At 67.6% G+C, this 101,468-nt stretch carries 87 protein-coding genes and 1 other RNA gene (1 of these 88 running past the window's edge); 19 read left to right on the top strand and 69 right to left on the bottom strand.

Features of this window, described 5'->3' with window-relative positions:
• Window positions 1-122 precede the first annotated feature (122 nt).
• The 6 genes from WC969_13250 to WC969_13225 all read right to left on the bottom strand — a co-directional run bounded on the left by WC969_13250 (window position 123) and on the right by WC969_13225 (window position 6,539).
• Window positions 123-833 (bottom strand): uracil-DNA glycosylase family protein, encoded by a 711-nt coding sequence (locus WC969_13250; protein ID MFA6030818.1) that lies wholly within the window; start codon window positions 831-833, stop codon window positions 123-125.
• Window position 834: 1 nt separating this feature from the next.
• A complete protein-coding gene (gene traF, locus WC969_13245) occupies window positions 835-2,127 on the bottom strand; it encodes a conjugal transfer protein TraF (protein MFA6030817.1) in 1,293 nt (430 codons plus the stop codon).
• Between the two features lie 76 nt (window positions 2,128-2,203).
• A complete protein-coding gene (locus WC969_13240; GenBank protein MFA6030816.1) occupies window positions 2,204-2,476 on the bottom strand; it encodes a hypothetical protein in 273 nt (90 codons plus the stop codon).
• A 122-nt stretch (window positions 2,477-2,598) separates the two neighbouring features.
• Complete coding sequence (gene metK, locus WC969_13235) at window positions 2,599-3,813, bottom strand: methionine adenosyltransferase (GenBank protein MFA6030815.1); 1,215 nt, start codon at window positions 3,811-3,813, stop codon at window positions 2,599-2,601.
• A 252-nt stretch (window positions 3,814-4,065) separates the two neighbouring features.
• The gene (locus WC969_13230; GenBank protein ID MFA6030814.1) at window positions 4,066-5,463 is read right to left on the bottom strand and encodes a phosphoglucomutase/phosphomannomutase family protein; all 1,398 of its coding nucleotides are present in this window, start codon (window positions 5,461-5,463) and stop codon (window positions 4,066-4,068) included.
• Window positions 5,464-5,480: 17 nt separating this feature from the next.
• Window positions 5,481-6,539 carry an NDP-sugar synthase gene (locus tag WC969_13225; protein ID MFA6030813.1) on the bottom strand — a complete coding sequence of 353 codons (1,059 nt, stop codon included), beginning with the start codon at window positions 6,537-6,539 and terminating at the stop codon, window positions 5,481-5,483.
• 51 nt (window positions 6,540-6,590) lie between these two features.
• On the opposite strand from WC969_13225, the gene WC969_13220 reads away from it, so the two are divergent.
• Window positions 6,591-8,819, top strand: a complete 2,229-nt coding sequence (locus WC969_13220) for a glycosyltransferase family 39 protein (GenBank protein MFA6030812.1) — start codon at window positions 6,591-6,593, stop codon at window positions 8,817-8,819.
• Between the two features lie 103 nt (window positions 8,820-8,922).
• Here the strand turns inward: WC969_13220 and WC969_13215 are convergent, their stop codons facing one another.
• The 16 genes from WC969_13215 to WC969_13140 all read right to left on the bottom strand — a co-directional run bounded on the left by WC969_13215 (window position 8,923) and on the right by WC969_13140 (window position 28,297).
• Window positions 8,923-10,038, bottom strand: a complete 1,116-nt coding sequence (locus WC969_13215; GenBank protein ID MFA6030811.1) for a glycosyltransferase — start codon at window positions 10,036-10,038, stop codon at window positions 8,923-8,925.
• Window positions 10,038-11,180: a DegT/DnrJ/EryC1/StrS family aminotransferase gene (locus tag WC969_13210; GenBank protein MFA6030810.1), complete on the bottom strand. Its 1,143-nt coding sequence runs from the start codon at window positions 11,178-11,180 to the stop codon at window positions 10,038-10,040. Before WC969_13210 ends, WC969_13215 begins: the two co-directional genes overlap by 1 nt.
• Entirely contained in the window at window positions 11,180-12,667 is a 1,488-nt protein-coding gene (locus WC969_13205; GenBank protein ID MFA6030809.1) for a sugar transferase, read from the bottom strand. The genes WC969_13210 and WC969_13205 overlap by 1 nt, the downstream gene beginning before the upstream one ends.
• Window positions 12,654-13,997, bottom strand: a complete 1,344-nt coding sequence (locus tag WC969_13200; protein ID MFA6030808.1) for an aminopeptidase P family protein — start codon at window positions 13,995-13,997, stop codon at window positions 12,654-12,656. Before WC969_13200 ends, WC969_13205 begins: the two co-directional genes overlap by 14 nt.
• A 132-nt stretch (window positions 13,998-14,129) precedes the next feature.
• Window positions 14,130-15,308, bottom strand: a complete 1,179-nt coding sequence (locus WC969_13195; protein ID MFA6030807.1) for a glycosyltransferase — start codon at window positions 15,306-15,308, stop codon at window positions 14,130-14,132.
• Between the two features lie 31 nt (window positions 15,309-15,339).
• Window positions 15,340-17,493, bottom strand: a complete 2,154-nt coding sequence (locus WC969_13190) for a hypothetical protein (GenBank protein MFA6030806.1) — start codon at window positions 17,491-17,493, stop codon at window positions 15,340-15,342.
• A 27-nt stretch (window positions 17,494-17,520) separates the two neighbouring features.
• Complete coding sequence (locus WC969_13185) at window positions 17,521-18,216, bottom strand: glycosyltransferase family 2 protein (GenBank protein ID MFA6030805.1); 696 nt, start codon at window positions 18,214-18,216, stop codon at window positions 17,521-17,523.
• Window positions 18,198-19,526 carry a hypothetical protein gene (locus WC969_13180; protein MFA6030804.1) on the bottom strand — a complete coding sequence of 443 codons (1,329 nt, stop codon included), beginning with the start codon at window positions 19,524-19,526 and terminating at the stop codon, window positions 18,198-18,200. The genes WC969_13185 and WC969_13180 overlap by 19 nt, the downstream gene beginning before the upstream one ends.
• A gap of 17 nt (window positions 19,527-19,543) precedes the next feature.
• Window positions 19,544-20,770, bottom strand: coding sequence for an SGNH/GDSL hydrolase family protein (locus tag WC969_13175; protein ID MFA6030803.1), 1,227 nt, complete (start codon window positions 20,768-20,770; stop codon window positions 19,544-19,546).
• Window positions 20,767-22,323 carry a glycosyltransferase family 39 protein gene (locus WC969_13170; protein ID MFA6030802.1) on the bottom strand — a complete coding sequence of 519 codons (1,557 nt, stop codon included), beginning with the start codon at window positions 22,321-22,323 and terminating at the stop codon, window positions 20,767-20,769. Before WC969_13170 ends, WC969_13175 begins: the two co-directional genes overlap by 4 nt.
• Window positions 22,323-23,306, bottom strand: a complete 984-nt coding sequence (locus WC969_13165) for a KpsF/GutQ family sugar-phosphate isomerase (protein MFA6030801.1) — start codon at window positions 23,304-23,306, stop codon at window positions 22,323-22,325. The genes WC969_13170 and WC969_13165 overlap by 1 nt, the downstream gene beginning before the upstream one ends.
• Window positions 23,307-23,310: 4 nt before the next feature.
• The gene (locus WC969_13160) at window positions 23,311-23,877 is read right to left on the bottom strand and encodes a winged helix-turn-helix transcriptional regulator (protein ID MFA6030800.1); all 567 of its coding nucleotides are present in this window, start codon (window positions 23,875-23,877) and stop codon (window positions 23,311-23,313) included.
• 21 nt (window positions 23,878-23,898) lie between these two features.
• A complete protein-coding gene (locus WC969_13155; protein MFA6030799.1) occupies window positions 23,899-25,356 on the bottom strand; it encodes a radical SAM protein in 1,458 nt (485 codons plus the stop codon).
• A gap of 16 nt (window positions 25,357-25,372) precedes the next feature.
• A complete protein-coding gene (locus tag WC969_13150; GenBank protein ID MFA6030798.1) occupies window positions 25,373-25,912 on the bottom strand; it encodes a methyltransferase domain-containing protein in 540 nt (179 codons plus the stop codon).
• Window positions 25,909-27,063 (bottom strand): dTDP-4-amino-4,6-dideoxygalactose transaminase, encoded by a 1,155-nt coding sequence (rffA, locus tag WC969_13145; GenBank protein MFA6030797.1) that lies wholly within the window; start codon window positions 27,061-27,063, stop codon window positions 25,909-25,911. The genes WC969_13150 and rffA overlap by 4 nt, the downstream gene beginning before the upstream one ends.
• A 16-nt stretch (window positions 27,064-27,079) precedes the next feature.
• Window positions 27,080-28,297 carry a glycosyltransferase family 4 protein gene (locus WC969_13140; protein ID MFA6030796.1) on the bottom strand — a complete coding sequence of 406 codons (1,218 nt, stop codon included), beginning with the start codon at window positions 28,295-28,297 and terminating at the stop codon, window positions 27,080-27,082.
• A 53-nt stretch (window positions 28,298-28,350) separates the two neighbouring features.
• On the opposite strand from WC969_13140, the gene pseF reads away from it, so the two are divergent.
• The gene (gene pseF, locus WC969_13135; GenBank protein MFA6030795.1) at window positions 28,351-29,058 is read left to right on the top strand and encodes a pseudaminic acid cytidylyltransferase; all 708 of its coding nucleotides are present in this window, start codon (window positions 28,351-28,353) and stop codon (window positions 29,056-29,058) included.
• Here the strand turns inward: pseF and WC969_13130 are convergent.
• The 5 genes from WC969_13130 to WC969_13110 are packed head-to-tail and all read right to left on the bottom strand — an operon-like array spanning window position 29,028 to window position 35,075.
• Entirely contained in the window at window positions 29,028-31,430 is a 2,403-nt protein-coding gene (locus WC969_13130; protein ID MFA6030794.1) for an oligosaccharide flippase family protein, read from the bottom strand. The genes pseF and WC969_13130 overlap by 31 nt on opposite strands.
• Entirely contained in the window at window positions 31,427-32,335 is a 909-nt protein-coding gene (locus WC969_13125) for an NAD-dependent epimerase/dehydratase family protein (protein MFA6030793.1), read from the bottom strand. Before WC969_13125 ends, WC969_13130 begins: the two co-directional genes overlap by 4 nt.
• Entirely contained in the window at window positions 32,332-33,045 is a 714-nt protein-coding gene (locus WC969_13120) for a sugar phosphate nucleotidyltransferase (protein MFA6030792.1), read from the bottom strand. Before WC969_13120 ends, WC969_13125 begins: the two co-directional genes overlap by 4 nt.
• A gap of 1 nt (window position 33,046) precedes the next feature.
• Window positions 33,047-34,039, bottom strand: coding sequence for an SDR family NAD(P)-dependent oxidoreductase (locus WC969_13115; protein MFA6030791.1), 993 nt, complete (start codon window positions 34,037-34,039; stop codon window positions 33,047-33,049).
• A 19-nt stretch (window positions 34,040-34,058) separates the two neighbouring features.
• Window positions 34,059-35,075, bottom strand: coding sequence for a putative sugar O-methyltransferase (locus WC969_13110; protein ID MFA6030790.1), 1,017 nt, complete (start codon window positions 35,073-35,075; stop codon window positions 34,059-34,061).
• A 159-nt stretch (window positions 35,076-35,234) separates the two neighbouring features.
• Between WC969_13110 and WC969_13105 the strand changes: the two genes are divergently transcribed.
• The gene (locus tag WC969_13105; protein ID MFA6030789.1) at window positions 35,235-36,215 is read left to right on the top strand and encodes a radical SAM protein; all 981 of its coding nucleotides are present in this window, start codon (window positions 35,235-35,237) and stop codon (window positions 36,213-36,215) included.
• Between the two features lie 33 nt (window positions 36,216-36,248).
• Here WC969_13105 and WC969_13100 read toward each other — a convergent pair whose 3' ends face one another.
• From WC969_13100 to pseB, 28 genes are all read right to left on the bottom strand, one after another.
• Entirely contained in the window at window positions 36,249-37,145 is an 897-nt protein-coding gene (locus WC969_13100; protein MFA6030788.1) for a class I SAM-dependent methyltransferase, read from the bottom strand.
• Between the two features lie 41 nt (window positions 37,146-37,186).
• Window positions 37,187-38,125 carry a glycosyltransferase family A protein gene (locus tag WC969_13095; GenBank protein MFA6030787.1) on the bottom strand — a complete coding sequence of 313 codons (939 nt, stop codon included), beginning with the start codon at window positions 38,123-38,125 and terminating at the stop codon, window positions 37,187-37,189.
• Window positions 38,122-39,030 carry an SDR family oxidoreductase gene (locus tag WC969_13090; protein MFA6030786.1) on the bottom strand — a complete coding sequence of 303 codons (909 nt, stop codon included), beginning with the start codon at window positions 39,028-39,030 and terminating at the stop codon, window positions 38,122-38,124. The genes WC969_13095 and WC969_13090 overlap by 4 nt, the downstream gene beginning before the upstream one ends.
• Entirely contained in the window at window positions 39,027-40,826 is a 1,800-nt protein-coding gene (locus WC969_13085; protein MFA6030785.1) for a hypothetical protein, read from the bottom strand. Before WC969_13085 ends, WC969_13090 begins: the two co-directional genes overlap by 4 nt.
• Complete coding sequence (locus WC969_13080; protein ID MFA6030784.1) at window positions 40,823-42,565, bottom strand: ABC transporter ATP-binding protein; 1,743 nt, start codon at window positions 42,563-42,565, stop codon at window positions 40,823-40,825. Before WC969_13080 ends, WC969_13085 begins: the two co-directional genes overlap by 4 nt.
• Window positions 42,562-44,415, bottom strand: coding sequence for a hypothetical protein (locus WC969_13075; GenBank protein MFA6030783.1), 1,854 nt, complete (start codon window positions 44,413-44,415; stop codon window positions 42,562-42,564). The genes WC969_13080 and WC969_13075 overlap by 4 nt, the downstream gene beginning before the upstream one ends.
• Window positions 44,402-45,358: an NAD(P)-dependent oxidoreductase gene (locus WC969_13070; GenBank protein MFA6030782.1), complete on the bottom strand. Its 957-nt coding sequence runs from the start codon at window positions 45,356-45,358 to the stop codon at window positions 44,402-44,404. The genes WC969_13075 and WC969_13070 overlap by 14 nt, the downstream gene beginning before the upstream one ends.
• Entirely contained in the window at window positions 45,351-46,082 is a 732-nt protein-coding gene (locus WC969_13065) for an acylneuraminate cytidylyltransferase family protein (GenBank protein MFA6030781.1), read from the bottom strand. Before WC969_13065 ends, WC969_13070 begins: the two co-directional genes overlap by 8 nt.
• The gene (locus WC969_13060) at window positions 46,079-47,125 is read right to left on the bottom strand and encodes an N-acetylneuraminate synthase family protein (GenBank protein ID MFA6030780.1); all 1,047 of its coding nucleotides are present in this window, start codon (window positions 47,123-47,125) and stop codon (window positions 46,079-46,081) included. Before WC969_13060 ends, WC969_13065 begins: the two co-directional genes overlap by 4 nt.
• A gap of 10 nt (window positions 47,126-47,135) precedes the next feature.
• A complete protein-coding gene (locus tag WC969_13055) occupies window positions 47,136-48,491 on the bottom strand; it encodes a glycosyltransferase family 2 protein (GenBank protein MFA6030779.1) in 1,356 nt (451 codons plus the stop codon).
• Between the two features lie 91 nt (window positions 48,492-48,582).
• Window positions 48,583-50,022 (bottom strand): hypothetical protein, encoded by a 1,440-nt coding sequence (locus WC969_13050; protein MFA6030778.1) that lies wholly within the window; start codon window positions 50,020-50,022, stop codon window positions 48,583-48,585.
• Window positions 50,019-51,179, bottom strand: a complete 1,161-nt coding sequence (locus WC969_13045; GenBank protein ID MFA6030777.1) for a LegC family aminotransferase — start codon at window positions 51,177-51,179, stop codon at window positions 50,019-50,021. The genes WC969_13050 and WC969_13045 overlap by 4 nt, the downstream gene beginning before the upstream one ends.
• 3 nt (window positions 51,180-51,182) lie before the next feature.
• Entirely contained in the window at window positions 51,183-52,253 is a 1,071-nt protein-coding gene (locus WC969_13040) for a nucleotidyltransferase family protein (protein MFA6030776.1), read from the bottom strand.
• Window positions 52,241-52,885, bottom strand: a complete 645-nt coding sequence (locus WC969_13035) for an acetyltransferase (GenBank protein MFA6030775.1) — start codon at window positions 52,883-52,885, stop codon at window positions 52,241-52,243. Before WC969_13035 ends, WC969_13040 begins: the two co-directional genes overlap by 13 nt.
• Window positions 52,882-54,069: a UDP-N-acetylglucosamine 2-epimerase gene (gene neuC, locus WC969_13030; protein MFA6030774.1), complete on the bottom strand. Its 1,188-nt coding sequence runs from the start codon at window positions 54,067-54,069 to the stop codon at window positions 52,882-52,884. Before neuC ends, WC969_13035 begins: the two co-directional genes overlap by 4 nt.
• Window positions 54,066-55,778 (bottom strand): N-acetylneuraminate synthase, encoded by a 1,713-nt coding sequence (gene neuB / locus WC969_13025; GenBank protein ID MFA6030773.1) that lies wholly within the window; start codon window positions 55,776-55,778, stop codon window positions 54,066-54,068. The genes neuC and neuB overlap by 4 nt, the downstream gene beginning before the upstream one ends.
• Window positions 55,775-56,971, bottom strand: coding sequence for an N-acetyl sugar amidotransferase (locus WC969_13020; GenBank protein ID MFA6030772.1), 1,197 nt, complete (start codon window positions 56,969-56,971; stop codon window positions 55,775-55,777). The genes neuB and WC969_13020 overlap by 4 nt, the downstream gene beginning before the upstream one ends.
• 23 nt (window positions 56,972-56,994) lie before the next feature.
• The gene (gene hisH, locus WC969_13015) at window positions 56,995-57,630 is read right to left on the bottom strand and encodes an imidazole glycerol phosphate synthase subunit HisH (GenBank protein ID MFA6030771.1); all 636 of its coding nucleotides are present in this window, start codon (window positions 57,628-57,630) and stop codon (window positions 56,995-56,997) included.
• Window positions 57,612-58,403, bottom strand: coding sequence for an imidazole glycerol phosphate synthase cyclase subunit (locus WC969_13010; protein MFA6030770.1), 792 nt, complete (start codon window positions 58,401-58,403; stop codon window positions 57,612-57,614). Before WC969_13010 ends, hisH begins: the two co-directional genes overlap by 19 nt.
• 40 nt (window positions 58,404-58,443) lie before the next feature.
• The gene (locus tag WC969_13005; protein MFA6030769.1) at window positions 58,444-59,127 is read right to left on the bottom strand and encodes a PIG-L deacetylase family protein; all 684 of its coding nucleotides are present in this window, start codon (window positions 59,125-59,127) and stop codon (window positions 58,444-58,446) included.
• The gene (locus WC969_13000) at window positions 59,124-59,618 is read right to left on the bottom strand and encodes a GNAT family N-acetyltransferase (protein MFA6030768.1); all 495 of its coding nucleotides are present in this window, start codon (window positions 59,616-59,618) and stop codon (window positions 59,124-59,126) included. The genes WC969_13005 and WC969_13000 overlap by 4 nt, the downstream gene beginning before the upstream one ends.
• Window positions 59,615-60,427: an amidohydrolase family protein gene (locus WC969_12995; protein MFA6030767.1), complete on the bottom strand. Its 813-nt coding sequence runs from the start codon at window positions 60,425-60,427 to the stop codon at window positions 59,615-59,617. The genes WC969_13000 and WC969_12995 overlap by 4 nt, the downstream gene beginning before the upstream one ends.
• The gene (locus tag WC969_12990; protein MFA6030766.1) at window positions 60,417-61,091 is read right to left on the bottom strand and encodes a class I SAM-dependent methyltransferase; all 675 of its coding nucleotides are present in this window, start codon (window positions 61,089-61,091) and stop codon (window positions 60,417-60,419) included. Before WC969_12990 ends, WC969_12995 begins: the two co-directional genes overlap by 11 nt.
• A complete protein-coding gene (locus WC969_12985; GenBank protein ID MFA6030765.1) occupies window positions 61,088-62,299 on the bottom strand; it encodes an ATP-grasp domain-containing protein in 1,212 nt (403 codons plus the stop codon). Before WC969_12985 ends, WC969_12990 begins: the two co-directional genes overlap by 4 nt.
• Complete coding sequence (locus tag WC969_12980) at window positions 62,296-63,306, bottom strand: N-acetylneuraminate synthase family protein (GenBank protein ID MFA6030764.1); 1,011 nt, start codon at window positions 63,304-63,306, stop codon at window positions 62,296-62,298. The genes WC969_12985 and WC969_12980 overlap by 4 nt, the downstream gene beginning before the upstream one ends.
• Complete coding sequence (locus WC969_12975; GenBank protein MFA6030763.1) at window positions 63,303-64,193, bottom strand: hypothetical protein; 891 nt, start codon at window positions 64,191-64,193, stop codon at window positions 63,303-63,305. The genes WC969_12980 and WC969_12975 overlap by 4 nt, the downstream gene beginning before the upstream one ends.
• Window positions 64,194-64,233: 40 nt before the next feature.
• Window positions 64,234-65,364: a UDP-4-amino-4,6-dideoxy-N-acetyl-beta-L-altrosamine transaminase gene (gene pseC / locus WC969_12970; protein MFA6030762.1), complete on the bottom strand. Its 1,131-nt coding sequence runs from the start codon at window positions 65,362-65,364 to the stop codon at window positions 64,234-64,236.
• Entirely contained in the window at window positions 65,361-66,383 is a 1,023-nt protein-coding gene (gene pseB, locus WC969_12965) for a UDP-N-acetylglucosamine 4,6-dehydratase (inverting) (GenBank protein ID MFA6030761.1), read from the bottom strand. Before pseB ends, pseC begins: the two co-directional genes overlap by 4 nt.
• A 160-nt stretch (window positions 66,384-66,543) precedes the next feature.
• Here pseB and WC969_12960 point away from each other — a divergent pair, with 160 nt between their 5' ends.
• Window positions 66,544-67,977, top strand: a complete 1,434-nt coding sequence (locus WC969_12960) for a radical SAM protein (GenBank protein MFA6030760.1) — start codon at window positions 66,544-66,546, stop codon at window positions 67,975-67,977.
• A 49-nt stretch (window positions 67,978-68,026) separates the two neighbouring features.
• Here the strand turns inward: WC969_12960 and WC969_12955 are convergent, their stop codons facing one another.
• The 11 genes from WC969_12955 to WC969_12905 all read right to left on the bottom strand — a co-directional run bounded on the left by WC969_12955 (window position 68,027) and on the right by WC969_12905 (window position 81,442).
• Window positions 68,027-68,941, bottom strand: a complete 915-nt coding sequence (locus WC969_12955) for a glycosyltransferase (GenBank protein MFA6030759.1) — start codon at window positions 68,939-68,941, stop codon at window positions 68,027-68,029.
• A 41-nt stretch (window positions 68,942-68,982) separates the two neighbouring features.
• Window positions 68,983-71,049, bottom strand: a complete 2,067-nt coding sequence (locus WC969_12950; GenBank protein MFA6030758.1) for a DUF6044 family protein — start codon at window positions 71,047-71,049, stop codon at window positions 68,983-68,985.
• Window positions 71,050-71,070: 21 nt separating this feature from the next.
• Window positions 71,071-72,114 (bottom strand): dTDP-glucose 4,6-dehydratase, encoded by a 1,044-nt coding sequence (locus WC969_12945; GenBank protein ID MFA6030757.1) that lies wholly within the window; start codon window positions 72,112-72,114, stop codon window positions 71,071-71,073.
• Window positions 72,111-72,815 carry a WbqC family protein gene (locus tag WC969_12940; GenBank protein ID MFA6030756.1) on the bottom strand — a complete coding sequence of 235 codons (705 nt, stop codon included), beginning with the start codon at window positions 72,813-72,815 and terminating at the stop codon, window positions 72,111-72,113. Before WC969_12940 ends, WC969_12945 begins: the two co-directional genes overlap by 4 nt.
• A 4-nt stretch (window positions 72,816-72,819) precedes the next feature.
• Window positions 72,820-73,752 (bottom strand): radical SAM protein, encoded by a 933-nt coding sequence (locus WC969_12935; GenBank protein MFA6030755.1) that lies wholly within the window; start codon window positions 73,750-73,752, stop codon window positions 72,820-72,822.
• A gap of 70 nt (window positions 73,753-73,822) precedes the next feature.
• Window positions 73,823-74,689: a methionyl-tRNA formyltransferase gene (locus WC969_12930; protein MFA6030754.1), complete on the bottom strand. Its 867-nt coding sequence runs from the start codon at window positions 74,687-74,689 to the stop codon at window positions 73,823-73,825.
• Window positions 74,682-76,544, bottom strand: a complete 1,863-nt coding sequence (gene asnB / locus WC969_12925) for an asparagine synthase (glutamine-hydrolyzing) (protein MFA6030753.1) — start codon at window positions 76,542-76,544, stop codon at window positions 74,682-74,684. Before asnB ends, WC969_12930 begins: the two co-directional genes overlap by 8 nt.
• Window positions 76,544-77,482 carry a radical SAM protein gene (locus WC969_12920; GenBank protein MFA6030752.1) on the bottom strand — a complete coding sequence of 313 codons (939 nt, stop codon included), beginning with the start codon at window positions 77,480-77,482 and terminating at the stop codon, window positions 76,544-76,546. Before WC969_12920 ends, asnB begins: the two co-directional genes overlap by 1 nt.
• Window positions 77,475-78,611 (bottom strand): DegT/DnrJ/EryC1/StrS family aminotransferase, encoded by a 1,137-nt coding sequence (locus WC969_12915; GenBank protein ID MFA6030751.1) that lies wholly within the window; start codon window positions 78,609-78,611, stop codon window positions 77,475-77,477. The genes WC969_12920 and WC969_12915 overlap by 8 nt, the downstream gene beginning before the upstream one ends.
• An 89-nt stretch (window positions 78,612-78,700) precedes the next feature.
• The gene (locus WC969_12910) at window positions 78,701-79,897 is read right to left on the bottom strand and encodes a pyridoxal phosphate-dependent aminotransferase (protein ID MFA6030750.1); all 1,197 of its coding nucleotides are present in this window, start codon (window positions 79,895-79,897) and stop codon (window positions 78,701-78,703) included.
• Between the two features lie 39 nt (window positions 79,898-79,936).
• A complete protein-coding gene (locus WC969_12905) occupies window positions 79,937-81,442 on the bottom strand; it encodes a radical SAM protein (protein MFA6030749.1) in 1,506 nt (501 codons plus the stop codon).
• 94 nt (window positions 81,443-81,536) lie between these two features.
• Between WC969_12905 and WC969_12900 the strand changes: the two genes are divergently transcribed.
• The 5 genes from WC969_12900 to WC969_12880 all read left to right on the top strand — a co-directional run bounded on the left by WC969_12900 (window position 81,537) and on the right by WC969_12880 (window position 86,119).
• The gene (locus tag WC969_12900) at window positions 81,537-83,366 is read left to right on the top strand and encodes a carbamoyltransferase (GenBank protein ID MFA6030748.1); all 1,830 of its coding nucleotides are present in this window, start codon (window positions 81,537-81,539) and stop codon (window positions 83,364-83,366) included.
• A gap of 45 nt (window positions 83,367-83,411) precedes the next feature.
• The gene (locus tag WC969_12895) at window positions 83,412-83,810 is read left to right on the top strand and encodes an SxtJ family membrane protein (GenBank protein MFA6030747.1); all 399 of its coding nucleotides are present in this window, start codon (window positions 83,412-83,414) and stop codon (window positions 83,808-83,810) included.
• The gene (locus WC969_12890) at window positions 83,810-83,968 is read left to right on the top strand and encodes a DUF5989 family protein (GenBank protein ID MFA6030746.1); all 159 of its coding nucleotides are present in this window, start codon (window positions 83,810-83,812) and stop codon (window positions 83,966-83,968) included. Before WC969_12895 ends, WC969_12890 begins: the two co-directional genes overlap by 1 nt.
• 33 nt (window positions 83,969-84,001) lie before the next feature.
• Window positions 84,002-85,009: a lysylphosphatidylglycerol synthase transmembrane domain-containing protein gene (locus WC969_12885; protein MFA6030745.1), complete on the top strand. Its 1,008-nt coding sequence runs from the start codon at window positions 84,002-84,004 to the stop codon at window positions 85,007-85,009.
• A gap of 63 nt (window positions 85,010-85,072) precedes the next feature.
• The gene (locus tag WC969_12880; GenBank protein MFA6030744.1) at window positions 85,073-86,119 is read left to right on the top strand and encodes a GDSL-type esterase/lipase family protein; all 1,047 of its coding nucleotides are present in this window, start codon (window positions 85,073-85,075) and stop codon (window positions 86,117-86,119) included.
• Window positions 86,120-86,160: 41 nt separating this feature from the next.
• Here WC969_12880 and WC969_12875 read toward each other — a convergent pair whose 3' ends face one another.
• Complete coding sequence (locus tag WC969_12875; protein ID MFA6030743.1) at window positions 86,161-86,910, bottom strand: TlyA family RNA methyltransferase; 750 nt, start codon at window positions 86,908-86,910, stop codon at window positions 86,161-86,163.
• An 818-nt stretch (window positions 86,911-87,728) separates the two neighbouring features.
• Between WC969_12875 and WC969_12870 the strand changes: the two genes are divergently transcribed.
• Window positions 87,729-89,702, top strand: coding sequence for a protein kinase (locus WC969_12870; protein ID MFA6030742.1), 1,974 nt, complete (start codon window positions 87,729-87,731; stop codon window positions 89,700-89,702).
• An 864-nt stretch (window positions 89,703-90,566) separates the two neighbouring features.
• A complete protein-coding gene (locus tag WC969_12865; protein MFA6030741.1) occupies window positions 90,567-91,724 on the top strand; it encodes a DegT/DnrJ/EryC1/StrS family aminotransferase in 1,158 nt (385 codons plus the stop codon).
• Between the two features lie 212 nt (window positions 91,725-91,936).
• Here the strand turns inward: WC969_12865 and WC969_12860 are convergent, their stop codons facing one another.
• Window positions 91,937-92,824 (bottom strand): FlgO family outer membrane protein, encoded by an 888-nt coding sequence (locus tag WC969_12860; GenBank protein ID MFA6030740.1) that lies wholly within the window; start codon window positions 92,822-92,824, stop codon window positions 91,937-91,939.
• 95 nt (window positions 92,825-92,919) lie between these two features.
• On the bottom strand, window positions 92,920-93,648 hold the full coding sequence (locus WC969_12855) for a response regulator transcription factor (GenBank protein ID MFA6030739.1): 729 nt from the start codon (window positions 93,646-93,648) through the stop codon (window positions 92,920-92,922).
• Between the two features lie 262 nt (window positions 93,649-93,910).
• Here WC969_12855 and WC969_12850 point away from each other — a divergent pair, with 262 nt between their 5' ends.
• The 8 genes from WC969_12850 to WC969_12815 form a co-directional block, all read left to right on the top strand.
• A complete protein-coding gene (locus WC969_12850; GenBank protein ID MFA6030738.1) occupies window positions 93,911-95,854 on the top strand; it encodes a diguanylate cyclase in 1,944 nt (647 codons plus the stop codon).
• Window positions 95,855-96,060: 206 nt separating this feature from the next.
• Window positions 96,061-97,104, top strand: coding sequence for a hypothetical protein (locus WC969_12845; GenBank protein ID MFA6030737.1), 1,044 nt, complete (start codon window positions 96,061-96,063; stop codon window positions 97,102-97,104).
• Between the two features lie 2 nt (window positions 97,105-97,106).
• Window positions 97,107-97,421 (top strand): hypothetical protein, encoded by a 315-nt coding sequence (locus tag WC969_12840; protein ID MFA6030736.1) that lies wholly within the window; start codon window positions 97,107-97,109, stop codon window positions 97,419-97,421.
• 49 nt (window positions 97,422-97,470) lie between these two features.
• Window positions 97,471-98,595, top strand: a complete 1,125-nt coding sequence (locus tag WC969_12835; GenBank protein MFA6030735.1) for a nucleotidyltransferase — start codon at window positions 97,471-97,473, stop codon at window positions 98,593-98,595.
• Window positions 98,596-98,656: 61 nt separating this feature from the next.
• Window positions 98,657-99,040, top strand: coding sequence for a hypothetical protein (locus WC969_12830; GenBank protein ID MFA6030734.1), 384 nt, complete (start codon window positions 98,657-98,659; stop codon window positions 99,038-99,040).
• Complete coding sequence (locus tag WC969_12825) at window positions 99,037-99,975, top strand: CBASS cGAMP-activated phospholipase (GenBank protein MFA6030733.1); 939 nt, start codon at window positions 99,037-99,039, stop codon at window positions 99,973-99,975. The genes WC969_12830 and WC969_12825 overlap by 4 nt, the downstream gene beginning before the upstream one ends.
• 363 nt (window positions 99,976-100,338) lie before the next feature.
• Window positions 100,339-100,696: a transfer-messenger RNA gene (gene ssrA, locus WC969_12820) on the top strand.
• A 105-nt stretch (window positions 100,697-100,801) separates the two neighbouring features.
• Window positions 100,802-101,468, top strand: the 5' portion of a protein-coding gene (locus tag WC969_12815; GenBank protein MFA6030732.1) for a sensor domain-containing diguanylate cyclase. Its footprint extends 659 nt past the window's final position; only the first 667 of its 1,326 coding nucleotides appear in the window; the start codon lies at window positions 100,802-100,804; its stop codon lies off the right edge, out of view.

Genomic DNA, 101,468 nt, shown 5'->3' with positions numbered 1-101,468 from the left:
CATCTTCGGCCGTCTGCGGCGTCGCTCCTCGCTCACATAGCTTCAGCTATGCTCGCTCGTCGCTCCTTGCATCCAATCCGAAGCTGGGCCCCCAAAACGCACGCTATTACTCGGACGGACTCCTAGAGGTCCAAGCCGAGCGCCTTCAGTTGGCGCTCGGCTTGCTGTGCCCAGCCGCGGTTGGCCATGGGGCTGGCGGGGCTCGGATGCAGGACCGTCCCCAGGCGCAGGTCCAGGCCTTCGAGCGCGCGGCGCGCGCTGGCTTCGGCGAAGGCGCCGATCCCGACGACGAGGCGCGGGCGGTAGTGCTCCGCCAGTCGGCGCAGCGCGCGGTCGCAGGCCGCGAGCAGGGGGGCGCGCTCGGCGGCGGGGAGCTTGTCGGGGGTGAGGTTCTTCCCCCCGTCCTCGAGGAAAAGGAGGGGGCAGTAGTTGAGGACGACGAAGCGGCGGAAGAACGCCGCGGGGGTCCCGAAGCGCTCGCGCGCCCAGCCCCAGAGCCGCGCGCCGCTCACCTCGCTGCGCCGGCAGGCGAAGCCCAGCACCGGGCGCTTGGGATGCTCCCGCGGGGGGCGGCCGACCGGCCCTTCCAGCCCCAGCCAATCGCGGGACGTGCGCACTTCCCCGAAGGGGACGCCGGTCTGCGCCATGCCCCACGGGCCGGGGTTCATCCCGAGCAGGAGGACCTCGCGCGGGGCGGTCCCGTAGCGCTCGAGGTAGGCCTCGTGCACGCCGCGGGCGTACTGGAGCGGGTCGTAGACGAAGGCGACCGGGGGGGAGAAGCGAAGGCCCGCGAGCTCCCGTGAGAGCTCGCGGGCCGTTTCGACGGGCGTCATCCTACTCCGGCTTGGCGCTCGGGGCGACTTCCTCGGCCGCCAGCGGCTTGGCCTTCTCGCCGCCGCCGAAGAGCACGGCGATGCGGACGCCGCCGGCGAAGTTGTTGGGGATCTTCTTCGACTCCCGCTCGGATTGGAGCGTCGTCGTCTTGGCGCTCATCTGGCCGCCCACGTCGATCATGACGTGCGCGAGGTTGAGGCCGAAGCCCGCGGTGTAGGCGAGGCCGGAGGCGGTGTCCGAGAGGTTCTTCTTGAGGCCCGCGCGCAGAGGGATGTTGATCCAGCTGCGGTTGAAGACGTTCACCTCGGTGCCCAGGCCCATGTAGCGCGACTTATAGCCGTCGATGTAGCTCACGTTCTCGGTGAGGTCCATGTCGGCCGCCAGGTGCCAGAAGTTGAAGGGCGAGATCGACGCGCCGGCGCGCATCTGCCCGTGCAGGGAGAAGCGGTCCCTCTCCCCCGAGGTCCTCGCCGCGTCGGGCTGCTTGAAGGTCGGGTTGTTGATGTTGCGCGCGACGAGGCCGAGCTTCGGCCGCCCGAGGGCGCCCTCGAAGGTCTTCTTCACGTCCCAGAGGACTCCGAGGTCGGCGGCCGGCTGGAGGCTCGTCTTCGCGTCGTCCTTGAACTTGTCGATGGAGTCCGAGTCCTCGGCGACGACGCGCAGCTCGTGATAGCCGACCTTGCCGGAGATGAGCTTCAGGTTCCCGCCGAGGATGAGGCCGGTCTCGCCGAGCTCGCGGCCGTAGCCCACACCGAACTCGTTGAACATGCCTCCGCGCAGGACCAGCTTGGATTGGTTATTGGTCAGCTCGCTGCCTAGGACGCCGACGGTCCGGTCGAGCTCGGGCGAGGCCCCGAGGTAGGTCTCATTGAGTGCGAAGAAGGCGAGGCGCTTGAACTTGAAGGTCATGGCGCCGGCGACGTCCACCTGCGCGCCGTTGCCCGCCTGCCCGAGGTGGTCGAAGGCCTCGTTGATCTTCGCCGTCGTGCAGTTCGCGGCGTCGAGCTTCGAGCAGGAGTCGTTGAGCTTGTTGAGGTCGTTGGCTCCCTGGATCACCGAGCCGGTGAACTCGCCGCGCGCTCCGACGTTGACCGCGAAGCCCGAGGCGTTGTCGAGGTGGCTCAGCGCCGCGGGGTTGTAGAAGACCGCGTCGGGGCCCTGCGCGATGGCGACGCCGGCGCCGCCCATGCTCATGGCTCGAGGGCCGAAGTCGTGCCAGGGTGTCGCCATCGCTGGCGCGATGGCGACGAGAGAGAAGATGAGCGCGATCGCCGGCGATTTGAACTTGTGCATGTCCATGACCTCTTTTAGCCCTTTTGGGTGCGTTTCCGACGAGACGGAATCGGAAACCCGCGCGGCGGATTTCCGATCACTCGCTCTTGAGGAGCGCGAGCTCGAAGCCGTCGAACTTCTTGCGCAGGACGCGGAACATGACTTCGATGGAGACGCCGATGCCGAGGACGAGGCCGAGGAGTCCGGCGAAGCCGCCGATGGTCTCGGGCTTGAGGCCGAACACCGCGGAGAAAAGGCCGAAGGCGATGCCGATGACGAAGCCGGCCAGCAGCGCGAAGACCACGGCCCGCCACATGAAGGCCCACCAGACTTTGAGGGCGAGAGCGCGCGTCGGTTCGATCCGTTCCATGGTTCTCCTCCGGGCGCGGAATCCCTGCGGGATTCCGCGGGTTCAAGACAAACGGCGGCGACGAATCTCAGGCTACCAAAAAAAGACGCCCCGCGGGAATTCCCGCGGGGCGTCCCTTCGGGTTAGACCAGCGCGGCTGCTCTGCGGGCCGCCTTGGCCCGAGCGGCCAGTCCGGCGTCGTCGCGCAGCGCCTGGGCCTTGTCGGCGACCTCCCAGGTGAAGCCCGGCTCCGTGCGGCCGAAGTGGCCGAACGACGCCGTCTGCCGGTAGATGGGCCGGCGGAGCTTCAGCGAGGAGATGATGCCCTTCGGCGTCAGCAGGAAGTTGCGCCGGATAAGGCCCTCGATGCGGCGCTCCTCGATGACCGAGGTGCCGTGGGTGTTGATGTAGAGGCCGACGGGCTCCGCCACGCCGATGGCGTAGGCGAGCTGGACCGTGCACTCCTCGGCGAGCCCGGCCGCGACCACGTTCTTGGCGATGTAGCGGGCCATGTAGCAGGCCGAGCGGTCGACCTTCGTCGGGTCCTTGCCGGAGAAGGCGCCGCCGCCGTGGGGCGCCCAGCCGCCGTAGGTGTCGACGATGATCTTGCGGCCGGTGACGCCGGTGTCGGAGACCGGTCCGCCGACCACGAACTTCCCGGTCGGGTTGATGTAGAAGCGCGTCTTGTCGTCGACGAGGCGCTTTCCGAGCACCGGGCGGCAGACGGTCTCGATGATCTCCCTGCGCGCCTTCTCGGTGATCTTCTTGCCGGTCTTGTCGAGGATGCTCTCGTCGTGCTGGGTCGAGAGGACGACGGTCTCGACGCGCAGCGGGCGGCCGTCGAGGTATTCCACCGTGACTTGGCTCTTGCCGTCGGGCCCGAGGTAGGGCAACTCCTTGGAGCGGCGCACGTCGGAGAGGCGGCGGGTGAGCTTGTGCGCGAGCATGATCGGCAGCGGCATCAGCTCGGGGGTCTCGCGGTTGGCGTAGCCGAACATCATGCCCTGGTCGCCGGCGCCGCCGGTGTCCACGCCCTGGGCGATGTCGGGGGACTGCCGGCCGATCCCGTTGAGGACGCCGATGGTCGAGGCCTCGAAGCCGAAGCGCAGGTCGTTGTAGCCGATGTCGGCGATGACCTGGCGGACGAGGGCGTCGACGTCGACGAAGCTCTTCGTGGTGATCTCACCGCCGACGACGACGAGGCCGCGGGTGCAGAAGCTCTCGCAGGCGACGCGAGCCGTCGGGTCCTCTTTCAGGATGGTGTCGAGGACCGCGTCCGAGAGCTGGTCGCAGACCTTGTCGGGGTGCCCCTCGGTGACGGACTCCGAGGTGAAAAAGTATCGGCCGTGTCGCTGCATGTGCTTGATCCTCCTATGGGATACGTCCCGGCCCATAGGGCTGGGAACAAGACATTATACAAATTCTAGTGGAAGTCTCGACGATACAGGGGTCGTTTTTCCCTATCTCCCCTTCCTGCGGGAAGGGGGGATTCCGCTGGTCGAAGTTCGTAAATGGAGAAGGCCCGCTTTCGCGGGCCTTCTCTCTGCTAAGTCCTCCCTATCCCCTGCCCCCTTCCCGAGGGAAGGGGAGGGTAGGAAAGTCGGGCGGCCTCAGATGTGGCCGTGCACCCATTTCGCAGCCGAGTCGAGCAGGATCTGCGTCCGCTTGGGGGAGTCCGTCTCCGCGTAGGTGCGGATGAGCGGCTCGGTGCCCGAGGGGCGCATGAGCACCCAGTGGTCGCCCTCGAGGACGACCTTGACGCCGTCGAGCGTCAGGACGCCCTTGATGGGGCTGCCGGCGATCTTCTGCGGAAGCTTCTTCTGCACCTTGGCCGCGAAGATCGCCTTGTCGGCGACCGCCTTGCTGACGTGGAAGTCCACGCGCTTGAAGTCCGAGGCCCCGTGGGCCTTCTCGATCTCGGCCCAGAGCTCGGAGGGCTTCTTGCGGCGTTTGACGAGCATCTCGAGGACGAGGAGCGCGGTGAGCATCCCGTCGCGCTCGGGGGGACAGCCCTTCCAGGCGTAGCCGCCCGACTCCTCGCCGCCGATGACGGCCTGGCCGGAGGCGAGGCGTTCGGCGACGTGCTTGAAGCCGACCGGCAGCTCCTCGAAGGGCAGATTGTGCGCCTTCGCCACGCGCGCGCCGAGGTAGCCGAGTGAGACCGACTGCACGATCTTGCCTTTCAGGCCCCGGACCCCGACGAGGTACTCGATGAGCATCGGGAAGAGCTGGCAGGGGGTGAGGTAGCGCCCCTTCTCGTCGAGGACGGCGACGCGGTCTCCGTCTCCGTCGAGCGCGAGGCCCACGAGTGCCTTCTCCTTGAGGATGCGCTCGCGCAGCGCCGCGAGGTTCTTCTCGATGGGCTCGGGGTTGACCCCTCCGAACAGGGGGTCGCGTTCGGAGCGGATCTCGACGATCTTCTTGTTCCCTTTGGCGAGCTCGCCGAGGAGGCCGCCCGCGGAGCCGTGCATGTAGTCGACGACCACGGTCCCGCTCAGGCGTCCCAGGAAGGCCGCGGGGTTCGCCTTGGCGCGCAGGAAGTCGAGGTATTCCTTGCGGTAGGACTTCTTCACGGGCTGGCCGCCGCGCACGGGGGCCGCGCGGTCGAGGAAGCTCTCGACCTCGGTGGTCACGGCCTCGGAGGCGGCGCGGCCCTCGAGCTTGAGCTTGATCCCGTTGTAGGCCGGAGGGTTGTGGCTGGCCGTGACGACGACGCCGAAGGCCTTGAGCTTCTGGGTCAGGAAGCTGACCGCCGGGGTGGGAAGGGTGTCGGCCATCAGGATCGCGGAGTGGCCGTTGGCGTCCATGACGCGGGCGATCTCCTCGGCGAAGGCCTCCGACATGAAGCGGCGGTCGTAGCCCACGAGCACCGTGTGCTTGGACTTCGTCTTCGGGGGCTTGGTCTTGAGGAAGTCCGCGACCGCCTGCGCCACGCGGCGCACCCGGTCGTGCGTGAAATCGCGCGCCATCATGCCGCGCCAGCCGTCGGTGCCGAATCGGATGTCCATTGTCGCGTCTCCTCGGCCTATAGGGCCGAATGCTCCGTCGTCGTCGAACCGTCTCCGAGCGCCCGGCCCGGACCGAGGGTCGAGCGCGGGCCCACGCGGCAGCCCTGTCCCACCACGCAGCGCGAAAGCCGCGCGCCTTCCCCGACGCGGGCGCCGGCGAGGAGCACGCAGTCCTCGAGCGCGGCCCCGCGGCCCACGACGCAGCGGGGGCCGAGACAGACCGAGCCCGTGAACCGGACTCCCGGCGCCACGCGCGCGCCGCGCCCGATCAGCACGCGGCCTTCCCCGTCGTGGGCGGCGTCCGCGCCGAGGCGGACGCCGGGCTCGAGCAGGAACGCGCCCTTGCGCCGCAGCTCCGGGCGGTGCAGGGGGGTGAGGCCGGCGAGCGCGTCGAGATGGGCCTGGAGGTACTTCTCGACGGTGCCGATGTCGAGCCAGTAGCCCGGGCTCACCCATGCGTAGAAGGGCCGCTTCGCGGCGAGCAGGCCGGGGAAGAGTCCCCGCTCGAGGGAATAGACGCCCGGCGGGATGCGCTCGAGCACGGAGGGCTCGAAGAGGTAGGCCCCCGCGTTGATCGTATTGGTGGAGATCTCGTCGGGGGAGGGCTTCTCCAGGAAGCGGCGGATGCGCCCGCGCGCGTCGGTCTCGACGAGACCGTAAAGGGTGGGGTCCTTGACCGGCGTCAGCGCGATGGAGGCCTCGGAGCCGCGCGCGCGATGGAAGCGCAGGAATGCGCCGAAGTCCATGTCGTGCAGGACGTCCCCGTTGAGGACGAGCAGGGTCCCGCGGGTCCCCGCGCAGGCGTTGCGCACGGCGCCGCCGGTCCCCAGCGGCTCCTTCTCGAAGGAGTAGCGGATGCGCAGGCCCAGGCGGCGGCCGTCGCCGAAGGCGCGGCGGAACGCTCCCGGGCGGTAGGCCGTCGCGAGCGTCACCTCGCGCACCCCGTGGCGGCGCAGCAGCGCCAGCGGGTGGTGCAGGAAGGGGACGTTGACGACCGGCAGCAGGGGCTTCGGGGTCGAGCACGTGAACGGCCGTAGCCGCGTGCCCTGTCCGCCGGTGAGGATGAGCGCTTTCATCGTTTATTGGACAGGGGCGGATTGTATCAAAAAACATATAATCGCACCCGCATGGAAAGGCCACCGCGGACGAGTCCCTTCGAGGCCGGGCCGGAGCCGACCCTCTCGCGGCCGGTCGCCCGCAAGGGCGGCGGCCCGCGCTGGGCTCTCGCGGGCTCCCTGCTCTGCCTCGCGGCCCTCTTCGCCGTCTTCGGCCGGGAGCTCTCCGAGTGGGGCCGCCTCCAGGACCGCCCGCCGGCATGGGACCAGTCCGTTCAGCTCGAGACCGCCCTCGACCTGCGCGACGCGCTCGCGCACGGGCGCCTGCGCGACTTCCTCCGGCAGAAGCCCAAGCCCGGGATGCCGCCCTTCCCTCCCCTCTACCATCTTTCCATCCAGCCGTTCGGCGGGGGGGCCGACGCGAACCGGGCGCTCTGGGCGAACTGGCTGCATCTGGGGCTGCTCATGCTGGCGCTCTGGGGGATCGGCTATCGCCTCAGCGGCCCCTGGCGCGCGCTCGCGGGCGCACTGCTCTTCGCCTGCACGCCCGTCGTCCAGGAGATGCTGCGGACCCAGCTCATCGACCTGCCGCTGACCGCCTGGGTCGCGGCGGCCTGGTGGGCGTTCCTGTCCGCGGAGGACTTCGCGCGTCTGGCGCCGTCGCTGCTCTTCGCCGTCGCCTGCGCCGCGGCGATGCTCACGAAGTGGAGCGCGTTCTCCTACCTGCTGCCCGCGGCCGCGTTGGCGCTTCCGGCGCTGACGGAGCCGCGCGCGCGGCGGAACCTGCTCCTGAGCGCCGCCCTCTTCCTGGCCCTCGTCCTGCCCTGGTACCTCGACCAGTGGCCGACCCTCATCCCGCGGCTCTTCGAGGCCAGCGCCGACGGGGCCATCCCGCTCTCGAGGCCGGGCGCTCTCTTCGTCTACCCGTCCATGCTCATGGAGGGCTTCAACCTCCCGCTGCTCCTCCTCGGCCTCATCGCGGTGTTCGTCCCCACGGCCGCGAAGAACGCGAAGGACAAGGGACCTCTGCTCGCCTGGCTGGCGTTCTCCGTCGTGTTCTGGACCGTGGTCCCGAACCGGCAGCTCCGCTTCCTGCTCCCGGGACTCGCCCCCTTCGCGATCTTCTGCGCGACGCTCTGGCCGCGCTGGCTGCTCGGCGCGCTCTGCGCCGTCCAGCTGCTCATCGCCGCGAACTATCCGCGGGGCTTCCTTCCCCGGATGTCGCTCGAGGGCCCCGTCCCCGTCGAGGTCTTCACGCGCTGGAAGCCCTACGCCGAGGACTGGAAGCTCCGGGACATCCTGCGGACCGCCGCCGCCGCGCGCGACGCCTCGCGCCCCGGAGCGAACGTCGTCGTCGTCGGCAACCATCCGTTCTTCAACTGCCCGACCTTCACCTGGGTCCTGCGCCGCGAGGGGCTGCGCACGCTCGCCGTCCGCGGCGTCAATCGCCGCCTCTGCGAGTTCGCGGAGTTCGTGGTGCTGAAGACCGGCTCCCTCGGGCCCGACGCGGTCACGGGCCAGCTGCCGGCGGTGCGCGACTTCATGCTCTCTCCCGCGGGCTGGTTCGGGTCGGGCTGGAGGGAGCTGCGGCGCTTCCCGCTCCCGGACGGCAGCGAGGCGGTCCTCTTCCAGCAGCGGCGCTTCGCGCGGCCGCCGCTGGCCGAGAAGGTCCTGCGCTTCGACTACTTCGAGGAAGGGAGCGTCAGCGCGCGGGACCTGCGCGTCGAGCTGGGCGACTTCGACCCCGCGCGCGGGCTCTACCCGCGCGTCCGGGTCCGAGCGGAGGAGCTCGTCGTGCGCGGGCTCCTCGTCCGGGACTTCGACGCCGTCCTCGAGGGGCTCGTCCTCATCCCGGCGGCGGAGGCGGGGAGCGACTCCCGGACCGTCCGGATGGGGACCAACGGTCTCCCGCTCGACGTCCGCTTCCTGCGGCTCGACCGCCTGTCCCTGCTGCGTGCGGCGGTCGGCGCCGACGCGCTCGCGGCCTTCATCTCGGAGCGCTCGCGCGGCGCCGGGCCCGTGCAGGCGGACATCGAGGGCGGACTGCTCCAGGCGGCCTTCCGGGTCCGCAACGCCGTCGTCTCCGCCGCGGTCCGCGCCGCGCTCGCGCCGGACGGGCGCTCGGTCTCCTTCGCGCTCGAACGCCTGAGCGTCGCGGGCATCCCGGTCCCGACCGCCCTCCTCGGACGGCACGCGCGCTTCACGCGCTCCTTCGCGCCCGACCCTGAGCTTCCCTTCGAGCTCTCCCTGGCCGGACTCCGCCTCGACGGCGGCCGCCTCCTCATCGGGAATCCCCGATAGGGGCTTCCCGACCGTCAGGAAATCCCTGCGGGGATTTCCCGGGGCTTGGTCCAGTCACCCATCCTATGAGAGAAGCGGAAGCGACGGAGTCCCCGAAGGGGACTCAGTCGAGTATCCGGGAGTAGGCCTTCTCGTAGTTGTCGAGCATGTCCGAGACCTTGAAGTTCTCGAACATCAGCGTCCGCGCGGCCGTGCCCAGGCGCCGGCGCAGGGCGTCGTCGGAGCAGAGGTCTCCGAGCGGGGTGATGAGGGCCTGAGAGGACTTGGGGTCGCAGAGCAGGCCCGTCACGTCGTGTCGGACGATCTCGGGGATGCCGTCGACGCGGGTCGCGACGACGGGGAGTCCGAGCGCCATCGCCTCGAGCAGCGCGTTGGGAAGTCCTTCCCAGAGCGAGGGCTGGACGAAGATGTCGAGGGCCGAGAGCCAGCGGGGGAGCTCGGACTTCTCGCCCGGGAGGAAGACCGCGTCCTCGAGTCCGAGCTGGCGCACCTTGTCCTGGAGCGCCGAGCGCAGGGGGCCGTCCCCCAGCAGCACGCACTTGACGGGGTGGATCGCGCGCAGCTTCGCCACCGCCTCGATGAGGAAGACGTGCCCTTTCTGGGGGTCGAGCCGCCCGACGGCGCCGAGCAGCGGCTCGTGTTCGGCGACGCCGAGCTCGGCGCGCAGGCGCGAGCGGTCCGCGCTCGAGGGGGTGCAGCCGGCGAGGTCCGTGCCGTTGTAGACGCGCAGGACCTTCTCGGGCTTGTAGCCCAGCTTTTCGACGAGGTGGCGGCGGGTGGACTCCGACTCCGCGACGAGCAGGTCGTCGGAGCCTTTGAGCAGCCGGTCCACGAGGAGCGAGACCTCGTCGCGCGTCCGGTAATGGACCCTCGGAGAGGTCAGCAGCTTGAAGTCCCCGTAGCCGAAGCGGCGCACCGCCCGGCAGAGCTGCATCGCCTGGTACATCACCGCGTGCACGATGTCGGGGCGGCGGGCGCGGATGAGGGCGGCCAGTCGGGCGACGTCGCGCAGCCGGGCGCGTCCGTTCTGCGGCCAGTCGAGCGTATCGACCGGGATGCCTTCGGAGCGCAGGAGCTCTCCGTAGCGCCCGGGGGCCTTGAGCGAGACGACGCCGACGACCTTGAAGCGCGAAGGGGGCAGCAGCGTCGCCAGCGTGTAGAGCGTCTTCTCGGCCCCGCCGACCGTGGTGGAGGTGGAGACGAAGAGGACGCGCCTCATCACGCCTTGTAGAACTTCCTGATCTCCGAGGTCACCCGCAGAGCGCTCTCTTCGGAGAGATCAGGGTACATCGGCAGCGCGATCGCCTCGCGGCAGGCCTGCTCGGAGACGGGGAAGTCCCCTTCCCGCCGGCCCAGGTCCTTGAAGGCCGGCTGCATGTGGAGCGCGACCGGGTAGTAGACCGCGCAGCCGACCTCGGCCTTCGTCAGGGCCTCGAGGAGCGCGTCGCGCTTCTGGGCGCGCGCGACGAAGAGGTGGTAGACGTGCCTCGTCCCCGCGGCGTCCTCCGTCGGGGGGGTCACCGGCAGCCCCTTGAGCTCGCGGCGGTAGAGCGCGGCGATCTTCGAGCGCTTCTCGTTCCAGGCCGCGAGGCGGCGGAGCTTGATGCGCAGGAAGGCGGCCTGCAGTTCGTCGAGCCGGGCGTTGCGGCCCGGCAGGGCGTGCAGGTAGCGCTCGCCCTTCGCCCGGCCCGCGTCGCGCAGGACGGTGCAGGTCTCGGCGAGCTTCGCGTCGCGGGTGACGACCGCGCCGGCGTCGCCGAGGGCGCCCATGTTCTTCGAGGGGTAGAAGCTGAAGGTCCCGATGTCTCCCATCGTGCCGACGGGCTTGCCCTTGTAGAGGCAGCCGTGGGCCTGCGCGCAGTCCTCGACGACGCGCAGACCTCCCTTGCGCGCGACCGCGAGGACGGCGTCCATGTCGGCCGGGAAGCCGAAGAGGTGGACGGGGACCACGGCCTTCATGCGCGGGGTCAGCGCGCGCTCGAGGGCCGCGGGGTCGATCGTGAAGTTCCGGGGCTCGATGTCGATGAAGACCGGCTTCGCGCCGATGGAGGATACCGCCGTGGCCGTGGCGATGAAGGTGAAGGCGGGGACCGCGACCTCGTCGCCGGGGCCGACGCCGCAGGCCTTCAGGGCGAGCTCGATGGCGTCGGTGCCGTTGGAGCAGCCGACGCAGTGCGGGGCGCCCATCGCCGCCGCGAACTCGGTCTCGAACGCCTTGACCTCCGGGCCGTTGATGACCATGCCCGAGTCCATGACGCGCGTCGCCGCGGCGAGGAGTTCCTCGCGCAGGTCGGAGTACTGCTGCTTGAAGTCCATCAGGGGGACCTTCCCCGGCTTCACGGCGGCGGCGGGCTTGTTCATCAGTAGGCTCCTCGTGCGGAGATCATAGCCGGGACGGTCTTGAGGATGATCTCAAGGTCCAGTCCCAGGGACCAGTGTTCGATGTAGTACATGTCGAGCGCGAAACGCTGCTCGGCGCTGATGTCCGAGCGTCCGGAGACCTGCCAGAGGCCGGTGATGCCCGGCAGGGTGTTCAGCCGCTTGCGGGCGGTCGTGCCGAAGTTCTTGACGAGCTCCTCGATCTCCCCGGTGTTCACCGCCAGGGGGCGTGGGCCCACGACGCTCATCTCCCCGCGCAGGACGTTGATGAACTGGGGGAACTCGTCGAGCGAGAAGCGGCGCAGCCAGCGGCCCACGCGCGTGACGCGCGGGTCGCTCTTGGCCTTGAAGAAGCCGCCGGTCTGGGCGTTGAGGCCGCGCACCGCGTCGAGCGACTTCTCGGCGTCGACGACCATCGTGCGGAATTTGAAGGCGTCGAAGGTCCTGTTCTTGAGACCGATGCGCTTCTGCTTGTAGAGGGCGGGTCCCTTCGAGTCGAGGCGGATGAGGAGCGCGATCAGCAGCAGGGGGAGTCCGAAGACCGTGAAGACCGCGAGGGCGAAGAGGGTGTCGAAGACGCGCTTGGAGAGGAAGTTCGCCCTCGTCAGGGAGGTGTGCTGGAGGCGGTAGGCCGGCAGGCCGAGGGAGTCGTCCATCTGGACCTCGCCGAGGCGCAGCTCGAGGAGGTCGGGAAGCATGGTGAACTCGAGGCCCGCGGACTCGCAGGCTTCGGCGAGCTCGAGGATCTCCTTGCGCGAGTGTTCGCTGCGCGCCAGGACGACCGACGCCGCGCCGGTCCGCGCCGCGAGGGCGAGGAGTTCCCCGGCGCCCGGGACGCCCGCGCATTCGACGATGCGCAGGCCGGGGTGGCGCTCGAGCAGGTTTGCGCGCAGGAGGTCCACGACCCGCCCGCCGCCGACGATCAGCAAGGGGGAGGTGCGCTCGAAGCGGGCGAGGAGTCCGTCGAGTTCCAGCACGAGGAACTGGGAGAAGCAGACGAGCCCCGCGGCGGCGGGCCCGGCGAGGAGGATCATCAGCCGGGAGTACTCGAGGCGCGAGAAGATGTAGGTCGCGGCCAGGGTCGCGAGCGTGCCGAGGGCGGCGCCTTTCAAGATCCGCAGGAAGCGGTCCGAGGCGCCCATCCAGGGGCGCGTGTAGAGCCGCGCCGAGTAGAAGAAGACGGCCAGCCAGAGGGGTACGACGGCCCAGAGCAGGCGCTCGTAGAGCTCCCAGCCGGGGAGCCCTCCGACGATGACGAAGCGGGAGGTCCACCACTCGGAATGGAAGCGCACGGAGTATGCGGCCAGGTAGGCCAGGACGACCGCGCCGCCGTCGAAGGCCAGGTGCAGTCCTCCGGTCAGGAGGTGGCGGAGCCAGCGCGGGAGACCTCCCGCAGGGGAGTGCCCCGGAGTCCCGGGGGCGGCCGGACCCGCGGTGCGCGGGGCGTCCACGGCCTCAGGCGAGGGCACGGCGGCGCAGCTCCTCGATGGCGGGGATCTCCTTCGGACAGACCTTCAGGTCGGTGAGGTTCACGGGGCCGCGGGCGCTCACGAGGATGTCGTCCTCGATGCGCACGCCGCCGAAGTCGAGGAGGCGGCAGGCCCGCGCGAAGTCCACGGACTTGCGGTGCTTCGAGCGCAGCTTCGGGTCGTTGAGGAGCGCCTCGATGAAGTAGATGCCCGGCTCGACCGTCATCACGAAGCCCGCCTCGAGCTTCGCGACGAAGCGGATGGGTATCTTCGTCGGGTTGGGGAGCACGCGCTTCTTCCCGCCGGAGCCGTCGTGGACGTCGAGGCCCATGAGGTGGCCGATCCCGTGCGGGTAGAAGAGGCGGACGGCCTCGCTCTGGACGAGTCCGTCGACGTCGCCCTTGAGGATGCCCATGCCCTTGAGCCCTTCGGCGAGGCGGCGCATCGTGAGGACCTGGAGGTCCGCGGAGTTCACCCCGGGGCGCAGGCGCTCGATGACCGCCTTCTGCGTCTCGAGCACGATGGAGTAGACCTCGCGCTGGACGGGACTGAAGCGCCGGCCCACCGGGAAGGTCCGGGTGACATCCGAGGCGTAGCCGTGCTTCTCCGCCGCCGCGTCGACGAGGAGGAGCTGGCCCGCGCGCAGGAGGGCGTCGTTGCGGACGTAATGGAGCACCGCGCCGTTGGCGCCGGCGGCGATGATGGAGGGGAAGGCCAGGTGCCGGAGGCCGCGGCGCATGCACTCGCCCTCGAAGAGGGCCTGGGCCTCGTACTCGCGCATGCCGGGCCGCACGCGCTCCATGAGCAGGCGGTGCGCCGCCGCGCTGACGACCCCGGCCTCGCGGATGAGGCGGAGCTCGCCGGCGTCCTTGAGGGTGCGCAGTTCCCAGAGCGCGTCGAGGAGGGTCTCGACGTCCTTCTTCGCGAACGGGGCGAGCTTCGCGTGCGTCTTCGCCGCCGCCGGGTTCGCGTAGAACCGGCGATAACCCTTGCGGGCGCGGCGGAAGTGCGCGGGGAGCTCGTCGGCGTAGGCGACGCGGTCGAAGCCGTAGAGGCGGCGGCACTCGGCCGGGCCGGGCACGTAGCCCAGCCAGACCTTGTGGGTGGCGTCGATGCGGGCGATGAAGAGGGTGCTCGTCCTGCGGCGGGGGTCCAGGAGGACGTGGAAGTCCGCCTCCTCGACGCCGGTCAGGTACAGGAAATTGGAGTTCTGGCGGAAGACGAAGTTGACGTCGTGGTTGCGGGGGACCTCGCCGTTCCCCGAGACCAGGATGAGGCCGTCCGGGAGGCGGGCCATGAGCTTGCGGCGGTGCTCGGCGTGCATGTTCATATGAGGATTATACAACCTTACTGCCCATCCCTTTCGGGAGGGGGCAGGGGGAGGGGGCAGATTGTCGTTACAACGGCAATTCTGCCCCCCTCTGTGTCTCCCCCGAGGGGGGAGACAGTAAGGAAAAGGGACCTACTCGGTATACACCCTGGAGAGCTCGGCGATGAGGCGGGAGACGTGGAACTCCTTCTCGATGAGCGTGCGGCCGCGGCGACCGAGCTCGGAGCGCCGGTCCGGGGTCTCCAGGAGTTCGCGGACGCGCTCGAAGAGGAGCTCCTCGTCTTTGGCGATCCAGCCGTTCTCCCCGGAGCGGACGAGGTCCCGGTTGCCGGGGATGTCGGAGGCGACGACGGGGAGCCCGCAGGCGAAGGCGTCGAGCACGGCGTTGGGGAGGCCCTCCCAGCCCGAGTAGTGGACGAAGACGTCGCAGTGCTGGATGCGTCCCAGGGCGTCCGCATGGGGCAGCCAGCCGGTCAGTTCGAACTTCTCCCCGAGGCCGAGCTCCGCGGCGAGCGCCCGGACGCGGGGGGCGAGCTCGCCATCCCCGATCCAGAGGCAGCGGACGTCGGGGCGCAGCGCGGCCAGGCGCGCCGCCAGGCGCACGAAGGCCTCGGGGTTCTTCGGCGGGCTGAGGCGGCCCGCGGCGCAGATCCTCCAGGGGGTGCCGCTTCCCCGGGGGGGGCGCTCCGGAGGCAGCTGCCCGAGATAGGCGTCGCGCACGACCCGGACCCGTCGGGCCGTCCCGAGCGAGCGTGCGTAGCGGGCCTCGCTGGGGGAGCAGGCGACGATCTCCCCGATCCAGGCGACCGAGGCCTCCAGCGTCCGGTAGAGGCGGCGGCTGGCGGGGGAGCGGTCGAGCTGGAGGAACGAGTAGCCGCGCGGGGAGTAGAGGACGCGGGGGACGCCGGCGAGGAGGCCGGCGGCGCGGGCGAGGTAGCCGGCCTTCGAGGAGTGGGCGTGCACGACATCCGGGCGCCGTTCGCGGAAGATCGCGCGCAGCCGCAGCAAGGCGGAGAGGTCCTCGCGCGGGGAGATCTCCCGGACCATCTCGGGGACGCGGATGCAGGTGCAGGCGCCTGCCGCACTCGCGAGTGCGGCGTGTCCGTCGCGCCGTTCGTCTTCCTTACGCGACGGACCGGCCGCCTGGCGCTCGAACTCCTCCGCCGAGGCGCCCGGCCGCACGTTGTAGACGAGAGTCGTCTCGAATCGGTCCGGGTCGAGGCCGCGGACGATGGCCGAGACCTGGTTGCCGGTCCCTCCGGGGCCGCCGCACTCGAGGACCTGCAGGATGCGCGTCTTCCGAGGGTTCACCCGCATATCGTCGCGGATTGACGGGACATTGTCAATTCGACAGGCGCACGCGGCCTCCGCGGACCTCGCAGGAGAACGGCGCGAGGGCGAAGGGGAAGTCGCGCTCCAGCCGCGCCCAGAGGGGTGTGCTGACGCGGGTCGTCCCCTCCAAGGAGGAGGCTTCGAGCAGGGTGACCCCGCCGAACAGGGGCACCGGGATCCCGGCTACGCGCAGCGCGAGCAGCCGCGTCCTGAACGCGGCGCCGCCGGTGGGGGAGGGTCCGCACTCCAGCTCCGTCACGGTGGAGAAGGGGATGCGGCGATAGACGCCGGCGAGCCGGATGCCGTCGTCGATCGCGAGCGCGTCGATGCGGACTCCGCGGGCGGCGAGCGCGCGACGGAGCGAGCCCTCCTCCAGGGTCGCGGCGAGCACTCGCAGTCCTCCGAGCCCGGCGAGTCGGAGCCCGTCCGGACGGGACGGGTCTCCCTCGGGGAGCAGGCGCGCGTCGCGGAGCTCGAGCGCGATGCCGGAAAGCGGGACCCCTCCGGGCAGGACGGCCTCGCGGGCCCGGACGTCCGCTTCCCCGTAGACGCCGCGGCGGGCGTCCCAGCGGGATACGCGCAGGCGCACGTCTCTCAGGGAGAAGAGCGGCGTCGTCCAGTTCGGGGCGGAGACGGCGCTCCCCGGGAAGGGGCGCGGCAGGCTCTCCCGCGCGCGGTAGAGGACGGCTTCGTCTCCGTCCGGCAGCGGCCAGCGTCCGGCCTCGGCGAACGCGCGCGCGAAAGCGCCGTCCGGGCGCAGGACGGCCGCGCGCGCCTCGGCGAGGCCGTCGACCTTCAGGGGCGGTCCAAGGTCGCCGCGCTTGAGGAGGACGCAGGGCTCCAGGTCCCAGAGCTTGTTCTGAGCCGCCTGGATGCGGGTCGGCAGGCCCAGCTGTCGCGCGGTCCAGATGAGGTTCAGGTTGTTGAGATTCCGGTGATTGGCGATGACCGAGAGGCCGCCTCCCTCGCAGCGGCGCAACATCTCCGCGAGCTTCCAGTCCTCCGAACGCGGCACGTGGCGCTTGAAGGACTGAAAATTATCGAAGGTCGTATAACGTGTTCCCGGGAGGTGCACGTCGAATGGGCCGACGACGGGGAAAGTGCGGTTCATCGCACCTGCGAACTGGAGCAGCGCCAGCGTCCACAGCAGTCGGCGGGGGATGGTCCAGGCGATGAACACGGGGAGCAGCGTGAGGCCGGGCAGGAGGTAGCGCGTCTGCCGGTTTGGGACGACGCTCCAGAAGACGTAGGAGACGAGTACGCTTAGCGCCAGTACTCGCGCACGAGAGTCCCGATGGGGCAGGAAGAGGGCGCACAGGGAGCAGACGGAAAAGAAGGCCCCGAGTTCTTCCGGGAACTGGAACAGGTATTGGATGAACGCGCCCCTACGCCAGAAAGGGACGGCATAATCGGCGGATGCCTGGATGAGTCGTTGCAGTATGAGAGGGATACGGACGGCGTACCATGGCAAGGCGAACGCACAGATCGGGAGGAGGGCGGCGAGGACATTGGCTCGTGATCCCGGCCGCCTTGCCGCGAGTATCGCCGTGATGAAGGCCGGGAGCAGGTAGGTGGCGAAGCTCCACTTGTGGAGCATCCCCATGGCGACTGCGAGGCCGAACAGGATGGAGGGCATCCGGCGAGTGAAGTTCTCGCTGCGATACCAGGCCCAATACGCCGTAGCCGTGCACGTGCTCAAAGGGAGGTCGATGAGTTGTTCATGCAGCAGTAATTGGACGATCGGGGAGCATGCGAAAGCGATGGCGACCGCTACGCTCCGTTCGTCCTTCTTTTCCTCCCAGGATAATCCGGAGATGGCGAGGCAGAGAAAGAGCAGATATATCCCGTTGATCCACAGGGCGTTGCCCGCTGGATTCGATGTCCCATAAGTCCAGGAGAGCGCGAGGTGATAGAGCGGTGGGAATGGCGGGATATAGTGCTTGGGTTCGATGATCCAAGGCAACATCCAGTCCCCGTCTTTCAGCGCACGGAAGTACTGCAGGGAGACGTCGAGGTGGTTCGCCTGGTCCCAGCCCGGAGGCCGGCTTTCATGCGCGATGAAGAAGCGGAGCTCAAGGGACTGGAAGAGCAGATAGGCGGCGAGCAGGCCGAGGGAGACTCCGAGGATTCTGCGGCGGGTCGCGGCGGCGGGCGTGGAGTTCATCGTGGCGTGGGGACCGACTTCGGCGCGTCAGTCCATGACGCGATAGCGCAGCAGGCACCAGAGGTAGACGAAGCCGTCGCGCCAGGAGATCTTCTTGCCCTCGGAGTAGGTGCGGCCGCTGTAGGAGATGGGGACTTCGTAGAGGCGCAGCTTGCGCTTGCAGACCTTCGCCGTGACCTCAGGCTCGAAGCCGAAGCCGTCCTCGCGCAGCCGGAATCCCCGGAGGATGTCCGCGCGGAAGACCTTGTAGCAGACCCCCATGTCGCTGAGATTCACGTTGTAGAGGATGTCGGTCAGGAAGGTGAAGAACAGGTTGGCGGCGTAGTGCCAGAAGAAGAGGACGCGATGGGGCCCGCCGAGGAAGCGCGAGCCGTAGACCACGTCGGCGCGGCCGTCGAGGAGGGGCTCGAGGAGGCGCGCGTAGTCGCGGGGGTCGTACTCGAGGTCGGCGTCCTGGACCAGGAGCAGGTCGCCGCTCGCGCGGTCGGCCGCGGTGCGCACGGCGGCGCCTTTGCCGCGATTGCGGTCGTGGCGCACGAGCACGAGGTCGGGGCCGGCGAGGCCCGCGAGGACCGCAGGGGTGCCGTCGGTCGAGGCGTCGTCGACGGCGACGATCTCCTTCTCGAGGGGAAGCTCGACCGCGCGCACGCGGCGGACGAGCTCCGCGACGGTCGCCTCCTCGTTGTAGACGGGGATCAGGACGCTCAGTCTAGGGATCGCCATCGGCGGCTCCATCGGCAGAGGATCGGGTCCAGCCCGGCGGCGGCGAAGGGGAGGAGGAACGGGAGGTAGAGCATTCGGTGGCGCGTCGCGGAGCCCAGGTCGAACTCGAAGATGGAGTAGGCGAGCCAGATGGAGGAGAAGAGCGCGAGCAGGGGGAAGCCGACGGCGCGGTCGAAGCCACGGCGCAGGCCGGCGAGCGCGAAGAAGAAGAGGAGGAGGGCGAGGACATTCTCCATGGAGGCGAGGATCCTCCCGAGCTTGCCGTCCATCGGGTAGAGTCCGGGAAGCGGCATGAAGAGCGAGTAGAACGCGGCTTTGGGCGCGAAGAAGAGGAGGTCTCTCCACGTGTTGAACGTCGCGTCGGGGAAGAGCTGCGTCTCGATCTTCCTCTCCATGTTGTTGTTCGCCCATTCGCGGTCATGGTCCTGGCTGAGGCGGCGGAAATCGCTGATCCAGCGCGGACCCGGGAGCCGGAGCCCGACGGCCGGCGGCGGGCTCGCTTGCGGCGGGCTCACGGCGTCGGAGGGCGGGGTGGCGACCTTGAGGAAGTAGGCGTCGTACTTGAGGTCCGATGCGGAGAGCGGCTTCACGATCCGGGTGGAGAGGGGGCGGTAGGTGATGAAGGTCGCGGCGATGAACACCGCCGCCAGGGCGGGCAGCCTCCAGCCTCCGGGAGTCCCGCGGCGCTCCCAGCCGCGCAGAAGCGCGGCGGCGAAGAGGGCCGCGGACAGGATGGGGATCAGATGTCCCCGCAGCAGGCCGCAGAGCACGAGGGACGCCGAGGCGAGCGCGTACTGCCCGCAGGAGGACGGGACGCCCCCTCGCGCGGACGGGGACAGGGGGCGGAGATAGAAATATACGGCGGCGACGACGGCGAGGGCCATCCAGGCTTCTTTGAGGTTCTGGGAGGAGTAGAAGACATGGGTGGGCCAGAGGGCCAGCAGCAGGGTCGCGAGCAGCGCGGCGCGTCCTCCCACCGCGAAGCGCGCGAGCAGGCCGAAGAGCAGGATGGCCAGCGAAGCCAGCAGGGCGTTGAAGAGCTTCGGGACGAGCGGGACCGGCGTGAAGACGCGATAGAGCGCGGCGATCCAGTTCGTGTAGAGTTCGCGTCCCGGCGCGAGGATTCCGAGCTTGACCTCGTCGGCTGTAAGCGGGCGTAGGAGTCGGCGAGCGTCCCGGTCGTACATCTGCGCGTCCGTATAGTAATAGGCGGGGAAGATGGGGGACTTCTCGGTGACGATGGCGGCCGCGCAGCGCAGCGCGAACGCCGCGAAGACGATGAGGAGCAGGGGACTCCGGAAGCACGCCATAGTCCTTGAAGTATCCATTATTTTTCGCCGGAGGAGGAAGAGGCCGAGGCGTCCCGCAGTCGATCGAGGATCGGCCGCGTCATCGCGAGATAGCCGTAGCGGTTGAAGTGGCGCCAGTCCGCGGGGCCGTGCACGAGCATCCTCTCCGCCGCAGCGCGCACGGTGGGCCGCGTGTCGACGAAATCCAGGCCGAGCCGCCGGCAGACGCTCCGAACGCCCGATACGAGCTCGTCGCTGCGCGCGGGGAATCCCCGGCTAGGGAAGCGGTCCCGGTCCGTCCGGAGGTTCTCGACGTCGGCGTCTCCGGGAGCGAGGCGGTAGCAGGAGAGCACGGAAGGGATGTAGACGACGAGGATGCGCGCTTTCGGGAAACCCGCGCGCAGGGCGCGCAGGGCCCCCTGCAGCACGAGGAGGCCCCGGACGGTCTCTTTGTGCGAGAGTTCGGGCGCCGGGCCCTGGAGGCGGCCGGGAATCCGGACGAGCCGGCCCCCGACGAGGACGTCGTTGTGCGTCGGGACGCCGCGGCTGTGGGTCGGGGGGAGCGGCGGCTGCGGCCGCGAGGAGAGGATCTCGAGCGCCTTGCGCGCCGAGGAGAGCAGGAAGCGGCCGAAGAAGAGGTTGGCGCCGAGGACGCCGCAGCGGTGCTCGAGGATGAGCGGGTGCCGGGCCGCGACCGCCGCTCTGAGCGCCAAGGCGGCCTCGTCCTCTCCCCCCGGCGGGGGGTCGAAGTACGCCGCGTCCTGGTAGTTCTTCGATTCACGGAGATTGTCCTCGAAGTCGTTCCCTTCGTAGACATACGCGAGGACGACGGAGGGCTCCGGGAGCCGGTAGAAGAGCGTCCTCCCGAGCTGCCCGAACATGGCGATGGGGGCTGCGACGAAGCCCGTGAGGCTGCCCGCTCCGCCGTAGCCGAAGGTGAGCACGTCGCGTCCCGTCCCTTCATGGAGGATGGCCATTGAGGCGAAGGGGCGGCGGCCGGACTTGTCCACGGTCTCCCATTCGTCTCCGAGGCCCACCGCGTACGAGTCCCCCGCGATGGCGATGTAGTCGCGGGGGGCGAGCGCTCTCTTCGTGCTCTGAGCCAGGATCGTCTGGGGGTAGTCGAGGCGCCAGCGCAGGCGATGGTTAAAGCGCGGCAGCAGGAGGGGGAAGAGGAGCTCTCCGAGCAGGTACAGCGCGAGCAGGACTGCTGCGAAGAACGCGGCCCCGAAGGAGAGGAGGACGAGCGAGCGTGTGCGGCTCACGAGCCCGCTCCGGGCGTGCGCGAATAGAGGACGCTGCGGACTCCCGGGTAGAGTTCGAAGGAATCCGTCCGCTTGAAGCCGAGCCTCCCGGCGTCCAGGAGGGCGCGGGTCTCCGCGTTGACGCGGTTCAGAGAAGCCAGGACCTCGGCATCCGGCAGCCCTTCGATGAAGACCGCCCGGTCGACCCCGCGCTCGCGCATGTGGATGAGGGCCTTCTCCGCCGAGTCCTGGGCGTAGCCGAGGCTGATGAAGCGCAGCGGCCAGCCGTTCTTCGCCGCGGCATAGGAGAGGTTGTTCGCGTTGAGAGCGGGATGCTCGAGGGCGACGACGACGACGCCCGTGCGGCCCGGCGGATGGTCGGCGACCCAGGCGGCGAAGCGCTCCTGCCCCCAGAGCGGTTCGGGCGCGGGTGGACCGTTGTAGGCGGCGGGGCTCCTCTCCAAGAAGAAGGAACGTCCGAGCGTCTGCGCCGCGAACATGTCGAGCGGCGGCGCCAGGAGGAACGCGAAGACGAGCGCGCCCGGCAGGCCCCTGGGCAGGCGGAGGTCGAGTTCACCGGCGATGAGCAGCGCGGCCGCCGGCAGGGCCGGGGCGAAATAGCGGATGTCCCTGTTGACGGCGGCGAGGACCACCAGCAGAGGGGGGAGGAGCCAGACGACCGGCAGGAGCCCGTCGGTCGCGGGCGGCGCTCCCTTCCGCGCGGCCGCGGCCTTCAGACGAGAGCCCCAGTGCGCGAGCGCCGCGATGAGGAGGAGGCCGTACCAGCGGGAGAGGATCGAGTCGAGGATCTGCGTCAGCGGAGCGGCGCTCGTGTACTGCCGGGCGAGGCTCCCGAAGCTCGCTCGCCAGGCGAAGCCGGCGATGAACGGCCAGTTGAAGGCGTACCAGCTCGCGGCGATGAGCGCGGCGGGCGCGAGGACCCGGAGCAGGAGCGCACGCCGGCGCTCCTCGTCCCAGCTCCGGCGCTCCCGCCATGTCAGCAGGAGGGCGGGGCCGAGGACGTAGAGCGGGAAGGTAATCTTGAGCAGGAGTCCGAGGCCCAGCAGGACCCCGAGCGCGAGGGTCTGCGCCGGCTTGCGCAGTCCGTCGGATTCCTCGAGGAGGCAGACCCAGGCGCTCACGGCGGCGGCGAGGGCGTACTCGACGTAGTACCTGCGCGAGAGTCCGTAGAGGAGCGGGAAGGTGAAGAGGACGGCGACGGCGAAGACCCCCGAGCGTCCGCCGTAGAGGCGGGAGGCCAGGCGGAAGACCGCGGCGCCGAGCACGAGCGTCGCCAGGACGTTTACGAGCAGTGCGGCGTCGAGCGTCCGTCCGAAGAGCGCGTAGAAGGGCAGGGGGAGGAGGGCGATGAGGGGCGCCTTGAAGCGGAAGAGGCCCGCCCAGGTCCGCGCGAACTCGAACGCGCCTGTGCGCAGTGAATCGAGCAGGCGGAAGCTCTCCTCGAGGTACCAGGCGTCGTCGAAGGTGGGGAAGGCGAGGTCCGCGCGGATGTACGCCCACTGCGCCGCGGCGAACGCCAGGATGATGAGGGCGGAGGCCCGCCGCGGCGGCATTAGAGCCCGCGTGCGCGCAGGTCGTGGATCTGGAGCATGCCGACCGCGCGGCCGCGGCGGTCGACGACGGGCAGGACGTTGAAGGGGTGCTTGCGGAGCTCCATGACCTCGACCGCGCGGGCGGCCAGGGCGTCGGGGCGGATCGTGGTGGGCTTCGGGTTCATGATGAGCTGCAGGGTGAGCGCCTGGAGGCTCTGGCCCGCCTCGAGGACCCGGCGGATGTCGTAGTCGGTGATGAGCCCCTTGAGCCGGCCGCGCGCGTCCACGACGGAGACGGCCCCGGCGTGCTGTCGCGTCATCTCGACGAGCATGCGGGAGACGGTCGTCCCCTCGCGGACGGTCGGGTTGCCCTTTCCCGAGCGCATGACGTCGGAGACCGTGAGAGTCAGCCGCTTCCCGAGCTGTCCGGCCGGGTGGTTGCGCGCGAACTGGTCGGCCTTGAAGTTGCGCAGCTTCATGAGCGCGACGGCGAGCGCGTCGCCGACGGCCAGGGCGGCGGTCGTGCTGCAGGTCGGGGCGAGGTTGAGGGGGCAGGCTTCCTGCTCGACGGGGATGAGCAACACGAGTGCGGCGTGGCGGGCGAGCGTGGAGCGGGGGTCCGCGGTCAGGGCGATGATCCCCGCTCCGACCGCGCGCAGGCGCGGGAGCAGGCCGTTGAGCTCGTCGGACTCGCCGGACTTCCCGATCGCGAGCACGAGGTCGTGGCGCTGGACCAGGCCCACGCTCCCGTGCGTGGCTTCAGCGGGGTCCAGGTGGACGGCCGGGGTCCCGGTCGAGGCCAGGGTCGCGGCGATCTTCTGGGCGATGAGGCCGGACTTGCCCACGCCGGTCACGATGACCTTCCCGCGGCAGCGGAGCATCTTCTGGACGGCCTTCGCATAAGAGGAGTCCACGGCCGAGCGCACGACGGACAGGGCCTTTGCCTCGAGGGAGAGGACTCTGCGGATCTCGGCTTTCACGTCGAGGGGTTTTCGGGTCGCCACGGGGTCAGGGGATGCGGAAATCGATGTGGTCGAAGTCCACGAGGCTCAGGTAGCGGCGGCCGTTCTCGGGCGCGGGCGGCGGCTCCTGGGTGGCGGTGAGGACGAGGTCCGCGCTCGCCGGGAGCTCGGCGTAGGACTGCAGGTGCGTGAACTTCGCCCCGGGAAGGGAGAGTCCCGCGATGGCCTCGCGCAGGAGCTCCTGGATCTCGTCCTGGGAGACGAGGACGAAGTCCCTCCGGCCCGAGCGGTACTCCCGCTCGAGCACGGTCGTGATGTTCTCCTGGATCTGGCGGAAGATGCGCAGGGTGTAGAGGGTGTAGCGGTAGGTCTTGCGGCTCTTCTCCAGCACGCCCTTGAGCGTGAGGAGGTACTGCGTGCGCTTCCAGTCGAGCTGGGTGACCTTGATGATGCCTTTGCGGGCGAGACGCTGGATGAGGAGGTTGGTCATCCCCAGCGACAGGCCGAGATTGCGGGAGAGGTCACGCTGGGTGCAGGTGGGGTTCCGGGAGATCTCCTGGATGAGGTGGAACTCCTTGTCGGCGAGCGATTCTGCGGTCGGTTTCATGACCATGTTCACGCTTTGAACATTCTATCATAATCCGCCCTTCATAATCCTCAGGAGCGTGAACGGCGTCTTGCACAGGAAGCGGAGAAGTCCGATGTAGTCGCCCTCATCCCAGAAGTAGAGTCCCTTGTAGGTCATGTTGAGGGCCTTGATCCATATCTTGCGCACGAAATCGGGGTAGTCGGTGAAGTTGTAGCTCCGCATCACCAAGTTGTGGTTGAGCGAGAGGAGATACTCGTGCTCGTTGCCGATCACCCCTCTCTTGAGTCCCTGCTTGTAGATCGTCGTGCCGGGGAAGGCGACCGGGGAGAACACGCGGATGTCGTTGGCGTCGTCGTACTCGTTGTCCTGGTTGGTCGGGTTGTGGGGGCAGGCGATGAGGAACCGGATGGTCTCAAAGATGCTGTGGAAAGTCTCCTCCGGTAGGCCGACAACGAGGGGGATGGTCGTCTGGATGCCGAGCTTGCGGCAGAGGCGCAGGGCGTTGAGGTTCTGCTCGACGGTCGTGTGCTTGCGCATGGCGTCGAGGATGCGCTGGCTGCCGGATTCGATGCCGAAGTTCACGCCGACCATCCCGGCGTCCTTGAGTTTGGCGAGCATGTCCTCGGTGATGATGTCGACGCGCGCGGACGTGATGCGGAAGAGGACGTCGGGGCCGCCCTGCTTCTTGAGTTCGCAGAACTCGTCGACCCACTCTTTGCTGGAGATGGTCAGCTCGTCGCTGATGTTGAAGAGATCCGCGCCGCAGAACTCCTGCAGGTGCTTCATGTGATTCAAAACGTATCGCGGGGAGTGGTGCCGCATGCCCCGCATGTGGCGATAGCAGAAACTGCAGGCGTGGGTGCATCCCCGCGCGGTCTTCAGGTCGACGACGACGCCGGAATAGCGCCGTGCGCGCGGATCGAACCGGAAATAGGGCGCTTTGGCCGCAGGTATGAGGTAGCGCGGCAGGTCCACCAAGGAGTAGTCGGGGAAGGGAATCTCGTCGAGATCGGCGATCTGCGGGCGAGCGGGTGTCGAGACCACGGTCCCGTCCCGGACATGGATGAGACCGTGGACCCCCGCGAGCGGTCGGCCCTCCAGGAGCGCGTCCAGAAGTTCGAGGGTCGTGATCTCCCCTTCGCCCCGGACGACGGCGTCGATGGGCGCCTTGAGAAGCAGGAGGTGGGCGGTGGAGCCGATGTAGCCGCCGGCGACGATCCGGCAGCGAGGCTTGAGCTCCTTGAGACGGACCGCGATCTCGAGGGCGTCCTTGTAGGCCGAGGCGACGCCGCCGAGTCCGAACAGCTGTTCCTCGTCCCCGTTCAGGAGCGAACGGCAGAGGGCGTCGACGCTCTGGCCTTGATCGAGGTGGCGGTCGACGATGCGGACGGGATAGCCGGCGCGCTTGAGAGCGCTCCCCACATACAAGAGGCCGTAGGGCGGCGCGTCGGGGGGGACGGGGTTGCCCGAGAAGCAGTTGATGAGGGTGATGCCCGGTTTCATGCGCGCGGAACCGTTCTCACTTGAGCACGCGCAGGCGCACGCTCAGCTCGTCGAGCGGCACGAGGTGGCTCAGGAGGTCCTCGTAGCGCAGCGGCCAGCGGTTGGCGAACGCCTTCGCGAGGGTCCGGAGCGGCCCGCGCCGGATGCGCTCGTTGAAGGTCACGGACTCGACGCGGAACCTGGCGGTGGAATAAGGGTAGAGCGCGCTGTAGGGGTGCGAAGGGTCGAAGTGATGGAAGGTCTCGGCCGAGTAGAAGCGTTTGTGGGTGGGGTCGTTGAAAGCCCAGTGCGCTCGGAAATAAGGGAGGTGCAGAAGGACGAGGGCGCCGGGCTTGCCGACCCGGTGCAGCTCCTCGAGGACGCGGATCGGGTCGTCGAGGTGCTCGAAGCTGTTGTCCATCACGATCTCGTCGGCGTGAGAGTCCGGGAAGGGGTAGGGGAAGACCTCGAGGGAGTGGATGACGTCGGCCTGGGTGCGGGGGTTGCAGTCGACGCCGACGGCACCCGGGGTCTTGCGGTTGCCGCAGCCGAGGTCGAGGACGACGCGCGCGCTCATCGGACTCCCAGCGCCCGGCGCAGCGCGGCGCAGACGAAGCGCACGTCCCGCTCGGGGAGCCCGGCGTAGAGCGGCAGGCGCAGGAGGGTGTCGGTCGCCCTCTCGGAGACGGGGAGGCGACCTTTCACTCCCAGCACGCGGCGCGCGAAGGGGGCCGCGTGCAGGGCCTGGTAGTGGAAAGCCGCTCCGATCCCCTCGGACTTCAGCGCGGCCTGGACCCGGTCGCGGGTCCGGCGGTCGGGGAAGAGGACGTGGAAGATGTGCCAGCTCGACTCGCAGCCGGGGGCGACGCGGGGCAGGCGCAGGTGCCCGGCGTCCTCGAGCGCGGCGAGCTCGCGCAGGTAGAGCGCGTAGAGGCGCCCGCGCTCGGCGTTGACGGCGCGGACCCGGCCCCACTGGACCCCGAGCACGGCGGCGAGGACGTCGGAGAGCACGAAGCTCGAGCCTTCGCTGACCCAGGTGTACTTCTTGACCTCGCCGCGCAGGAACGCGGAGCGGTTGGTGCCTTTCTCGCGGAAGCACTCCGCCCGCCGTGCGAGGGAGGAGGAGCCGGTCAGCAGCGCCCCTCCTTCGCCGCAGGCGATGTTCTTCGTCCCATGGAAGCTGTAGCAGCCGGCGTCTCCGATCGTGCCGAGCGGGCGGCCGCGCCAGCGCGCGCCGACGGAGTGGGCCGCGTCTTCGACGAGGGCGAGCCCCTTGCGCCGGCAGAGCCGGCCGAGGGCTTCCATGTCGCTGGCGGCGCCGGCGTAGTGCACGGCGACGACCGCCTTCGTGCGGCGCGTGAGGCGGCGCGCGCAGTCGGCGGGGTCGAGGTTCAGGTCGTCGAGGAGTACGTCGGCGAAGACCGGGCGGGCGCCCTGGCGGAGGACCGCGTTGGCGACGGAGGAGAAGGTGAAGGACGGAAGGATGACCTCGTCGCCCCGGCGGAGCCCGAGCGCGGCCATCGCGAGCTCGAGAGCGTGCGAGCCGGAGGTCGTCAGCAGGACGTGGGGGACTCCGAGGTCGGAGGACATGCGCTCCTCGAGGGCGATGCCGATGGGACCGCGGCCGACCAGATGGCCGTCGAGGACGGCCCGGGCGGCGGCCTCGGCCTCGGCGCGTCCGACGCAGGGCGCCTGCAGGGGGATGCGTCGCGCGGGAGAAGCGGCCATGGAGGACGGCATTATATCAATCTCCGAGGAGCGCGGCGTAGAGCGCGGCGTAGGCGCGCGCCATGCCCGAGACTTCGAAGCGTTCGGCGAAGCGGCGCCGGCCCGCCTCTCCGAGGCGCGCGCGCAGGGCGGCGTCCGCGCAGAGGCGGCGCAGCGCCTCGGCGAGCCCGGCGGGGTCCCCGGGCTCCGCGAGGAGGCCCGTGACGCCGTCCTCGACCGCGGCGGGGATCCCCGCCAGGCGCGTGGAGACCACCGGCTTGCCCAGGGCCATCGCGTCGAGGAGGACGAGCGGCATGTCCTCCGAGTGCACGGAGGGCAGGACGAGGGCGTCGGCGGCGGCGAGGAGTTCCCCGTGGTCGGGCCGATAGCCGAGGAACACGAAACTCTCCTCGAGCCCCGCCGCGCGTACGGCGGCGCGGACGGCTTCCTCCTCGGGCCCGCTGCCGATGAGCGCGAAGCGCGCCGAGCCGGGCGGCAGGCGACGGGCGGCTTCGACGAGCACGAGGTGCCCCTTGCGGGGCTCGAAGAAGGCGGTCGTCACGAAGAGCGTACGGCCGGGCGCCGCGCCGAGCTCGGCGCGGACCGACGCGGCGGCGCGGGCGACGCGGGGGACGGGGACGCCGTCGGGGACGATGCGCATCTTCGCTCGGGGCAGGCGGGCCGCGAGCGAGTCCTGCGCGGTCTTCGAGGCGGTCACGAGGAGGTCCGCGGCGCGGCCCACGAAAGGGTCGACGAGCAGGTCCAGGAGGTCGGCGGGGAGGGAGAGCGGCCGCGTCTGGTTGTGGACGGCCAGCAGGACGCGCGCGCCGGCGAGGCGCGCCGCGAGGACGGCGGCGCGGCAGCCGAGGGCGCCCGGATAACCGCCGTCGTTGACGTGCACGACGGCGGGGCGCAGGGCGCGCAGGACGGCCCACAGCCGGAGGACGGCGTACGGGAAGAGGAGCGCGTCGAAGAGGCGCCAGAGTATTTTCGCGGCGCTCAGGCGCGCGCCGCGGCCCCAGCGCGCTTCGAGGGCCTGGACGCTCTGCACGCGGTCCGGCAGGGAGACTCCGATGCGGCGTGTCCCCGGAGGAAGGAAGCGCGCGGCGCCCTCGTCGAAGGCGGGATGGCTGCGATGGAGGATGGCCGTCTCGAAGCGGGAGCGGATCCCGGGGTCGGCGAGCAGGTGCGCGACGAGCATGTCGGCGCCTCCGAAGACCGGGCAGTCGGAGTAGAAGACGAGGAGGGGCTTCATCGCTCGGACAACTCCACCCGCGCATGGTATCATAACGCCTCGAGGCAACGGCAATGAGCTCAGTGGCGATTATCACCGCGCGCGGCGGCAGCAAGCGGATCCCCCGCAAGAATATCCGGGAGTTCCTGGGACGTCCCATCCTCGCGTATACGGTCGAGGCGGCGATGAAAGCCGGCTGCTTCGACGAAGTCATGGTCTCGACCGACGACGAGCAGATCGCGGAGACGGCGCGACGTCTCGGGGCGGAGGTCCCATTCATGCGTTCTGGGAGGGCTTCGGACGACCACGCATCGACCGCAGATGCGGTCCGCGAAGTCCTCGAGTGCTACGCGGATGCGGGCCAGAGCTTCGATTTCGCCTGCTGTATCTATCCGGCGGCTCCGTTCATCATTCCAGAGCGCCTCCTCTCCGGATACCGACTCCTCTCCGGGAGTACGGCGGACTCCGTGGTCCCGGTCGTCCGTTTCGGCTACCCGATCCAGCGGGCGCTGCGAATCGAGCATGGGAGGCTCGCCATGATCATGCCGGAGAATCTCACGGCCCGTTCCCAGGATCTCGAGCCGGCGTATCATGACGCGGGACAATTCTACTGGCTCCGCGTCGCCAACTTCCTGCGCAGCGGGAGACTCTTCGCCGAGCACACGCTGCCGCTGGAGCTCCCCGAGTCCGAGGCCCAGGACATCGACACGGAAGAGGATTGGAAGGTTGCGGAGCTGAAGTACCGCCTGCTTCAGTCCTCGCGCGGGGCGAGCACGACGTAGTACGCCAGCCCGAGCATGTAGGAACCGGCCAGCGCGGCGGCCGCCCCGGGGATCCCGAAGGCCGGGACCAGGATCCAGCCCAATCCGACGTTGCCGAGCCCTCCGATGAGGTTCCCCGTCACCGAGACCCGCAGGCCGGCGAAATCCCGTGCCGAGAAGACCGCTCCGATGATGCCGTGGAGCAGGATCAGCGCGGCGGTGAAGGCGAACAGCGCGACCCACTCCCAGCGCAGCGGGTAGTTCCGCCCGAAGACGAAGAGCGCGGCGAGCGCCGTGAGGATGAACAGGACGGAGGTCCCGAGCAGCAGCGGCAGGCCCAGCCGCCGCAGGGTCCCCCAGGCTTCCGACTGCCCGTCCCGGCTGCTGGCGAGCGGGACGATGACGGCGCTCAGGGAATAGAGCAGCGCCAGGCTGATCTGGGCCGTCGCGGTGAAATACGCGCTGAAGACCCCCACCTCGTGGGGCGAGGCGCAGCGGTGGAGCAGGAGCCGGCCGGGCGCCACGACGCAGGCTGCGGTGAGCAGGTTGAGGGTCGCGACCGCCGCGTAGCCCATCACGGTCTTGAAGGCTTCGCGGTCGAAGGCGGGGCGGAGGAAGCCGCGCAGGCTCCCTCCCGCGTAGGCCGCGGCCCCCAGCAGGCTCAGGCAGAGCGCAGCGATCATGACGCGGTAGTCGCGAAGGCCTCCGAGGAACAGCGCGGTCATGATCACGGGGGCGGAGAGTCCGTAGACGATCTCCGCGATCCCGCGCTGGGCGAAGCGCCGCAGGCCGAGCAGGGGGCTGGAGACCACGATGTAGACGGCGGTGCAGAAGGCGAAGATGATGGCGTAGACGAGCGTCTCGTCGGGCACGCGCAGCGTCGTCGCCAGCAGCTGATGGCCCAGCATGAAGGCCGCCAGGCAGAGGAACGCCCAGAGCGCGAAGACGCTCAGGGTCGTCGAGATGAGGAGGCGGCGGCGCTCCTCTGAGGGCTCGGCGGAGGGGAACTTGCTCAAGGCCAGCGGGAAGCCCAGCATCGGCGCGATCTGCAGGAAGGCGGCCGCGGCCACGACGAGGTTGGCCTTGCCGAACTGCTGGGGGCCGAGGATCCTCCCCGCGACCATCTGCGTGAGAAGGGTGGAGGCCTTGGCCAGACCGTAGAGGAGGCCGATCCAGGTGAAGCCCTGGAGGAAGGCTTGGGCGTGCTTTCCCTCCCACCAGCGCTCCCGGCTCTGCGGCTCGGCGAGGACCGCGGGCGCCGACTCCCAGGCCGCGCGCGCCGTCTCCCGGAAGCGGCGGAACTCGGCGGCATGGGTATGCTCGCGGGCCAGCGCGATGCGCGCGCGGCGCAACTCCGGCGTCTCGGTCTCGGGAAGGCGGCGGGCGACGGCGGACCACTCGTCCGACGTCTCGGCGATGTGGATGAGCCCCTTCAGCGGCAGCAGGGAGGGCAGGGGCGTCGCGATGACGGGCCGGCCCATGGCGAGGCATTCGTAGATCTTCGCCGGGATAACCCCGAGGAGGAAGGGATTGATGCGATAGGGCAGGGCGAAGACGTCGAAGGCCTGGAGCCGGGAGACGAGGTCCTCCCGGCGCGCGGGCGGCAGGCGGGTCACGCCGGGCGGCAGCGGCGGCGGGTCGCCCTTGGTGAAGCCGCTCACGGTGACCGACAGGCCCGCCGCCGTCAGCGCCTCGAGGAGCTTGGGCTCGAGGTCCTGCCCCCAGGTCCCGTAGTAGCATGCCGATTTGAAGCCGCCCGACGGAGGGGCGGCTTCGAAGAACGCTTCGGACACCCCCTGGTGGATCTGCACGACGCGGCCGTGCTCGGAGCGCTTCTGGGCGAAGAGGAAGTCCGAGTCGCAGACCACGACGTCGGAGCGGCGCAGGAGCGCGCGCTCGAGGTCCAGGAAGTCGGCGGGCGCCTGCGGGTGGGCGCGGAAGTTGGAGGCGCAGTCGTAGACGACCGCGCGCGGGGCGAGCAGGTCCAGGAGTTCCAGGGTCGTGGCGGTGGGGAAGTAGCAGACCACGAGCGGATGTGGCCGCATCCCCATGTGGCGGAGCTGGGCCGCGAGCTGGGGGACGAACAGCGCGCGGTTGGAGTCGCGGAAGATCCTCGTCGTCGGAGGAAGGATGCGCGGCGGGATGACGTGGAGGCCGGGGGGGATGCTGTTGACCCGACTCGTCTCCTGCGGGAAGACCGTGTGCTGCAGCTTCGCGCGCAGGCGCGGCAGGTCGGTGAGCCCCGGGTTGCGGAAGCCGGAGTTCTCAACGAAGAAGACCTCGTGGCCGGCCTCGGCGAACTGCGCGGCGAAGATCTGATGGCGCTGCCAAGCCGCGTCCCAGTCGATGCTGCTGAGGATGACGACCTGGGCCCGGTCGAACGCTTCGCTCATCCCCTTCGGCGCGCGCGGTACCAGTCCAGGGTGTCCTTCAGGCTCCGTTCGAGAGAGATGCGGGGCTCCCAGCCGGCGGCTGCCTGGAGCTTGCGGTAGGATCCGATCATAAGCGGCAGGTCGACGCGGCGGCGGAGCGCCGGGTCCGCCTCGAGGCGGACCTCCCTCCCGACGAGGCGGATGAGCCCCCGCAGGAGCTCTCCGACGGACACGGCCCGGCCGGAGCAGACGTTGTAGACGCCGGGCGCGACGGCGGGTCGGGCGAGGGCGGAAAGGGCGCGCGCGACGTCGCGCACGTCCACGAAATCCCGGCGCGGGGTCAAGCTCCCGACCTTCATCGTCGGCGCGTGCGCGCCGCGCTCGATGGCCGCGAGCTGTTCGGCGAAGGCGCCGAGGGCGAGACGCGGGGGGATGCCGGGGCCGACGGCGTTGAAGATCCGCGCCGTCACGATGGAGAGACCGTCCCGCTGGAAGGGCTCGGCGGCCAGCGTCTGCGCGAGCTTCGTCGCGCCGTAGAGCGTGAGGGGGAGCGTCGGGTCGTCCTCGCGCACGGGCCTGCCCGCGGGGACCGTCCCGTACTCGGCGGAGGAGCCGGAGAGCACGACGCGGGTCCCGAGGCCGAGCGGCCGCAGGGCCTCGAGGAGGTTCAGGGTCGCGCGGACGTGGAGGCTCCAGAGTTCGTCGAAGCTGGGCGAACCGGTCGTGCCGGCGAGATGGAAGACGAGCTTCGGGCTCAGGCGCGCCATGAGCCGCCGCAGGGCCTCGGCATCGAGTAGGTCGCAGGAGACGGCGCCGGCGCTGGGGAGACGGTCGAGGAGCACGAGGCGTCCGTGCGGCCGGCGTCGCAGCTCGGCGACGAGATGGGAGGCGAGGAACCCCCTGCTCCCCGTCACCAGGGTCGTCATGAGCGCAGGTAGCGGGAGCGCCGCCGCGGATCGCCGAAGAGTTCCTGGGCGGCCTCGTAGTCCTCGGGGCGCCCGATATCGAGCCAGTCCGCGCGGCTCCGGTAGCCCTGCACGCTTTCCCCCGCCGCCAGGAGGCGGGCGACGAGGTCGGGGATGCCCAGGGCTTCGTCCGGGCGGATGAAGCGCAGGACGTCGCGGCGGAAGACGTTGACGCCCATGCTGACGAGATATCGCTGCGTCGGCTTCTCGGTGTAGGCACGCAGGCGGTCTTCGTCATCGAGATGGAGGATGCCGAAGTCGGAGCGTGTCACGCGTTCGCACGCGCCCAGGGTCGCCGCCGCCTTGCCGCGCAGGTGCGCCTTCCAGAGCGCGCGGAAGTCGAGGGTGGTGAGGACGTCTCCGTTGATGGTCAGGAAATCGCTCTTCAAACCGCGGACCAGCTTGAGGGCGCCGGCCGTCGAGAGCGGCTCGGTCTCGCGCACGTAGCGCAGCTTCATCCCCCAGCGCCTCCCGTCGCCGCAGTAGGCTTCGATGAGCTCGGCCAGGTGCCCGGTGGAGATGACCGCTTCCTTGAAGCCGTGCGCGCGCAGCTGCCGCAGAACGACCTCGATGATGGGGTAGTCTCCGACGGGGACGAGCGGCTTGGGGAGGGACGCCGTGAACGGTCGCAGCCGCGTGCCTTTCCCTCCCGCCAGGATCACGGCCTGCATATCAGAGGTTGTAGAGGTCGGCCTTGTATTCGTCCCGATGGGAGCGGACGTAATCGACGACGCGCACGAGGCCTTCCTCGAGGGTCCAGCGCGGCCGCCAGTCGGCGAGGCGGCGGGCCTTCGCGTTCGCGCAGACCAGCTTGAAGACCTCGCTGCGTTTGGGGCGCACGCGGGCGGTCTCCCTGCGGATGGCGGTTCGGGCGCCGGTGAGGCGCAGGAGCAGGGCGGCCGTCTGCGCGATGGTGACCCCGCGGCCGGAGCCGATGTTCACGACCTCGCCCACGCAGCTCTTCGAGGCGGCGACGGCGAGGAAGCCCGAGACGGTGTCCTCTACGTAGTTGAAGTCTCGCACAGGGGTCAGCGAGCCCAGGTTCAGGGCGGGGACCCCCGCCAGGAGCTGGGCGGCGATGGTCGGGATGACGGCGCGGGCCGATTGCCGGGGGCCGAAGGTGTTGAAGGGCCGGCAGACCGCGACGGGGAGCCCGAAGGAGCGGTAGAAGCTCAGGGCGAGCTGGTCGGCCGCGATCTTCGTCGCGGAGTAAGGGGACTGGCCCTGGAGCGGGTGCTCCTCGTCGATGGGCGCGTAGCGCGCCGTCCCGTAGACCTCGGAGGTCGAGGTGTGCACGAGTCGGGCCGTGCGATGGCGGCGGCAGGCTTCGAGGACGTTGAGCGTGCCGCCGACGTTCGTCGCGACGTAGCTTGAGGGCGCGTGATAGGAGTACGGGATGGCGATGAGCGCCGCCAGATGGAAGACGACGTCCTGCCCCGCGACGAGTTCCGAGACGCAGGAGGGGTCGGTGATGTCCCCGGGACGGATCTCCACGCGGGTGGAGAGCTCCTTCGGGAGTTGCTCGAGGAAGCCCCAGTGGCCGCGGGAGTTGTAGCGGACCAGCGCCCGGACCCGGGCTCCCCGGCGGGCGAGCTCCTCGGTCAAGTGGCTCCCGATGAAGCCGCCCGCGCCGGTGACGAGGACCTTTGTGTTCTTCCAGGTCATAGAGGGTGTCTCCGAGAGCTCACTTTCGGACGCGCTCGACGCGGAAGAGCGAGGAGTCCGGGCGGTCCCAGCGAAGGACTTCGTACATGAACGGGTCCGTCTCCCAGAGAAGGACTTCATTGGGGCGATAAGGGTAGCAGAGAGGGTTGTTGTCGAAGCCCTTCATCGGCTTGCGGCGATTGCTCGTGACGATGTGCCCGCCGGTTCGCGCGGAGCGCTGGAAGAGGGCGAGGTAGCCTGCGACCTGCTCGCGGAGCATCTCCTGGAAGGAATTGATGTTGATGCAGAGGTCGAAGGAGTCGGCCGGCAGTCGGTCGGCGTCCTGATGGGGGACGAAGAAGAAGCCTTCCGAAGGGAGCGTCAGGGTCCCGTTCTTGTCGACGGGCGGTGCGAAGCGGACGGGGACGTCGGGGAGGAAATGCCGCACCGTACGGGAGGAGTAGAGCAGCATCTCGGGGAGGTCGACGATGACGTAGAGTCCTGCTCCGGTCCGCTTGGCGAGCATGATCGCGAGATTCCCGGTCCCGGCCCCGACCTCGAGGACGCGAAGACCGGTCTTCGGCAGCGAGGGGATCGAAAGTATCCGCTCGGAGATCCAGAACATCTGCGCCGTGTTGAAGCTGTCGGCGGCGATTCCCAGCGAGGCGCAGAAGCGGAGGTATCCGTTCCAGAGGCCGAGGCGCTTCATGAAGCGCGGGAAACGAGGGTAGCCCATCAGATGTTCGAAGGAGCGGGGATTCAGGTTGCGGTCCCACAGGATCCTCGCCGCACGCGCGAACAGGACGGAGACGATGAAGGTCGTCCACAACCAAGCCTTCTTCAATCGGATGGCAGGAGTCTCTGCGGTCGCGAGGAGGAAGTTATAGTTGCGGGTCATCTGCGTCTGGAAGAGAGAGGCGTCGTCTCCGGGGGCGTCTGAGGGGATGGGGAAGTCGCGGATGAGGCCTTCCCATAGATCGGATTTGGGCGATAGGATCTCGCCCTGCGCGAGCCGTCTGCGGAATTCCGTCCACTCTTTTGGGAACGTCTCGTCCATACGTGCGATTCTAACATTTCTCGCGTCGGCGGTCGATTTCGCCGGGAGGGCATCCCGAGCATGCCGCGGGGGCACAAGCTATAATATGGATGAAGGTCGGAGCGCTCGGCCCGCGAGGGCGGGCGCGGCCTCATTCGACGCGATTGAAGGACGGAGATCATGGACAAGCCAGTGGAGAACGTGGGATTCGAAGTCATCGGGAAGGTGCGCGCGCACCCGAAGGCCGCCGACCCGCGCTACATCGAGTACCGCCGGAAATGGGCCGCCAACCCCGCAGGGCTGATCGTTGCGGACTTCCCGATGCACCTGGACATCGAGGTCACCACGGCGTGCAACCTTCTCTGCCCCATGTGCCCGCGGACGGTCATGATCGAGAACGGGAGACAGCCCACCAGCTTCTTCCTGCCCTTCGACGTCTACAAGCGGATCATCGACGAGGGGGCCGAGAACGGGCTCTATGCCGTGAACCTCAATCTCTTCGGCGAGCCGTTGCTGCACAAACAGATCGTCGAGATGGTCGACTATGCCCATCAGCGAGGGATCGTCGACATCATGTTCCATACGAACGCGACGCCCCTGACCGAGAAGATCTCCCGAGGCCTCATTCAGGCCGGGCTGGACCAGCTCAACATCTCGCTCGACAGCTGTCGGGCCGAGCGCTACGAACGGCTGCGCAAAGGCGCCAAGTTCGACAAGGTGCTCGCCAACATCCGGCGGTTCATGGAGTTGCGAAAGGAACTGGGCTCTCCCCTTCCGCTGGTGCGCGCCCAGATGGTCTTGATGAAGGAGAACGCCGACGAGGTGGAGGAGTTCCAGGAGTTCTGGCTGAAGATCGTCGATTCCATCGGGATCCGGGAGTACCGTAACCCGCTGGGGCTGGAGTCCGGCGAGCGGGTCTACCGCAAGAGCGTGGACATCGAGGGCTTCACGTGTCCCGACCCCTGGCGACGGCTCGGGATCAATCAGGACGGTTCCGTGTGGCCCTGCTGCAAGAACAACGAGGGCGACCTGGTCGTCGGGAACATCTATGAATCCAGCCTCAAGGACATCTGGCACGGCGCGAAGCTCGAGGCGATCCGGAAGATCCACCGGGAAAAGCGGGCCGCGTGTCTCAAGGGCTGCCGGGAGTGTATTTCCTGAGGGTCCGGCAGCGGGCGCCGAATCGGCGGACGCTTAGGCGTTCTTCCTGAAGATCAGCGTCATCATGTTCCCCCAGAACGCGGGGCTTCGTCCGACTTCGTTGCGGCGGCCCTGCTGGATCAGCTGCAGATCGCGCCTGAGCTGCGCGTAATCCTCTTCGGGAGAGGCATAGGGCGTCTCGAGGTACGGATAGGCCTGGGCTTCGAGCTTCAAGCCGAACTCCCCGCACAGGCGGCCGAGCGTCTTGGCGCTGAAGCAGTAGATGTGCTGGATGGGGTCGAACTGGTTCCATTTTTCGCGGTAGGCTTCGGCGCAGAAGCTGTCGGTGTTCGGCGTCGCGGTGACATAATACCAGCCGTCCGGTCGCAGCAGTTCAGCGACGCGGCGGACCGCCATGCGGGGGTCCGGGAGATGCTCGATGACCCCGCGCATCGTTATGACGTCGTAGCTCCCTGGGATCAGATCGTCCTTCCCCAGCTCACCCTCCTGGATGACGGCGCCGATGGCGGGATTCCTTTCTCTGGCCAGGGCGACCGCGGCGGGGTCCTTCTCGATGCCGTGTTTGGAGAAGCCGTCCCCCAGCTTCTCCAGGAAGAATCCGGCGCTGCAGCCGACGTCGAGGAGTTCCCCGCGCTGGACGAAAAGGCGCAGAAAATCGCCGTCCAGCTCGTACATCCGCGAGCGCTGCTCCATCTTCTTCTTGTTCTTGAGGCGGAATGCGATGTAGTCGGTGTAGTATTTCGCGAAGCCCGCCTCCGTCAGGAACGGATCGATCCAGACGAGGCCGCAGCCGCGGCAGCGGACCGCATGAAAGACTCCGCTGCGCGCCCAGGATTCCTTCTTGTCCGAAGCGCCGCAGACAGCGCACGGACGCGGCTTCCCGAGGTAATTCTCGAACGGCGTGTAGTCGACTTCTTCGCTGCGTATCATGGTCTTTTCTCCCGGCGCGCCGGTGGATTGGGACGAGAAGTTCATGGCGCGGGTTTAGGGCCTGGGCGGACCGGTCTCCAGGCGAGGATCCACTGTACGGTCCGGACGAGGTTCTTCGCGTCGCAGGGGAAGGCACGGAGCATCTTGAGAGCGTACTCCGTGCGCTTGGACTGCGGGACGTCCGCAGCCAGGAGCTGGCCGAGCGCAGAGCGGTAGACCGCGGAGAGGCGTCGGCGCATGCGCAGGCGCTGGAGGAGGTCCGGGTGCGGGCCGAAGCGGGAGGCGAAGTGCTCGCGGAGCAGCGTCTCCAGGTTCCCGTGGTGGTAGTCGACGCGGCTCGATGCGGAGTCGTCGACGACGGCGTAGCCCGCCAGCGCCTCGTCGATGAAGTGGAAGCGCGCCACGCGGCTCAGGCGCATCCAGAAATCATAGTCCTCGACGGTGTTGAACTCGGGGTTCTCGCGGAAGCCGCCGATGGAGAGGGCCTTCTCCTTTCGGAAGACCGCCGCCGAGGGAGCGAGGGCGTTGCCCTTCAGGAGGAGCGTCTCGTACATGTCCGGAGCGGCCGGGCCCTTGCGTGCGGTACGGAGCCGGCGGCCGTTGCGGAGGATGTCGATATGATGCCCCACGAGGTCGACCTCCGGATGCTCGGCGAAGGCGCACATGCACTTGGCCAGCTTCTCGGGGTACCATAGGTCGTCGTGGTCGAGGAGGGCGATGAACTCTCCCCGGGCCGCGCGCATCCCCGTGTTGCGAGCCCCGGCGATCCGCTTGTTGGACTGGCGGATGCAGGTCCCGGCAAGTCCATGGCGAGAGAGAAAGGCGTCGACCACCGCCTTCGTGTCGTCGGACGACCCGTCGTCGACGACGACCGTCTCGTGGTCATTGAAGGTCTGCGCGCGGATGGTTTCGAGCGTCCCCACGATGAAGCGGGCGGCGTTGTAGGCCGGGATGACGACGGAGACTTTCGGGACGCTCAAGCCGTGATCCTCATGCGGGACTTCATGTCGGAGAGGCCCTCGGCGAGGGTCATCGGCGCGACGCCCAACTCCTCCTCCATCCGACGGGTCCGGAGCGTCGTGTTCGGCGGGCGGGGCGCGATGTCCGGGAAGTGCGTGCTCTTCACGCGGCGGATGAGGGCGGCATCGAGCCCGAAGGTCCGGGCCACCGCGCGGGCGAAGCGGTAACGGTCGACGGAATCCTTGCCCGCCAGGTGGAAGACTCCCGCGGGCTTTCTGCGCACCATCGCCCATAGGGCGCGGCCGCACTGGAGGTTGTAGAGCGGATTCTCGGTGACGTCGTCGACCATGTCGATGCGCTCTCCGCGCAAAAGCTTGTCGTAGATCCAGGTCGCGGTGTTCGGGCGGGTCACGGGGTGGTTCCAGCCGTACATGAGGATCGGACGCGCGATGGAGTAGGCGCTGAGGGTCTCCGCGACGAGGCGTTCGCATTCCGCCTTAAGGCGGCCATATTTATTCACGGGGTCGAGGGGAGCGTCCTCTCCGTAGGGCGGGCGCTTCCCGTCGAAGACGGCGTTGGTGGAGACGTAGGTCAGGTAGCGGTTCCATCGCCGGCAGGCCGAGGAGATGTTGAGGGTGCCGACGAGGTTGGATTCAAGGCTCTCCGCATAATGGCGCTGAACGTAGTCCACGCTGGCGATGCCGGCGGCATGGATGACGGCGTCGAAGGCGTGTCGGGCGAAGAGCTTCTCTACGGCGCGGCGGTCGCGGATGTCGAGGACCAGATGGCGCGCTTTGGAATCCCGGACTTTGTAGTCGCGCTGATGCAGGCTGAGGATCCTGAACCCGGGAGGAGCCGTCTCCTCCATGCCCTTGCCGAGCAGTCCCGTGCCGCCGGTGACGAGGATCGTCTTGATCGGGTTCATGAGGGACGCGCCTCCGCGGCCGAGGAATCCTCGGGACTCTCCGGTATTCTAGCAAAGGCTTCCGAAGGGCGCAGTTCCGCGCGCAACCGCACGAGGAAGCGCTCCGTGCTGCGGCCGTCGCGGGGGCCGACGAAGGCGTCGAGGGCGCGTTCCTGTCCGGCGAGCGCCTCCTCCTGCACCTTGCCAGGGTCCTTCAGGAACGAGCGGAGTCGTTCGCGCAGGGAGGACGGGTCGTTGGCGAGGAGGATCCCCCAGCGTCCGTCGCACGGGGGCGGGAAGGGCGTACGCGTGAGGTTGACGCAGAACACGGCCCGACGCAAAAGCATGGCCTCGATCAGAGCCGTCGAGACCGGACCGACGACGAGGTCGCTCTCGAGGATGAGCTGAGCGACGGATTCGGCCTTAAGGATCCGCACCTTCGGGAATCGGCGTCCGAGCAGGCGCCGGTAGCGTTCGAGGGATTCCGAAGGATGGATCTTGAAGGAGATCTCCCATTCCCCCGAATCAGCCGCCGCGGACAGAGTCTCCAGGGCGTAGCGCTCGGGGTCGATGGTCCTGGCGAGAGGAGAAAGCATGTTGACCGGGCAGCTCAGGGCGAGGAGCCGACGGAACGGGGCGGAGCGACGAGGGGCGGTCATGAGGTCGAAATGAGGGTTGCCGGTCCTTTCGATCCGAGGCCCGCGTTCGAGGCGGGCGCTGCCTTCGCGATAGATCCTCTCCTGCTCGGGGCCCCAGACGAGGAAGGTGGATGACTTTCCGTGTTCAGCGTCGAGACGGTAGTGGAAGGGCAGCCCGTGAAGGAACATCACGGAGGGGACGCCGTCCCTCCGTGCGAGTGTCTGCAGGAAGAACTGCAGCGAGGGCCCGTCGAAGGGAAGGACGAGGAGGGCGGGGCGGGAGCGTTCCCAGCGAGCTTGAAGCCGGAGCCAGCCCCAGGCAAGGGCTGGGAGCATGTCGGCGAACCACGCGTCAAGATGAGGGCGCAAGGGGGGGGGGACGCCGGGACCCTCGCGGGCCGCGCGCCAGCGAGCGCGAATGTCCTCCAGCGCCCGCGATTCGGCGGGACGAAAGGCCGGAGGGGTCCGATGTTCCAGCAGCAGACCGCCTCCTCCCCGAACGATCGTCGGGAGCAGCCGCCTGGAGGGGGAGTTCGCGAATAGCCAACGGAATGGGTGTCCCGATTCCGAGGCTCTGCGCCAGACGGGCTCGAGGACATGGTAGTAGCAGGTCCACACATCTCGCCGGCCGCGGCGCGCGGCGACCGCGCCGGCCGCGTTGACCGCGGCGCCCGCAAAACGCATGAGCGGCGCAAGCTCCATGGGAGGCATCCGCCAGGGCGGCGGCAGGGTCGAGCGGGCCGGGGCGGCGACCGTTTCGACGCGGAGACCGATTTTGCGCGCCTCCTCGTCGAGGACGTCCCGAAAGAGTCGAGGGACGCTGTCTTCGCAGCGCAGCACGGACGGCCTGCGGCGCGCGAGCGCCTCCTCGAGGGCGACGGAAAATTTGCATGCCGGGAACGCGAAATACAGCCAAAGGAGCCATTGATAGGACTCCCCGAGGGAAACGCCGGCGAAGAGCGTCATGTCTCCGTCCGCGTCGAAGCGCCAGCCGGCGGTCCAGTCGCGGCAGCGCTCCATGACCAGGTCGGCTCGATCGGAGGGGATTTCGTCCTCCCAGGCGCCCGCGTCGCAGAGTCCGCGCAGAGCGTCATAAGCTTCCCAGTCGCAGCAGAGGGCGCGGGCGTCCGGTCCGATGACGCGACGGCCCGGACCCGCGGCGATGTGGAGCGTGCTCAAGGGACGGGGTCCCGGTGGGGATGCGCGGCGTCCAGCCGGATGACGCGGGGGTCGACCGCCGAGAATGCGGCCAGGTCGTGCGAGATGGCGACGACGAGGACGCCGCGGCTGATGGCGGCCACCGTCTCGAGGAGCGCGTCGCGGCTGGCGCCGTCGAGGCCGTTGGTCACTTCGTCGAGGATGAGGCAGTCGGCCCCCTGCGCCAGGGTCGCCGCGATGGCCAGTCGCCGCTTCTCCCCGCCGGAGAGGGAGCGTCCCGCCTCCGCGACCTCGGCGTCCAAGCCGCCCATCCGTTCGACGAAAGCGGCGGCTCCGGCCTGCTCCAGAGAGCGGCGGAGATCCGCCTCCGGAAGCCCTTCGCGGGGATCGAGGTTGAAGCGCACCGTCCCACGGAAAAGGTGGATGTCTTGCGTGACGTAGCCGATGCGGGCGCGATAGGCGCGTGCGGAGTAGCTGCGTCCGGAGCGCCCCGCGTAGTGCACGCTCCCCTCGCTCGGCTCCAGGAGGCCCGCGATGAGATTCGCGAGCGTGGTCTTACCGCAGCCGGATGGACCGCTGACGAGGATGATGCGCCCGGGTTCCAGCGTCTCGTCGAGATCGTGGAGCACGGCGCGCTTCTTGTAGGTATACCCCAATCCCTCGAGCCGTATCCCGCGTAGGGGCTCTGGGAGGGGTTCGCGGGGGGGCTCGGGAAGGAGCGCGCAAAGACGATGCAGGGGCGCGACGCAGCCGGCCAGCCGGGTGAGGTTTCCGACCGCCGCAACCAGGCCGTTGAGCTGGGAGACCGCGCGGTAGCCCAGCACCCCGACGCTGCCCATCACGTGGAGTTCTCCGGTCAGCGTGTGTCCGTGCCCTCGGGTCCAGAGGTAGTAGGCCGCCATGAGGATGGGGAAGAGCAGGGGGTTGAACGCAGCGATGAGGCCCGTGTAGTGGCCGATGGAGACTTCGGTGTTCGTGTAGGCCTCCTGTCGCCGCGTGCCGGCGCGCAGATGCGGGGATGTATCCCCGAAGGCCTTGATCTGATAGAGGCCGGAGAGACGCTCCGTGATGTCCGCGGCGAAGCCCTGCCGGGCCAAGGTCAGGTCTCCGGAGAGAAGCGCCTGACGGGAGTAGAGGGACTTGAGCACGAACCAGGCGGGAAGTGCGACGAGCAGCCCGATCCCGGTCAGGCCGGGGGCGACGGCGAGAGCCATGCCGCCGAGCATGAGGAAGGTGATGAGGCTGAAGCCCGCACGGGCCGCCGACATCACGAACTTGGAGAAGACCGCCGCTTCCTCGGTGAGCGTGCCGACCAGCTGCCCGACGTGGAGGTGGCGCAGCTGTTCCCAGCGTCCCGTTATGACTCGGGACAAGCCCTCCTCCTGGAGGCGGCGGCGCAGTTCGGCGGCGAGCATGGCGTCGAGGCTCGTGGTCAGCGCGGTGAGGGCGGCCCTCGATAGGAAGAGGGCGGCCACGAGCTCCATCATCGCGTCGGGTTGCGCGAGGAGCGGGGAACGCAGGAGGGGCTGGAGCAGCGCCATGTCGGTCTCCGCTCCGGCCATTCCGACGCGGGAGGAGAACATGTTGACGAGGAGCACCCAGCTCAGGCCGTCGACGACGGCGCTGACGGGCGTGAGCAGGTAGCAGAGCCCCAGCAGCGTCCAAGCGCGGGCCGTTCCCAGTTGGAAGTCCCGGCAGACCGAGAGAGTCTCCTTCCAGGGCCAGGCGGAGTTGCGGATGTCGGCGTGCGTGGTGCTCATAGGGTCGAGAGGAACTCCTTCCATCGCGCGGGCCAATCGGATGCGTGCCAGCCGTAGGCGCGGCTGAACGCCTCAGCGGCCGCGCGGCGCTCGGGGTCGCTCATCCATGCATCGGGGGCCGACTTGAAGGCATCGAGTTCGGCGAAAAGCGCTTCGATACTGCGGTGCACCCAGCCGGTCCTTTCGAGCCGCGCGAAGGCTGCGGCGGCCGCTGGGTCTTCGCGGTTGTACACGCGCGGCCAGTAGACCATCGTCGGGATGCCGCTCGCGAGGCACTCGAGGAAGCCGGTCCCGGGCTGGTCCCAGAGCACGATCCGGCAGAGGGAGACCAGTTCCGGGGTGAGTCCCTTGTCGAAGCGGTCCCAGAGACGGTAGCGGTCTCCGCCCAGGCGTTCGAATTCCTGGAACTGAGACTGGAAGAGTCGTACGGTCTCCTTGTTGTATGGCTTATGGAGGATCCGGACGTTCCGACGCGCCGCTTCGCGGAAAAGGTCCGCGAGGGAGGCCAGATAAGCCTCGGCCGTGTCGATGCGGGAGATCATCCCGCCCGTCGGCGCCGGCGAGAAGGGCTTGATCTTGTTGCTCATGAGCAGCAGGTCGAAGGACGGCGCGGCGGAGGAACGGGCCTTGGCCCAGAAGCGAGCCCGCTCGCTCAGCCAGGGGCTGGGCAGGGGAGTTACACGGGGATCTTTCGCCGCGAGGGCGTCCGGCAGTCTCGTCCATCCCCAGGAGACGTAGTCGTCGCAGAGGGGATACTCGAGCTCGCAGGCGTCGACGAAGTTCTCAAGGTAGCCGTAATGCCCTCCGTGCTGGCAGCCGACGACCCGCATCCCTAGTGCGTGCGCTGCGGCGATCATGTAGGTCGAGCGGGTGTCTGTCGTCTCAGCGACGAGAAGCGGGCGGTCGCGCAACGGGGAGAGGATCCGCGTGCATCGGCCCAAGCAGGACGGCATGCTCTCGAGGAAGGAGGACGGGAAAAGGTCGGAGACGTAATCGATGAAGGCTCGCAGGGCTCGCGTGCGCGTCGCGGGGGCCTCGATACCCGATTCCAGAAGGAACGCCTCGAGGGCGGCCCCTGCGGCTGCGAGGGCAGGCTGCAGAGTCCCGGTGCGCAACGTGGTGTCGCGCGGCAATGTCGGCACGGGCCAGTCATTCGGAAGGGCGTGGAGACGGCGGAGGTAGAAGCCGTTCTCCTTGAGCGCGTCGGTGCTGTAGGCCATCGACAGGGTCGGGATGCCGCCGCAGATACGCGAGAGCCCGTGCCCAAGGATCCTGCTCAGCGCTTTCCGGGTCCAGGCCGCGGGACCGAGGGCGCGCTTGAGCTTGAAGTTGAGGTTCACGGGGGCGTCGGTCGATGGAGCGGGCTCCTCCGGCTCGAAGGGGTTCTCGCGGCCGTCGACCGACAGCCCCCAGACCGGGGCGAGCCGGCGGAGGATGCCCTGGTTGAAGGCCGGCGATGACAGGGCCCCCGCCATGAAGGCCTCGATGTCGGGGGGGGGCGGGAGTTCCGTCCCTCCCCAGACCGCGAGCGGGACGGTGCGCCCGCGCAGCAGGCGGTCCATGCGCAGGAGGCGGTCCATGAAACAGTGGGTGAGCGGGACGATTGTGCGGCGCGTCAGCACCGCGGCGGCGGGTTCCGGGACTCCGAGGCGGTGCGCCAGCGCCGGTCCGGCGGCGGCGGTCAGCGCGGCGTAGAGTCGAGATGCGTGGGTCGAGAAGTCCAGGAGTTCGTCGAGAGAGAAGGAGACCCCGCCGCCTTGCGGCCCGGGGAAGAGCGAAACCGTTCCTGCACGGGAGGAGGGGGCCCGCGCCAGGAGCAGCTCCGTCGCGGTGTTTTCAGCGGTGCTCATCGAAAAAACGGGCCAGTTTGCGCGCCGCGTGGGTGAAGGCCTTCTGCTGCCCGTCGATGGACATCCCGCCGCAGTGCGGGGTGATGATGATGTTGCGGTGGGTGCGGGCGTACTGCACCACGGGGTGCCGGCTCATGTCCCCTTCGATCTCGCCCTCGAGGACGTCGAGGCCGGCGCCCTTGACCTTGCCCGACTCCAGCGCCGCCAGCAGGGCCTCGTCGTCGATGAGCCCGCCGCGGGAGGTGTTGATGAGGTAGACGCCCGGGCGCATGCGCTCGAACCAGGAGCGGTCGACCATGCGGCGGGTCTCGGGACGCAGGTGCACGTGGAGGGTGATGATCTCCGAGCGCTTCAGGAGCTCGTCGAGGGAGACCTGCTCCACCCAGGGCTCGGCGATCTTCACGTTGGGGTCCGTCGCGAGGACCTTCATGTCGAAGCCGCGGGCGAAGCGCGCGTACATCTTCCCCAGGCGGCCGTAGCCCACGATGCCGACGACCCGGCCCTGGAGCTCGCGGCCGCGGAACTTCGTGTAGTCCCAGCCGCCCTCGAGGACGGACTGATAGCTCCAGGGCATGTTGCGCACGATGTCGAGGGTCAGGGCGAAGGCGTGTTCGGCGGTGGAGGTGATGGTCTCGAGGACGGAGAGGTCCTTCGTCAGGGAGAGGACCTCGACGCCGCGGCGGGCGCAGTAGTCCTTGTCGATGTGGTCGGTCCCCGTCGACGGCGTGCTGATGACCTTCAGCTTCGGCGCGGCGTCGACGATCTCCTGGTCCAGCATCATCTTCGTGTTCGGAAAGATCGCGTCCACGTCGGCGAGGAGCGGGAGGATCTCCTTGCGCGGCGGGTGGTCGAAGTAGAGGACCTCTCCGGCCGCCTCCAGGACACGGCGGGTCTCGGGGAGATGGTCGATGGGCGCGGTGACCAATATGCGGGGTCTAGGCATGCGAGCGCTCCTTGGCGGCGATGAGCTTCTTCATCAGGAACTCGGCGGCGTGCCAGTCCGCTTCGTCGTCGATGTTGACGTCGCGTTCCGGCGGGAAGACGTAGGGCCGCGAGTCGGCGGTGCCGTAGCGGCGGTCCTGGACCATGAGGACGTCCCGCTTCATCGCGTAGATGGAGCCGTTGCGGATGTAGGCCGGGGGCGTCAGGTCCTGGCGGCGGGAGTCGAGGACCTCCGGTACGCAGAAGTCCACGATGCGGTCGTCCTCGATGCGCTTGATGCGGGCGGGGTGGTGGTCGTAGAGGCGCGCCATCCCGATGACGGAGTCCGCGCCCGTGGAGACGAGCTTCTCGAGGGCCGCGTCGATGTCCTCCGCGGTCTTGAAGGCGTGCGTGCACATGAGTTCGATGACGAAGTCGTAGCGGCAGCCGTCGCGGCGCTCCATGAACTCCACCGCGTGCTTCAGGCAGTCTTTGGAGGAGGCCGTGTCGGTCGAGAGCTCGGGGGGGCGCAGGAAGGGGACCTCGGCCCCGTGCGCGCGGGCGACGTCGGCGATCTCCGCGTCGTCGGTGGAGACGACGTAGCGGGTGATGAGCTTCGAGCGCAGCGCCTCGCGGATCGTGTAGGCGATGAGCGGCAGACCCGCGAGCGTCCGGATGTTCTTGCGGGGGACGCCCTTGGAGCCGCCCCGGGCCAGCGTGACGGCGAGCACGCGGGGCGAGCTCACGCGTCCTCCAGCATGTCCCACGCGAGCAGGGTGTCGGCGGGGATGTCGACGCGCGCCTTGCGCTCGAGGACGCGGCTCTTCTCGAAGGCGGGGATGCCGGTGCCGGGGTTGCGCAGGCAGAGCATGTCCGCGGTGACGCGCTGGCCCGCGCGGACGGACGTCCTCGTGGCCCAGGAGACGTGGTACTTGTCGCGGGTGACCTGTTCGACGGGCAGCAGGGTCTTGCGGCCGTCGCCGAGGGAGAGTTCGATCTCGCGGATCTGCCGCACCATGAGCTTGAGCTCGTCGGGCGCGACGGAGAGCTTGTGGTCGAAGCCGGGCATCGCGCGGTCGAGGGTCACGTGGCGCTCGACGATGCCGGCGCCGCGGGCGGCGGCGGCCAGGGTCGCGAGCGTGCCGAGCTCGTGCCCGGAGTATCCCACAGGGACGCCGTAGCGGGCCCGGAGCGTGTCCATCGCGCGGAGGTTGGCCTGCTCGGGGGGGGTCGGGTAGGAGGAAACACAGTGCAGCAGGGCCAGCGGCGAGCCGCCGCGTTTGAAGATCTCCACGGCCCGGTCGACCTCCTCGAGATGGGCCATGCCCGTGGAGAGGACGACCGGCTTGCCCAGCGCGGCCGCGCGCTCGAGGAGCGGGAGGTTCGTGAGACTGTGGCTGGCGAGCTTGTAGGCGCTCATCCCCAGGGACTCGAGGAACTCGAGGGAGGGGATGTCGAAGGCGGTGCAGAAGAAGGGGAGCGCGTGCTCGCGCGCGCAGGCGATGAGCTCGCCGAACTCCGCGCGGTCGAACTCGAGGTGCTCGCGGATCTTCCGGTAAGTGGCGCCGAAGGCCGGGAAGCGCGCGTCGGGCGCGTCGAGGACCTTGCCGACGGCGAGCTCGGCCACCTCGCGCTTCTGGAACTTCACCGCGTCGCAGCCGGCGTCCTTGGCGGCGGCGATGAGCTTCTTCGCGATCCCCATGTCCCCGTTGTGGTTGAGCCCGGCCTCGGCGATGATGAAGCAGGGACGCCCGTCCCCGATCGTCTTGCCCAGCAGCGTCATGTCCATGGGTCTGTCCTCAAGTGCGGAATAGGGAAGAGCCCTGTTCGAGGGCGATCTTGATGACGGCGCGGTCGAAGGGGTCGTTGGCCCGCATGGAGCAGAGCTTGTCCTCGAGCGGCACCAGGGCGACCGCCTCCCCGAGGAGCTGCCCGCGGCGGATGAACTCGCTGCGGGAGACCGTCCCCAGTCCGACGAGGCCCCGCTGGAACGGCTTCTTGGTCCCGTGCGGCTGGAATCCCGCGTCGCTGCGCACGATCCGGCCGCCGGAGTCGCTCCAGGCGGCCACATAGTCCTTCATGGTCGGGACTACGCTGTCGAAGTCGGAGTGGGAGAACTTTCCGAGGAGGTCGTCGAAGAAGCCTTCGGGGCGGAAGGGATGGAGACAGTTGACGTAAAGGACCGCGTCGTAGTGGCGTTCACCGGTCTCGCACTGCGCGAGCGCGTACTGCAGGACCTGCTCCGCGCCCACGTCGGTCTGGCCGAGCGGCGCGGGCCGGGGGAGCGGACGCGCACCCGCGCGGCGCGCGGTGTCCAGCGCCGAGGCGTCCTCTGCGATGACGGCGACGTCGCCGACGAGCCCGCAGGCGCGCACCTGCCGGATGCAGCGCTCCAGGAGGTCCTGGCCGGCCACGACGGGGAGGGGGCCGAGCACGGGCAGGATGGCGAGGATGTCGAGCTTGTGGGCCTCCGAGCGGGAGGGGCGCTCGTCCTCGGGCGTGAGGGATTCCAAGATGCGGACGACGTTGCGTGCGCGCTCCTCGTCGCCTCCCTGGTGGATGCCGTGGTGGTGATAGACGGCGGCCTCCGGCTCGTAGGCCAGGCGCAGGCCGGCCGCGACGACGGCCTTGCCCCAGATGCGGTCCTCGATGTTGGTGGCCGCCTCGTCGAAGGGTATCCGCTCCCAGACCGAGCGGCGGAACATGCTGTTCGCGTTGTGGAAGAAGCTGTCCTTGACCTGGATGCGGTGGTCGAGGCCGAAGGTGTTGATGAGGTCGCGCTTGTCGAGGTCCGAGCTGTAGCTCATGGGGAGCTGGCGGCCGTAGACCCCGGCGATGGCGGGGTCGGCGAAGTTCGCGTGCAGGCGGGAGAGCCAGTGTTTGTCGTGGGGGATGCAGTGGGCGGAGAGGCAGGCGATGAACTCCCCGCGGGAGGCCCGGATCCCGGCGTTGATGGCCTTGCCGGGGAGGAACTCCGAGAGGGAGACCGTCTTGACCGGGAACTTCGAGGCGATGGCGAGGGTGTGGTCGGTGCTCTCGTTGTCGACGAAGACGACCTCGAAGTCCTTGAAGTCCTGCCGGAAGACCATGCGCAGGCAGCGGCCGACCCAGCGCTCCTCGTTCTTGGCCCGGATGACGACGGAGACTAGGGGCATCGCGCCAGCGTCTCAGGGAGCGGTTTCTGGAGTATGTTCATTTAATGAACATTATAGGAAATGCCCCCCCCCGGTTCAACGCGAGAGATAATCAGGCGCCCGGAGAGCGGGAGACGGGAAGGTCGGTCCCGAGGACCCGTGCGATGCGCTCCATCGTCCGGCCGTCGATGGCGCTGTGGCGGGCGCGCGCGGCTGCGGGGATCTCGTCGAGCTGCATTTCGAGCAGCGAGAGGACGCGCCGTTCGAACACGCCGAAGTCGCCTCCCGAGCCGGTGAGTTGGAAACGGGCGTCAGGACAGAGGGTCTCGGCGGGATCACCGGAGTAGTTCACGAAGAGAGTCTTGCATCCCAGAGCCATGGCCTCGAATCCGAGGGAGGATTCGAACGTGACGGCAAGACGCGCGGAGAGGACGTTCCTGTAGGAGGAGCCGTGGCCGTCGTTCTCGAGGACCTCCACCGTCGTCGGGCAAACCTTTGCGACTGCATCCAGGACCGCGCTCCTGCGCGGGTCGTCGGCAGCGTAAGGGCGCAGCTGGACGGCGACTTTTCGCTCGGGATGTCTCCGCGCGAATTCGCCGACGTGCGCGAGCAGCCGCAGCAGCGCCCTCCCGGAGTCCGCGCAGAGCCCGTTGTGCGGGAAGACCCCCTGGTCGATGAAGAGCACGTCCCAGCGCGGGATCGGACGTTCGGCGAGAAGGCCTTGGAGCAGAGAATGGCGTTCGTTGAGATAAAACGCCCCCACGCATGGGAAGGCGTCTGCGCGGGTCCCGATCACAGAGAGGATCTCGGCGTATGCGGTCCCGAAGACGCAATAGACGTCGGCGCGTCCGAACGCGAACAGGGGATGGAGGTTCCTGTCTCCGTTCTGGATCACGACCCAGGAGCGGCCTCCCCGTCGACGGAAGGCGAGCCAACGGGCCGGATGATTGAGGTCGTCCATCGGAGTGATGAAACGGCTGCAGGGATAGCGGGCGAAATGGCCGCTGGCCGCCGCGTGGATGGAGACCGCCTGGCGGAACGCCTTGATGAGCCGCAGGCCGCGGCGCGGGATGAAGGGAAGCAGGAGGACGCTCCAGAGCGGGGCCAGGAGAAAGAGTCGGGCGATGTCCCCCGGCGCGGCGACGGCGGTCGTCGGAAGAGTCGAGCGTTCGCCGGGCGGGGGGGGTGAATCGTCTCGCGGAGACAGCCGCTTCGTCCCGGGGAGGGTGCGGTACAAGGCGGAAAAGAACCGGTCGAAATGCCCGGCGGTGAGGATCTCCATCTGGGAATCCGCCGCGGCCTCGGCTCGCCATCGCCAGGTCTTGCACAGCAGACGCAACGGCAGAAGGGGCAGGCCGAAGAGCGTGATGAGCGGGGGCTCCGGGGCGTCGTAGGTGTTCTCGGGGAGCGCGACGCAGAAGATCTTCTTGATGAGTTGGTCCAGCTCGACGCCTTCCGCCCCCATGAACCATCCGAGGGTCCTGAACAGGATGCTGCGGCGCTGCGCGGCTGCGAATCCCTCCGCATCGGCGATGAACGGCGGCGGCTTCACGCGCAGGCTTCCTTCCGGATCGCGCGGCAGGTCCGCTCGACGTCTTCATCGGGGAGGTGGGCGCTGGAGGGGATGTTGAAGCATTCCCGCCAGAGGGCCTCGGCCCGGGGGCAAGAGCCCGCCGACTCGGAACGGAACACCGGCTGCAGGTGGCAGGGCGTCCAGGGCGGACGCGTCTCGATACCCTCTCGGTCGAGGGTGGCGCGGAGTCGTGCGGCGAGTTCCGGCGTCGCCGCGCGCACGGTGTTGAGCCAGAAGTTGCTGCGGCAGCCTTCGGGCTCCCAGATGAGGGAGACGCCGGGGATCCCCGCAAGACCCTTGCGATAGCCTTCGGCGATGCGGCGCTTGCGGGCGAGGGCGTCGTCGAGCCTCTCGAGTTGGGCCAGCCCGAGCGCTGCGCTCAGGTTGGTCAGGCGGTAGTTGTAACCGACCTCGTCGTGGAGGTAGGTCGCCGGGTCCTTCTTCGCCTGTGTCGAAAGATGGCGGACGCGTGCGGCGAGGGCATCGTCGTTCGTCACGACCATGCCGCCGCCGCCGGTCGTGATGATCTTGTTGCCGTTGAAGCTGAGTGCGGAGAGACGCCCGAAAGCGCCCATGGCGCGGCCGTTCCGCGTAGAGCCCAGCGACTCGGCGGCGTCCTCCATCACCGCGATACCGTAGCGGCCGCAGAGCTCCAGCAGGAGCTCCATGCGTACCGGGTGACCGAAGACATGCATGGGGACGCAGGCCGCGATGCGGCGGCCAGTCTCACGGTTGCGGCAGGCACCCCCCGGCATGAGTTCGGCGTGCCTTTCCAGCCAGTCCCGCAACGCATCCGGGTCCATCCCCAGCGTCGAGGACTCGGAGTCGACGAAGCGCGGTACGGCTCCGACGTAGGCCACGCTGTTGGCCGTTGCGATGAAGGTGAGCGAAGGAACGAGGACCTCGTCGCCCGCGGCGACGTCCAGGACGATCAATCCCAGATGCAGTGCCGCAGTCCCGTTGACGACTGCGACGGCATGGGAGACTCCCAGGCGGGAGGCGAGGGCGTCCTCGAATCGGGTGATGAATGGGCCGCCGGAGGAGACCCACCCGGTGTCCAGGCATTCCTTCAGGTAGTCCCATTCCCGGCCGGCGAAGGAGGGTTCGTGGAGGGGGACGCGGGGGATCGTTTTCATAAGTCAGGTCAGGAACTCCTGGTCGTATTCCTGCTGCGCGCGCTGGTAGTCTTCCATCTTTCCGATATCCAGCCAATATTCCTGGATGGGGAAGCAACCTACGCGGCCCGGCTCCGCGGTGCGGATCGATTCGAGGAAATCGGGCATGTCCCGCGGCGCGCCGCGCTCCAGACGCCGGATCAGCGAGGGCTCGAAGACGTAGATGCCGGCGTTGACGAAGAAGCGATGCACGGGCTTCTCGATGATGGACGAGAGCTTGTGGTCCTTGACGGTGACGACGCCGTAGGGGACCTGAAAGTCGTATTCGCGCAGGCAGATGGTGGCCAGGTTGCCGTCGTTGCGGTGATACTCGAGAAGAGCCTCGAAGTTGACCTTGGTTAGGAGGTCTCCGTTCATCACGAGAAATGGACTTTCGAATTCGCGTGCGATCAGGCTCAACGCGCCGGCAGTCCCCAGCTCGCGGGGCTCGTCGATGTATTCGATCTGCGCTCCGAGGGAGGATCCGTCTCCGAAATGTCCCCTGATCTGATCCGCGAGATAGTTCACGGACAGGATGAAGCGTGTGAACCCCGAGGAGATGAGTCGCGAGATGAGCAGCTCGAGCAGGGGCTTGTCCCCGATGCGCATCATAGGCTTCGGGGTCGTGGAAGTCAGGGGGCGCAGCCGCGTGCCCTGACCTCCCGCCATGATCACCACCCACTGCGGATGCGCTGTCGGCACGGACATGTAGTCGGTCATCGCGGCGAGTTCGACGAGCCGCGAGCGGTCGTCGACGATGGGGATATAGGCGCGAGGGTGACGGCGGAAGGCGGCCGCGATCTCCGCTTCGGGCGTCCCGACGCTCAGCGTGAACGGACGGGGGTTCATGAAGCGGTCCGCGGGTGCGTCCATCGTCTCTCCGCGCAGGAGGGCGCGGCGGATGTCGCTGTCGACGACGATCCCCAGCAGCCGGCGGCCGTCATCGACGATGAGCGCGATGCCGACCTGCGTGCGGGTGATGCTCTCCATGGCCTGCCGCAGCGGGGCGGTCGGAGGGAGGAGGATGTCGGGATAGCGGCGGATCATGTCCGGCATTTTCGGACCTCGCGGGCCGGGACTCCTATCATCGTCCGGCCGGGGGCGGCGTCCCGCAGCAGCACCCCTCCGGCCCCGATTCGCGCCCCGGCGCCGATGACGACGCCCGGGCAGACGACGGCGCCGGCGCCGACGAAGGATCCTTCCCCCACGACGACGCCTCCGCAGAGCACGGCGCCCGGGGCGATGAAGGCGTGGTCGCCGATGGAGACGTCATGCTCGATGACGGCGCCGGTGTTCACGACGGCGTTGTCTCCTATCCGGGCGCCGGGATGCACCACCGCACGGGTCAGGATTTGGGAGCCTTCCCCGAGCTCGGCGGTGCGCGCCACGCAGGCGGAAGGGGCGGACACAGGCGGGAAGCGGAAGCCGCGTTTGCGGAGCTCGAGGAAAACGCGTCGGCGCAGGGCGAGCCCCTGGGCGACCCCGAGCCCGTTGACGAGGGAGGTGCGCCTGCGGGGGAGCGCGTCGATGGCCGCATCCGATCCGAGCACCGGCAGGGAGTCGATGAGCCGTCCGTGCAGGGAGGGATCGGCGTCCGTGAAGCCCAGGAGGCCGCGTGCGCGCCCGCCGCGCAGGGCCTCGAGGAGGACGCGTCCGTGTCCGCCGGCCCCGATGATGACGATGCTCATGGATGCTCCTTGCCGCAGGGGAGATCGTGGAATTTCTTGCGCAGAAGGGCGTCGCCGAGAGGCACCGTGCGCAGGATCCGCAGTACGCGTTCCGATACGCGGCCGCCGAGATAGGGGCTTCTTCCGGTGCACCGTTCGCGCCGGAACGCGGAGGAGAGGGCGCGCCGCAGGGCGGCGACGACGCGCACTCTTTCGGGGGGGCAATCGATGATGGAAGGAGCCCGGAGTCGTCCCGCCTGGCGCTCGCCCACGTTGATCGTGGGCACGCGCAGGGTGGGCGCTTCGTGGACCCCGCTCGAGGAGTTCCCCACGATGGCCGCGGCGCGGCGCAGCAGGCTGAGATAGGCCTGCTGCCCGAGGGATGGGACGGCGGCTGCGAAGTCCGGGTGCGCGCGCGCGAATGCGGCGATCCGGGCGTTGATCCTCCGTCCGCCGCGGTCCGCGTTGGCGTAGGTCATGACGACAGGGATCCGGAGCGAGCGCACGGCGGAGAGGACTTCATCGAGCTCGAGCGTCTCCCGTCCCGTACGGCAGGGGAGGGGGTGTTGCGTGAGGACCACGAAGGGTCCGTCCAGGCGCAGACCGACCAGGCGTTCGAGCTCCCCGAGAGGTGTCGGGACTAGGCGGGCGATGTACTCCAGTCCCGGGGCGCCTGTGAGTAGGACGTTGGACGGCGCTTCTCCCATCTGGATGATCCTTCTCCGATAGGGCGCCGCCGCGGCGCAATGAAGATGAGCGAGTTTGGTCACGGCATGGCGGACCTGCTCATCCATGACGCCCTCGGTGGATTCGCCGCCATGCAGATGAACGATGGGGATGCGCGCCGCCGCGGCGGCCGCCGCCGCGGCGAGAAGTTCATAGCGGTCTCCCAGGAGCAGCAGGAGATCGGGGGATAGGCGCTCAAGCGCCGAGCCGAACCCCGCCACCCCGCGCGCGATGGCGCGGATGACCGCGGCATCAGTGTCGGGGTCCGAGTCGGAGAGAGTCCTCACGCGGGCGGCGACGGGGAAGCCGTCGCGGAGGACGCCGGTCACGGTATGGCCGAACCTGCGGCACAGGTGCGAGCCGGTGACGATGAGACGGAGGTCGAGGGCTCGGTCCCTCTGGATCCCGCGCAGGATCCAATAGAGGAGTCCGTAATCGGCCCTCGAAGTGGTCACGACGGCGATCTTACGCCGCTTCATGCGAGGTCCTCCCAGCGGAGGAAATCATCCTTGTCTAGAGGACGCTTCAGGCGGCGGCCCACGAGCTCCGACGTCCGGAAGGCGGGGATGCCGGTGCCTGGACGCTTGCAGTCGAGGTCCTCCTCCTCCAGGGCGCGTCCCGCCGGCAGCGGGCGGGACGCGACCACGCTTCGGCGCGCCGCACCTCGCACGGCCTCTTCGCAGGGAGCCGGAACCTTCATCGCGGACCCGATGGCGGCCGTGACGCGTCGTACTCCGTCCACCATGGCCCGGAACTCCGTGGGTTCCAGCGAGGCCCGGTGGTCCGGTCCGGGGAGCGCGCGATCCAGGGTGAGATGCTTCTCGATGAGGGCGGCGCCCCTCGCCGCGGCCGCGATGGCGACGTCGATCCCCGGGGTATGGTCGGAGAATCCGACGGGGAGCCCGAAGGCGTCCCGCAGGGCGTCCATCGCGGCGAGGTTGGCTTGTTCGGGGGGGGCGGGATAATCGCTGACGCAGTGGAGCAGCGTCAGATCGGCTCGGCTGAGATCGCGGATCCAGCCGACGGCCCGCACGACTTCGTCCATCGTGCTCATGCCGGTGGAAAGGATCATGGGGAGGCCCTTCCGGGCGACATGCTCGAGGAGCCGGCGGTGGGTGAGCTCTCCGGACGCCAGTTTGAAGACGCGGACGCCGAGCCCCTCGAGGAGGTCGACGCTCTCCCTGTCGAACGGCGTCGAGAGGAAGTCGATGCCCAGTTCCCGGCAGCGTGCGATCAGCGCGCGATGGGCGTTCTCGTCGAGTTCCAAGCGCCGCACCAGGTCGTGCTGGGAGGAGGCCTCCGGGGCCGTTTTCATCTGATAGGGGGCCTTGGGAGCGTCGCGGCGCGCCAGGCGGTCGGCTCGGAAGGTCTGGAACTTCACCGCGTCGGCTCCGGCTGCGGCGGCGGCTTCCACGAGGCGGAGCGCCATGGAGAGGTCTCCGTTGTGGTTGACGCCGGCCTCGGCGATGACGGTGACGCGCGGCGGCGGAGGCCGGTGCTGGCGTGCGCGCAGGAGCGCCTCGGCCACGGCCCAGTCCGACGGGGCGTCGAGGTCCACCGCCTCGTCCGGGGGAATCACCAGGGCGAGCGCCCCTTCGGCCTGCAGCGTGCGCGAGCGGAGCAGGTCTTCGCGCCGGATGAGGTAGATCGATCCGTCAAGGGCATAGGCGGGCGGCAATTCCTGGCGGCAGGCGGGAGGTGCGTCTCCGGGCCGGGCGGGCTTCAGGCGGCCGCCTTCGTCGATGGAGTAGCACCACAAAGGGTGCGCATGAGCCGGCGTGACCGAGACCACCCCGGCGGGACCCGCCCGTTCCAGGAGCGACGCGGCGCGGACGAGAGTCTCCGTTTGCCGCAGGGGCGAGGTGGGTTGGAGCAGCATCAGGGCGTCGGGACGGTAGCCTTCATCGGCGTCGAGACGCTCGAGCAGGTGGAGGAGGACGTCCACCATGGGGGTGGAGTCTCCCGCCAGGTGCGGAGGCCGGAGCCAGGGGACGGCCGCACCATAGGCTTCCGCGACCGCGGCGATGGAGGGGTCGTCGGTGCTCACCCACAGGCGGTCGAGACAGCCGGCGGCGCGGGCTCCCAGCAGTGCGCGGGCGACCAAGGGGATCCCGCACAGCGGCTTAATGTTCTTTCCCGGGATCCCTTTGGAGCCTCCGCGGGCGGGGATGACGCCGAGGATCCTCATGAGACCCTGGACTTCAATCTCCAGGTGTTCCCGGCTTTTTCCCACAGGTGAGGGGGGCGGAAGCCGTCCACGACCTCCCAGAAGCGGGCTTCGCTGAGACCCGTGTATTCGAGGAACTCCTTGAAATGCTTCTTCGGAAATTCCCCGTCGTAGCGGTGGACCAGGGCGACGCCCTCTTCGCGGGAGATGTGGCCGTCGCGGATCTCATGGGCGGCGTCCGAGGTCGTGCGGCCTATCCCGAACTTGATGAAACCCAGGTAGTAGTGGTAGCCGTCGAGCCGGTCATCCAGGCTGGCGTATTTCGAGTAGGTCCCTTCGGAGCGCCCGTCCGGGTTGGCCTGGAAGTCGGTCTGTTCGACGGCGTAATAGTAGTTCTCCTGCGGGACCCATTTCTTGTAGTAGCCGAAGAACCGGATCTTCAGGTCTGCGCGCTCGCAGGCCTTCTGGTCGGGCGGGAGATAGTACTTGAGGTCGGCGAGGTCGATGCCGTGCTTGAGCCATTCGAGCGGGCCGACTCCGGAGAAATAGTGCTTGACGAGGTCTCCGGAGGCGTCATGTCCGCAGCGGTCGGCGGCGTGTCGGTCTCCTCCGTATTCGACCTCCCCGTCCTCGCCGTACATCACCAGCGAGATTCCGTGCTTGACGGCCATCTGCATGGGGAAGGCCTTCTGCCCGTAGATGAAGGGCTGGAAGGGGTCTCCCAGGTGTTCGAAGGCGAGTCTCGTCATCTGGCGGTGCACGCGCCCGTTGGGAGTCCCCAGGATGTTGTCGTGGCCGCCGACATGGATGAAGTTCTGGAAGTTCTTCCAGCCGATGTCGGTGTAGAGATGGGGAGACCAGGTCACAGTCAAAGGATGCATGCCGTATTTGTATTTGAGCTGATGCGCGACGAAGGTCGAGTCCTTCCCTCCGCTGGCGGGGACGATGACGTCCCATGAGCCGTCCTTGCTCCGATGCTGGTCGCAGAGCTTGATGAGCTCATGCTCCCGCTTCGTCCAGTCGATCCCCTTCTGCTTGTGTTCGGCGAATCGGCACGCGCTGCAGACGCCATGCTCGTCGAAATGGATGCGCGGCCGCTGGTTGGAGATGACGCAGCGCGCGCAGTACTTCACCTCCAGAGGGAGATTGTATTTGCGGGTGACGGGGTGATCGGAGAGCTTGGAGCGGTCCTTATCGGAAGAGGGCGTCGTCATGGGTTCGTCTCCTGTCGGCGGCTTCAGAGTCTGAGAAAATTCTCCAGCAGGCGCAGGCCGACGGGCCCGCTCTTCTCCGGATGGAATTGGCAGCCGATCAGGCTGCCCGAACGGAGGATGGAACAGAACGTCTCCTCGCCGTAGGAGGTCTCCCCGAGGCGATGGCCGGGCTCGCTGGGTGCGGCGAAGTAGGAATGCACGAAATAAAACTGGGGGGCGTTCCCCAGGTCCTTCATCAATGGGTCACTCCAGCCGGGAGCGCCGTCGACGGGCCGCACCGGGCTCCAGCCGACGTGGGGGACCTTGAAGCCGTCTCCGCCGTGCAGGCGGCGCGTGCGGCCGGGGACGAGATGCAGACCTGCATGGACCCCGAACTCGTCGCCTTCGTCGAGGAGCAGCTGCATCCCCAGGCAGATTCCGAGCAGCGGACGGCCGGTGTGATGGAACTCCCGCACCGCGGCGTCGAGCCCGCGGGCATGGAGGCCGGCCATGCCGTCGCCGAAGGCCCCCACGCCGGGCAGGACGAGCCGTTCGGACTTCCGGAGTGCCTCGGGGTCCGAGGACGCGACGGCGGTGCAGCCGGTCCGATGCAGGGCGCGCAGGATGCTCAGGAGATTCCCGAGTCCGTAGTCGGCCACCGTCACCTCGGCGGGAGGCATGCCTCGTCCTCCGTGCGCACGGGGATCCCGCGCGCGGTCAGGGCCCGCTTCAGGCCGGACACGGTCTGTCGCTCATAGTGAAGGAGACTCGCCACGCAGACGGCGTCCGCGCGGCCGGTCTCGACGGCGTCGGCGAGGTGGCCGGGTTCCCCCGCACCTCCGCAGGCGATGACGGGGATCTCCGTCTGCGCGGAGATGAGCCGGGTCAGCGCCAGGTCATATCCTTTCCCCGTGCCCTCGCGGTCGACCGAGGTCACGAGAAGCTCCCCAGCGCCGAGGCGGGCGGCTTCCCGCGCCCATTCGACCGCGTCGCGGCCGGTGCGCTCGCGGCCGTTGTCGGTCAGGACCTCCCAGTGGTCGGGGCCGCGGAGCTTCGCCTCGATGGAGACGACGATGCACTGGCTCCCGAAGCTCCGCGCGGCGTCGCGGATGAAGTCCGGATTGCGCACCGCGGCGGTGTTGACGGCGACCTTGTCCGCCCCTGCGCGAAGGAGCGCGCGCACGTCGTCAAGAGTGCGGACGCCCCCGCCGACCGTCATGGGGACGAACACATCCTGCGCGGCGCGCTCGATGATCGCGGTGAGGCTGTTGCGGCCGTACAGGCTGGCCACGATGTCCATGTAGAGCAACTCGTCGACGCCCTGCTCGTAATAGCGCCGCGCGTATAGGCCGGGTTCTCCGATGATGCGAAGGCCTTCGAGATGGATGCCCTTGACGAGGTTCGGGCCCTTGATGTCCAGGCGGGCGATGACCCGGATGCCGTGGGCGTTCATGCCGCCCCCGTCCCGGTGCGGGCGCGTCGGCGGAGACGGGTCACGGGACGATGCTCCTCACCAGCTCGAACGCTTCTGCGGAGGAGAAGCCGGCTTGAGAGCCGCGTACCGCGGCCAGCGCTTCGACGAGCTCCCGCGAGCGCGGATGAGGGAAGGGGCGGAGTTCTCCCGCGTAGGCGCGCAGGGCCGCGAGTTTCGTCTCGAGGTGGCTCTGGATGGAGATGAACACGGAGGGGGAGAACGCGCGGGCCGGCTCGAATCTCCATTCGGTCGAGGAGGGGACCTCGAAGGCGAGGATCTCGCGCACAGTCGCCCCGGGGAGAGGCCGGAAGGCCGTGCGCACGGCCTCGGCGGCGATCCGATGGTCGATGTTCAGGTCCGCGGTGGAGTGGGTCAGGATCGTCTCCGGCCGGAACCTCTCGACGGCCCGCTCGATAGCCTGGATGATCCGCAACCTCGGGACGGCGTCGAACTGGTTGTCCGGCAGCCCGAGGAAGTCGACGCGGGCCGCCCCGAGTGCGGCGGCGGCCCGGCGGGCCTGGGCGCGCACGCTCTCGAGAGACTTCTTGCCGGGCCGCGGGCCCCGGCGGGAGAACGGACCCTCTCCCAGGAGGAGGATGCGGACCTCGGCGCCTTCGGCGCAGCGGCGCGCGATGGTCCCTCCGCAGCCGAGGACTTCGTCGTCGGGATGCGCAGCCACGACAAGGACGCGGGGGATTCTCATGGAGCCCTCTCGAGCCGGTAGTAGTCGTATCCGCCGCGCCGCAGGCGGCGGACGAACTGATAACCCGCCTTGAGGAAGGCGAGGGTCGATGGAAGATTGTCGGCCCGCGTGTGCGCGAGCAGTCTACGGATCCCGAGACGGCGCGCGCGGGCGGTCGCGCCGGCGATGGCGCGGGGTCCCAGGCCGCGGCCGCGCGCTTCGGGCGCGAGCGACAGGCTCACCTCGGCCAGACCGCGTCGTCCGAGGTCCAGGCGGATCTGGCCCAGAGGACGCCTCTTCGGGTCGAGAAGCATGAAGAGGCGCGTGCGGGGATCGAGCAGCCGGGCGCGGAGCCAGTCGGCGTGTTCTGCCGAGGCGACCGGCCGCGCATGGAAGAAGAAGCGGTAGGCGGTCGGGTCGTTGCGCCAGAGGAGGAGGGCGGCGCCGTCGGCGAGGGTCGCCGGGCGCAGGGGGAGAGGCCTCGGCTCGGCGCGGCGCGGGCGCCTGCTCATCGTGCGGGACTCCTCTGTCTCAGGAACTCGGCGGCGTTGTCGTGCAGGAGCTTGCGGCGCACGGAGGCCGGGAGTCTCCGAAGGAGCGGCTGGGCGTCCCGCAACGCCTCTTCCCAGGGCACGCCGGGGGAGTCGGAGCCGAAGAAACATCGGTCAGGGAAGCGCCGTATGAGATGGGCGAGATCGTCGATGACGCCGCTCCCTTTCCAGTAGGTCGTGGTGAAGGAGGTGTCGATGTAGACGTTGGGCGCGTCGTCCATCAGGAGATAGGCTTCCCGGACGCGGCAGCCGCCCGCATGGGCGAGGATGAGCGGCGCGGCATATCCCTTCTGAAGGAGATGGGACGCCAGGGCCAGGGCGTCGTGTTCGTAGAGGCTCCGGCTGCCGAAGGTTGAGCATAGGACCAGGAACATCTTCTGGCGCTGTGTCTCGCGGGCCGCGCGGAGGATGGTGGGATAGTCCGCCGGACGGATCTTCTGCTCGTAGGGAAGGAGTTTGAGACCGGCCAGCCCGCCGCGGCGGGCCCTCCGGACCGACTCCTCCGCGCGCGCGGTGCGGAAATCGAGGAGGGCCGTGAAGGCCAGCCGGCGCGAGGGAGGCAGCGGCCGTCCGATGACGCGGCCGTCGAGGAGGTGGACCAGGGCTCGGACGACGCCGCGCGCTCCCAGTCGGAGCTCGAGCGCCGAAACGAGGGCCGGGAAGTCCGGACGGTCCGCGACGCGCATCTCCGCCGCGGTATCGGCGCGCTCAAGGATGTGTGCGTGCATGTCGGCGAGGGGCGGGGGGCGCCGCCGGGAGCTAGAGCGCATCGGTCTCCTTCGGGCGCCTGCGCATGACGAGCATGAATTCGTGCTGGGGCAGCCCTTCGTAGTCGTGTATGAGAGAGCAGAACGGCGTCAGGGTCTGCGCGAAAGACAGAATCGCGGCCGGAGCATGGTAATGGATGAAATCCTCGCGGGGATAATCGTCGTTGTGCACGTCGGAGATCGCGTTGAGGACGAGTATCCGGCGGGCCGCGGCGAACGTTCGGCGGATGAATTCCCGGGTATAGGCCGCGTGTCCGGGGGTCTTGAAGTTGATCACGCCCAGGGAGACGACGATGTCGGCGACCGGGTTCCGGTACGGCGCGAGCATGATGTCCCGTTCTTCGAATCGGCAGTCGGGATATCGTCCTTCGGCGATTTCCAGCAGACGCGGATTGATGTCCGCCCCGCGGTACGAGCGCAGGAGCACTCCGCGTCGGCGCAGGAATGGGTACAGGTCGGCCAGGCCGCAGCCGACGTCGAGCACGCTGCGGCCGCGCCATTCCGCGGCCGGGAGGGCGTGCAGGAGGTCGAAGAAGCGCTTGGTCTGATACCGCTTCTTCCCCCAGCCCAGCGCGTACGCTCCCGGGCCCTTTTCGGAGAGGCGGCGGTCGTAGCGATCGACGGTCTGCCGGTTGATCCGGGCGACGGCGGCCTTGTCGATGGTCACGACGCGTACTCCACGGTGATGCGCCGGCGCAACTCGTCGAGGGTCCGCTCGCAGGCGGCATGGCTTTCGTCGTGCACGATGATGGAGGCGTGGCGGAACGCATCGCCGACGATCGGCTGGACGTCCTGTCCCTTCTTGATGAGCATGCGGAACTGGAGGACGCGGGGGTCGCGGGAGACTTCCTCCTCGCCGCACCAGCCGCGCACGCGGCCGGGTTCGAACTGGAAGAAGCTCAGCACGGCGGAGCCGTGGCGCATGAACCCGGGCTCGACGGCCGCCGGGGGGGCCCCCAGCGCGCAGCGGACCAGGTGCGCGTTGGTGTCGAAGCCGGAGAGGGCCGGGCAGATGCGGCTGAAGATGTGCACGCCGCCGCCGCGGTTGTGCGTCTCGATGAGGTAGGGCCGTCCGCGGGAGTCGATCATGAATTCGCCGTGCGTCGCGCCGAAATCCAGCCCCAGGGCCCGGGTCGCCGCCTCGTTGGCGGCCAGCAGGGCCGGCAGCTCCTTTCGGATGTGCTCGGTGTCGTAGATCAGCTCCATGGCAACGCGCTTTCGTCCGCCCAGCATCTTCTTCCAACTGGCCGCGAGCGTCCGGTATTCCCCCCGCCGAAGGAAGACGCCCTCGACCGTGGTGAGCAGGCCTTCGATGAACTCTTCGATCAGCACGATGCGGGAATGGGAGTGCGCGACCGCCTCCAGCCAGGCGGAGCGGAGCTCCTCGGGGGAGTCCACGCGGTTGACGCCGAAGTTTCCGCGATTGTCGACGGGCTTGACGATGAGCGGGTAGCCGACGTCGGCCGCCGCCGCCTCGATCTGGTCCCAGCTCATGCAGCCGTGGAACTTCGGCTGGAGGACCGACGGGTCCTGCGCGACGCGACGGCGCATCTCCAGCTTGTTCGTGACGCCCTGGGCGGCGTCCAGCCTAACGGCGGGGAGGCCGAGCTGTTCTCCCAGCCAGGCGGCGGCGTAGAGGGAATAATCACATTGGTCCGAGACGACGGCGTCGATGCGGTGTTCCTGCGCGAGGCGGAGCATGCCGGGGAGGTCCCGGGAATCGATGACCGCGGTCGCGTCGGCGTGGACGAATCCTTCCGCGCCCGCCTCCGAGGCGTTCGTCGCCAGGATCCAGCAACCCATGCGGCGCGCGGTCTCGATGAGAGGCGTCTGTTCCCATCCGGAGGCGATCACGAGCAGGCGGCGGGGACTCATCGGAGGTCCTCCCAGTGCAGGATGCTCCCTGCGCGGATGTCACGGGCGCTGACGCGGCCGCTCAGGCGGGGTTCGTCGGCGGCCGCGATCCCCGCGGGCGCCCGGCGGTAGACGAAGGGCGGCCGAACGGGCGCTCCCGCCGTGATGGGCCGCGCGGCGAGGATCCGGTAGTGTAGACCGCGCGCGGCGCGCTCTTCCGCGGGGAGCAGTATCCGGCCGGGCGCGGAGAGAGCCGCTTCCACGTCGCGGACGGCGCGCACGAGGGCGCGGAGTTCCTCGGGCTCGGCGGCGAACGCATGATCGGGACCGCGCAGGCGCCGGTCGAGCGTGAAGTGCTTCTCGATGATGCAGGCGCCGCGCGCCGCGGCCGCAGTCGCGAGGGTCGTGCCCAGGGAGTGGTCCGAGAGGCCTACCGGACAGCGGAAGCGCTGCCGAAGTGCGTCCATGACCCGCAGCTGGGCGTCCCGCGGCGTGGTCGGATAGCTGGAGACGCAGTGAAGAAGCGCGTAGCGGCGGTTGCCCTCCCTCCGGCAGAGCCTCACGGCGCGCGTCACGGCCTCGTCTTCACAGTATCCGGTCGAGATGACGACCGGCTTGCCGGTCCGGGCCACGGCGGAGACGAGTTGGGGGAAGGCGAGGGTCTGCGGGGAGGCGATCTTGTAGAGCCGCGCACCGACGCGCTCCAGGAGCGGGACCGCCTCGAGGTAGCAGGGGCTGGCGAGGAACTCGACGCCGTGGCGGTCGGCGCAGGCCTTGAGCTTCGGGAGCCATGCCTCGTCCAGACGGATGCGGCGGAAGAGGCGCAGGAGCGTCGCGTCCCGGTGCGCGTACATCCGGTCGTAATCGAGGCACTGGAACTTCACCGCGTCGGCGCCCATCTTCGCCGCGACGGCGATCATCCTCAGCGCCTGCGCGAGCTTGCCGTCGTGGTTGGAACCGATCTCGGCGATGACGTAACAGGGGCGTCCCGGGCCGACCGTGCGTCGACCGATGCGCAGGGCGTTCACGGACGGTCCTCCAGAAGGAGACGGGCCACGCGCCGCGCTCCCTGGCCGTCGAGGATGCGTCCCGCGCGGGCTCCGAGTTCGCGGCGCAGACGCGGGCTCCGGTCGAGCTTCCGGAAGGCGGCGCGCAGGCGCGGAAGGAAGCCCCGCATATCGGGCTGCCCGACGGACAGCGTCGCACCGGCTGCGGTCATCCCAGCGATGTTCCCGTTCTGGTCGCGTCCGAGGTTCAGCGCGACCGTCGGGGTGCCGGCGAACGCCAGCTCATAGAGCATCTGGCCGCCCGCGGTCAACGCGGCGTCGCAGGCTTCGATCAGGGGGCGGAGGTTCAAAAGTCCACGATGGAGCGCGACCCGGGAGGGGAAGGACGGAGGGGTCTCCGGTGCCAGGGGGCCGAGGAGCAGGTGGAGACGCGCGGCGGGGAGGGTCTCGAGGAGTTCGCGGACGACCCTTTCCGCCAGGCCCCAGCCGTCGCCTCCTCCCAGGGTCACGAGGACCTCCCGGATGCGGCCGGAGATCCGGCGCGGCCGGGCCGGCGTCCAGTATTCTCGCCGCATGAGGTGGAACTTCGGCCCGATGAGGAGTCCTGCGGCGGCCGTCGCATGGAAGTCGAGGCCCGGGGCATAGACATGGCTGCTCAGGAGCCAGTCGCAGGGAGCGCGTGACGTGCCGAAATCGTCCACGACGAGGAGGGTCCGTCCGTGCCGGCGGTTCCAGAGCAGGTCGCTGTCCGTGAACTCATAGGAGTCGGCGATGAGGATGTCCCAGTCCCCGGAGCCCAGTGGGCGGGTCCCGAAGCCGTGCGAGCGGACCCACCGCGCGCATGCTCCGTCGAGCCCCAGGAACACGGGGTTGCGGCCGCGCTCACGGAACGCCTGGGCCAAGGCCATGCAGCGGCCCAAGTGGCCGAGCCCCGCGCGGCGGTTCCCGTTAGCTCGTATGGCTAGGCGCATGGCGCTGGTCCAGGATGCCCCGCAGCGTGGAGATCACCGTCTCCTGTTGCGGATCGGTCAGGGTCGGATAGATGGGGAGCGAGATGATCCGCTCGTAGAAGTCCTCCGCTCGGGGGCAGAGGCCTTTGCGGTAGCCGAGACGTTCGTACAGGGGATGCCAGTAGACCGGGATGTAGTGCACCTGCACGCCGATGCCGGAGCGTCGGAGGGCCTGGAAGACTTCACGCCGCCCGCCCGCCCGCAGGCGGATGAAGTAGAGGTGCCACGCGGAGGACTCCAAGCCGCCCGCGGGAGAGTCGAGTTCCGGCCAGCCGCGGAAAGCCTCGTCGTAGCGGCGGGCGATCTCCCGGCGGCGCGCGAGGAACCGGTCGAGGCGGCGGAGCTGGCTCAGCCCCAGCGCGGCTTGGAGGTCGGTGAGTCGATAGTTCAGTCCCTGGGATTCGACGGAGTAGAGCCAGTCCTCTCCCCGGCGGATGCCGTGCTGGCGGAACTCCACGATGCGGTCGCGCAGAGCGGGATCGTTCGTCAGCACCGCTCCGCCCTCCCCTGTGGTGATGGACTTCACGGGATGGAAGCTGAAGACCGTCATGTCGCTCAGGGAACCCACCGCCCGGCCGTGATAGGAGGCGCCCAGGGCATGGCAGGCGTCCTCGATGAGCGAGAGGCCGTGCTCCTTCGCGAGCCTGCGGAAGGCGTCGAGGTCCGCCGGACGGCCGGCGTAGTCCACCGGGACGATGGCGCGGGTTTGAGGGGTGATGAGCTTGCGGCAGGCGTCGGGGTCGAGGTTGCCCGTCTCCGGGTCGACGTCCGCGAAGACCGGGCGGGCGCCCTGCCACAGGCCGGCGGTGGCCGTGGCCGCGAACGTGATGGGGCTGGTGATGAACTCGTCCCCGGGCTTCAGGTCCGCGGCGAAATACGACGCCTGCAGGGCGGCCGTGCCGTTGGCGAGGACGACGGCATGAGCGGCGCCGCAGCGTCCGGCCAGGGCAGTTTCGAACTCGGCGATGCGCGGTCCCTGCGTGAGCCAGTCGGAGCGGAGGGCCTCTACGACCGCCTGCACGTCGGAGTCGTCGATGGTCTGCCGTCCGTACGGGATCTGGGGGCTCAAGGCTTGATCGCGGAGGGCGCGGACTCGAGCTGCCCGAGCATCTCCTGGAATTCCTTCGTCTTGAGCCACCAGTCGTTGGAATCGCTGGCGTAGCGGAAACCCTTCTCGAGAGGCGCGCCGCGCGTCCAGGAGGTCTGTCCCCACCACGGGAAGCACGGCTTGATCAAGAAAAGGTCTCCGAGGTCGAGCGCGCGCTCCGCCTCGTCCTCGGTCACTAGGACCTCATGGAGCTTCTCCCCCGGGCGGATGCCCACCACGCGGGTCTTGCAGCCCGGGGCGATCGCGTCCTTCAGGTCCAGGATGCGCATGCTCGGGATCTTGGGGACGAAGATCTCCCCTCCGTGCATGACCGTCAGGGCGCGCAACACCAGCCGGACTCCCTGGTCCAGGGTGATCCAGAAGCGGGTCATCCGCTCGTCGGTGATGGGGAGCACACCCTCCTTGCGGCGGCTCAGGAAGAAGGGGACGACGCTCCCGCGGGAGCCGACGACGTTGCCGTAGCGCACGACGCTGAAGCGCGTCCCGGTGGCCGCGGCATAGGAGTTGCCGGCGATGAAGAGCTTCTCGGCGCAGAGCTTGGTCGCGCCGTAGAGGTTGATGGGGTTGACGGCCTTGTCCGTCGAGAGGGCGACGACGCGCCGGACGCCCGTGTCGATGGCCGCGTTGATGATGTTCTCCGCGCCGACGATGTTCGTCAGGACGGCCTCGAAGGGGTTGTACTCGAGCGTGGGGACCTGCTTGAGGGCCGCGGCGTGCACGACGAAGTCGACGCCGTGGAAGGCGCGCTGCAGCCGCTGGGGGTCGCGGACGTCCCCGATGAAGAAGCGGAGCCGGGTGTCGCGCATGGTCGCCGCCATCTCCGACTGCTTGAGCTCGTCGCGGCTGAAGACGATGATCTTCCGGACCTTGGAGTGCTTGAGCGCCGTTTCGATGAAGCGCTTGCCGAAGGAGCCGGTCCCGCCGGTTACCAGGACGGACTTTCCGGCCAGAGCCGAGAAGTCCTTCCGCGTGAGTTCCACGGAGTGTTTTCCCGACGGTTTCGTGGGGCTATTCTTACAGTGTCGCATGATGTTTCTCCAGCTTGTTCAAAGTGTGAACATTGTATCGTTTATCGTTCCTCCGGTCAAGGCGTAGGGCCGCCGATGCGGAGGGGGCGAAGTGGTACAATACGCGTGCGCGATGAGAATATGTCTCCTCATACCTCCCACCAGTCTTGACCGCTCCTACGGCAGTCTGAAGAAGTTCTCCAACCCGCAGCCGTCCATCGGCATCGCCTATATCGCCGCTGCTCTTCTCCAGCAGGGCTATGACGTGGAGATCGTCGACGCATATGTCGAGCAGTATTCCCTGGAGGGGCTCGTCGAGCGTCTGGCTCGTGCCGACGTGGTCGGCGTGAGTTCGCTGTCGGCGAGCGCGAGCATCACCTATGCCATCTGCGAAGCGCTGCGGCGTCGCCGTCCCGAGACGATCATCGTCCTTGGGAACCTCCACGCCGCGCTCTTCCCGGAAGAGTCTCTGGCCGCGGGCCGGCGCGGGGACTACATCGTCCACGGCGAGGGAGAGGAGACGTTCCTCGAGCTCTGCGATCACCTATCGGGGCGGCGGTCCGGAGACCTTTCGAAGATCCGAGGCCTGTCGTACCTCGAGGGCGGGAAGATCGTGCAGACTCCCGGCCGCCCGTTCCTGACCGAGTTGGACCGGCTTCCGTTCCCCGCGTGGCAGCTGCTGGATCTGGACCGCTACCGGACGGATCCGCGCACCCATGCAGGGCCGGGGCACAAGGAGATCCAGATCCTCGGCACCCGTGGATGTCCGATGGGATGCACCTTCTGCTCCAGCCGCTCGGTGCGCAGCCAGGGGCAGAGGTACCGCATGCGCTCTCCGAGCAACATCCTGGAGGAGATGCGCTTCATGCACGAGCGCTTCGGGATCACGGTGTTCAACTTCATGGACCTGGCTTTCCCGCTCGTGCGGGAGCACGCGGCGGAGTTCTGCCGGCTCATGATCGAGTCCGGCATGAACCGGCGGGTCCGGTGGATCAGCGAGCTGAGGGTCCGTCCGCTCGACGAAGATCTCGTGCGGCTGATGCGGCGGGCGGGCTGCGTCCGGGTCTGTTTCGGGATCGAGTCGGGCAACGACGAGACCTTGGCCCGGATCAGGAAGAATTTCACGCGCGAGGACGTCGTCCGGGCGGTCGGGTGGTGTCGCTCCGCCGGCCTCGACGCCGACGGGATGTTCATGCTGGGACTGCCCGGAGAGGACTACGCCAAGATCGACGAGACGATCCGACTGGCCCTGGACCTGAGGCTCCGGTTCGCCATCTTCAATCTCTTCGTCCCCTACCCGGGTTGCGATTTGTACGATGAGCTGAACGCCGCCGGGGAGATCCACTTTCGGGACTGGTCGGAGTTCGTCAGCTATCCTGCCTATTCCGGCCATGATCCGGTCTACGTTCCCAAGGGCATGACCAAGCAGGGCTTGATGGACAAGCAGCGGGAGGCGATGAGGCGCTTCTACCTCTCCCGCGACTTCATCCTGCGGCAGCTCCGCGAATTCCGCTGGAGCCACGTCCCGCATTACGCCGCAGGGCTGAAGGCGCTGTTGTCGAGCTGACGCCGCGCTCGAGGGGCGCGACCGACGGCGTGGAGCCGCCCTCGACGCTCTACTCGTGCACCTCGCTCTCCCATTCCTCGGGGCGCAGGCGGTCGATGCGGCCCCTGCGCACGAAGCCTCCCCGGTCGAGGAGTACCCACTTGATCCAGCAGCGGAGGATGTCGCTCACCGCGGCGAAGAGGGCGTGCGGACGGGTTCCTTTTGCTTCTCCCTGGGCCCGGGGCAGGAACGAGATGGGGACTTCCTTGATCGAGGCTCCCAGCCAATGTGCTTTGATGAGACCTTCGGGGTTGGCGAAGGAGCTGCGCGACTCGTAGCGGATGGACTGGACCAGGCGGGTCCGGTAGAAGACGACGTTTTGATAGTCGGAGATGGGGACCCGGAAGAGCGTGCGGATGAGAAGGTAGTTGATGAGGGACACGACGGCCTTCGGGACGGTGTCCGATCGCCTTGAGACGTGCTTGGCCCCGAAAAGCTTGATGACCGCCGCGAAGGGTTTGGCGAGAGGGCCGGATACCTGGACCGGAGATCGTCGTACGCCCGCGACCACGTCATGCTCGCGCAGGAGTTCCAGGAAGACGCGCAGATAGGTGATGTCGTAGGACCAATCGATGGTCTGCCAGAAGAGGAACTCCTTCGAAGCGCTCTGGATGGCCTTCTGCGAGGAGAGACCGACGTTGAGATTGACGGGGTTGCGGATGAGCCGTATCTGCGGGATCTCGAGGGCCAGCGCGCGGACGATCTCGTTGGTGCGGTCCGTGCTGCCGTCGTCGATGACGACGATCTCGTAGTCGCGGACGGTCGCGCGCAGGACGTCGTTGGCTCGGCGCAGATAGCCGCCGATGAGCTCTTCCTCGTTATACGCCCAGGTCAGCCAAGAGACGCCATGCTCGAACAGAGGCAGCGACGCACAGGAGTCTCGGGTGTAAAGGGGACGCGGAAGAGGCTCCTGAACGTATCCCATGTGCGTTGGACATCATAGCATCTTCTTTCCGGCGGCCCGGTTCAGAAGAGGCGATAGGGGGGGGAGTAGGAGAATTCGACCTGCCGGTCGTCCTTCCCGAGCCGGACCCCCCAGAAGGCGCCGTAGGCGGGGAAGAGCGGGCGCTCCTTGCCGTCCACGGTGCACTTCCAGTAGGGATTGAAGTTGTTCGATACGACCAGGAGCGCGGGACCGGCGAGGGCCAGCGTCATGAGGATGCGGTCCGGACGGTAGAGACTCTGCGTGATCCGGCCGCGCACGGGCTTCTCGGGCCAGGGCGTCCCTTCCCAGCGGCCGGCCTCCACGTAGACCGCTGCGCGCAGGTCCTTCAACGAGGATTTTCCCATGGAGTCCCACAGGGTTGCGGAGTCCGGGAACCCCCGGACCCCTCCGACGAGGAACGCGCGCGGCAAGGCGGAGGTGTTCTCGTAGATGAGGAGATAGGACTTCCCGCGGAAGATCTCCTTGAGCCGGAGCAGCGCGTGCTCTTTGCGGGAGAGGCTCTCCCACGGCGGCTGGGGGGTCAGCAGTCGGAGGTTCGGGTCCGACAGGGGATGGCGGGCGATGATGTAGCGCGTGTTCACGAGCGAGAGCAGCGGAAGGCGGTAGTGGTCGGCGAAGCGGATCCCGCCGGGCCAGTCGTCAACGGAATGGAGGAAGAGATAGATCTGGTTCCCCCACTTGCCGAAATACTCGTTCAGGTACGGCTCGCGCTCTATGACGGGCTCGATGACTTTTGACCAAAATCGATGGTAGGAGGCCGGATACATGTTGATGTAGCCGTCGACCGTCTCTAGGCCGTAGGCCAGGGCGTACGCAGGGAGGAGGCCGTGCGTGAAGGTCGCGACGCGGAACGGCTCGGCGTCGCTCCGCTGGGCAGCCAGGTCCCGCAGCACGGGGCTGCGGTAGTTCGCGGTGTAGCCGCCCTGGAAGTAATACTCCCACAGGACGGAGGATTTCACGGACAGCGAGAGTCCCAGCAAGGCCGTCATGGCCAGGGGGAAGACCCATCTCCTGCGACCGAACAGGTCGAGCCCCGCCGCGCCGCACAGGGCCGTGCTGAATGGGAGGATCAGGTAGAACCGATGGAGGTGGACACCCTTGAGGACGCTGGAACCGCTCATCAGGCAGCCCTTGGCCCATTCGCCGAGTCCCGCCGCCGCCGCGGTCAGAAGGAGCAGCGTCCACACCCGGCCGAATCGGCCGGGCCGGAATCCGGCTGCCGCGAGGCCGGTCGCGGCCACGACGATCTGGACGCTGCCGGCTTTCCAGGCCAGCCGCAGGCCGTTCGCGATCCCATCGAAGAAGCCCGCCGCCGTGCAGGTCAGCTCCGCGGCCCATTGCAGACGATGGGAGTCCCGGGCCTGGAGCCACATGGCCCACAGCTCCTGGACGTGCAGCGGGATGAAGCAGGCGACGAAGACCGCGAAGAGCGTCAGGAAGCGCGCGTTGAAGCGTCTCCTGACGAGCAGGAACCATGCGAGGATCCATGGGAAGCAGAAGGGCATGGAGACCACCGCGGAGGCGAACACGGAGTAGAAGACTCCCAGCAGGGCGGCTCCCGTCAGGCCCCGCTTCCAGTCGGCGTCGAGAAGCCGGTCCAGCGACCACAGGACGAAGGGGAGCATGGAGCTTCCGATGCTCCCGGTGAACGGCGTCGTCAGGGCTGCGGCGGCGCCGGCGAAGACGGCCGCCTGACGGGAAGTCTGGAGGTCGTCCGTGGAGATCCGATACGTGAAATAGCCGGCGAAGAAGTAATGCGTCAGCAGGAAGATCTGATAGGCGGCCCAGCCGGGGAGGAGGAAGGATAGGAGGACCAGAGCCTGCGGATACATGAGACTGTTCGCCAGGCGGTCGATCCCGCATGCGACCGTGGGCAGCCAGTAGTGGACTCCCGGGCCCAGGAGGCCGGAGGTCAGCAGGGAGGCGGCGGGGAGCACGCAGTCTCCCATCTCTCCGATGTTGACGTAGGAGTACGGCCCGAGGATCACGTGCTCCAACCCGAGCCAGAGGGAGATGAGGGCGAAGACGGCCCACGGCCGCTCGGCCAGCGCGTCCAGATGCGAGGAGTACGGAAGACGGTCGCTCATAGCTTCACATCCTAGGGCGGGTCAGTGCAGCTCTCTCTTCCCGGTCTTCGTGATGATGGGGACCGCCCTCATCCAGAGCTGCTTGTTCCAGCAGTCTCGGTTGCGGCGATACCATTCCACGGTCTCGCGGAGTCCCTGCTCCCAGGAGACCGCGGGCTTCCAGCCGAGGATCCTTCGGATCTTTGCGGCATCGGCCGTATGCCGAAAGACCTGTCCGGGGCGGTCTCCGACGAAGGTGATCAGGGACTCGCTCGCGCCCATGGCTTTGACGATGGTCTGGGCGATGGAGAGCATCGAGCGGTGGGTCTCGGAGCCGACGTTGAAGATCTGGCCTTTGACCTTCGCGATGTCGGCGTGCAGGGCCAGGTCGACGGCGGCGCACAGGTCCTGGACGTAGACGTAGTCGCGCGCCGCGCTCCCGTCGCCGTGCAGGCGGATGGGGTCGTTGAGGATGCAGCTGGTGATGAAGCGCGGCACGGCCTTCTCAAGGTGCTGGTAAGGGCCGTAGTTGTTGAACGGCCGCAGGATGATCGCGGGGAGCTCATAGGTCGTCCAGTAGGAAAAGACGAGGCGGTCGGCCCCGGCCTTGGCCGCCGCATAAGGACTCAGAGGCAGCAGAGGATGGTCCTCGTCCATCTTGGGCGCGATCGCGGTGCCGTAGACCTCCGAGCTGGAGATGTGGATGAAGCGCTCGACCTTGGAGCGGTACTTCAGCACCGCGTTGGCCACGGTCTGGGTCCCGATGATGTCCGTCTCGAAGAAGAGGAGGTTGTCGTAGATGGAGCGGGTGACGTGCGTCTCGGCCGCGAAGTGGACCACTGCGTCGGCCTGCTCGACGAGGGTGTCCATGAGTTCGCCGTTGCGGACGTCGCCGTACCAGAAGCTGATCCGCTCGTCCTGGGAGGTGTTGATGTCCACCGGAAGGTTCTCGACGCTGCCGGCATAGGTCAGGGAATCCAGTACGATGACCCGATAATCCGGGTACTTGCGGAAGATGTGCTTGACGAAGTTGCTTCCCATGAAGCCGGCTCCGCCTGTGACGAGGATGGTCTTTCGGGTGCTCATATGGTTGCCCCTGGTTTTCGGCCGATCAGTATATCCAGACTGTCTCGGCCGCAGTTGAACAGCAGGTCGACGACCGACAGGTACGGGATGAAGGCGCCGTGGAGCTGTCGATAGGTCGGGTGCGCGTAGTCCTGGAACTCGAGCGTGATGCCGTGGGCGGCGAAGTCGGAGGGATGCATGTAGTCTCGTCCGGCGGCGCCTTCATAGAAGGTGTCCGCCCCGAGATGTTTGCATGTATTGATGAGGCGTTCCACTCTTTCGCCGGGGATGCCGAGCGAGGAGGAGAGCAGGACGCGCTTATGCCCCAGACCCAGCGCGCCGGCCAGCTCCCGCAAGAGATGCAGGTCGAGGTCGACGAGTTTTTCCCAGGACCGGGCGTAGGCCTCTTCGAAGATGCCGACGTAGTCCCGGAAGAACGCGGCCTGGGAATAGTTCTGGCGGAGGGACAAGAGGTGCTTGCGGCGCCAATCGGTCTGATTGTTGATGCGCACGGCGTTGATGGCGGGGTGCGCGGAGAAATCAAAGGACACGGGCACGGTCAGCCATTGCGGTCCGGTGGGAGTCTTGATGCGGTTGCGGTTGCGCCAGCCGTTCTTGTCGTACTGGACGTCGTCGTACAGGACGAACACGTCGCTGCGATGGAGCTGCTCGAAGAATCCCAGCCAGGGGATGTATCCGGGCTGCAGGATGCCGATCACCATGGGGTCACGCCTTCTCGCGGGAGAGCGGGCGTCCAAGCCGGTTCCCGCGCCGATAGGCGGCTCTTCGTACGAGCTTCCAGTAGTTGTGCTTCCAGGAACGGTATTTCCAATCGGGGCAGTCCCGGCACAGGGGGATCTTCCGTCCGCGTCCAGAGAGATGAAGCTCACGCAAGCGCTCGAAGGCGGCGCCTCGCCAGATCTCCGCGATGGAGCGCCTTCGTGCATCTCCCATGTCCGTGTCGCCCGCGATATCCAGGCCGCACATCATCACCTTCCCGCGGGAATCGATGTTGAGCCGTTCGAAGAGGAACGGGCAGGGCACGCGCTGTTCGGGAGGAAGATAGGGAGCCGGATCGGCCGAGCGGGCGGGGTCGTTGATCCCCCAGGTCAGATATTTTCGCTTCTGGAACTCGTCGACGATGGGCCTCCAGAACGCGGCGACCCGCTCCGCGTCCACGCCGACTTGATTGACGGCGCTGGCGATGATCTTGGTACGGGCTCGCAGCCTGTTCCTCAGTCGCGCCATGCGTCGTACGTTGAGCACCAGACGCTTCCAGTCGAGGCCGGGGCGGACCTTGGCGTAGGTCTCCGCATCCGACGCGTCGACGCTGAACTCGATCATGTCCACGCCCGCCCGGAGCAGGCGGCGGGAGTTCGCATCCGTGAACCGCGATCCGTTGGTGATGAGCCCGATCTTGGCTCCTCGTCCCTTGGCATATTCGATGAGCGGGAGGACTTGGGGGTGGAGCATGGGTTCGCCGCCTCCGGATAGGCGGATCCAGGCGCCGTATCTCCCGCATTCGTCCGCGATCTTCCGGAAGATGTCCGCGTCCATGAAGAGCGCGTCCTTGTAGGTTTTGCGGATCGAGGAGTTCGTGTAGGGACAGTTGGGACAGCGGGCGTTGCAGGCGTAGACGAAGGAAAGGACGCACATCATCGGAAACTCGCGGGCTTGCGGCCGGAGCCCGTAGGATCGTCGCGTATGCGCCAGGACCGGCTTCGTCGATTTACGCTTCATGCGCGGTCATGAAGGACAGCGTCCGGCTTCCGTTGCGAAGGCGGAGGACCGAAGTTCCCTGCAGCCCTTGCGGGTGCGGTTCCGACGTGTTCACTTCGTTCACCTCGGTCACGATGTATTCCCGTTCTTCCTGACGCAGCCGGGCTCCGGGCCATGGCGACATGGCCCGGATGCGCCGTCGGAGTTCCGGCAGCGGTCGAGACGGGTCGAGCTGAGCATCGGCCAGGGTCCGTTTGGGGAACCAGCTGCTCTTCGATTCGTCTTGAGGAGAGAAATCTTTTCGCGGACGCGCGACGACGGCCGCGACGGCTTCCGGGACGAGCGCGCGTGCGAGTTCCGCCAGTCGGCGGCGCAGACTCCCGTCGGTGTCCTCTGACGTCAGGGCGATGCGCCGCTGGACGATGACCGGTCCGGCGTCGAGCCGCTCGTCTTCGATGAAGTGGACCGTGACTCCCGTCTCGGTCTCGCCGTTGAGGATGGCCCACACGGTCGGGGTCGCTCCTCGATAGCGAGGAAGCAGCGAGGGGTGGACGTTGATGGCCCCGAGTCCGGGGAGGGCGATGACCGCGGCAGGCAGGATCTTGCGGAAGGATCCGACCACCAGGAGGTCCGCACCGAGGTCTGCGAGGCGCGCCGTTTGAGTGGGATCGGACAGGTCCACGCCCGGGAGGACCGGCACTCCGCGCTCGGACGCCTCGTCTTCGATCTTGCGACATGGGTAGTGGGGGAAAGGACCGGGTTCCGGCCGCGGGCAGACCACGCCCGTCACTCGCACGGACGGGATGTCCAGCAGGCCGCGCAGGACGCCGTTCCCGAGTCCGGTCATGCCGAAGAGGAGGACGCGGAGTTCAGCCAAAATAGCGCTCCCACCATATCTGGAACATCATGAGGTTCCAGATCTTTCCCGCCCGGGCGGCGTCGCCCGGGCGCATCGCCTTCGTGAGACCGAGCACGGTCTCCGCGTCGAAGCAGCCGTGCCGGGCCATGCGTTCTCGGCTGAGCACCTTCGCCGGCCATTCCCGGAGGGAGCCGGCGAGCCAATCGTTGACCGGCAGGACGAACCCCTCCTTGGGTCTGTCGGCCACCCCCGGCGGGAGGAGGTCGCGGAAGGTATCCTTAAGGATGCTCTTGACCACCGGACCTCGGATCTTGAGGCTTTCGGGGAGAGCAGCGGCGAATTCGACGAGCCGATAGTCGAGGAAAGGGGACCGGACCTCGACCGAGTGCGCCATGGAGAGGGAGTCGAGGAAGGCCAGGACCTGGTCCGGGAACTGGTGCTTGTACTCCATCTCCAGGACGCGGTTGAGGGGGTCGGCCGCCTGGACGTCGCGGAAGTCCTCGCGGATCATGTCCAGGGAATCCTCCCCGGCGGCGGCGTGCAGGAACTCCCGGCTGAGCAGATGCCGCTTCTCCTCGTCGGCAAAGAGATGGAGGCGGCAGCGCCAGGCCGCTTCATCGCCGCCGGAGGCCGCGAAGAGACGCTCCAGGAATGCGGAATCGCACGGCTGCAGGGTGTGGGCCTCCGCTGCGGTCAGCTTTCCGGAGAGGGCCTTCTCTCGGAGCGCACCGTACCGGTGGATGGGCCCGGCGGTCCTGTGAGAGAGGTAGCTGCCGAACAGTTCGTCGGCTCCGTCGCCGGAGAGGGCGACCTTGACGTGCTTCGAGATGAGCTTGGTCAGGAAGAAGGTCGAGACGGTGCCGGAGAACGGCTGGTCGAAGGAGTGCTGGATATCTCCCGCGTCCTGTTCGAGCTCGCGCGCGGACATGAGGTATTCATGATGTACGGTCCCCAGAGACTTCGCGACGCGGCGGGCGGCCGTCAGATCGGAGGCTTTGTTGCGAAAATCTTCCTCATATCCGAGGGAGAAAGTCAGCAGCGGACCGCTGCGTGCCCGGCGCATCAGGGTGACGACGGCGCTGGAGTCCAGCCCTCCGCTGAGGTACGCCCCGAAGGGGACGTCGCTGCGCATGCGGATTCTGGTCGCGTCGTCGAGGATGCTCAGGATCCGCTCCTTGGCGGAGGGCTCGTCGGCGGTCCGGTCCTCCCGGAAAGACGGGCGCCACCAAGTCTGCCGCTTCGCCTCTCCGTCCTCGAAGACCAGTTGTTCGCCGGGCTTCAGGACGGATATCCCGGCGAAGGCGGTCCTTGGGGCGGGGACGTGCTTGAAGGTGAAGTAGTGGTAGAGGGCCGCCCGGTCCATCTCCTTGGGGCAGTCGGGATGGGCCAGGAGCGCCTTGATCTCGGAGCCGAAGATCAGCCGGCCGTTCGCGACGCGATAGAAAAGGGGCTTGACCCCCATCCGGTCGCGCACCAGGAGCAGGCGCCGCCGGACGCGGTCCCAAAGCGCGGCGGCGAACATCCCGTTGAGGTGCGTGGGAAAGTCATCGCCGTATTCCTCGTAAAGGTGCGGGAGCGTCTCGGTGTCGGAATGGTCGGTGTAGAACCGGTGGCCGCGGGCTTCCATCTCACGGCGCAGTTCCGGGGCGTTGTAGATCTCGCCGTTCATCACGACCCATAGGCGGGAGTCCTCGTTGTGCAGAGGCTGTCGGCCGGTGGCGGGATCGATGATGCTGAGGCGGCGCATCCCGAGGTTCACGGCGTCGTCGGAGTAGAATCCGTCTTCGTCCGGGCCTCGGTGCCTGATGGCGTCGGCCATGCGGCGAAGGATGTCTTCTCGGGAGGGACCTGAGAATCCGCAGATCCCGCACATCAGCGGCTTCCGGAGTAATAGTCGGCGCGGGCGGACTGCCAGTCGCGACAGTCCGCGCAAAGCTTGGGCAGCTTGCTCCACCGGCCCCGGAGGTGATGCTCCCGGAGGCGCGCGAGCTTCCCGTTCCAGATCTCCTTGAGGGAGCGTCGGCGAGCGTCCCCTGCGATGTATTGCGCGTCCAGATCCACCGCGCAGAGAACGACCTTCCCGGAATCGGTGACGGACAGCGTGCGCATGGCCCAATAGCAGGGCCAGCGCTGGTCGTTGCCCAGGACGAGGTTCCCGGCGCGGATCTCCCCGGCCCAACTCACCATCGGGCGGATCTTGACGGTCGCCCCGTGCCGCTTCCAGAAGCGCACGAAGGCGGGTCTCTCGGCGCGGTTCTCGGGCATCTCCACGAATTGCACGAACACGTCCGGCTTTTTCGCCCGGAGCTCCCGTTTGAGCCTGAGCAGGTTCAGCACGTTGTCCACGGTCTTCCGGTAATCTCCGCCGACGCGCAGGCGGGAATAGGTCTCGGCGGAGAACGCGTCGAGCCCGATGTAGACGGCGTCGAGACCGGACTCGATGAGGCGGCGGGCCGCCCGGTCGTCGAGCAGGTTGGCGTTGGAATTGATGACCACGTCGCGCAGCCCCGCCGCCTTGGCGTAGGCGATCATCTCGAAGATGCCGGGCTTGCGGTTCTTCAGGATGAGCGCCTCGCCGAAAAAGACCAGCCAGACCCGTGCGCCCTTGTCTTCGCGCGCGATCTCGTCGATGAGCTTGGTGAAGAGGGGCCAGGGCATGATCCCCTTCTTGCGGCGCATGCGCGGGTGCACGCACATGGAGCAGCGGAGGTTGCAGTGGCTGACCGTGTCGATGAGGACGACCTTCGGGAACTCAGCGGCCGGGGTCAGGCGGCCCTCGCGCTTCTGTCGGGCGACGATGCTCTCAACCATGGCGCGTCATCGTCTCCCGGACGGCGCGGATGACCGCGCGGACTTCCGGGTCCTGGAGCTTGGGGTAGAGCGGAAGGGAGAGGGTCTCGGCCCCGATGCGTTCCGCTACCGGGAAGGCTCCCGGGGCGTAGCCGAAGCGGGAACGATAGTAGCTGAGGAGATGGATCGGGCGGTAGTTCACCGCGACGCCGACGCCGGCGTCCTGGAGCCGCGACAGGATGCCGTCGCGCCGGGGCGCGGGGACCCGGATGGTGAAGAGGTGCCGGCCGTGCTCCGTCCGCGGGGCCGTGCGCAGGAGCGTGATGCCGGGGACGCCGGCGAGACCGCGTTCGTAGGCGTCTGCGATGCGGCGGCGCCGCGCGCAGAGCTTGTCCGCCTCCCCGAGCTGGCCGAGGAGAAGAGCGGCCTGGATGTTGTCCATGTTGTACTTCCAGCCCAGTGCGGTCATGTCCCAGTGCCGGTACTTCTTGGTATAGCGATCCGCGGCTCCCTTGTCGATTCCATGGAGGCGGAGGCGCCGCAACAGGTCGCCGCGCCGGCGGTCGTGGACGCTGAGCGCGCCGCCCTCTCCCGAGGTGATGCTCTTCGTCGCGTAGAAGCTGAAGGCGGCGGCGTCGCCCAGCTGCCCGACCCGCACCCCGTCGCGGGCTCCCTCGAGGCAGTGCGCGGCGTCTTCGATGACGCATAGGCCGTGCCGGTCGGCCAGTCGGCGGATGCTCCGCATGTCGCAGAGGTGCCCGTAAAGATGCACCGGCATGATGGCCTTGGTGCGCCGCGTGATCCTGCGCTGGATGAGGGCGGCGTCGATGTTCCCGGTCGAATCCTCCGAATCGACGAAGACCGGGACTGCGCCTGCGTGCAGGATGGAGTTGGCCGTGGCGCAGAAGCTCATGGCCGGAGTGATGACCTCGTCCCCCGGGCCGATATCCCAGGCGAGGAGCGCCAGATGGAGGGCCGCCGTGCAGCTGGTGAAGCCCACGACGTCCTCGGTCCCCAGATAGCGGCGCAACCCGTCCTCCAGTGCGCCGACTTCCGCGCCGGTGGTGAGGAAGATGGAGCGCAGGACCTTGGAGGCTCGCCGGATATCGCGCTCCGCGATGTTGTGCTTGAAAAACTCAATTCGTTTCATGGGCAGATGATCCGGTCCCGGCCGGAAGCGTCGATTTTACAAAATCCGGCCGGCGGATGTCGCCGGAGGCCGAGGGTCCTTCGGGGCGGCTAGCGCGTCCGGGTGGCGTCGATGAGGGCCTTGACGGCGTCGATGCCCCGCAGCGTCCGTTCCATGCTCTCCGTCCCGACCGACACGCGGATGAACCCGTCGCAGCTCTTTCCGTAGCCGAGTCCTGGGACGGTGCTGACGTGCTTCTCGACGAGGAGCTTCGTGCAGAACTCCTCGGAGGTGAGGGAGGAGCCGGCGATCGAGACGAAAAAGTAGAAGGTCGCCTCGCCGGGAAGGTATTTCAGGCCGATGCGGTCCATGTGGCTGGCCACGAGCTTCCTTTTCCGCACGACCTCGGCGATCTGCGGTTTGGTGATCCGGATGATCTCGGAGAAATGCTTGGCGATGTAGAGCTGGAGGATCGTGGCGGGGCAGGTGATCAGATGCTGGTTGATCTTCAGGATCTGGTCCGTGATCCCGGGGTTCGCGATGACGTAGCCCAACCGCCAGCCGGAGATCCCGTAGTTCTTCGAGATGGAGTTGCAGATGATGGAGCGCCGCTTCTCCGGGTCCAAGACGCCCAGGGAGACGAAACGCTCTCCCTCTGGGAGGAAGTCGCTGTACGCCTCGTCGGAGACGACGAAGAGGTTGTGCTTCTCTGCTAGGTCGCAGATGCGGCGGAGCTCGGCTTCAGTAAAAACATATCCGCGCGGGTTGTTCGGGTTGTTGATGATGATGGCCTTCATCCGGGGGGTGATGAACTTTTCGAACCCGGATACGTCCACATCGTGGGGCACTTGCACCGGACGGGCGTGGCAGAGCCTGACCTGTTCCGGATAGCTGACCCAGGCCGGCTCGTGGATGAGGACCTCATCTCCCGGGTCGAGGATCGCCATCAGAGCCATGTGGATCGCGATTTTCGAGCCGGCCGTCACGATGATCTCCTTCGCGGGGTCGAAGCGCACGCCGTACTGCTCGCGGAAATACCCCGCCAGACTCTCCCTCAGCTCGGGGAGGCCGCGCGAGTGGCTGTAGTGGTATAGCTGCGGGAACGGGAGGTCGTCGAAGGGGAAGAGGGGGATGTCGAAGAACGCCTCTCCCAGGGAGAGGACGATCACGTCCACCTTGTCCTTCTGCATCTCGTAGACCATGTTGTTGTACTTGATGGACATGGCCTGCTCGCTCTGCAGCGCGGCCTTAGAGGGGTTGCAGACGCGGCTTTCGTTCGGGATCGTGCGCTTCGTGTCTATTCTCATTCGTCGGAGGAGCCCGGTATTATAACAGAACGCCGAGCGTCAATTCTTGAGGGGGCGGGGAAGATAGTGTCGGAAGAACGCGAGGTAGCGCAGGAAGTTCAGGGGGATGTCCTTCGCGAAGAAGAGCAGGTATCGCCAGCGGTGCCGGGAGGAGACCAGCTTCTTCCAGTATCGGGCGTCGGCGCAGAACAGGCTCCATTCGACGGGCGCCACGACGCCGTAGCGGAGGAACCAGGAGAAGAGCAGCCGCGCGAGGTTGCGCCGGTGCGCGCTCAGGCGATATTCCTCGGGGGGGAAGATGCGGTTGAACTTGCCGTAATCCTCCCGGCCGATGGGGCGGGAGAGCCCTCTCGCGATCTCGGTCCCGGGATAGGGCATGGTGACGCCGATCGACGTGAAGGTCGGGCGGATCCGCGCGAGGAGCTCGTGCGTGAGCCGGAGGTCCTCTTCCGTCTCCCCGGGAAGGTTCAACAGCATGTTCGCGAAGGTCCGGATCCCGTGCCGGCGGCAGAGGTCGAACGCGGCGACCGTCTGCTCGACGGTCGCCGCCTTGCGGATGCGCTTGAGCAGCTCGGGCGAGCCCGTCTCCACCCCGAAATCCAGCTGGATGCAGCCGGAGTCCTTGAGCAGAGCCATGATCTCCGGGGTGCGGATGCAGTTGACCCGGGTCTCGGCGCCCCAGAGCATCCGGAGGCCGCTCGCTCTGTAGGCCTCGCAGAACGCGACGATGTCCTCCTCGCGGATCCCGAAGGTGTCGTCGAGGATGTAGAAGAAGTCGAAGCCGTGCTCGTCCTGCAGGAGCCGCAGCTCCCGGATCACGGCCGACATCGGGCGCTTGCGGACCGGCGACATCCCGTGCGGCCGGGCGTTGGCCTGCCAGACGGAATCGGATGCGCAGAAGGTGCAGTGGAATGGACAGCCCCGGCCGAGGTAGATGACGGCGCCCACGGTCGTCAGACGCCGCAGGATGTTCTTGGTCGGCCGCTGATACCAGCGCAGGTCCAGTTTGTGATAGGCCGGCAGGGCGCATTCGGAGAGGTCCATCAGTTCCCGGTTCGGGGTGATCCTCACCCGTCCGTCCCGGCGGTAGGCGATCCCCGGGATCCTTTCGAGGTCGGAGTCCTCGCGGTACTCGGCGAGGAGCTGCCGGAGCGTCCGCTCGCCTTCCCCGCGCACGACGACGTCGAACGGGCTCCCTTCGAAGAGGAAATCCTCGGGCGCGATGGAGGGATGGGCGTTGCCGGCCAGGATCTTCGCGTCCGAGCGGCGCCGGATGTCCTTGGCCAAGGAGAGGACCTGGTCGTAATCGGTCACGAACGAGGCGAGGCCGACGAACCTCGGCTTCAGCGCGTCGATCGCTTGCAGGATGGTCCGGACGTTCTCCTCGGGGTCCTTGGAGTGCGTGTCGACGATGGCGACGGTGAAGCCGTGCTCCTCGAGGTAGCCCGCCAGATAGAGGAAATAGAACGGCATGAACATCGAGGCCGCATTGGCCGGGGACACGACGAAGACGACGTCCGTCGCACGCGCGGGGGGAGGGGGCATGTTCGGCTCGCTTCGATGAGATGATACTACACTTCAAAAGGGTGGGCGGGTTCGCGGGGAGTCCTCCGCGGCGCGATTTGATAACATGTCCGTCATGCCGAAGCTCGTCCTGGGCCTCTCCGCCTACTACCACGACAGCGCCGCCGCGCTCGTGCGCGACGGGGAGATCGTCGCGGCCGCGCAGGAGGAACGCTTCAGTCGGGTCAAGCACGACCGGCGCTTCCCCATCCATGCGGTCCGCTACTGCCTCGAAGAGGCGGGCGCCTCGCTCAAGGACCTCGACGCGGTCGTCTACTACGACAAGCCGCTCCTGACGTTCGACCGCCTGCTCGAGACCTATATCGCCTACGCGCCGCGCGGATTCACCAGCTTCCGCGCCGCCGTCCCGGCCTGGATCAAGGAGAAGCTCCACCTGCCGCGCGAGATGGACGAGGCGCTCGGCGGAGAGTACCCCGGGAAGTTCAGCTTCTGCCTCCACCACCTCTCGCACGCGGCCTCGGCCTTCTACCCTTCGCCCTTCGAGCGCGCCGCGATCCTCACCATCGACGGGGTCGGCGAGTGGAGCACGACCACCCTCGGGGTCGGACACGGCGCGAAGATCGAGCTGCGCAAGGAGATCCGCTTCCCGCACTCGCTCGGCCTCCTCTACAGCGCCTTCACTTACTACCTCGGCTTCAAGGTGAACTCGGGCGAGTACAAGGTGATGGGCCTCGCCCCCTACGGCGAGCCGCGCTTCTACGACCGCATCGTCAACGACATCATCGACATCCGGGAGGACGGCTCCTTCTGGATGGACATGAAGTACTTCGACTACTGCGGGGGGCTCACGATGACCTCCCCGGCCTTCGACGAGCTCTTCGGCGGCCCGGCGCGGCCCCCGGAGTCGAAGCTCGGCCGCCGCGAGATGGACCTCGCGGCCTCGCTGCAGAAGGTCGTCAACGAGGTCCTGCTCCGGCTCGCCCGGCACGCGCGCAAGGAGACCGGCGAGAAGAACCTCTGCCTCGCCGGCGGCGTCGCCCTCAACTGCGTGGCCAACGGAGAGCTCCTGCGCGAGAAGATCTTCGACGGGCTCTTCATCCAGCCCGCGGCCGGCGACGCCGGCGGCGCGCTGGGCTCCGCCCTCTTCGGCTACCATGCGCTCCTCGACGGCCCGCGCCCCGCGCGGACCGGGGACGCGATGAAGGGCGCCCTGCTCGGCCCCGCCTTCGGCCGCGACGAGATCCTCAAGGACGTCGCCGCCGCCGGCGTGCGCCGGCGCGAGATCCCGAAGGACCGGTATTACGACCAGCTCTGCGAGTGGCTCGAGCAGGGCAAGGTCATCGGCGTGCTCAACGGTCGCATGGAGTTCGGCCCCCGCGCGTTGGGCTCGCGCAGCATCATCGGCGACGCGCGCAGCGTCGAGATGCAGAGCAAGATGAACCTCAAGATCAAGTTCCGCGAGAGCTTCCGGCCCTTCGCCCCCGCGGTCCTCGCTGCGGACGTCTCGGAGTGGTTCGACATGGAGGGGGAGAGCCCCTACATGCTGCTCGTCGCCCCCGTGCGCGAGAAGCACCGCAAGGCCGTCCCCGCGGACAAGGCGCACCTCGAGGGCATCGACAAGCTCAAGCTCCCGCGTTCCTCGGTCCCCGCGATCACGCACGTCGACTACAGCGCGCGCGTGCAGACCGCCGCCGAGAAGTCGAGCCCCTTCTTCTACCACCTCCTCGAGCGCTTCAAGGCCCGGACCGGCTGCCCGGTCATCGTCAACACGAGCTTCAACGTGCGCGGCGAGCCCATCGTCTGCCGGCCCTCCGAGGCCATCCGCTGCTTCCTCAACACCGACATGGACGTCCTCGTCCTTGAGGACGTCGCGCTTTTGAAGGAGGAGCAGGCCGAGGGCTCGGCGGACCGCGAAAAATACCTCCAGCAGTTCTCCCTGGATTAGGCGGGAAACTCAACGGGTTTCCCGCCCGGTATAGAAATGATCGAAATGGACAAAGAGCCGAGTGAGAAGAAGATCCGGGAGTTCGGCTGGGGGCTCTTCGTGTTCGGAGCGCTTCTCGCCGGCCTCTCATGGTGGCGCGGACGCCATGAGGAGGCCTTCGTCGTCCTCCCCGTCTGCGCCGTCCTCGGCGTCCTCACCCTCGCCTCCGCGCGGGCGGGGAAGGCGATCTACCGCGGCTGGACCGCCGTCGCCTCGCTCATCGGAGGGGTCGTCTCCGTCGTCGCGCTGGCCGCCGCCTACTACCTCGTCCTCACGCCGATCGCCCTGATCCTGCGCGCGACGGGGCGCGACGCGCTGCGCCTGCGCCGGCCGTCCGCGGGGGAGAGCTGCTGGGTCCCGCTCTCCGTGCCGGAAAATAAATCGTATTTCGAGAGGTTGTTCTGATGGCCGAGCGACAGTCGCTGCTGCGCGAGTTCTTCGGCTTCCTGAGCCACAACAAGAAGTGGTGGCTCACGCCGATTCTGCTGGTGCTGGCCGTGCTCGCGGCTCTCATCTTCCTCGGCGGCACCGCCGCCGCCCCGTTCATCTACACGCTTTTCTAGCCCGTCGATCGTGGCGCCTGAGCTGGATTCATCGTGGCATCGAGGCTGAAAGCGAAATCCTCCATCGTCGGCGGCCTGCTCGTCGGCGCCGCACTGCTGTGGCTCGCCTTCCGGGACATCGACTTCAGTCGACTGGCGGGGATCTACGCGAACGTTTCTCTGCTGGTCGTTGTTCCGGTCTTCTTTGCGACGGCGGGGGAGATGTTTCTGCGGGCGCTGAAGTGGAGCATCCTGCTCGAGCCTTCGCGTCCCGTGCGGCTCTGGGATGCGTTCCGGCTGGAGGTCTCGGGGATGGCCTTGAACAACGTCCTGCCGCTGCGCCTCGGCGAGATCGTGCGCGGGACCTTCGGCGCCGGGCTCTTCGGGATTCCCGTCGCGACGGTGTTCGCAACGCTCGTGGCGGAGCGTGCGCTGGACACCATCGTCCTCGGCGCGCTCTTCGTCATAGCGGCTCGGCTCGGCGGCTTAGGCGACGCCCTCATCCGCTGGGGGGGCTGTGCCGGACTCCTGTTCGCGGGACTTCTGACGTGCTTGCTGGTCCTGGTCTTCATCGATGAGATCATGACGCACCGCTCTCTCGGGGGGCTTCTGCGCAGGTTCCCGCGGGCGGCGAAGGGGCTGGGCCATCTGGGCATGGGCATCCGGGCCTTCCATTCCTTCCCGACCGCCGCCGCGCTCGTCGTGCTCGCGGTCGGACAGTGGCTGCTGAACGCGCTGAACTTCTATATCGTGGCCCGCGCGTTCGGTATCAGCGGCGTACTGGACGTTTCGAAGTGCGTGGTGATGATCTTCGGTGCCGCGGTCGCCTCCGCCGTCCCCGGCATGCCCGGCTACTTCGGCAACTTCGAGTTCGCCATCGCGAGGATGGCAGGCTCCTGGGGGGTGGACAAAGACGTGGCGTTCGCGTACGCCACCTGCGTGCACCTCTTCGGGTACGTGTTCGTGACGGCGGCTGGAATGCTGTTCGTCTCCCAGATGGGGCAGTCGCTCGGCGAGGTCTGGGAGCGGTTCCGAGATAGGGCGGCGGATGACGGGCGGTAGGCGGCCCATGCCGGCATGGAGAGGACGGCGTCCCCCGCCGCGTCGATATCCTATGATTCCCTCGTGAGCCAGGAGAGGCCCGCGCTGCCGCGTTTCCGTCTCGCCTTTCTTCCGCTGCTGGGCATTCTCGCGATGCTCCTCGTCGAGGGGACCGGCTATCTGGCCTTCTTCCTCAAGTACCGCCAGCTTCCCTATTCGTTCGCGACCGCGCAGTTCTACCAGGAGGTCCACCTCTACATGGCGGACCACCCGTACCTGCCCTACCTCGCGACCAAGGGCCGCGCGGGCGGCATCGAGTTCAACACCTGGGGCGACCGCGGGCCCGAGCTCGAGAGCCCGAAGCGGCGGGTCCGCGTGCTCTGCTACGGGGGTTCGACGACCTACGACGCCCGCTGGCCGTGGGCGCTGCAGAAGATGCTGGGCGCGGACAAGTACGAGGTCGTCATCGCCGCGCAGAACGGGGCCACGAGCGCGGACACCCTCGTGAACTTCCTGCTCATCCATCAGGATCTCCAGCCCGACTTCGTCCTGGCGCTCGAAGGCATCAACGACCTCGAGTCGTCCTACACGCCGGGCTTCCGCCCCGACTACGCCCACCGCCGGCGCAAGATCGGCGCGACGCCGTATCCGGTCTTCGACCGGCTACCGCGCTGGTTCAACGCCTCGAGCGCCTACGTGCTCCTGCGCTGGCGGATCGTCGGGCCGCGCGGCGACCTGCGCGCGCTCTTCACGCGGCCCGGGCCCTACGACTTCGAGCGCGGCCCCTTCGGCTTGCCGACCTTCGAGCGCAACCTCCGGACCCTGAACCTGCTCGCAAGGAACGTCGGAGCCCGGCTCGTCCTGGGCACCCCGCCCTACCACCGCGCCAAGGCCGAGCGCCGGCTGGGGCGCGCGTTCGCCGACGGCTGGCAGAAGGGGCTCGACGCGGAGAACGCGATCGTGCGGCGTCTCGCCGCCGGGAACTCCGGCATCCTTCTCGCCGACGCGGCGCGCCATGTGCCCCTCGACGACGCGTACTTCCAGGACTTCTGCCACTTCACCGACGAGGGGGGGCGGCTGGTCGCCGAGTCCTTCTTCGACGCGCTGAAGCGGGCGGGCGCCGTCCGCTAGTCGGGAATCCCTGGTGGGATTCCCGAGAGTGTTCAGATAAGCTATTCCCGGCAAAGGTACAGCAGGAACTCGACGTTGCCCTTGGGGCCTTTGACGGGGCAGTCCATGCAGCCCCGCTCCTCGAGGCGCAGCTCCGCGCAGACCGCGCGCACGCGCGCGAGCGCCTCCTGGCGGTGCTCGTCCTTGCGGACCACTCCCTTCGGGACCTTCTTCGGCTCGAGCTCGAACTGCGGCTTGACCAGCACGACGAGCTCGCAGGGGCGCTTGAGGCAGGCCAGCAGGGCGGGCAGGACCTTGGTCGCGGAGATGAAGGAGACGTCCACGACCGCGAGGTCGGGCCGCCCGGCGGACGCCCCGAAGGCGTCGGGGGGGAGGCGCGAGGCGTGGGTCTTCTCCATGTTCACGACGCGGGGGTCGGCGCGCAGGCGCGCGTCGAGCTGGCCGCGCCCGACGTCCACGGCGAAGACCTTCAGGGCGCCGTGCTGGAGCAGACAGTCGGTGAATCCGCCCGTCGAGGCGCCGATGTCGGCGGCGACGCGGCCCGCGCACTGGAGGGCGAAGCGCTCGAGCGCGCTCTGGAGCTTGAGCCCGCCGCGCGAGACGAAGGGGACCGCGTCCTCGAGGAGGACGAGCTCCGCTCCCTCGTCGACGAGGTCGCCGGCCTTGGGCCGGGGCCGGCCGGGGACCTCGACTTTCCCGGCCATGAGCGCGGCCTGCGCCTTGGTCCGCGAGTCGAAGAGCCCGCGCTCGACCAGGAGCAAATCGAGCCGTTTCTTGCCGGGACGGGTCATGCGCTCGATTTGCTCCGCATCTGGGAAAGGATTGTACAGGATTATCGTCTCCGGAGAGCTTGTAGTACGAGATTTCGGCCGCCGGGGCACGCGGCGGAAATCTCGTACTCGTTGACAGAGTTCCTCGCTCTGTCTACACTTGAAGGCGCCTATATGAATATTAAGGGAATCGTTTTGATTTTTCTTGCCGCGGCCCTTTGCGGTTGCGCGACCGTGGCCAATCCTGCACGGTGTTTGGACAATGAGACGTCAGAGGGTTGTCGCCAGCGTCTGCGATGCGGAACGGATCCTATTGAAGGATGCATTAAGGCGATGCGGAAAGTGGGATGTTCTCCAAGAATGAGCGTTGATGTGTGTCATGAGAAGATTCGCACGTATGTCGATACGGAGCTCAATCAATATCCTTTTTGATGAACTCAATGATAAAGATATTTTTGCTTCTCGTATTTCTCATTCAGGGTTCTTTTTGCATGGGAGAGAATAAGAATGTCCCTGTCGATGTCCGCACCCCTGAACAGCGCGAGGCTACCTTACGGGAGATTGAGAGCAAATATTCCCGGTGGGGTCTTATTGGCTCGGCAATGGCGAAGCGCCTCGAGCAAGCTCTTGGCCAAATGCCGTCTGATAAGCGGGGGAAAGCTATAGATATCCTCGCGGAAATTCAGGAGCGCAAAGATAAGATTAATTCCGGAACCATAGGGCTTGAGCAAAGAGTAGCGCTTACAGCCGAAATGCGTGAATTGCGAATGAGCTTACTTCAGTCGAATCCCGAAATCGCGACAGTTCTCTTCCACGGTAGCAGGCCTGGAGGCGACCGTTTGGGATTCAGTGAGGGATTGTCCCGGCGCTACCCCAATGACTCCCGGTTCAAAGGGGGCTACGCGCAGGACCTGTTCGAGACGGGCGATCACGCCGGGGCCGTCGAGGCCGCGCGCGAGGCCATCGAGCTCGACCCGAAGAATCCCGAGCCCTACGCCACGATGTCGCAGGCCAAGTTCGAGCTCGGCGACTACGAGGGGGCCGCTCAGGACGCCCGGCGCGCCCTCGATTTCAACCCGAAGAACCTGGCTTATCAGTCGCTGCTCGCGAACTCCCGCTCGCGCGCGGGCGCGGGCGCGAGCAAAGGCGCCGCCCCGCAGGGCGGAGGTCTCGTCGGCCAGTCCGCGGCGGGAGAGGGCGGGAGCGGCGTCTCCCTCCAGCCGCAGGGCGAGCCGGGGGCGATGCCCGAGTTCCGCGTCCCCGCCGGCATGGTCACCGTCGAGGACGCCGAGCGCTCCAAGCAGGCCGCCCGGGCCGCCGATCAATTCCTGAAGGAGCGGCGCTTCGGCGAGGCCGTGCGGCTGACCGACGAGGCCCTGTCCTACAACGCCCAGAACGCCGCGGCCATCTACACCCGGGCGCTCGCCCATCTCCTCATGAAGGCCTACCCGCTCGCCCAGGCCGACATCGAGGCCGGCCTGCGCCTGGCGCCCGAGAACGCGCGCATGCTCTCGCTCTACTCGCGGGTCCTCAGCCATCAGCGCATGTTCGACCGGGCGCTCGAGGCGGCCGAGCGCGCCATCCGTTCCGAGCCGGGCTTCGCCGAGGCGTACTACCACAAGGCCTTCGCTCTGACCGGGCTCGGCCGCCGCCCCGAGGCGCTCGCCGCGCTCGGCGAGGCCGCGCGGCTCTCCCCGAAGTACCAGGCGCCCTACCAGCGCGCGCTGCAGCTGCCCGAAGACGCGGACCTCGCCTTCCTCTTCAGCGGAGAAGCCCTCCCGGCGGTCATCGTCCAGGAAGGGGCGCGGCCGACGGGGCGTTCGAGGGACCGGAACTTCCTCCTCATCGGCATCGCGAGCCTCGTCGGCGGCTTCCTCATCGCGCTGGGCCTGCTGCACACGCTCACCGGCGAGTGGATGAAGCGCCTGAAGGGGCGGCTGACGGGGTCCTCGAAGGGCCCGCAGTCCTCCCCGCTCGGGCCGGTCCCGGCCGGCGACCCCTCCCTCATCGCCGGGGTCTACGAGGTGCGCGGGCGGCTCGGCATCGGCGGCATGGGCGTGGTCTACGAGGCCTTCGACCGCCACCTCGAGCGCAAGGTGGCCGTCAAGAAGATGCGCGAGGAGATCCGCTCCGACCCGCGCGAGTCCGCGCGCTTCCTGCAGGAGGCGCGCATGGTGGCGGCGCTCCACCATCCGAACATCGTGGAGATCTACTCCATCGTCGAGGACGGCGGGGACGTCTACCTCGTCTTCCAGCACGTCGACGGCAAGACGATGCACCAGCTCATCGACGAGCAGCGCCGGCTGCCCTTCGCCGAAGCCCTCAAGCTGATGGAGGGCTGCTGCGCCGCGCTCGACTACGCGCACCGCAAGAACATCATCCACCGCGACCTCAAGCCCTCGAACGTCATGCTCGACCGCGAGGGGGTCGTGAAGGTCATGGACTTCGGCGTCGCGCGCCAGGCCAAGGACTCGCTGACGCGGCTCTCCATGACGAACACCGTCGTCGGCACGCCGCCCTACATGGCGCCCGAGCAGGAGCAGGGCGGGGTCTGCCGCGAGTCCGACGTCTTCGCGCTCGCCGTCTGCCTCTACGAGGCCCTCACCGGCGAGCTGCCCTACGCGGGCACCGGGGCCGCGATGCTGCTGGGGAAGATGAACAAGTCCTACGAGCCCGCCTCGCGGCTCGCCGCCGGCCTGCCCCCCGGCTTCGACGCGCTGCTCGAGCGCGTCCTCGAGCCCGACCCCGCCAAGCGCATCCGCACTGCTGGAGAGTTCTACCGAGAACTCTCCAGCTTGGTCACGAACAAGTAATTCCAGACGTCCGGAGTTCCTGATAAGGGAACTTTCCTCCTATCTTGGTCGTAATGCGAGATAGAGAGATGCGGCATCCGAATCAGATGGAATTAGCATTCATGACGTCTCCTGAGCCGGAGCAACGGCTTTGGACTCCCTACCATTCAGTCGAAATCCTATGTGATATGACGGAAACGAGATCGGGTATCCCGCGGGAACTCGCTCTTGCGGGAGCTGTCGCTCGCGTTGGCCGCCTCCCTGTCGGTGATTACCTCGTAATGGGCAAAATACTTATTGAGAGGAAGAGCGTCGGGGACTACATGAATTCACTTTATGATGGCCGGTTTTATCGACAGCTTGCAGCACTAGTAAGGACGGCTCCACGCACTCTGCTGCTTGTTGAGGGATGCGAGGGGTATTGCGAAAAGCTGTGGCCTAAGGCCGTGCGCGGTTCCTACCTTAAAATGTTGAGCACCTTTCGAATCCCAACCGTGTTCACGAAAGATGAGGCAGGTTCTTGTTTGTTTCTCTTGGAGTTAGGGCGGCTTTGTCAGTCGAAGCGTTCTGAGGAACACTATCGACCAGACACGAGTTTTGGAACATCGGCCGATAAGGGGCTCCATCCTGATCGGACAAGGCTGAGGATGCTTGCGGCCATTCCAGGGATTGGTCCCGCGCATGCGGGTCGGTTGTTGTCTCGATTCGGCAGTATTGAGGGGCTTCTCCAGGCTGGAGAAGCTGGACTGAGAGAGGTTAGTGGTATTGGACCCATTCGGGCGCGTGCCATTATGGCTGTTTTGCGCCCAACCATGTAGAACATCCCCCGTCTGGCAAGCTATGATATGTGCGGCCTCGTTGGGGCCGCACATGAAAATCCCTTTGATGCGCTACGCTTTCTACGACGAGAAGAAGACCCGCCGGGCGCTGGCGCGTTTCGTGCTGAGGGCTCCGCGTCTGAGCATCGGCGCGCAGTGCGCGGGCTTCGAGCGGGACTTCGCCCTCTGGCAGGGCCGCCGCTCCGCCGTGCTCTTCAACAGCGGCGCGGGCGCGAACCTCGCCCTGCTCCAGGCCCTGCGCAACCTCGGGCGCCTGCGCGCGGGCGACGCCGTGGGGTTCTCGGCGCTGACCTGGTCGACCAACGTCATGCCCATCCTCCAGATGGGTCTGGTCCCCGTCGCGGTGGATTGCTCGGCCGCCACCCTCAACGTCATGGCCTCCGACCTGCGCGCGCGTCTGCGCACGACGCGCCTGAAGGCCCTCTTCCTCACCAACGCGCTCGGATTTACCGGCGACCTCGACCGCGTGCGCGCTCTCTGCCGCCGCGAGGGCGTGCTCCTGCTCGAGGACAACTGCGAGAGCCTCGGCACGCGCCTCCCCTCGGGGCTCGCGGGCAACTTCGGCCTGGCCTCGACCTTCTCCTTCTACGTCGGGCACCACATGTCGACGATCGAGGGGGGGATGGCCTGCACCGACGACCCCGAGCTCGGCGAGATGCTGCGCATCGTGCGCGCCAACGGCTGGGACCGCAACCTGGCCGCCCCGGCCCAGCGGCGCTGGCGCCGCCGCCACCGCGTCCTCGACGAGTTCCAGGCCAAGTACGCGTTCTACGACCTGGGCTTCAACCTGCGGCCAACCGAGGTCACCGGCTTTCTGGGGCGGCTGCAGCTGCGCTCGCTGCGCGCCAACGTCCTGCGCCGCGAGCGCAACTACCTGCGCCTGGAGAAGACGCTGCGCGCGAACCCCGACTTCCTGCCGCTCGAGCACGGCCACGTCCGCACTCTCTCGAGCTTCTGCCTCCCCGTGCTCTGCCGCCGCCCGGCGCTGCGCCCGAAGTACCTGCGCCGGCTCGAGGCGGCCGGCGTCGAGGTCCGGCCCATCATCGCGGGGAACATCCAGAAGCAGCCCTTCTACGGGAAGTACGTGCGGCGCCGCTACCCTCTGCCCGGCGCCGACCTCATCCACGCCTGCGGCTTCTACGTCGGGAACTACCCCGAGCTGACCGAGCGCGACCTGCGCGTGCTCGAGCGCTGCCTTTCATAGGCGGGGGCGCGTCCAGCTTCAGTCGGAAAGGGTCTTTTCCCATGCTATTTTGACTCCCTCCCCTCTTCGAGGGGAGGGTCGGGGAGGGGTAGAATAGCCGTCGCGCGATCGCGGCACTATCAGCGCCGGGGTGCCGCCGAGGGCTTGGAGGGTAGAGCTTCCGTCCTGGGGTTCTACCCACCCCCACCCCCTCCCTCGAAGAGGGAGGGGAGTCACTCCCCGGCGCAGCGCTCGACGAGCTCGCGCGAGCTCGTCTCCAGCCGCGCGAGGTGCTCGGACTCCACGGCGCCGAGCGGCTCCACGCCGCTCTCGTGGTACTCCTTGAGCCGCTCGTAGAAGCGGTAGCGCAGCTGCATGTTCCGGATCTCGGAGCCGGGGTTGCGCTGGATGGAGGCGCGCGAGAAGCCCGGCTCCAGCATGCGGGCCGCCCAGTAGCGCGCCTTGAGGTCGATGCCGTCGCTCTGGAGGCCGTCGACCGCCCCCTCCCAGTCCTTGCAGCCCGTGACCGGGACGATGTAGGCGTTCTTCTGCCACCAGACTCCGAGCTCGCCGTCGATGAGCGGGGGCTTGGGCACGTCCCAGCCCTTCCAGTCGGCCGGGGCGTCGGTGCGCGGCCAGTCCCGCGTCATGGTGATGACCGCGGCCCCGATGATGCGGGCGGTGCGGGCGTCGATGATGCGCGCGTTGGCCTCGAACTCCTCCTCGCCGGTGGGCATGAGCGTCCCGGTCACGATGGCCTCCACGCCGAGGATGCGGCCGATCTCGCCGGCCTGGTTCGGGTCGAGGAGGCCGGAGCCGCCGAGGCCCTGCTCGTCGAGCACCCGGCGCAGGAGCGTGCGCTCGACGACCTGCACCTTGCCGTCCTGTACGAGCTGGGAGATGAGGCGCTCCGAGACCGCCATCGCGCCCGGCTCGTCGCCGCGCCGGGTCGCCGAGAAGGTGAGCACCGCCACCGTCTTGACCTTGGAGCGGACCGCCGACTCGGCCAGGATCTTCGAGGCCTTGCGGTAGGAGCTCGACATGGCCCGGGCCTCGAGGGCCCCCGCCGCGAGGAGGGCGCTTGTAAGAAGGAGGAGGGAGGCTCGGATCCTGGGCGCCATGGCATTAATGATTTAACAGGAAAACCGGCAAAACTCAATTCACAGACCGCGAGGCGTGGACAAACGGGAGGGGTAACGGCAGGTAACGGCGGCTGTTACGGCTTTTTGTCGGTTTTTTCTACGCTTTTCAGCGGGACGGTGGGCGGAATGTAGGTGTAGCCGAAGCCCCGGACCGCCCGGATCCGGCGCCTCAAAATCTCGGGCAGGGACTTGCGCAGACGGTTCATGAGGATGTCGAGCGCCCGGGAGATGGCCGGATCCTCCCGGTTGTCGACGAGGTGGAAGAGCTCCTCGCGTCCGATGGGCGAGGGGGAGCGGCGTACGAGGATGAGCATGAGCTCGTAGGTCTTGGGCGTGAGCTTCGCCGCCGGCCGTCCGTCGAGGAAGAGCTCGTAGGTGTCGGGCTGGAAGGCGAGGTCGCCCACGCGCATGAGGCCGGCGTCCATGTCGCGGCGGCGGAAGACCGCCTCGAGGGTGGCGAGCAGTTCGTTCCCGTTGGGGGACTTGGCGACGAAGTAGTCGGCGCCCGAGCGCAGGCAGAGCACCTTCTCCCCGGGATAGTTCGTCATCATGACGATGGGGGTCGCGCGCGCGCGCGGCATCTCGCGGATGCGGCGGCACACCAGGGTGCCGTCCTGGTCGGAGAGCTGGAGGTCGAGGATGATGCAGTCGGGCGGGTCCTTGCGCACCGATTTGAGCGCCGCCGCGCCGCTGCAGACGATTTCGACGTTCGTGTAGCCCGCCGTCTTGAGCCAGAGCCGGACGATGTCCGACCAGTCCTGCTCGTCCTCGACGACGAGGATGCGGTACCCCGCGCTTTTCATGTTCGAGAGTCTAGCAGATGCGGCGCGCTTACGGGAGCGCTCCGCATCGCGTCGTTCACCCTCCCTCTCGAGGGAGGGTTGGGGGAGGGTAGAGCTTCCGTTCACATATCCTACCCCCCTCCAATCCCCCCTCGAGAGGGGGGAAGGAATAAAAGGACTGAAGACCTCCTTTCCGCTGGGTCCACCGGCACCCTCGCAGGGGGCCTTTCCGGGCTGGCGAAACCAAGGGACTCCCTCTATACTTATACTCCTGGGGACCCCTATGCTCGCCCCTGCGCTCCGTCGTCTCCTTCCGCCGCTGCTCGGCGCGCTCCTTGCGCCGGGGTTCGTCTGCGCTCAGCCGCGCGAGACGGCACCGGTCAAGATCGTCGTCGAGGCCGTTCCCAGCGTCAACCCCGCGGCGACCGCGGGCTCCCTCAACCTCACTCCTTCGGTCCCCGGGCTCTCGAACCTTCCGGCGGTCGTGCCGCAGGCGGCTTCGTTCTCCCAGGCCGCGCCTGCCGTGAAGGCCGGCGTGTCCGCGGAGAACGCAGCTGCGCGCACGCATGGGGCGGCGCTGCCCGCGCTCCCCTCCAACCCCGCTGTCGTGCCGGCGAAGGTCGGATCCGCAAACGTCCTCATCGCTCCTGCGAAGGGGCCGCCGGGGGAAGGGGGCGCCCCGACGGCGTCCTCCCAGCTGGAGGAGAAGGGCCGCTCCGCGCTGGAGCTCCAGCAGACCCTCGGCGTCGAGGGCGACGCCGCCGGCGAGGATGCCGGGGCCGCCGCTTCCGCGGCCTTTGATTCCATGAGGGTTCGTTCTTCCGAACTGTCCTCCCCGGCGGGGGGGAAAGAGGGGGGGGCTGACGCCGTCTCCGCCGCTCCGAAGGGCAAGCGCGTCACCGCGCTCAAGCCCGCCGCAGGGACCGGGCTCGGGACGATGCTCGAGGCCGGCGCGCGCGAGGGCCGCGTCGACCGGGTGACCCTGGAGGCCCTCAAGAAGGCGGCCTTCACCGATGCGCTCACCGGCGTCCCCAACCGCGTCTTCCTCGACGAGCAGAAGGACCGGCTCGCCCGCGAGAACCGCACCCTCATCACCTTCAAGCTCGACTGGCTCAAGGAGATCAACGACGCCGAAGGCCACGCGGCCGGCGATTTCTACCTCGGCGAGACCGCGCGCATCGCCGCGCGCGTGCTCGGAGACGACGGCCTCATCGTGCGCCGCAGCCCCACGGGCTTCGCCGTCTTCACCCGCCTGCGGGGCCGCGAGGCCGAGCTTCTGGCCGACGCTCTGCGCATCGCCGTGGCCTATCACCTCGCCGGCCGCCGCACGGCGGTCGCCGACCTCAAGACCAAGGCGCCGATCCAGTCGACGATCAACCTCGGCATGGCGCCCATCCCCTCGGGGACCGGCGCCTTCCACCGGGCGCTCGAGGCTTCCGAGCTCTCGCGCGAGGCGGCCAAGACCGCGGGCGGCGACCTCGTCGCCGACGCTTCGGGCAAGGTCCTGCCGCGCTCGACGGTCTACGCCCTCCGCGTCGGCCTGCGTGCGGCCGGCTTGAGCGGCCTCCTGAGCCGCTTCGAGTCCGAGCTCTCGCACAACCCGCTCGACCGCATCCCGCGACGCGACGGCTCGGGGCCCTCCGCCGCCGAGCTCCTCGCCAGGATCAAGGACGAGGTCCTGCGCGCGAAGATCGAGGCCTTCCTGTACAAGAACGCCCTGAGCGGCCTTTCCAACCGGCGCTGGCTCGACGAGAACGTCGACCGCCTCGTGAGCAAAGGGCTCATCGTCGAGTACGCCGCGCTCGACTTGGACAAGTTCGGCGACGTCAACCGCTCTCTCGGAGAGGAGAAGGCCGACCGCGTGCTCGTCCGCTTCGGAGAGCTCCTCGCGGAGGCCGTCGCCGGGCACGACGCCTACGCGCTGCACCTGAGCGGCGAGGAGTTCGCCATCCTCGTCGGGCCCAAGGAGACGGACCTCCGGGGCCTGCTCGACGGCGCCCGCGTCCGCGTCCAGAACGAGCTCGGCCGCCGCGTCCTCGAGCGCGACGGCGTGCGCGCCGCCGACGGCCAGGTCCTGCGCATCACCGTCTCCGCCGGCACCGCCCGCATCCACGCCGGCAAGACCGGCGCGCTCCCCGCCGTCCTCGAAGCCGGCGAGCGCGCCGAAACCTCCCTCCAGAAAGCCAAGACCTCCGGCCGCAACCGCGTCGTCCTCGAATCCGACTAACAAGAACGGCGGTATCTTCTATCATCTATTAGTAAAAAGCAGTTTCTATTATTGGCACTCCTATTGAATGACTGCCAGCTCTGTGGTATAATAGGACTCGCTTTTTCGCGACCGAATTGCTGTTCCTCGACGATAACCTCGCCGTATAGCCACGAAAAGCCCGCCGAGACGCCGCACGAGATGCCGGTATTTGAAGGGTGAGGACTATGAACTTGAATGCTATCCGTACTCCGTCAATCCTGCGTATGCTCGCGTTGGGTCTGCTCGGGATGAGTCTCTCTGGATGTGTCTCCGTCCCCGCCAGCTTCAACACCTATCGCGAGAATTTCGCCAGCGTCAAATCGAACGCGCTGGACCTTTATCTTCGCTCCAGCAACATCGCTGACGATATCGCCAACCGACCGGATCAGGAGAGCAGTATCACCGACCGCATCAAGGTCCTCGAGACGCGTAAAACGGCCCTAAATCTGCGGCTGGAGGCTATCGCTCTCATCGACCGTTACAATTCTGTCCTGATTAAGCTCGGCGAGGGATCGTCGGCCGACGCGCTAAAGACCGAAATCTCAGGTCTCCAGCAGGGGCTTTCGTCCTTCAACCTCGCGAGCGTCAGCAAGATGCTGGAGAAGGGGGGGCCTTACCTGAATGTGGTCGCGCAGGGAGTGTCTCTAATCGAGGATGCCGTCAAAAAGCGCAAGTTCAAGAACGCTGTTGACGCTGCGCAGAAGCCGATGATCGGTATCTTGGACATCCTGTCGGCTGACGCCGACGACCTGGAAGATGTCCTGGTTCAGGAGTTGAAGCTTCAGCAGGATCCTTACCGGGTGCAGGTAGATTCCCTCGGCGGGCGCTTCTACACGCGCATGAAGACCTTTAAGCCAACTTCCGACATGGAGTCGCTACTCTCCCGGCTGAACACGGCTCGGCAAGGTATGGGCCGGAATAATTACAAACCTCTCACCTACCAGCCGGCCGAAGTCGCAGTAGAGCCTAAACCGGCTGACGTGGACGCGCTGACGGCTCTGGTCGGGCAGGTGGAGATTAGTGCGGTCGCATACAGCAAGATTCAGATGCAAATCAACGCTCAGCGCGAGGTCATTCAGGACTACAAGAATGCCCTCGACGCGACCAAAAAGTGCTTCGTCGCCATCGCCGGCGACGTCGAGGCCACGCGTGTCGTCGCCACGGCGGACTTCGTTCGGCAGGCCACAGAGATGCGCAAGGCTGTACTACGGCTTCAGGAGGCTCGGTAACCATGTCCAGTGAGAAGAAGGTAAACGACCTTTATAAAGAGGCGATTGAGCAGCTGACGTCCCTCAGCGAAGACCCCGAGACCGACGATTCGGTTCGCGACGAGGCTAACGCAAAAATCAAGGTGATGCGGGGCAAGGTGCAGGCCGCGGCGCTGGACAACATCATCACTCGGTCGGCCAACTTGCAGGCGTTCATGAGCGACCTAAACGGCGTCATCGCCAAAGCTGGTCACTCGGACATCAGTGGGCAGGTCGCCAGTCTCCGCGGTCTGGTCATGCAGGCTAAGGGCATGATGGACATGATGAAGGGTATGTAGAACCAGCTATCCCAGTACGACGTTCATTTCGGAAGAGGTAGGAGTTTATATGTTTGATTTTACGAGTCGTGCCGGCCAGACTGACGAGCTTTTGGCGGGTATTTGCGAAGAGCTCCAACTTTCGCCAACGCAGCACACCTTGGCCGAACAGCGCTATAGGGCTATCGGCAAGTGGCTCGCGGACTCGACCTTCTTCCGCCTCGCCAACCCACAGATTTACCCACAGGGCTCGCTCAGCCTCGGCACGACGGTCAAGCCGCTGGGGTGCGAGGAGTATGACCTCGACCTCGTTTTGGAGTTTGCGCTCAAGCGCGAACAGTTCCAGAACCCCGTTGACCTTCTAAACGCGGTCGAGTCCCGCCTGCGGGAGAACGATACATACCGACCGATGGTGAGCAGGAAAAACCGCTGCATTCGCGTCACTTACGCCAATGACTTTTATTTGGACATCCTGCCCGCCATCCCGGATCCATCCTTGGGCGGTACGTGCCTGCTAGTGCCCGACCGCGAAGCCCGAACCTGGAAGGCCAGCAATCCCCGCGGGTACTCCGCTTGGTTCGCCAGTCGGACCGCTCTTCGCAAGTTCGCCGAGATGCGGAACAACATTGAGCCGCTGCCAGACCACGAGGCCGCCGATGAGAAGGAGGCCCTCAAGTTGGTCGTCCAACTCATCAAGCGTAACCGCGACATCGTCTTCAAGTCCGAGACAGCTGGGCCCGCGCCCATTTCCATCGTCCTGACGACCTTGGCGGCGCACTTTTACTCGGGCCACAACTCCATAAGTGAATCACTCACCTCGATCTTCGCAGACATCGTCTCGCAGTTGCCGATCTCCGGCCGGCTTCGGGTCATGAACCCGCAGAACCCGAAGGAGGATTTCAGCGAGAAGTGGGATCAGGACGCGGTCGGGTATCCTGCCTTTGTCGCCTGGCTCAAGTCGTTCCAGCGCCAGTGGTCTGAACTTCACAACAAGACGGGCGTACACGAAGTCGGCGTCGTCCTTAACCAGCTTTTCGGCGAGACTGTCGCGCAGAACGCCCTCAAGAAGCAGGCGGTGCGCATCCAGAATTCTCGGAGCAAAGGCGCATTGCGCGTCGGCGGTCTGGGGACGCTCTCGTCCGTGGCGTCGGCGGCACCTAGGAGCATCAGCCCCAACACCTTCTATGGGGATTAGGTTCCTAAGTCCGCCCCGCAAGAAAATCCTGACCGCACGGCATCAGATAACCTGCATGCGGTTGCACTGGCCGCTGTTCAGCGCTTCTCAGGCGGGAAACAAAATCCGCTGGGTCGGTCCCATCCAGCCGACACCGCTCAGCACAACCTACAAGGTCAGTGTGGACTACGAGCTCGGAATCGGGCCCGATGTGCGCGTCATCGCGCCGACGCTGACCGTTCGTCCCGGAGCGGAGAAGTTGCCGCATGTTTATTCCGGCAACCGGCTGTGCCTCTACGTGCCTGGCTCCGGTCAGTGGAACCCCTCCCGGCCGATTAGCGAGACGACGATTCCCTGGACCTCGCTCTGGCTTTATTTTTACGAGGTATGGCATGCTTCTGGCGAGTGGCTAGGTGGGGGGGAACATTCAGCCTCGGGTCCTAAGACTCCGGAGGGAGAAAAATGAGTTTCAAAATCCTTTCCATTGACGGTGGCGGAATTAAGGGTGTTTTCCCTGCAGCGTTCCTCGCCGCTGTTGAAGCTCGTATAAACGCACGAGTGGTGGACTACTTCGATTTCATTACAGGCACTTCGGCTGGCGGGATTGTCGCTCTCGGTCTCGGCCTTGGAAAGAGTGCCGTAGAACTCCGTGACTTCTATGTACGTCTTGGCCCCAAAGTCTTCCGGGGTGGGTGGGTCTCCAGACTGCGGCATCTCAGTTTTTCAAAGTATAACCCTAAGGCGCTACAGACCGCCTTGGTTGAGGTCTTTGGAGCTTGTCGTCTCGGGGAATCAAAGACCCGGCTTATGATTCCCGCCCTGAATCGCGATACTGGAGACGTTTATATCTACAAGACTTCCCATCACCCTCGGCTCAGCTTCGATTATTTGCGACCGGCCGTCGAAGTTGCTATGGCTACCGCAGCGGCTCCGAGCTATTTCCCGGCGCATGTATCTGCGGGGAGCGTTCCGCTCATCGACGGCGGAATGTGGGCAAACAACCCTGCGGTGTTCGCAGTTATCGAAGCGATGGGGATGTGTGGTCAGCTGGCTACGGACATTGAGGTCCTGAGTCTTGGGTGTACCGAAACCGCACTGGATGTCACGCCGGGACTTTTCTCTGGGATTGGGTATTGGGCCCTCAAAGCAAGAGATGTCTTCATGGCTGGGCAGTCCTCCTCATCGCTTGGGGCGGCGAAAATCCTTCTAGGTGATGCCCGAAAAATTGTCCGCATCAGCCCCGTGGCCCCCGCCGGTCGTTATTCCATCGATGGGGATTGCGGCATATCCTCTCTCATAGGGCTCGGTGAGGCGTTCGCGCGAAAGGAGTTCCCAGCGATTGAGGATCGTTTTTTCAAGATACGTGCCCAGGGTTTTGTGCCACACCACAAGCTGGCATAAAGTTCTTTCATGATGCGTTGCCTTGCCCATGGGTGTTCCTGTCGGTATTGCCCTTTCCCGAGGGCTCTGTTATACTTTAGAGGTTCACCCGCACCGGTCGTCTCCGACGAGAAATCGGCTCTTTGAATCCGGTGTGACATCGGTCTCGTCCTCTCCACATCGCTCCCCTAGGCGGGGGGCGACCTATCAGGCCGCGGCGGCATGGCCCGCCGCACCTTAGTGGAGGGTGACAGCCTTCCTGGGCCGCGATAGCGGCCCGAAGGCGCCAGAGGGGGGAACCCCCCATGGGGAGGCCCCGAGCGAGCAGATTCCTTACTCGCGAGGGCTTCAGCCCGGCGCCGCAGGCGGCCGGGGCCGACGGGTGGGGGTGAACAGGTTCGACATGAGCAGTGAGACGGATGGTCGCAGGCCCTGGTCGGCCGAAGCCAGGATAAAAATCGGCTAAAACAACAAAAGCCAACTCACCGTTGGCCTGGGCCACTGCCTAACCCGTAGTCGGTCCACGTCGGTCCGCTAAAACCTGCTAAGCGGGTGCCGGCGTCAACTAGCAGGCACGGGTCCGTTCCGCGCGCTTCGTCGGGGCGTACCCAAGAAAACACGGAGCTAGTCCCTGGATACTCGTCCGACGGTTTTCCAGGGATGAAACCAACGTCGGGCTAAGCCTGTAGGGGCCGCCGTGAGCTGTTTGTGGACGCGGGTGCGATTCCCGCCACCTCCACCATTTCGCCCTCCCCGGGAACGTCCCGGGGAGGGCGGATCGTTTGTAACCTCCCCGACATCACTCCCGCCCTGAAATATGTAATCATTACCTCATAGTAGGTACGGCATGCTGAGCCACCGCAACCTCACTCTGCTCGGTTCCAACCTCCTCTTCTTCGGCGTCGCCGCCGGGCTCTTCCTGCTCCCCGGCTGGGAGGTCGTGCTCTACCCGCTCTTCGGCCTCGTCTTCATCTGGAACGACTTCCGCCGCGAGGAGGAGGTCCACGTCATCTTCCTCTTCCTCTCCACGGTCGCGGCGGCCCTCTGCATGGCCCGCCGGACCGACCCCGCCTATTTCATGGCGCTCGGCGCCGAGGCGGGGGCGATGTGGCTGCTCTCCTTCGGGCTGAGCTTCCACCGCTCCCGCATGGACTCCGAGCGCAACCGCATCCTCGGCGAGCTCGGAGAGCTCGAGACCTCCAACCGCGACTTCGAGCGCGAGAAGACCTTCTACGAGACCTACCAGGGCTCCGCGGTGAGCCAGATCCAGCTGCGCCGGGACCTGACCCAGGCGGCCAAGGCGCTGGGCTCGACGATGGACGAGGCCGAGCTCGCGCAGCGCCTGAAGACCATCCTGGAGACGCGCTACAAGGAGTCGCGCGTGAAGCTCCTCACCGGCGTCCCCTCGGACCCGCTGGTGAACTGGGCGGTGCGCAGCAACGCGCCGGTCCTCGTGCGCGACGTCGAGCGCGACGAGCGCTTCGCCGAGCTCCAGGCCGCGCACTCCTTCCGCT

It is taken from the genome of Elusimicrobiota bacterium (assembly GCA_041660925.1).
Taxonomy (GTDB): Bacteria; Elusimicrobiota; Elusimicrobia; order UBA1565; family UBA1565; genus JBAZUV01.
Note: the sequence above shows the minus strand (reverse complement) of the source record. Positions and strands in the feature narration are given on the sequence as shown.

Excerpts from the sequence above, each read along its gene's own strand:
- WC969_13250 (MFA6030818.1), bottom strand. The coding sequence starts at position 833 with ATGACGCCCGTCGAAACGGCCCGCGAGCTCTCACGGGAGCTCGCGGGC.
- traF (MFA6030817.1), bottom strand. The coding sequence starts at position 2,127 with ATGCACAAGTTCAAATCGCCGGCGATCGCGCTCATCTTCTCTCTCGTC.
- WC969_13240 (MFA6030816.1), bottom strand. The coding sequence starts at position 2,476 with ATGGAACGGATCGAACCGACGCGCGCTCTCGCCCTCAAAGTCTGGTGG.
- metK (MFA6030815.1), bottom strand. The coding sequence starts at position 3,813 with ATGCAGCGACACGGCCGATACTTTTTCACCTCGGAGTCCGTCACCGAG.
- WC969_13230 (MFA6030814.1), bottom strand. The coding sequence starts at position 5,463 with ATGGACATCCGATTCGGCACCGACGGCTGGCGCGGCATGATGGCGCGC.
- WC969_13225 (MFA6030813.1), bottom strand. The coding sequence starts at position 6,539 with ATGAAAGCGCTCATCCTCACCGGCGGACAGGGCACGCGGCTACGGCCG.
- WC969_13220 (MFA6030812.1), top strand. The coding sequence starts at position 6,591 with ATGGAAAGGCCACCGCGGACGAGTCCCTTCGAGGCCGGGCCGGAGCCG.
- WC969_13215 (MFA6030811.1), bottom strand. The coding sequence starts at position 10,038 with ATGAGGCGCGTCCTCTTCGTCTCCACCTCCACCACGGTCGGCGGGGCC.
- WC969_13210 (MFA6030810.1), bottom strand. The coding sequence starts at position 11,180 with ATGAACAAGCCCGCCGCCGCCGTGAAGCCGGGGAAGGTCCCCCTGATG.
- WC969_13200 (MFA6030808.1), bottom strand. The coding sequence starts at position 13,997 with ATGAACATGCACGCCGAGCACCGCCGCAAGCTCATGGCCCGCCTCCCG.
- WC969_13190 (MFA6030806.1), bottom strand. The coding sequence starts at position 17,493 with ATGAACTCCACGCCCGCCGCCGCGACCCGCCGCAGAATCCTCGGAGTC.
- WC969_13185 (MFA6030805.1), bottom strand. The coding sequence starts at position 18,216 with ATGGCGATCCCTAGACTGAGCGTCCTGATCCCCGTCTACAACGAGGAG.
- WC969_13180 (MFA6030804.1), bottom strand. The coding sequence starts at position 19,526 with ATGGCGTGCTTCCGGAGTCCCCTGCTCCTCATCGTCTTCGCGGCGTTC.
- WC969_13170 (MFA6030802.1), bottom strand. The coding sequence starts at position 22,323 with ATGCCGCCGCGGCGGGCCTCCGCCCTCATCATCCTGGCGTTCGCCGCG.
- WC969_13160 (MFA6030800.1), bottom strand. The coding sequence starts at position 23,877 with ATGGTCATGAAACCGACCGCAGAATCGCTCGCCGACAAGGAGTTCCAC.
- WC969_13155 (MFA6030799.1), bottom strand. The coding sequence starts at position 25,356 with ATGAAACCGGGCATCACCCTCATCAACTGCTTCTCGGGCAACCCCGTC.
- WC969_13150 (MFA6030798.1), bottom strand. The coding sequence starts at position 25,912 with ATGAGCGCGCGCGTCGTCCTCGACCTCGGCTGCGGCAACCGCAAGACC.
- rffA (MFA6030797.1), bottom strand. The coding sequence starts at position 27,063 with ATGGCCGCTTCTCCCGCGCGACGCATCCCCCTGCAGGCGCCCTGCGTC.
- WC969_13140 (MFA6030796.1), bottom strand. The coding sequence starts at position 28,297 with ATGAAGCCCCTCCTCGTCTTCTACTCCGACTGCCCGGTCTTCGGAGGC.
- pseF (MFA6030795.1), top strand. The coding sequence starts at position 28,351 with ATGAGCTCAGTGGCGATTATCACCGCGCGCGGCGGCAGCAAGCGGATC.
- WC969_13130 (MFA6030794.1), bottom strand. The coding sequence starts at position 31,430 with ATGAGCGAAGCGTTCGACCGGGCCCAGGTCGTCATCCTCAGCAGCATC.
- WC969_13125 (MFA6030793.1), bottom strand. The coding sequence starts at position 32,335 with ATGACGACCCTGGTGACGGGGAGCAGGGGGTTCCTCGCCTCCCATCTC.
- WC969_13120 (MFA6030792.1), bottom strand. The coding sequence starts at position 33,045 with ATGCAGGCCGTGATCCTGGCGGGAGGGAAAGGCACGCGGCTGCGACCG.
- WC969_13115 (MFA6030791.1), bottom strand. The coding sequence starts at position 34,039 with ATGACCTGGAAGAACACAAAGGTCCTCGTCACCGGCGCGGGCGGCTTC.
- WC969_13110 (MFA6030790.1), bottom strand. The coding sequence starts at position 35,075 with ATGGACGAGACGTTCCCAAAAGAGTGGACGGAATTCCGCAGACGGCTC.
- WC969_13105 (MFA6030789.1), top strand. The coding sequence starts at position 35,235 with ATGGACAAGCCAGTGGAGAACGTGGGATTCGAAGTCATCGGGAAGGTG.
- WC969_13100 (MFA6030788.1), bottom strand. The coding sequence starts at position 37,145 with ATGATACGCAGCGAAGAAGTCGACTACACGCCGTTCGAGAATTACCTC.
- WC969_13090 (MFA6030786.1), bottom strand. The coding sequence starts at position 39,030 with ATGAACCCGATCAAGACGATCCTCGTCACCGGCGGCACGGGACTGCTC.
- WC969_13080 (MFA6030784.1), bottom strand. The coding sequence starts at position 42,565 with ATGAGCACCACGCACGCCGACATCCGCAACTCCGCCTGGCCCTGGAAG.
- WC969_13075 (MFA6030783.1), bottom strand. The coding sequence starts at position 44,415 with ATGAGCACCGCTGAAAACACCGCGACGGAGCTGCTCCTGGCGCGGGCC.
- WC969_13070 (MFA6030782.1), bottom strand. The coding sequence starts at position 45,358 with ATGCCTAGACCCCGCATATTGGTCACCGCGCCCATCGACCATCTCCCC.
- WC969_13060 (MFA6030780.1), bottom strand. The coding sequence starts at position 47,125 with ATGGACATGACGCTGCTGGGCAAGACGATCGGGGACGGGCGTCCCTGC.
- WC969_13055 (MFA6030779.1), bottom strand. The coding sequence starts at position 48,491 with ATGCCCCTAGTCTCCGTCGTCATCCGGGCCAAGAACGAGGAGCGCTGG.
- WC969_13045 (MFA6030777.1), bottom strand. The coding sequence starts at position 51,179 with ATGAAAACGATCCCCCGCGTCCCCCTCCACGAACCCTCCTTCGCCGGC.
- WC969_13040 (MFA6030776.1), bottom strand. The coding sequence starts at position 52,253 with ATGCCGGACATGATCCGCCGCTATCCCGACATCCTCCTCCCTCCGACC.
- WC969_13035 (MFA6030775.1), bottom strand. The coding sequence starts at position 52,885 with ATGAGCATCGTCATCATCGGGGCCGGCGGACACGGACGCGTCCTCCTC.
- neuC (MFA6030774.1), bottom strand. The coding sequence starts at position 54,069 with ATGAAGCGGCGTAAGATCGCCGTCGTGACCACTTCGAGGGCCGATTAC.
- neuB (MFA6030773.1), bottom strand. The coding sequence starts at position 55,778 with ATGAGGATCCTCGGCGTCATCCCCGCCCGCGGAGGCTCCAAAGGGATC.
- WC969_13020 (MFA6030772.1), bottom strand. The coding sequence starts at position 56,971 with ATGACGACGCCCTCTTCCGATAAGGACCGCTCCAAGCTCTCCGATCAC.
- hisH (MFA6030771.1), bottom strand. The coding sequence starts at position 57,630 with ATGCCTCCCGCCGAGGTGACGGTGGCCGACTACGGACTCGGGAATCTC.
- WC969_13010 (MFA6030770.1), bottom strand. The coding sequence starts at position 58,403 with ATGAACGCCCACGGCATCCGGGTCATCGCCCGCCTGGACATCAAGGGC.
- WC969_13005 (MFA6030769.1), bottom strand. The coding sequence starts at position 59,127 with ATGAGAATCCCCCGCGTCCTTGTCGTGGCTGCGCATCCCGACGACGAA.
- WC969_13000 (MFA6030768.1), bottom strand. The coding sequence starts at position 59,618 with ATGAGCAGGCGCCCGCGCCGCGCCGAGCCGAGGCCTCTCCCCCTGCGC.
- WC969_12995 (MFA6030767.1), bottom strand. The coding sequence starts at position 60,427 with ATGCGCTCTAGCTCCCGGCGGCGCCCCCCGCCCCTCGCCGACATGCAC.
- WC969_12985 (MFA6030765.1), bottom strand. The coding sequence starts at position 62,299 with ATGAGTCCCCGCCGCCTGCTCGTGATCGCCTCCGGATGGGAACAGACG.
- WC969_12975 (MFA6030763.1), bottom strand. The coding sequence starts at position 64,193 with ATGGCCTTGGCCCAGGCGTTCCGTGAGCGCGGCCGCAACCCCGTGTTC.
- WC969_12960 (MFA6030760.1), top strand. The coding sequence starts at position 66,544 with ATGAGAATATGTCTCCTCATACCTCCCACCAGTCTTGACCGCTCCTAC.
- WC969_12955 (MFA6030759.1), bottom strand. The coding sequence starts at position 68,941 with ATGGGATACGTTCAGGAGCCTCTTCCGCGTCCCCTTTACACCCGAGAC.
- WC969_12950 (MFA6030758.1), bottom strand. The coding sequence starts at position 71,049 with ATGAGCGACCGTCTTCCGTACTCCTCGCATCTGGACGCGCTGGCCGAG.
- WC969_12945 (MFA6030757.1), bottom strand. The coding sequence starts at position 72,114 with ATGAGCACCCGAAAGACCATCCTCGTCACAGGCGGAGCCGGCTTCATG.
- WC969_12940 (MFA6030756.1), bottom strand. The coding sequence starts at position 72,815 with ATGGTGATCGGCATCCTGCAGCCCGGATACATCCCCTGGCTGGGATTC.
- WC969_12935 (MFA6030755.1), bottom strand. The coding sequence starts at position 73,752 with ATGATGTGCGTCCTTTCCTTCGTCTACGCCTGCAACGCCCGCTGTCCC.
- asnB (MFA6030753.1), bottom strand. The coding sequence starts at position 76,544 with ATGTGCGGGATCTGCGGATTCTCAGGTCCCTCCCGAGAAGACATCCTT.
- WC969_12920 (MFA6030752.1), bottom strand. The coding sequence starts at position 77,482 with ATGGTTGAGAGCATCGTCGCCCGACAGAAGCGCGAGGGCCGCCTGACC.
- WC969_12915 (MFA6030751.1), bottom strand. The coding sequence starts at position 78,611 with ATGAAACGAATTGAGTTTTTCAAGCACAACATCGCGGAGCGCGATATC.
- WC969_12910 (MFA6030750.1), bottom strand. The coding sequence starts at position 79,897 with ATGAGAATAGACACGAAGCGCACGATCCCGAACGAAAGCCGCGTCTGC.
- WC969_12905 (MFA6030749.1), bottom strand. The coding sequence starts at position 81,442 with ATGCCCCCTCCCCCCGCGCGTGCGACGGACGTCGTCTTCGTCGTGTCC.
- WC969_12900 (MFA6030748.1), top strand. The coding sequence starts at position 81,537 with ATGCCGAAGCTCGTCCTGGGCCTCTCCGCCTACTACCACGACAGCGCC.
- WC969_12895 (MFA6030747.1), top strand. The coding sequence starts at position 83,412 with ATGGACAAAGAGCCGAGTGAGAAGAAGATCCGGGAGTTCGGCTGGGGG.
- WC969_12890 (MFA6030746.1), top strand. The coding sequence starts at position 83,810 with ATGGCCGAGCGACAGTCGCTGCTGCGCGAGTTCTTCGGCTTCCTGAGC.
- WC969_12875 (MFA6030743.1), bottom strand. The coding sequence starts at position 86,910 with ATGACCCGTCCCGGCAAGAAACGGCTCGATTTGCTCCTGGTCGAGCGC.
- WC969_12865 (MFA6030741.1), top strand. The coding sequence starts at position 90,567 with ATGCGCTACGCTTTCTACGACGAGAAGAAGACCCGCCGGGCGCTGGCG.
- WC969_12860 (MFA6030740.1), bottom strand. The coding sequence starts at position 92,824 with ATGGCGCCCAGGATCCGAGCCTCCCTCCTCCTTCTTACAAGCGCCCTC.
- WC969_12855 (MFA6030739.1), bottom strand. The coding sequence starts at position 93,648 with ATGAAAAGCGCGGGGTACCGCATCCTCGTCGTCGAGGACGAGCAGGAC.
- WC969_12850 (MFA6030738.1), top strand. The coding sequence starts at position 93,911 with ATGCTCGCCCCTGCGCTCCGTCGTCTCCTTCCGCCGCTGCTCGGCGCG.
- WC969_12845 (MFA6030737.1), top strand. The coding sequence starts at position 96,061 with ATGAACTTGAATGCTATCCGTACTCCGTCAATCCTGCGTATGCTCGCG.
- WC969_12840 (MFA6030736.1), top strand. The coding sequence starts at position 97,107 with ATGTCCAGTGAGAAGAAGGTAAACGACCTTTATAAAGAGGCGATTGAG.
- WC969_12835 (MFA6030735.1), top strand. The coding sequence starts at position 97,471 with ATGTTTGATTTTACGAGTCGTGCCGGCCAGACTGACGAGCTTTTGGCG.
- WC969_12825 (MFA6030733.1), top strand. The coding sequence starts at position 99,037 with ATGAGTTTCAAAATCCTTTCCATTGACGGTGGCGGAATTAAGGGTGTT.